Source organism: Arcobacter caeni, assembly GCF_003063245.1.
In the GTDB taxonomy this organism is placed as follows: Bacteria; Campylobacterota; Campylobacteria; order Campylobacterales; family Arcobacteraceae; genus Aliarcobacter; species Aliarcobacter caeni.
On record NZ_MUXE01000003.1, the window covers coordinates 1 to 115,343 of the forward strand.

The 115,343-nt window shown below is 27.9% G+C and carries 108 protein-coding genes, 1 other RNA gene and 1 pseudogene (1 of these 110 running past the window's edge); 61 read left to right on the forward strand and 49 right to left on the reverse strand.

The window, feature by feature from the left end; translation table 11 throughout:
• Positions 1–141 precede the first annotated feature (141 nt).
• A complete protein-coding gene (locus B0174_RS02510; protein ID WP_108558075.1) occupies positions 142–525 on the reverse strand; it encodes a hypothetical protein in 384 nt (127 codons plus the stop codon).
• Positions 526–637: 112 nt separating this feature from the next.
• On the opposite strand from B0174_RS02510, the gene B0174_RS02515 reads away from it, so the two are divergent.
• The 8 genes from B0174_RS02515 (at position 638) to B0174_RS02550 (ending at position 8,959) form a co-directional block, all read left to right on the forward strand.
• Positions 638–1,483, forward strand: a complete 846-nt coding sequence (locus tag B0174_RS02515) for a bacteriohemerythrin (protein WP_108558076.1) — start codon at positions 638–640, stop codon at positions 1,481–1,483.
• Positions 1,484–1,546: 63 nt separating this feature from the next.
• The gene (locus tag B0174_RS02520; protein WP_108558077.1) at positions 1,547–2,689 is read left to right on the forward strand and encodes an efflux RND transporter periplasmic adaptor subunit; all 1,143 of its coding nucleotides are present in this window, start codon (positions 1,547–1,549) and stop codon (positions 2,687–2,689) included.
• 24 nt (positions 2,690–2,713) lie between these two features.
• Positions 2,714–5,869 carry an efflux RND transporter permease subunit gene (locus B0174_RS02525; protein ID WP_108558078.1) on the forward strand — a complete coding sequence of 1,052 codons (3,156 nt, stop codon included), beginning with the start codon at positions 2,714–2,716 and terminating at the stop codon, positions 5,867–5,869.
• A complete protein-coding gene (locus B0174_RS02530; RefSeq protein WP_108558079.1) occupies positions 5,862–7,289 on the forward strand; it encodes an efflux transporter outer membrane subunit in 1,428 nt (475 codons plus the stop codon). The genes B0174_RS02525 and B0174_RS02530 overlap by 8 nt, the downstream gene beginning before the upstream one ends.
• Positions 7,286–7,477 carry a hypothetical protein gene (locus B0174_RS02535; RefSeq protein WP_108558080.1) on the forward strand — a complete coding sequence of 64 codons (192 nt, stop codon included), beginning with the start codon at positions 7,286–7,288 and terminating at the stop codon, positions 7,475–7,477. The genes B0174_RS02530 and B0174_RS02535 overlap by 4 nt, the downstream gene beginning before the upstream one ends.
• Before the next feature lie 23 nt (positions 7,478–7,500).
• A complete protein-coding gene (locus B0174_RS02540; RefSeq protein WP_108558081.1) occupies positions 7,501–8,376 on the forward strand; it encodes an AEC family transporter in 876 nt (291 codons plus the stop codon).
• Positions 8,377–8,439: 63 nt separating this feature from the next.
• Positions 8,440–8,694, forward strand: a complete 255-nt coding sequence (locus tag B0174_RS02545; RefSeq protein ID WP_108558082.1) for a prevent-host-death protein — start codon at positions 8,440–8,442, stop codon at positions 8,692–8,694.
• Positions 8,684–8,959, forward strand: coding sequence for a type II toxin-antitoxin system RelE/ParE family toxin (locus tag B0174_RS02550; protein ID WP_108558083.1), 276 nt, complete (start codon positions 8,684–8,686; stop codon positions 8,957–8,959). Before B0174_RS02545 ends, B0174_RS02550 begins: the two co-directional genes overlap by 11 nt.
• 200 nt (positions 8,960–9,159) lie before the next feature.
• Here B0174_RS02550 and B0174_RS02555 read toward each other — a convergent pair whose 3' ends face one another.
• The 3 genes from B0174_RS02555 to B0174_RS02565 are packed head-to-tail and all read right to left on the reverse strand — an operon-like array spanning position 9,160 to position 11,590.
• Positions 9,160–10,017: a DUF2971 domain-containing protein gene (locus tag B0174_RS02555; RefSeq protein WP_133174784.1), complete on the reverse strand. Its 858-nt coding sequence runs from the start codon at positions 10,015–10,017 to the stop codon at positions 9,160–9,162.
• Between the two features lie 15 nt (positions 10,018–10,032).
• Positions 10,033–11,265: a BaiN/RdsA family NAD(P)/FAD-dependent oxidoreductase gene (locus B0174_RS02560; RefSeq protein WP_108558085.1), complete on the reverse strand. Its 1,233-nt coding sequence runs from the start codon at positions 11,263–11,265 to the stop codon at positions 10,033–10,035.
• Positions 11,266–11,275: 10 nt separating this feature from the next.
• Positions 11,276–11,590 (reverse strand): cupin domain-containing protein, encoded by a 315-nt coding sequence (locus B0174_RS02565; RefSeq protein WP_108558086.1) that lies wholly within the window; start codon positions 11,588–11,590, stop codon positions 11,276–11,278.
• Positions 11,591–11,801: 211 nt separating this feature from the next.
• Here B0174_RS02565 and B0174_RS02570 point away from each other — a divergent pair, with 211 nt between their 5' ends.
• The 8 genes from B0174_RS02570 to B0174_RS02605 are packed head-to-tail and all read left to right on the forward strand — an operon-like array spanning position 11,802 to position 18,857.
• Positions 11,802–13,070, forward strand: a complete 1,269-nt coding sequence (locus B0174_RS02570; protein ID WP_108558087.1) for an O-acetylhomoserine aminocarboxypropyltransferase/cysteine synthase family protein — start codon at positions 11,802–11,804, stop codon at positions 13,068–13,070.
• 12 nt (positions 13,071–13,082) lie between these two features.
• Complete coding sequence (locus B0174_RS02575; protein WP_108558088.1) at positions 13,083–13,496, forward strand: RrF2 family transcriptional regulator; 414 nt, start codon at positions 13,083–13,085, stop codon at positions 13,494–13,496.
• Between the two features lie 21 nt (positions 13,497–13,517).
• On the forward strand, positions 13,518–14,450 hold the full coding sequence (cysK, locus tag B0174_RS02580) for a cysteine synthase A (protein ID WP_108558089.1): 933 nt from the start codon (positions 13,518–13,520) through the stop codon (positions 14,448–14,450).
• A gap of 32 nt (positions 14,451–14,482) precedes the next feature.
• Entirely contained in the window at positions 14,483–14,713 is a 231-nt protein-coding gene (locus B0174_RS02585) for a DUF2061 domain-containing protein (protein ID WP_108558090.1), read from the forward strand.
• An 8-nt stretch (positions 14,714–14,721) separates the two neighbouring features.
• On the forward strand, positions 14,722–15,423 hold the full coding sequence (locus tag B0174_RS02590) for a phosphoadenylyl-sulfate reductase (protein WP_108558091.1): 702 nt from the start codon (positions 14,722–14,724) through the stop codon (positions 15,421–15,423).
• 14 nt (positions 15,424–15,437) lie between these two features.
• A complete protein-coding gene (gene cysD / locus B0174_RS02595) occupies positions 15,438–16,349 on the forward strand; it encodes a sulfate adenylyltransferase subunit CysD (RefSeq protein ID WP_265734933.1) in 912 nt (303 codons plus the stop codon).
• Position 16,350: 1 nt separating this feature from the next.
• Positions 16,351–17,760 carry a sulfate adenylyltransferase subunit CysN gene (cysN, locus tag B0174_RS02600; RefSeq protein ID WP_108558092.1) on the forward strand — a complete coding sequence of 470 codons (1,410 nt, stop codon included), beginning with the start codon at positions 16,351–16,353 and terminating at the stop codon, positions 17,758–17,760.
• Positions 17,761–17,768: 8 nt separating this feature from the next.
• Positions 17,769–18,857: a sulfite reductase gene (locus B0174_RS02605; protein ID WP_108558093.1), complete on the forward strand. Its 1,089-nt coding sequence runs from the start codon at positions 17,769–17,771 to the stop codon at positions 18,855–18,857.
• A gap of 7 nt (positions 18,858–18,864) precedes the next feature.
• On the opposite strand, the gene B0174_RS02610 is transcribed toward B0174_RS02605, so the two are convergent.
• Positions 18,865–20,202, reverse strand: a complete 1,338-nt coding sequence (locus B0174_RS02610; protein ID WP_108558094.1) for a deoxyguanosinetriphosphate triphosphohydrolase — start codon at positions 20,200–20,202, stop codon at positions 18,865–18,867.
• Between the two features lie 149 nt (positions 20,203–20,351).
• On the opposite strand from B0174_RS02610, the gene B0174_RS02615 reads away from it, so the two are divergent.
• The 5 genes from B0174_RS02615 to B0174_RS02635 all read left to right on the forward strand — a co-directional run bounded on the left by B0174_RS02615 (position 20,352) and on the right by B0174_RS02635 (position 29,736).
• Positions 20,352–21,659 (forward strand): aminotransferase class V-fold PLP-dependent enzyme, encoded by a 1,308-nt coding sequence (locus B0174_RS02615; protein ID WP_108558095.1) that lies wholly within the window; start codon positions 20,352–20,354, stop codon positions 21,657–21,659.
• Positions 21,660–21,992: 333 nt separating this feature from the next.
• Positions 21,993–22,886 (forward strand): metallophosphoesterase, encoded by an 894-nt coding sequence (locus B0174_RS02620; protein WP_228156403.1) that lies wholly within the window; start codon positions 21,993–21,995, stop codon positions 22,884–22,886.
• A gap of 95 nt (positions 22,887–22,981) precedes the next feature.
• Positions 22,982–26,347 carry a transglutaminase family protein gene (locus tag B0174_RS02625; protein WP_108558097.1) on the forward strand — a complete coding sequence of 1,122 codons (3,366 nt, stop codon included), beginning with the start codon at positions 22,982–22,984 and terminating at the stop codon, positions 26,345–26,347.
• On the forward strand, positions 26,348–28,840 hold the full coding sequence (locus B0174_RS02630; protein WP_108558098.1) for a circularly permuted type 2 ATP-grasp protein: 2,493 nt from the start codon (positions 26,348–26,350) through the stop codon (positions 28,838–28,840).
• Positions 28,841–28,842: 2 nt separating this feature from the next.
• Positions 28,843–29,736, forward strand: a complete 894-nt coding sequence (locus tag B0174_RS02635; protein ID WP_108558099.1) for a transglutaminase family protein — start codon at positions 28,843–28,845, stop codon at positions 29,734–29,736.
• A 6-nt stretch (positions 29,737–29,742) separates the two neighbouring features.
• Here the strand turns inward: B0174_RS02635 and B0174_RS02640 are convergent, their stop codons facing one another.
• The 6 genes from B0174_RS02640 to typA form a co-directional block, all read right to left on the reverse strand.
• Positions 29,743–31,749, reverse strand: coding sequence for a methyl-accepting chemotaxis protein (locus B0174_RS02640; RefSeq protein WP_108558100.1), 2,007 nt, complete (start codon positions 31,747–31,749; stop codon positions 29,743–29,745).
• A 113-nt stretch (positions 31,750–31,862) separates the two neighbouring features.
• Entirely contained in the window at positions 31,863–32,795 is a 933-nt protein-coding gene (locus B0174_RS02645; protein WP_108558101.1) for a M14 family metallopeptidase, read from the reverse strand.
• Complete coding sequence (locus tag B0174_RS02650; RefSeq protein ID WP_108558102.1) at positions 32,782–33,735, reverse strand: M14 family metallopeptidase; 954 nt, start codon at positions 33,733–33,735, stop codon at positions 32,782–32,784. The genes B0174_RS02645 and B0174_RS02650 overlap by 14 nt, the downstream gene beginning before the upstream one ends.
• Complete coding sequence (locus B0174_RS02655) at positions 33,735–34,391, reverse strand: alpha-E domain-containing protein (RefSeq protein WP_108558103.1); 657 nt, start codon at positions 34,389–34,391, stop codon at positions 33,735–33,737. Before B0174_RS02655 ends, B0174_RS02650 begins: the two co-directional genes overlap by 1 nt.
• Positions 34,392–34,393: 2 nt before the next feature.
• Positions 34,394–35,758 carry a circularly permuted type 2 ATP-grasp protein gene (locus tag B0174_RS02660; protein ID WP_108558104.1) on the reverse strand — a complete coding sequence of 455 codons (1,365 nt, stop codon included), beginning with the start codon at positions 35,756–35,758 and terminating at the stop codon, positions 34,394–34,396.
• 186 nt (positions 35,759–35,944) lie between these two features.
• The gene (gene typA / locus B0174_RS02665) at positions 35,945–37,759 is read right to left on the reverse strand and encodes a translational GTPase TypA (RefSeq protein WP_108558105.1); all 1,815 of its coding nucleotides are present in this window, start codon (positions 37,757–37,759) and stop codon (positions 35,945–35,947) included.
• Between the two features lie 169 nt (positions 37,760–37,928).
• On the opposite strand from typA, the gene B0174_RS02670 reads away from it, so the two are divergent.
• The 11 genes from B0174_RS02670 (at position 37,929) to yedF (ending at position 46,545) form a co-directional block, all read left to right on the forward strand.
• Entirely contained in the window at positions 37,929–39,542 is a 1,614-nt protein-coding gene (locus B0174_RS02670) for a phosphoethanolamine transferase (RefSeq protein WP_108558106.1), read from the forward strand.
• On the forward strand, positions 39,523–40,212 hold the full coding sequence (locus B0174_RS02675; RefSeq protein WP_108558107.1) for a phosphatase PAP2 family protein: 690 nt from the start codon (positions 39,523–39,525) through the stop codon (positions 40,210–40,212). The genes B0174_RS02670 and B0174_RS02675 overlap by 20 nt, the downstream gene beginning before the upstream one ends.
• The gene (locus B0174_RS02680) at positions 40,209–40,568 is read left to right on the forward strand and encodes a diacylglycerol kinase (protein ID WP_108558108.1); all 360 of its coding nucleotides are present in this window, start codon (positions 40,209–40,211) and stop codon (positions 40,566–40,568) included. Before B0174_RS02675 ends, B0174_RS02680 begins: the two co-directional genes overlap by 4 nt.
• An 89-nt stretch (positions 40,569–40,657) precedes the next feature.
• Entirely contained in the window at positions 40,658–41,059 is a 402-nt protein-coding gene (locus B0174_RS02685; RefSeq protein WP_108558109.1) for a DUF1924 domain-containing protein, read from the forward strand.
• A gap of 9 nt (positions 41,060–41,068) precedes the next feature.
• The gene (locus B0174_RS02690) at positions 41,069–41,584 is read left to right on the forward strand and encodes a diheme cytochrome c (protein ID WP_108558110.1); all 516 of its coding nucleotides are present in this window, start codon (positions 41,069–41,071) and stop codon (positions 41,582–41,584) included.
• 11 nt (positions 41,585–41,595) lie between these two features.
• Positions 41,596–42,714, forward strand: coding sequence for a cytochrome b/b6 domain-containing protein (locus B0174_RS02695; protein ID WP_108558111.1), 1,119 nt, complete (start codon positions 41,596–41,598; stop codon positions 42,712–42,714).
• A complete protein-coding gene (locus B0174_RS02700) occupies positions 42,680–43,069 on the forward strand; it encodes a hypothetical protein (RefSeq protein WP_108558112.1) in 390 nt (129 codons plus the stop codon). The genes B0174_RS02695 and B0174_RS02700 overlap by 35 nt, the downstream gene beginning before the upstream one ends.
• Positions 43,062–43,727 (forward strand): response regulator transcription factor, encoded by a 666-nt coding sequence (locus tag B0174_RS02705; protein ID WP_108558113.1) that lies wholly within the window; start codon positions 43,062–43,064, stop codon positions 43,725–43,727. The genes B0174_RS02700 and B0174_RS02705 overlap by 8 nt, the downstream gene beginning before the upstream one ends.
• Position 43,728: 1 nt before the next feature.
• Positions 43,729–44,919, forward strand: coding sequence for an ArsS family sensor histidine kinase (locus B0174_RS02710; RefSeq protein ID WP_108558114.1), 1,191 nt, complete (start codon positions 43,729–43,731; stop codon positions 44,917–44,919).
• A 182-nt stretch (positions 44,920–45,101) separates the two neighbouring features.
• Positions 45,102–46,304: a selenium metabolism membrane protein YedE/FdhT gene (yedE, locus tag B0174_RS02715; RefSeq protein WP_108558115.1), complete on the forward strand. Its 1,203-nt coding sequence runs from the start codon at positions 45,102–45,104 to the stop codon at positions 46,302–46,304.
• A 1-nt stretch (position 46,305) separates the two neighbouring features.
• Positions 46,306–46,545, forward strand: a complete 240-nt coding sequence (gene yedF, locus B0174_RS02720) for a sulfurtransferase-like selenium metabolism protein YedF (RefSeq protein WP_108558116.1) — start codon at positions 46,306–46,308, stop codon at positions 46,543–46,545.
• Between the two features lie 34 nt (positions 46,546–46,579).
• Here the strand turns inward: yedF and B0174_RS12470 are convergent.
• Positions 46,580–47,224 (reverse strand): annotated as a pseudogene (locus B0174_RS12470) (HD-GYP domain-containing protein); the annotation flags it as partial.
• 1,011 nt (positions 47,225–48,235) lie between these two features.
• Between B0174_RS12470 and B0174_RS02730 the strand changes: the two are divergent.
• The 4 genes from B0174_RS02730 to B0174_RS02745 all read left to right on the forward strand — a co-directional run bounded on the left by B0174_RS02730 (position 48,236) and on the right by B0174_RS02745 (position 51,186).
• Positions 48,236–49,075, forward strand: coding sequence for an FAD-dependent thymidylate synthase (locus B0174_RS02730; protein WP_108558118.1), 840 nt, complete (start codon positions 48,236–48,238; stop codon positions 49,073–49,075).
• Complete coding sequence (locus tag B0174_RS02735) at positions 49,076–49,993, forward strand: glutaminase (protein ID WP_108558119.1); 918 nt, start codon at positions 49,076–49,078, stop codon at positions 49,991–49,993.
• A 51-nt stretch (positions 49,994–50,044) separates the two neighbouring features.
• Positions 50,045–50,659 carry a trimeric intracellular cation channel family protein gene (locus B0174_RS02740; RefSeq protein ID WP_108558120.1) on the forward strand — a complete coding sequence of 205 codons (615 nt, stop codon included), beginning with the start codon at positions 50,045–50,047 and terminating at the stop codon, positions 50,657–50,659.
• 71 nt (positions 50,660–50,730) lie between these two features.
• A complete protein-coding gene (locus tag B0174_RS02745; protein WP_108558121.1) occupies positions 50,731–51,186 on the forward strand; it encodes a hypothetical protein in 456 nt (151 codons plus the stop codon).
• Positions 51,187–51,202: 16 nt separating this feature from the next.
• On the opposite strand, the gene purN is transcribed toward B0174_RS02745, so the two are convergent.
• Together purN and ruvC are read right to left on the reverse strand one after the other, a co-directional pair.
• Entirely contained in the window at positions 51,203–51,781 is a 579-nt protein-coding gene (gene purN / locus B0174_RS02750; protein ID WP_108558274.1) for a phosphoribosylglycinamide formyltransferase, read from the reverse strand.
• 51 nt (positions 51,782–51,832) lie between these two features.
• On the reverse strand, positions 51,833–52,297 hold the full coding sequence (ruvC, locus tag B0174_RS02755; RefSeq protein ID WP_108558122.1) for a crossover junction endodeoxyribonuclease RuvC: 465 nt from the start codon (positions 52,295–52,297) through the stop codon (positions 51,833–51,835).
• Between the two features lie 226 nt (positions 52,298–52,523).
• On the opposite strand from ruvC, the gene dnaA reads away from it, so the two are divergent.
• The 6 genes from dnaA (at position 52,524) to B0174_RS02785 (ending at position 58,963) form a co-directional block, all read left to right on the forward strand.
• Complete coding sequence (dnaA, locus tag B0174_RS02760; RefSeq protein ID WP_108558123.1) at positions 52,524–53,840, forward strand: chromosomal replication initiator protein DnaA; 1,317 nt, start codon at positions 52,524–52,526, stop codon at positions 53,838–53,840.
• Between the two features lie 168 nt (positions 53,841–54,008).
• Positions 54,009–55,079, forward strand: a complete 1,071-nt coding sequence (gene dnaN / locus B0174_RS02765; protein ID WP_108558124.1) for a DNA polymerase III subunit beta — start codon at positions 54,009–54,011, stop codon at positions 55,077–55,079.
• 35 nt (positions 55,080–55,114) lie between these two features.
• Entirely contained in the window at positions 55,115–57,436 is a 2,322-nt protein-coding gene (gyrB, locus tag B0174_RS02770) for a DNA topoisomerase (ATP-hydrolyzing) subunit B (RefSeq protein WP_108558125.1), read from the forward strand.
• 124 nt (positions 57,437–57,560) lie between these two features.
• Complete coding sequence (locus B0174_RS02775) at positions 57,561–57,878, forward strand: hypothetical protein (protein ID WP_108558126.1); 318 nt, start codon at positions 57,561–57,563, stop codon at positions 57,876–57,878.
• Positions 57,879–57,954: 76 nt separating this feature from the next.
• Positions 57,955–58,332 carry a preQ(1) synthase gene (gene queF / locus B0174_RS02780; RefSeq protein WP_165790384.1) on the forward strand — a complete coding sequence of 126 codons (378 nt, stop codon included), beginning with the start codon at positions 57,955–57,957 and terminating at the stop codon, positions 58,330–58,332.
• A 10-nt stretch (positions 58,333–58,342) separates the two neighbouring features.
• Positions 58,343–58,963, forward strand: a complete 621-nt coding sequence (locus B0174_RS02785; protein ID WP_108558128.1) for a DNA-binding protein — start codon at positions 58,343–58,345, stop codon at positions 58,961–58,963.
• A 32-nt stretch (positions 58,964–58,995) separates the two neighbouring features.
• On the opposite strand, the gene ffs is transcribed toward B0174_RS02785, so the two are convergent.
• An RNA gene (ffs, locus tag B0174_RS02790) (signal recognition particle sRNA small type) lies at positions 58,996–59,092 on the reverse strand.
• Between the two features lie 95 nt (positions 59,093–59,187).
• Here ffs and B0174_RS02795 point away from each other — a divergent pair.
• Positions 59,188–59,595, forward strand: coding sequence for a YqaA family protein (locus B0174_RS02795; RefSeq protein ID WP_108558129.1), 408 nt, complete (start codon positions 59,188–59,190; stop codon positions 59,593–59,595).
• Positions 59,596–59,812: 217 nt separating this feature from the next.
• Positions 59,813–60,226, forward strand: coding sequence for a TOBE domain-containing protein (locus B0174_RS02800; RefSeq protein WP_108558130.1), 414 nt, complete (start codon positions 59,813–59,815; stop codon positions 60,224–60,226).
• 32 nt (positions 60,227–60,258) lie between these two features.
• Here B0174_RS02800 and modD read toward each other — a convergent pair whose 3' ends face one another.
• From modD to B0174_RS02845, 9 genes are read right to left on the reverse strand one after another with little or no spacing between them, the layout of a single operon-like run.
• On the reverse strand, positions 60,259–61,104 hold the full coding sequence (gene modD, locus B0174_RS02805; protein WP_108558131.1) for a ModD protein: 846 nt from the start codon (positions 61,102–61,104) through the stop codon (positions 60,259–60,261).
• Positions 61,097–61,765 carry a molybdate ABC transporter permease subunit gene (gene modB, locus B0174_RS02810; protein ID WP_165790381.1) on the reverse strand — a complete coding sequence of 223 codons (669 nt, stop codon included), beginning with the start codon at positions 61,763–61,765 and terminating at the stop codon, positions 61,097–61,099. The genes modD and modB (B0174_RS02810) overlap by 8 nt, the downstream gene beginning before the upstream one ends.
• Positions 61,766–61,770: 5 nt before the next feature.
• Positions 61,771–62,478: a molybdate ABC transporter substrate-binding protein gene (gene modA / locus B0174_RS02815; RefSeq protein WP_108558133.1), complete on the reverse strand. Its 708-nt coding sequence runs from the start codon at positions 62,476–62,478 to the stop codon at positions 61,771–61,773.
• Positions 62,472–63,278 (reverse strand): class I SAM-dependent methyltransferase, encoded by an 807-nt coding sequence (locus tag B0174_RS02820; protein WP_108558134.1) that lies wholly within the window; start codon positions 63,276–63,278, stop codon positions 62,472–62,474. The genes modA (B0174_RS02815) and B0174_RS02820 overlap by 7 nt, the downstream gene beginning before the upstream one ends.
• Before the next feature lie 9 nt (positions 63,279–63,287).
• Positions 63,288–64,142, reverse strand: coding sequence for an ABC transporter ATP-binding protein (locus B0174_RS02825; RefSeq protein ID WP_108558135.1), 855 nt, complete (start codon positions 64,140–64,142; stop codon positions 63,288–63,290).
• Positions 64,139–64,840: a molybdate ABC transporter permease subunit gene (gene modB, locus B0174_RS02830; RefSeq protein ID WP_108558136.1), complete on the reverse strand. Its 702-nt coding sequence runs from the start codon at positions 64,838–64,840 to the stop codon at positions 64,139–64,141. Before modB (B0174_RS02830) ends, B0174_RS02825 begins: the two co-directional genes overlap by 4 nt.
• Positions 64,833–65,234 carry a TOBE domain-containing protein gene (locus B0174_RS02835; protein ID WP_108558137.1) on the reverse strand — a complete coding sequence of 134 codons (402 nt, stop codon included), beginning with the start codon at positions 65,232–65,234 and terminating at the stop codon, positions 64,833–64,835. Before B0174_RS02835 ends, modB (B0174_RS02830) begins: the two co-directional genes overlap by 8 nt.
• Positions 65,231–66,007 (reverse strand): molybdate ABC transporter substrate-binding protein, encoded by a 777-nt coding sequence (gene modA, locus B0174_RS02840; RefSeq protein WP_108558138.1) that lies wholly within the window; start codon positions 66,005–66,007, stop codon positions 65,231–65,233. Before modA (B0174_RS02840) ends, B0174_RS02835 begins: the two co-directional genes overlap by 4 nt.
• Before the next feature lie 9 nt (positions 66,008–66,016).
• On the reverse strand, positions 66,017–66,799 hold the full coding sequence (locus tag B0174_RS02845; protein WP_108558139.1) for a TOBE domain-containing protein: 783 nt from the start codon (positions 66,797–66,799) through the stop codon (positions 66,017–66,019).
• Between the two features lie 164 nt (positions 66,800–66,963).
• Here B0174_RS02845 and ppk2 point away from each other — a divergent pair, with 164 nt between their 5' ends.
• Together ppk2 and B0174_RS02855 are read left to right on the forward strand one after the other, a co-directional pair.
• A complete protein-coding gene (ppk2, locus tag B0174_RS02850) occupies positions 66,964–67,722 on the forward strand; it encodes a polyphosphate kinase 2 (protein ID WP_108558140.1) in 759 nt (252 codons plus the stop codon).
• A complete protein-coding gene (locus tag B0174_RS02855) occupies positions 67,719–68,966 on the forward strand; it encodes an MgtC/SapB family protein (RefSeq protein WP_108558141.1) in 1,248 nt (415 codons plus the stop codon). The genes ppk2 and B0174_RS02855 overlap by 4 nt, the downstream gene beginning before the upstream one ends.
• A gap of 25 nt (positions 68,967–68,991) precedes the next feature.
• On the opposite strand, the gene B0174_RS02860 is transcribed toward B0174_RS02855, so the two are convergent.
• Positions 68,992–69,888 carry an RluA family pseudouridine synthase gene (locus B0174_RS02860; RefSeq protein WP_108558142.1) on the reverse strand — a complete coding sequence of 299 codons (897 nt, stop codon included), beginning with the start codon at positions 69,886–69,888 and terminating at the stop codon, positions 68,992–68,994.
• Between the two features lie 134 nt (positions 69,889–70,022).
• On the opposite strand from B0174_RS02860, the gene purB reads away from it, so the two are divergent.
• The 4 genes from purB to B0174_RS02880 all read left to right on the forward strand — a co-directional run bounded on the left by purB (position 70,023) and on the right by B0174_RS02880 (position 75,984).
• Entirely contained in the window at positions 70,023–71,351 is a 1,329-nt protein-coding gene (gene purB, locus B0174_RS02865) for an adenylosuccinate lyase (protein ID WP_108558143.1), read from the forward strand.
• A 12-nt stretch (positions 71,352–71,363) separates the two neighbouring features.
• Positions 71,364–73,748: a ribonucleoside-diphosphate reductase subunit alpha gene (locus tag B0174_RS02870; protein WP_108558144.1), complete on the forward strand. Its 2,385-nt coding sequence runs from the start codon at positions 71,364–71,366 to the stop codon at positions 73,746–73,748.
• A 125-nt stretch (positions 73,749–73,873) separates the two neighbouring features.
• Positions 73,874–74,893 (forward strand): ribonucleotide-diphosphate reductase subunit beta, encoded by a 1,020-nt coding sequence (locus B0174_RS02875; protein ID WP_108558145.1) that lies wholly within the window; start codon positions 73,874–73,876, stop codon positions 74,891–74,893.
• 707 nt (positions 74,894–75,600) lie between these two features.
• A complete protein-coding gene (locus tag B0174_RS02880) occupies positions 75,601–75,984 on the forward strand; it encodes a VOC family protein (protein WP_108558275.1) in 384 nt (127 codons plus the stop codon).
• A gap of 17 nt (positions 75,985–76,001) precedes the next feature.
• Here B0174_RS02880 and B0174_RS02885 read toward each other — a convergent pair whose 3' ends face one another.
• Positions 76,002–77,960 carry a diguanylate cyclase gene (locus tag B0174_RS02885; protein ID WP_108558146.1) on the reverse strand — a complete coding sequence of 653 codons (1,959 nt, stop codon included), beginning with the start codon at positions 77,958–77,960 and terminating at the stop codon, positions 76,002–76,004.
• 104 nt (positions 77,961–78,064) lie between these two features.
• Between B0174_RS02885 and B0174_RS02890 the strand changes: the two genes are divergently transcribed.
• The gene (locus tag B0174_RS02890; protein WP_108558147.1) at positions 78,065–78,325 is read left to right on the forward strand and encodes a hypothetical protein; all 261 of its coding nucleotides are present in this window, start codon (positions 78,065–78,067) and stop codon (positions 78,323–78,325) included.
• Here B0174_RS02890 and B0174_RS02895 read toward each other — a convergent pair.
• On the reverse strand, positions 78,322–79,557 hold the full coding sequence (locus B0174_RS02895; protein ID WP_228156406.1) for an NAD(P)-dependent oxidoreductase: 1,236 nt from the start codon (positions 79,555–79,557) through the stop codon (positions 78,322–78,324). The two genes, B0174_RS02890 and B0174_RS02895, sit on opposite strands and share 4 nt — an antisense overlap.
• Positions 79,558–79,721: 164 nt before the next feature.
• On the opposite strand from B0174_RS02895, the gene B0174_RS02900 reads away from it, so the two are divergent.
• Together B0174_RS02900 and B0174_RS02905 are read left to right on the forward strand one after the other, a co-directional pair.
• The gene (locus tag B0174_RS02900; protein WP_108558149.1) at positions 79,722–80,759 is read left to right on the forward strand and encodes an OmpA family protein; all 1,038 of its coding nucleotides are present in this window, start codon (positions 79,722–79,724) and stop codon (positions 80,757–80,759) included.
• A gap of 4 nt (positions 80,760–80,763) precedes the next feature.
• Positions 80,764–81,246, forward strand: a complete 483-nt coding sequence (locus B0174_RS02905; RefSeq protein WP_108558150.1) for a hypothetical protein — start codon at positions 80,764–80,766, stop codon at positions 81,244–81,246.
• A gap of 8 nt (positions 81,247–81,254) precedes the next feature.
• Here B0174_RS02905 and B0174_RS02910 read toward each other — a convergent pair whose 3' ends face one another.
• From B0174_RS02910 to B0174_RS02970, 13 genes are all read right to left on the reverse strand, one after another.
• Complete coding sequence (locus tag B0174_RS02910) at positions 81,255–82,241, reverse strand: YhdH/YhfP family quinone oxidoreductase (protein ID WP_108558151.1); 987 nt, start codon at positions 82,239–82,241, stop codon at positions 81,255–81,257.
• Between the two features lie 25 nt (positions 82,242–82,266).
• Positions 82,267–83,163: an NAD(P)H-dependent glycerol-3-phosphate dehydrogenase gene (locus B0174_RS02915; protein WP_108558152.1), complete on the reverse strand. Its 897-nt coding sequence runs from the start codon at positions 83,161–83,163 to the stop codon at positions 82,267–82,269.
• Entirely contained in the window at positions 83,163–84,590 is a 1,428-nt protein-coding gene (gene gatB, locus B0174_RS02920; protein WP_108558153.1) for an Asp-tRNA(Asn)/Glu-tRNA(Gln) amidotransferase subunit GatB, read from the reverse strand. The genes B0174_RS02915 and gatB overlap by 1 nt, the downstream gene beginning before the upstream one ends.
• A gap of 9 nt (positions 84,591–84,599) precedes the next feature.
• On the reverse strand, positions 84,600–85,424 hold the full coding sequence (locus tag B0174_RS02925) for a peptidylprolyl isomerase (protein WP_108558154.1): 825 nt from the start codon (positions 85,422–85,424) through the stop codon (positions 84,600–84,602).
• Between the two features lie 72 nt (positions 85,425–85,496).
• Complete coding sequence (locus tag B0174_RS02930) at positions 85,497–88,334, reverse strand: FAD-binding and (Fe-S)-binding domain-containing protein (RefSeq protein ID WP_108558155.1); 2,838 nt, start codon at positions 88,332–88,334, stop codon at positions 85,497–85,499.
• A gap of 161 nt (positions 88,335–88,495) precedes the next feature.
• Positions 88,496–90,136 (reverse strand): lactate permease LctP family transporter, encoded by a 1,641-nt coding sequence (locus B0174_RS02935; protein WP_108558156.1) that lies wholly within the window; start codon positions 90,134–90,136, stop codon positions 88,496–88,498.
• 88 nt (positions 90,137–90,224) lie between these two features.
• A complete protein-coding gene (locus tag B0174_RS02940) occupies positions 90,225–90,869 on the reverse strand; it encodes a response regulator transcription factor (RefSeq protein ID WP_108558157.1) in 645 nt (214 codons plus the stop codon).
• A 1-nt stretch (position 90,870) separates the two neighbouring features.
• Positions 90,871–93,063 carry a sensor histidine kinase gene (locus tag B0174_RS02945; RefSeq protein ID WP_108558158.1) on the reverse strand — a complete coding sequence of 731 codons (2,193 nt, stop codon included), beginning with the start codon at positions 93,061–93,063 and terminating at the stop codon, positions 90,871–90,873.
• Positions 93,064–93,088: 25 nt separating this feature from the next.
• Positions 93,089–93,676 carry a LutC/YkgG family protein gene (locus B0174_RS02950; RefSeq protein WP_108558159.1) on the reverse strand — a complete coding sequence of 196 codons (588 nt, stop codon included), beginning with the start codon at positions 93,674–93,676 and terminating at the stop codon, positions 93,089–93,091.
• The gene (locus tag B0174_RS02955) at positions 93,669–95,039 is read right to left on the reverse strand and encodes a lactate utilization protein B (RefSeq protein WP_108558160.1); all 1,371 of its coding nucleotides are present in this window, start codon (positions 95,037–95,039) and stop codon (positions 93,669–93,671) included. The genes B0174_RS02950 and B0174_RS02955 overlap by 8 nt, the downstream gene beginning before the upstream one ends.
• Complete coding sequence (locus B0174_RS02960; RefSeq protein ID WP_108558161.1) at positions 95,036–95,785, reverse strand: (Fe-S)-binding protein; 750 nt, start codon at positions 95,783–95,785, stop codon at positions 95,036–95,038. The genes B0174_RS02955 and B0174_RS02960 overlap by 4 nt, the downstream gene beginning before the upstream one ends.
• Positions 95,786–95,848: 63 nt before the next feature.
• A complete protein-coding gene (locus B0174_RS02965) occupies positions 95,849–96,418 on the reverse strand; it encodes a class I SAM-dependent methyltransferase (protein WP_108558162.1) in 570 nt (189 codons plus the stop codon).
• A 6-nt stretch (positions 96,419–96,424) separates the two neighbouring features.
• Entirely contained in the window at positions 96,425–96,865 is a 441-nt protein-coding gene (locus B0174_RS02970) for a deoxycytidylate deaminase (RefSeq protein ID WP_108558163.1), read from the reverse strand.
• 169 nt (positions 96,866–97,034) lie between these two features.
• On the opposite strand from B0174_RS02970, the gene accB reads away from it, so the two are divergent.
• The 8 genes from accB to bluB all read left to right on the forward strand — a co-directional run bounded on the left by accB (position 97,035) and on the right by bluB (position 106,312).
• A complete protein-coding gene (accB, locus tag B0174_RS02975) occupies positions 97,035–97,496 on the forward strand; it encodes an acetyl-CoA carboxylase biotin carboxyl carrier protein (protein WP_108558164.1) in 462 nt (153 codons plus the stop codon).
• A gap of 9 nt (positions 97,497–97,505) precedes the next feature.
• On the forward strand, positions 97,506–98,858 hold the full coding sequence (locus tag B0174_RS02980) for an acetyl-CoA carboxylase biotin carboxylase subunit (protein ID WP_108558165.1): 1,353 nt from the start codon (positions 97,506–97,508) through the stop codon (positions 98,856–98,858).
• Between the two features lie 237 nt (positions 98,859–99,095).
• On the forward strand, positions 99,096–100,796 hold the full coding sequence (locus B0174_RS02985; protein ID WP_108558166.1) for a DEAD/DEAH box helicase: 1,701 nt from the start codon (positions 99,096–99,098) through the stop codon (positions 100,794–100,796).
• A gap of 179 nt (positions 100,797–100,975) precedes the next feature.
• The gene (locus tag B0174_RS02990; protein WP_108558167.1) at positions 100,976–102,559 is read left to right on the forward strand and encodes an inorganic phosphate transporter; all 1,584 of its coding nucleotides are present in this window, start codon (positions 100,976–100,978) and stop codon (positions 102,557–102,559) included.
• 66 nt (positions 102,560–102,625) lie between these two features.
• Positions 102,626–103,540 (forward strand): AEC family transporter, encoded by a 915-nt coding sequence (locus B0174_RS02995; RefSeq protein WP_108558168.1) that lies wholly within the window; start codon positions 102,626–102,628, stop codon positions 103,538–103,540.
• Positions 103,541–103,544: 4 nt separating this feature from the next.
• A complete protein-coding gene (gene asnB, locus B0174_RS03000) occupies positions 103,545–105,335 on the forward strand; it encodes an asparagine synthase (glutamine-hydrolyzing) (RefSeq protein WP_108558169.1) in 1,791 nt (596 codons plus the stop codon).
• Between the two features lie 54 nt (positions 105,336–105,389).
• On the forward strand, positions 105,390–105,692 hold the full coding sequence (locus B0174_RS03005) for a hypothetical protein (RefSeq protein ID WP_108558170.1): 303 nt from the start codon (positions 105,390–105,392) through the stop codon (positions 105,690–105,692).
• On the forward strand, positions 105,692–106,312 hold the full coding sequence (bluB, locus tag B0174_RS03010) for a 5,6-dimethylbenzimidazole synthase (protein WP_108558171.1): 621 nt from the start codon (positions 105,692–105,694) through the stop codon (positions 106,310–106,312). The genes B0174_RS03005 and bluB overlap by 1 nt, the downstream gene beginning before the upstream one ends.
• Before the next feature lie 19 nt (positions 106,313–106,331).
• Here bluB and B0174_RS03015 read toward each other — a convergent pair whose 3' ends face one another.
• The 9 genes from B0174_RS03015 to B0174_RS03055 all read right to left on the reverse strand — a co-directional run.
• Complete coding sequence (locus B0174_RS03015) at positions 106,332–107,069, reverse strand: succinate dehydrogenase/fumarate reductase iron-sulfur subunit (RefSeq protein WP_108558172.1); 738 nt, start codon at positions 107,067–107,069, stop codon at positions 106,332–106,334.
• Complete coding sequence (locus tag B0174_RS03020) at positions 107,066–108,667, reverse strand: FAD-dependent oxidoreductase (RefSeq protein ID WP_108558173.1); 1,602 nt, start codon at positions 108,665–108,667, stop codon at positions 107,066–107,068. Before B0174_RS03020 ends, B0174_RS03015 begins: the two co-directional genes overlap by 4 nt.
• A 4-nt stretch (positions 108,668–108,671) precedes the next feature.
• Complete coding sequence (locus tag B0174_RS03025; RefSeq protein ID WP_108558174.1) at positions 108,672–109,061, reverse strand: hypothetical protein; 390 nt, start codon at positions 109,059–109,061, stop codon at positions 108,672–108,674.
• A 294-nt stretch (positions 109,062–109,355) separates the two neighbouring features.
• Positions 109,356–110,759, reverse strand: a complete 1,404-nt coding sequence (locus B0174_RS03030) for a PhoH family protein (protein ID WP_108558175.1) — start codon at positions 110,757–110,759, stop codon at positions 109,356–109,358.
• The gene (gene hemJ / locus B0174_RS03035) at positions 110,759–111,277 is read right to left on the reverse strand and encodes a protoporphyrinogen oxidase HemJ (protein ID WP_108558176.1); all 519 of its coding nucleotides are present in this window, start codon (positions 111,275–111,277) and stop codon (positions 110,759–110,761) included. The genes B0174_RS03030 and hemJ overlap by 1 nt, the downstream gene beginning before the upstream one ends.
• A gap of 1 nt (position 111,278) precedes the next feature.
• Positions 111,279–112,469: a replication-associated recombination protein A gene (locus tag B0174_RS03040; protein WP_108558177.1), complete on the reverse strand. Its 1,191-nt coding sequence runs from the start codon at positions 112,467–112,469 to the stop codon at positions 111,279–111,281.
• Positions 112,453–113,259: a pseudouridine synthase gene (locus B0174_RS03045; RefSeq protein ID WP_108558178.1), complete on the reverse strand. Its 807-nt coding sequence runs from the start codon at positions 113,257–113,259 to the stop codon at positions 112,453–112,455. The genes B0174_RS03040 and B0174_RS03045 overlap by 17 nt, the downstream gene beginning before the upstream one ends.
• Positions 113,256–114,218 carry a KpsF/GutQ family sugar-phosphate isomerase gene (locus B0174_RS03050; protein ID WP_108558179.1) on the reverse strand — a complete coding sequence of 321 codons (963 nt, stop codon included), beginning with the start codon at positions 114,216–114,218 and terminating at the stop codon, positions 113,256–113,258. The genes B0174_RS03045 and B0174_RS03050 overlap by 4 nt, the downstream gene beginning before the upstream one ends.
• A gap of 9 nt (positions 114,219–114,227) precedes the next feature.
• Positions 114,228–115,343 carry the 3' portion of a ribonuclease J gene (locus B0174_RS03055; protein ID WP_108558180.1) on the reverse strand. It continues 807 nt past the right edge of the window, so the window shows 1,116 of its 1,923 coding nt (coding positions 808–1,923); its start codon lies beyond the right edge, outside the window; its stop codon occupies positions 114,228–114,230.

A 115,343-nucleotide genomic window follows, 5' to 3' on the forward strand; every position in this document is an offset into this window, starting at 1 on the left:
AATAAGAAATTGGAGCTTAACAATTTCACAACTAGCCATCCACTTTGATGGACGGCTTGATGATGCTTTAAATTTATGATAGAATTTTAGGAATTATCTAGGCTGACACAGAATGATGAACACTACCAAAAGTTAAAACTTTTATATCTCTAACTCAAAAAAGCTCTCTTCAACTTTTTCGTATTTTGAAACTGAACATGTAATTCTTATTGCGTTTTCATAGTCTTTAAACTCTTCTACAAATAATTTTTGTAATTTCTCAATTTCCACTGCTCTAAAAATAAAATAACCTAAAACTTCTGTTCCTCTTGAACCTGTTTTTTCTATTCCAAAACTATCAAATTTCCAGTCAACTCCCCTTGAAAAGAAAAAAACTTCTGATAATCTTTTTTCTAATTCATCTCTTACGCTATTATTATATGCTTTTAAATGTATGAAAAAAGCTACATTTGTATTAAACTGTGATTGTACTAACTTTTCTTGTTCAACTGTTGTTGGTTTTTCTATAATATTTATATTGCTCATCTTTAAATGCTTCCTGTTTTTGCTTGTATTATAGTAAACTATCTTAAAATAAAGCTTGTATTAATAATTTAAATCTATAATAAAAGTAATAAAAAAAATATTAAAGGCTTTCATGAATAGCTACTCAAATTCCAATTCAATTATTTGGAAATCTGAATACAATATCCATAATTTCAAGATTGATAAGGAACATCAAAAGCTTTTTACGATTGCTAGAGAAGCCATGAGCATTTCAAAACTAAAAGATGATGATAAGGTTAAAATCAGACTAAAAGATGTTATCTCAAAACTTTTTGATTATGTGGGAACACATTTTGCTAATGAACAAAAATATATGGCACAAATAGATTATCCAGAACTTAGCTCACACAAACTTCTTCATAAAAATATGTTAGATATGCTTACAACTTTAATTTCTGAATTAAATAACTTAGAATTACATGATATTGAAAAATCTCTTAACGATTTTATTGAAGAGTACTTTATAAGACATATTGTTTTAGAAGATAAAAAAATTCAACTTTGGAACACTTCATTATCAGATTTAAAAAAGAATTTTGGATGGAAAGATATTTATAGCGTTGGTGATAAGAAAATTGATGCAGAGCATAAAAAACTTTTTGATATTGCAGAAGAAGCATTTACTGAAGTCGAACTTGAGGAAAGAACTGCAAAAATAAAAGAAGTTTTAACAGAATTATACGCATATATGAAATCACATTTTAAACATGAAGAACTATTTATGCAAGAAATGAATTATCCTTCACTTGAAGAGCATAAAGTATTACATCTTAATATTATTGAAAAAATAAATACTTTTGTAAAACAACTTCCAAATATGGATGAGAGTCTTTTTGAAAAGGAATTAGCAAAAATAATTGATATTGCACTTGTTCATCACATAATTCAAGAGGATAGAAAAATAATTTCTTGGTCAAAATCAAACACACAAAATTAATTATTAATATTTTATTAACATAGATGTTATACAATCATTTAATTTATTATCAAGGCTACCCTAGTGTCAAAACAATCTAAATTTTTTATTTTATTAGCAACTACATTGATAGTTTTAAGTGGCTGTGAAGATAAAGCTCCTGCAAATACACAAGCTAAAACTATTGAAGTGGGAGTGATAACTCTTCAAGAACAAGCAATTGCACTACAACAAGAATTAAGTGGAAGAGTAAAAGCAAAATTGGTTTCACAAGTTAGACCTCAAATTGGTGGAATTATCAAAGAACAACTTTTTAAAGAAGGAAGTTTTGTAAAACAAGGTGATGTTTTATATCTTATTGATTCTGCTACTTATCAAGCAACTTTAAATCAAGCAAAAGCATCTTTGCAAAGTGCAAAAGTAGATGTTTTAAATGCCAAAACAAAAAGTCAAAGATATGAAGAGTTATTAAAATTTGATGGAACTTCAAAACAAGAAGCAGATGATGCAAAAGCCGTTTATTTACAAGCAGAGGCTTTAGTTCAAGAAAAAGAAGCAAACCTTGAAAGTGCTAAAATCGACCTTGAAAGAACAAAAATAAAAGCCCCTATTTCTGGATATATTAGTATTTCAAATGTAACTCAAGGTGCTTTAGTAAGTGCAAACCAAAGCGATGCTTTAGCAACAATTAGAGATACATCAAGTGTTTATGTGGATTTGAGTCAATCAAATACACAACTTTTAGCTTTACGAAAACTTTTAAGTCAAGAAAATATCCAAAAAGGAAGTACTGATGTTACTTTGATTTTAAGTGATGAAAGCACTTACGAACACAAAGGGCAACTTCAACTTCAAGAAATTGCAGTTGATGAAAGTACGGGTTCTGTGACACTTCGAGCTCAATTTTCAAATACAGAGGGAATTTTATTACCAGGAATGTTTGTAAGAGCAACTATTCAAGGAGCTATTGATACTAAAGCATTTTTATTACCTCAGCAAGCCGTATCAAGAGATTCAAAAGCAAATCCTATAATCACTCTTGTAAAAGATGATAACACGACTATAAAACAGATGATAACAACACAAAGAGCTATTGGAAATAAGTGGCTTGTAACAAGTGGAATTAATAATAATGATAAAATTATTATAGAAGGTTTAAATAAAATCAATGAAAAAAGCCATGTGAATCCTATTGATGTTAGTAGTAAATACCTTGAAAACAAATAATAAAAGCAGCCAAAAAGGCTTAATATGTTAGCAAGATTTTTTGTTTTTAGACCTATTTTTGCATGGGTTATCTCTTTAGTAATTATGATTGCAGGAATTGTAAGTCTTTATGTACTTCCAATGGAACAATATCCAGATATTGCACCTCCACAAATAAATATTTCTGCTACATACACAGGAGCATCTGCTCAAACTGTTGAAAATAGTGTTACTCAAATTATTGAACAACAACTTACAGGTCTTGATGGAATGATTTATTTTTCATCATCAAGTAGTTCTTCTGGAAATTCAAGGATAAAAGTAACTTTTCAACAAGGAACTGATCCTGATATTGCACAAGTTCAAGTTCAAAATAAAGTTCAACAAATTCTTTCTCGTTTGCCTGATGATGTACAAAGACAAGGATTAAGAGTTGTTAAATCACAATCAGATTTTTTATTATTAGCATCATTATATGATGATACTGAAAAGGCAGAAAAAGCTGATATTGCCGATTATTTAGTAAGTAATCTTCAAGATAGCATCTCAAGACTTGAAGGTGTTGGAGATGTTCAAGTTTTTGGTGGACAATATGCCATGCGTATTTGGCTTGACCCAATAAAACTAGAAGCTTATAATCTAATGCCCCAAGATATAGAATCAGCAATAAGCGCTCAAAATTCTCAAGCATCAGCAGGAAAACTTGGTGGTTTACCTGTAATTAGTGACCAACAATTAGCAGTTACTGTAACCGCTAGATCAAAATTTAAAACCGTACCTGAATTTGAAAACATTCTTATAAAACATAATAGAGATGGTTCTTTTGTTAAATTAAAAGATGTAGCAAGGGTTGAAATAGGAGCTCAAACATATAGTAATATCACAGCATTAAGTGGTAAACCAGCTTCTGGTATTGCTGTTCAACTAGCTTCTGGTGCAAATGCCATAAGGACAGCTAATAGTATAAAAGCTCTTTTAAGTAAATATGAATCAAATCTACCTGTTGGTTATAAAATAGATTATCCAAGAGATTCAACACTTTTTATTCAAGCTTCTATTAATGAAGTGGTTAAAACACTTTTAGAAGCTATTTTATTAGTTGTTTTAGTAATGTTTGTTTTCCTTAAAAGCTGGAGAGCAACTTTAATACCTGCCATTGCTGTTCCTGTTGTATTACTTGGAACCTTTGGTATTTTAAATGTTCTTGGTTATTCTATTAATACTCTTACTATGTTTGGAATGGTTTTATCCATTGGTCTTTTGGTTGATGATGCTATTGTTGTTGTTGAAAATGTTGAACGAAATATGAGAGAAAAAAAACTTCCCGCAAAAGAAGCCACTATTATTTCAATGCAAGAAATCACAAGTGCTTTAGTTGGAGTGGCAACCGTTCTTTCAGTTGTTTTTTTACCAATGGCGTTTTTTAGTGGTTCAACGGGAGTTATTTATAGACAGTTTTCAGTTACGATTATCTCTTCTATGGTTTTATCTGTGATTGTGGCTTTAACTTTAACACCTGCTTTATGTGCAACTATATTAAAACCCCATGATGAAAATGAAAAACAAAAAGGCTTTACTCATTGGTTTGGTAGAAAATTTGAATCTCTTACTTCAAAATATAAAAATGGAGTTTCTAAAGTATTACAAACACCTATTCGTTGGATGCTTACTTATGTTGCAATTATTGGATTATTAGCTTTTGTATTTATAAAACTTCCAACAAGTTTTCTTCCAAAAGAAGATCAAGGTAGTTTGATGGTTCAATATACCCTTCCAGTTGGTGCAATCACATCAAGAACTGTTGAAGTAGCAGAAAAAATAAAAGATTATTTCCTAAAAGAAGAAGCAAATAATATAGATAGTATTTTTACAATTTCTGGTTACAGTAGTAACAGTAGTGGACAAAATATTGGAACTGCTTATATTTCTTTAAAAAGTTGGGATTTAAGACCTAATCTAAGTAGCCGTTCTGATATTATTGGTCAAAGAGCTGCCCAAACATTTGCCGATCCTAAATCACCTTATTTTATTCGTGATGCAAAAGTTATTGCTATGAATCCACCCGTTGTTCAAGGCTTAGGATCAACAGATGGATTTGAATTTCAACTTCAAGCAGATGCAATTACTTCAAGAACAACTCTTGCAGAGGTAAAAGAAAAAGTATTATTAGAAGCTGGTCAAAATAGTAAAATTAATTCAATCAGAGCAGATGGTTCAGATGATACTCCACAGTTAAAAATCGAATATGATACTGCAAAAGCTTTATCTTTAGGTCTTTCTATGAGTAATATTGATTATACCCTTAGTGCTGCTTGGGCTGGTATTTATGTAAATGATTTTATTGATCGATCAAGAGTAAAAAGAGTTTATATTCAAGGTGATGCACCATTTAGATCAAAACCTGAGGATTTATATACATGGAAAGTTAGAAATGCAAATGGAACTATGACTTCTTTTTCAGAATTTGCAACTACAAAATGGGAATATGGTCCAGAAGAATTAAGCCGTTATAATGGTTTTGCTTCATATCAAATTCAAGGTTCAGCAAATAATGGAATTAGTTCTGGAACTGCTATGGATGAGATGGATAAAATTGCTGATAAACTTTCAAATGGAACAATGCATTCATGGAGTGGACTTTCATATCAAGAAAGATTATCAACAGGACAATCTGGTTTACTTTATGCAGTTTCTATTCTAATTATCTTTTTATGTTTGGCTGCTTTATATGAAAGTTGGTCTGTTCCTTTTTCTATTTTAATGGTTGTACCATTAGGTATAGTAGGAGCCGTTTTAGCTGTTTATTTTAGAGGTTTAGACAATGATGTGTATTTTCAAGTGGCACTTCTAACAACCATAGGATTGGCTGCTAAAAATGCTATTTTGATTGTTGAGTTTGTAGATACTGCATATAAAAATGGTAAACCACTTCTTGAAGCTGCAATTGAAGGAGCAACTTTGAGATTAAGACCTATTGTTATGACTTCTTTAGCATTTATTGCAGGAATTACTCCCCTTGCTTTATCTTCAGGAGCTGGTGCAAATAGTAGAATTTCTATTGGAACTGGAATTGTGGGTGGAACTTTAACTGCAACTATTTTGGCTATTTTCTTTGTACCATTATTTTTTGTTTTGATTAAAAAAGTTTTTTCATCAAAAGTAGAGAAAGAATTAGAAAAAAAGGCAGGACAAAATGATTAAAACAAATATCTCAATAACACTTGCCTTAGTTCTTTTCACTGGTTGTTTTTCTTTAAAACCAGAACTTGAACCACTTGATTCAAAAGTTATTCCACTTGAATGGAAAAATCCAATTGATACAAAAAATCAAGATAATTTAACACAAACAAAACCCGTTTGGGAAGATTTTGTTCAAAATAAAACTTTGAAAGAAGTTGTTTCTTTAGCTGTTAAAAACAATAAAGATTTAAAAATTGCACTTTTAAATATTGAATCAGCAAGGGCAACTTATAGAATTTCAAAAGCTGAGGATTTTCCCAAAATTAGTGCAAATGGTGCATTAACTAATTCAAAAAGTATAAACTCTTCAAATGGCACTACGATTTCACATAATTATTCTGCAACAATTGGAGCTTCTTATGAAATTGATTTATTTGGAAAAATAAAAAATCTAAATGAAAGTGCTTTACAAAGTTATCTTTCAACACAATTTGCAGCAAATGCCACAAAAGTTAGTTTAGTTTCTGAAACAATTAACGCGTGGTTTACTTTAGCCACACACACAGAACAATTAAGACTTTCAAATGAAACCGTACAAAATTTGCAAAAAGCCTATGAACTAACACAAAAAAGATTCGCTGCAGGTGTGATTTCTCAAGCTGATGTACTTGATGCAAAAGGTTCATTAAATGAAGCGCAAATAAATGTTATTTCATATTCAACAATGATTGAACAAGATAAAAATGCTTTAGAATTATTAATCGCGCAACCTTTAAGTGCTGAGCTTTTACCAAAAGAGTTTAATAATTATGAGAATTGGCTTTTACTTGTAAAAGCTGGAATTTCATCAAATATTCTTCTTGGTCGTCCTGATATAATAGAAGCGGAACATAATTTAAAAGCAAAAAACGCAAATATAGGCGTTGCAAGAGCTGCGTTTTTCCCATCTATTTCATTAACTGCAAATACGGGAATTGCTAGTAAATCTCTTTCATCTTTATTTGATGGTGGAGCTCAAAATATTTGGTCTTTTTCTCCAAATATTTCTCTTCCTATTTTTAATGCAGGAGAAAATAGTGCAAATCTTGATTATACTTATGCACAAAGAGATATTGCACTTTCACAATATGAAAAAACTATTCAAACAGCATTCAAGGAAGTTTCAGATGCTCTTGCAACTAGAGCTACAATAAATGAGCAAATCATAAAACAAAAAGAGCTTGTAGATACTGTTTCAAAAAGATATGATTTAGCCCTAAAAGCATATAAAGTAGGAACAGGTTCATATCTTAATGTGTTGATTTCACAAAGAACTCTTTATTCAGCGCAACAAATATTAATATCTAAATATCAAGAAGATTTAACAAATCGAGTAAGTTTATATAGTGCTTTAGGTGGAAATGAAAATGTCCAAGAAACACAAAAAGTATCAGAAAAGTGAATATAGAATTTAGATTTTTACAAAAAGCTATTGTCGATAAAAACTATATTTCTTTTACTTATGAAAATAAAAACTATAAAAATATCAAAGCTTTAAAACTAGATGAAAAAAACAAAGTTTTTTGTGATAATGGTATTTTTGAGTTTGAAAAAATCAAGAAGTTAGTGATTTTAAAAGATAGATTTTAATCTCTCAAAATAAAGGATTAGGGTTGATAGAACTATTATTTAACAAACTTATGCCAATTGTAATACTAATAATCATCGGTTATTATTGGAAGAAAAAAGAGTTACCATTTGATAAAGATATGATTAGTTCTTTGATAATGAACCTTGGAACTCCTGCTTTATTAATCGCTTCAATAAACAATAAAGATTTAACTACAAATAATATGATAACTATTTTAATATATGGAACATCAATAATTATCATTTGTACAATATTTACAATACTTTATTTAAAACTTGAAAAAAAACCAATAAGACCATTTCTTCAAAGTTTTATTTTTCCAAATACTGGAGGACTTGGATTACCAATCGTATATGTATTATTAGGAGAAACTGCATTTGTTTATGCTATTACTTTTTCTACTTTGATTAATATTTATCATTTTACTATTGGATTATGGCTCGCAAATAATTCATTAAATATTAAAAAAGCCTTACAAACACCTATTTTATACGCTTTGATTATTGCCTTAACTCTAAAAGGAACAAATACATCTGTCCCTCTTGTAATTGAAGATGTATGTCATATGTTAGGTGGAATAGTAATACCTTTATTACTTATTGCTTTTGGTTCATCATTAGTTGGTATTAAAATCCTGCAAAATATGAAAGCTGTAAGAATGGGTGTTGCAAGAGTCATTATTGGTTTTATTGTGGTTTATGTAACTTTCTCTTTTGGGAATTTTGAAAAAATATTAATAGACACCCTAATCATTCAATACTCAATGCCAATTGCCTCAGCTAGTTATCTTTTTGCCCTAAGATTTAATGGACCAGCAGATGAAATAGCAGTAATGACAGCATCAAGTACTATTGCTGTGTTGTTTTTACTTCCGGTTATTATTTATGTGGTGAATTAAAAATTTTGACAAATTCTAGTATATAGTATATAATACTATTAAAAGTACTATTAGGAGTATTATATGATTATAAATGCCAATGATATAAAAACAAAAGGTGTTTCAATCTTTGCAAACCTTCTTGAAAAATTTGATGAATTAATCATCAATGTAAGAGGTAAAAACCAATATGTTGTACTTGATATAGAAAGATATAAAGAATTAAGAGCAAATGAACTTGATTTAGCATACTTAAAATCTCTTCAAGATATACAAAATGGTAACTTCAAAGTTCAAACAGCAAGTGAACATATTGATGAGTTAAGAAATGAATTATAAGTTAGTCATCACAGATGAATACAAAAAACGATTAAAAAAGTTTCTAAAAAAACACCCTGATATGTTTGAAAGATATGCAAAATGCATCTTTATATTAGAAAATGACCCTTTTCATCCAAGTCTTAGACTTCATAAATTAAAGGGTAAATTAACTGATTTTCACTCTATTTCTATAAATATGGAATATAGAGTGATTATTGATTTTATCATTAAAAATAATGAGATTATTCCCATTGATATTGGGACACATGATGATGTGTATTAATACTTCATTCTTTTCTTTTTAGTAAAGAAAAGTAAGCAAAAGAAAAGCGTTCGCAAAGTTCCAAAATAGCTAAAAAATAAAATGAAATCTTAAAATTTGAAAACTCGCTCAGTCGCTCAAACAGTTCAAATTTCTTAACAGATTTAATTTGATTTTTCTTTACGCTATTTTGAAAATGCTCACATTTTTCTACTGATATCCTATATATAAGGAATTGTTGAATGTTTTATTTTTATATTTACAAAACCTTTTCTTTCTAATACCATTTTTATTGACTCTTCACATCTTCTTGCATTTACATTAGGTCCTATTATTATTTCTTTTATAATCTCTTTTGAGAAATTTAATAAATCTAAATTGATAAATGGTATTAGATATCCTTTCCCTTTTCTAAAATTAATTGTTGTATTTGGACTTTTACAAATTATTCTCCACTCTTTTTCTTCATAAAAACCATTATTTTTAATTAGAGGAGCATATTCTATAAGAGAATTACTAAATTTTGTAAATACATCTGTACTATTACTAAATTTCTTTATTTCTTCATGATAATCCATTTCAAAATCAACACAATCCTTAGAATTAAGTAAATTATATTCACCTTTTGATATAGTATGTTGAGGACAAGACTTATAACATTTTTCTACAATTTCATGAATTTTTCTTAATTGTATTTCTTCTTCATATATGCATTTCTCAAATTTAAACTTATTTTGATTACAAAATTCTTTAATTATATTTTTATCAAAACCGATGCAGATTCCTTCATTTGGAGGGCAATATCCTCGCCATTGACTTAATAAATCAAATTTTTCACTAAATGATGTAATAAATACATTACTATTATCAGGAATTAAAGAAATATTTTTTCTTAATATAAATCCAAATCCTGCATTATAATCATCATTCATAAATATATCTGAACTTATATTTTTTGCATAATTTAATGCATGTTCATATTCACTTGCATCATTCAAATATTGACAATGACTTGCCCATAAACTTTTAGAGGAAATAATTCCTAAAAAACCTTCTATACTTGTGTAATGATATAACAACAAAATATTTCCTTTTTACTTTATTTTCCCAAAACTCTTCCCAACCAAATAGCCACTTGCCCACGCAAATTGGAGATTAAAACCTCCCCTATTTCCTACTATATCTAAAACTTCACCAGCAAAATATAGACCTTTAACCAACTTACTCTCATAAGTTTTATTATCAACCTCAGCAGTTCTTACTCCACCACCACTTGCTTCTGCGTGACCAAATCCTTGTGAATCTATTACTTTTAGTTTCCATTGATTTAGTTGATATGAGATTGCTTTTATTTGTTTTGCATTTATTTCAGAGGCTTTTGTATTTAGGTCAATTTTGCAAATATCTAATAAAACTGGTGCTATTTTATTTGATATTATTCCTGTTAGAATATCTACTGCTTTTTGATTTGGTACTGTTTTAAAAAGTGCTTGGATTTGGTCTGCTAAATCGTTTCTGTTTATTTTTGGAAAGAAGTTTATTCCTATTTTTACATCTTGATATGAAGTTAGATTTAAAACTGCTAATTGTGAAATATCAAGTATTGCAAAACCAGAAACTCCATAACTTGTAAATAATACATCTCCAAAAATCTCTTGCTCCAAATTTCCATTTATAAATAAACTTACATTACACTCTTTTTTAACTCCTTGAAGTTTTCCATTATAAGTGTTTTCAGTTTTTAATCCTACTAAAGATGGGTAAGTTGGATTATATGAGTGTCCGAATTTTGAAGCGAAATCAAGTCCGATTTCTGAAGCATTTAGTTGTGGAGCGGCACCTAAACCATTTGAAATTAGCACTTTATCATAATCTTTAAATTCTTTTTCATCGGTTCTTATTATAAACTTTTCACCCTCTTTTTCGATGTCATTTATAAAAGTCTCTAAAAAGTCTCTAACATCTAACTCTTGTAAAGCTAACTCCAAAAGATTTGTTACAGATTTTGCTTCATTTGAAAGTGGATAAACTTTTCCACTCTCTTTTATATCAAGCAAAAGTCCGATACTTTTACAAAACTTTTCAAAAGCTTTGAAATCAAACTCTTTTAGTGCATAATTTATAAAATCTGGATTTTCACCTATATAATTCTTTGAAGTGATATTTGAATTTGAGATATTACATCTTCCATTTCCACTTGCTAGTATTTTTTTACCTATACTTTTATTTGCATCAAATAAATCAATTTGCAGATTTTTATTTAATCTTTTAGCAGTAATCGCTGCCATAATCCCAGCAGCGCCTGCTCCTATAATTGCTATTCTCAAATTCTTCCTTTTAATAAAAAACTGCAAACCAAATAGTTGGTTCATCTAAACTTGTAAATTTAACTCTATGTTTTTGTTTTGCTTTTATATTTATACAATCACCTTTTTTCAGTTCCACTTCTCTATTCTCAAATTCAAGTATTGCAAAACCTTCTAAAAGTAGTATAAATTCACTTTTTTCTTGTTCATACCAAAAGTTTTCTGATGATTTTTGACCATTAGATACTATTTTTTCTATTTTTATTGTTTCATTTCTGAAAATTTCAAAAAAGTTTTCTTCTTTTTTATCCACTATTATTTTGTCAAAAATGTTATATTTTTCCATATAAGAACTATCCAAGATGTTGATTTGCTGGTATTTTAACTTAAAATTACTTAATCATCTGATATAATCCTGATAGATTTAATCAAGTTACTTATACACCCCTTATTTAAAGGGTATTACATTAATTGTGATTAAATCACTTGACATTAATAAATATTTGTTCTATAATTCCAACATATTAAGAGAATGAACAAAAAAAGAAAGGAAGAATATGCAAAACGAAACAATTGCGATCCACACTGGTTATAACAAAAAACAAGGTAATGGTGAGATGTCTGTTCCTATTTCTCAAACAACAGCTTATGCATTTAGAGATTCTGAGCATGCGGCTAATTTATTTGCATTAAAAGAATTAGGTCCAATCTATACTAGATTAAATAATCCAACAACGGATATTTTAGAGCAAAGATTTGCTGCACTTGAAGGTGGAGCTGCTGCTATTTGTACATCAAGTGGTCAAGCTGCATCATTTTATGCAATTGCAAATGTGGCTGAAGCTGGAGATAATATAATTATTTCTGATAAATTATATGGTGGAAGCGTTACTTTATTTGCTTACACAATGAAAAGATTTGGAATTACTGCAAAAGTATTTAAAAGTGAAGATGCTTCTGATTTAGAAAGTTTAATTGATGATAAAACAAAAGCTATTTATTTTGAATCATTATCAAATCCACAAATTGCCATTGCAGATGTGGAAAAAATATCATCAATTGGAAAAAAACATGGTGTAATAACTATTTGTGACAATACAGTTGCGAGTGCTGCTTTATTTAATCCAATTAAATGGGGAATTGATGTTGTAGTTCACTCAACTTCAAAATACACAAGTGGTCAAGGTACAGCACTTGGTGGTATTGTTGTAGAAAGAGCTGGATTAGCTGAATTTTTCAAAGCAAACGAAAACAGATATTCACACTTTACAACACCTGATGAGTCATATCATGGTTTAGTTTATACAGATGTTCCTCTTCCAAACTTTTGTTTAAGAATTAGATTATCACTTTTAAGAGATATTGGAGCAGTTCCAGCACCTTTTAATTCATGGTTATTAATTCAATCATTAGAAACATTAAGTTTAAGAGTTGATAAACACTCTGATAATGCTTTAGAAGTTGCAAAATTTCTAGAGTCACATCCAAAGGTTAAAGCTGTAAATTATCCAGGATTAAAATCTAACAAGTATTATGACAAAGCTCAAAAGTATTTCAAAGGTGGAAAATCATCAGGACTTATTTCATTTGATGTTGGATCTTTTGAAGAAGCAAAAAAAGTAATTGATAGTGCAAAATTATTCAGCGTAGTTGTAAATATTGGAGATAGTAAATCACTTATTGTTCATCCAGCATCTACAACTCACTCACAAATGAGTCCTGAAGATTTAATTAAAGCTGGTGTAAATCCTGTAACTATTAGACTTTCTATTGGTTTGGAAAATACTATTGATTTAATTGAAGATTTAAATCAAGCATTAAATTAAGAAATTAATAAAATGCCATTAATTTCAACAAAAGGTGTATACGGTTTAACAGCCATGTATGAGCTAAGTAAACACAAAGAAGATAGTCCCATGCAAATCAAGGAAATATCAGCAAATGCAAATATTCCTCAAAATTACTTGGAACAACTTTTAAGTAAATTAAGACGAGCAGAACTTGTGAAAAGTATAAGGGGAGCAAGAGGTGGTTACATACTTGCTAGAAGTGCTAAAGAGATAAAAATAGTTGATATTTTAATTGCTTTAGAAGATGATATAAAGATTATAGATTCAAAAGCGGATAATCCAATTTTGAATATTTTCTTTGATGAATCTAAAAATAGTATGAAAAAGATTTTTGATATTAGCCTTGATAAACTAGATGATTATCAAGAAAAATATAATGAATTTTTACATTACAACATATAAATAAGAATAAAGGAAAACAAAATGAAATACGCAAATAACATAACAGAATTAATTGGTAACACACCTTTAGTAAAATTACAAGGTGCAAGTAATACAAGTGGTGCAACAGTTTTAGGTAAATGTGAATTTATGAATCCATCTCATTCTGTAAAAGATAGAATAGGAACAAATATGATAAATGCAGCGATTAAAGCTGGATTAATCAAAGAAGGTACAACTGTAATTGAACCTACAAGTGGAAATACTGGAATTGCATTAGCTTCTGTTTGTGCAGCTTTAGGAATTAAATTAGTTCTTACAATGCCTTCATCAATGAGTATTGAAAGAAGAAGATTATTAAAAGCTTTAGGTGCTGATTTAGTATTAACAGCTCCTGAAAAAGGTATGAAAGGTGCTATTGATAAAGCTGTTGAATTACAAGCAGAGACTCCAAACTCTTTTATTCCTCAACAATTTGCAAATGAAGCAAACCCTGAAATTCACAGACTTACAACTGCAAAAGAGATCTTAGCAGACACAAATGGGAAAATTGATATTTTTGTAGCTGCAATTGGAACAGGTGGAACAATTACAGGAACTGGTGAAGTTTTAAAAGCTCACAATCCAAATATCCAAATTATTGCAGTTGAGCCAGAAGCATCACCTGTTTTAAGTGGTGGAAAACCAGGACCTCATAAAATTCAAGGAATTGGAGCAGGGTTTGTACCTGATGTTTTAAATACAAAAATTTATGATGAAGTTATTCAAGTATCAAATGATGATGCAATTGCAACTTCAAGAAAAATTGCTCAAAAAGAGGGATTATTAGTTGGTATTTCTGCTGGTGCAAATATTTATGCTGCAGAATTAATTGCATCAAGACCTGAAAACAAAGGTAAAACTGTTGTTACAATTTTATGTGACACAGGTGAAAGATACTTAAGTTCTGGTTTATATGATTATGATGAAGAGTAGAAATACTCTTTATCGATAAAAAAAGGAAATAAATGCACGAGAAACCATATAGATCAATTGTAAAAGCGATTTCGTGGAGAACAGTAGGAACAATTGATACAATCATTGTTTCTTATTTTATTACTGGAAATTTAATTATGGCAGCTTCAATTGGTTCAATTGAAGTAGTTACAAAAATGGCTTTATACTATTTTCATGAAAGAGCTTGGAACAAGTTATCTTTTGGAAGAGTAAAACCTCCAGAAACTGATTATCAAATTTAGGTTATAAAATGAGTAATAAAGAATTAATACAAGATATAAATAAAGATTTAGAAAATAAATCTACGAAAGAAGTAATTGAATATTTTTTAACAAAATTCAAAAATGTGGCGCTTAGTTCAAGCTTAGCAGCAGAAGACCAAGTTTTGACAGATATTATTTTAAAACAAGATAAGAATGCAACAATATTTACATTAGATACAGGAAGATTACATCCTGAAACTTATGATGTTATGGATGCAACAAATTTAAAATATGGTGTAAAAATTGATGTGTTTTTCCCCAACAGCCAAAAAGTTCAAGAGTTATATCAAACTCAAGGCATAAATGGTCACTATGAAAGTATAAACAACAGAAAAAACTGTTGTAATATTAGAAAAATCGAACCTTTAAAAAGAGCTTTAAAAGATGTTGAAGTTTGGATTACAGGTTTAAGAGCAGCTCAAAGTGTAACAAGAGTTGATATGCCTTTAGTTGAGTGGGATGAAAACTTCAAAGTAATAAAAGTAAATCCTTTGATTAATTGGACTGAAGAGAATGTATGGGATTACATAAAAACAAATAGAGTTCCATACAATAAACTTCATGATAAGGGATTTCCAAGTATTGGATGCGCTCCTTGTACCAGAGCCATTAAAGATGGTGAAGATATAAGAGCTGGAAGATGGTGGTGGGAAAACCCTGAACACAAAGAGTGTGGTTTACACAAATAATAGGAGACAAATAGATGATAAGTACAGAAAGATTAACTCATTTAAAACAGCTAGAAGCTGAATCAATTCATATTATTAGAGAGGTTGTTGCAGAATTTAATAACCCTGTAATGATGTATTCAGTTGGTAAAGATTCAGCTGTTATGTTACATCTTGCATTAAAAGCTTTTGCACCTGCAAAGTTACCATTTCCACTTTTACATGTGGATACTTTATGGAAATTTAAAGAGATGATTGCATTTAGAGACCAAAGAGCAAAAGAAGAAGGATTTGAATTATTAATTCATACAAATCCAGATGGAATTGCTCAAGGAATTGGACCATTTACACATGGAAGTGCGGTTCATACAGATGTTATGAAAACTCAAGGTTTAAAACAAGCTTTAAATAAATATAAATTTGATGCTGTTTTTGGCGGTGCGAGAAGAGATGAGGAAAAATCAAGAGCAAAAGAGAGAATTTACTCTTTTAGAGATAAAAACCACAGATGGGATCCAAAAAATCAAAGACCAGAACTTTGGAATGTTTACAATGGTAGAGTTCACAAAGATGAATCTATCAGAGTTTTCCCTATTTCAAACTGGACAGAACTTGATGTTTGGCAATATATTTATCTTGAGGGAATTCCTATTGTTCCTTTATATTTTGCAGCTAAAAGACCAGTTGTTGAAAAAGATGGTGTAAAAATCATGGTTGATGATGAAAGAATGCCAATAGGTCCTGATGATGTAATAAAAGAAGAAATGGTAAGATTTAGAACTCTTGGATGTTATCCATTAACAGGTGCTGTTGATTCAAATGCAACAACACTACCTGAAATTATTCAAGAAATGTTATTAACAAAAACAAGTGAAAGACAAGGAAGAGTTATTGATAATGACTCAGCTGGATCAATGGAAAAGAAAAAAATAGAGGGGTACTTTTAGGATGTCACAATTAGAAACAAAAATAGCTAACGATATAGAGGCGTACTTAAAAGAACATGAGAATAAACAACTATTGAGATTTATTACTTGTGGAAGCGTTGATGATGGAAAATCTACTTTAATTGGAAGATTATTACACGATTCTAAAATGATTTTTGAAGACCAATTAGCAGCAATTAAAAATGATAGTAAAAAAACAAATACTACAGATGGCGAGTTTGACTTAGCACTTTTAGTTGATGGTTTACAATCTGAGAGAGAACAAGGTATTACTATTGATGTGGCTTACAGATATTTTACAACTGATAAAAGAAAATTTATCATTGCAGATACTCCAGGTCATGAACAATACACAAGAAATATGGCAACAGGTGCTTCAACAGCAGACTTAGCAATTATTTTAATAGATGCAAGATATGGTATTCAAACACAAACAAAAAGACACTCATTTATTGCAAAATTACTTGGGATTCACCATATTGTAGTTGCTGTTAATAAAATGGATTTAGTTGATTTTAGTGAAGATAGATATAACGAGATTTGCGCTTCTTATTTAGAATTTGCAAAAGAGTTAGGAATGACAACAGATATTACTTTGATTCCATTATCTGCACTAAATGGAGACAATGTTGTAAATATAAGTCCTAAATCACCTTGGTATAAAGGTGGAACTTTAATGAATGTTTTAGAAACTATTAAAATTGATGAAGATAGAGATTTAGTTCACTTTAGACTTCCTGTTCAATATGTAAATAGACCTAACTTAGACTTTAGAGGATTTTGTGGAACGATTGCAAGTGGAGTTATAAAAGTTGGTGATCCAATCACTGTTTTACCATCAGGAAAAAGTTCAAGCGTAAAAGAAATCGTAACTTACGATGGAAATTTACAATACGCTTACGCTCAACAAGCAATTACTTTAACACTAAATGATGAAATAGACATTTCAAGAGGTGACACGATTGTAAAAAGTGACGAGCAACCAGACCATGCTGCTAACTTAGATGTAGATATTGTTTGGATGAGTGAAGAACCACTTATAAAAGGAAAACAATATTTTATCAAAAGAGCAACAACAGTAACAGTTGGAACTATTGATAAATTTTATTATAAAACAGATGTAAACACTTTAGAAGAAAGTGAAGCAAATGTTTTAAATCTAAATGAAATTGCCCATGCAAAACTAGATTTGGAACAAAATATTGCTTTTGATGCTTACGATAAAAACAAAGTTATGGGAAGTTTTATCATCATTGATAGAATCACAAATAACACAGTTGGTGCAGGAATGATTAGAAATAAATCAATTGACCAAAGTAAAAAAGATACTCAATATTCTGATTTTGAAATTGAGTTTAATTCTCTTGTGAGAAAACATTTCCCTCATTGGGAAGCAAAAGAAATTTTTTAAGAAATTTTATGTCTCAAAACCTAAACTTAGAAAATATAAAAAAAGAAAAAGATGGAATAGATGTCTTAGCAGACATCTATTTACATGCTATTTTTGGAGAAATTGTTACTCCAGCGGACTTAGAAAGATTCAAATGGTACGGAATCTACGCACAAGATGAAAAACAAGAATATTTTAAATTAAAAGTTCCTCTATCTTTGGGAGAACTAAATTTAAATCAACTAAAAATACTCAGTCAAATCTCAAAAGAATTTAGTGATGATACTTTGATTTTTTCAAGTGAACAAAAAATTGAGTTTAAAAATCTAAAAATTTATGATTTACCAAATATCTTTAATCTTCTTCAAGAAGTAAATTTAAAGACTCATTTTGAAGCAGGTCATACAATAAGAAGAGTTCTGACTTGTCCTGTAAATGGAATAGATGATACACAATTATTTGATGTTGAACCACTTGCGAATAAATTAAATGATACTTTTATTGGAAATAAAAACTTCTCAAATCTACCAAATAAACTTCAAATTGCAATAAGCGGTTATGAAGAGGGATGTAATGTTCAGTTTACTCCTGATATTAGTTTTAATGCAACAAAAGATGCGAAAGATAAGATTGTTTTTAGTGTAAAGGTTTTAGATAAAACAATTGGTTATATAACTCCTGCTCAAGTTATAAAAACTGCACTTGCACTTGCAAATATTTACAAAGATTTTGGAGATAGAATAAATCCACAAAATAGCTCTTTTGAATTTTTAGTAAATAACTGGGGAATAAATAAATTCTTCGATATTTTAAACTCAACTGTAAACTATAAAATAGGAAAAAATCTATTTATAAAAGAGCAAATAATCCCAAGAAAACCACGAATGGGTATAAATAAAAGTAAAATTGAAAAACAAAGTTACATAGGTTGTAAAATTAGTTCTTCAACAATACAAAGTTCAAATCTAGATAATTTAACATCTTTACTTGAAAAATATAATGCTTCAAAAATCAAGATTACCCATAAAGGAAATATCATAATTTTAGATGCCTTATCAAATAGTGCAAATGATTTAGCTATTGAACTTGAGAAAATAGACTTTAATCCTTTTGTATAAAAAGATTTTAATCTCCCATTCCATTTAATTGATTTGCCACATATTTTGCGTAATTATCTGTCATTCCTACAATATAATCAATAACTCTTTGGTACATTGTATAAAGAGATTTATCTTCATTTGGTAAATCTTCTCCCATTAATTCTAAAGCTCTTTTATTTCTAAATGAAAGTTTTGATAACTCTTTTTTTTCATATAATTCATAAGTTGCAGGAATTAAATTATTAAGTAAAGTTTCAATTATATTATAAGCTCCAAGTTCTAACTCTATTTTTCTTTTTTCATTAAAGATTTTATCTTTTGCTAATCTTTTAGCCTCTTTAAGACCATCTTTTAATTTCTGATGCGAAAATCTATCTATTAAATCACTAGGTTGATTATCACTTATTATTTCATCATAATTACTTTCAAAAACTTCCATTACATGTCTTGCTAGTTTATCAATTGAAATTGCCACAAGTTTAGAAACTTTTTTTAATTTAGAGATATTTTCTTCATAAACTTTTGAAACTATTTCTTCTTCACAAAGTAATTCAAATATTTTTCTAACATCATTTTCATCTATTATATTCAATTCAAAAGCATCTTGTAAATCAAGAAGCCCATAACAAATATCATCAGAAGCTTCCATTAAAAAAGATAACGGATGTCTTTTATATGTTCCATCTTCTTTTACAAGCTTAAGTTCATCAAAAACGGATTTAAAAAAATCTTTTTCACTTTGAAAATAATTAAATTTCGATTTACCACTAATTTTACAATTAGCAGAAGAATAAGGATATTTTATCAATGTTCCAAGAGTTGCAAAAGTTAAACTGATTCCACCTGAAAACATATTATTTTCAAGTTGACTCACTATTCTAAAACTTTGAGCATTCCCATCCAAATGTAAAAAATCATTCATCTTTTTCTTTGATAGTGTTTTTAAATACTTTTTTTTCTTATGATTTTTAAACCACTCTTTTATAACTTCTTCACCAGCATGACCAAAAGGAGGATTTCCTATATCATGAGATAAACAAGCTGTTTGGACAATGTATGCAATATCATAAGGATTTACCTTGATTTCTGGAAATTTCTTATTTAAAAATTCTCCAGCTCTTAAACCCAAACTTCTTCCAACACTTGCTACTTCTAAACTATGAGTTAGTCTATTATGAACATGGTCATTTTTTGATAAAGGGTGAACTTGCGTTTTTTTTGATAATCTTCTAAAAGAATTAGAAAATATTATTCTGTCATAATCTTTGTGAAAACTATTTCTATAAAAATCATCATATTTATCAACTTTAATTTCTTCAAAACTATAAAATCTTTTTTTGCATAATAAATTATTCCAATCCAAAAGAATTCCTTTAATTAACTATTTTTTATATAATGCCATAATTTCAAAAGATAATAATGCATATTTAGCTTCTTAAATATGATTCTTATCTAAAATAATATAAAATTATAATATTAATAACTAAGTATAATCTAAATGAGCAAATAAACATGAACAAAAATATTTTTAGACCTTTTTTAAATGAAAACACCGATGTGTTAAATTTTATTAGATACAACACTATTGGGAAAAATAAAAAAGAGTATTTTGACTATACAGCATCAGGATTAGCTTTTAGACAAATAGAAAATAGAATCCATGATGTACTTGAAACTTATGCAAATACTCACTCTAAAGAGGCTTCAAATGCCGATAAAACTACAAATTATTATGAATTAGCAAGAAGTAGTTTAGTAAAAAATTTAGAACTTACAGATGATTTTGCAATTCTTCCAAGTGGTTATGGAACAACTGCTGCCATTAAACATTTTCAAGAATTAATGGGACTTTATATTCCTCCTGCAACTAAAAAAAGATTTGCTCTTCAAATAAATAAAAGAACTGCTCCATTAGTAATAGTTGGACCTTACGAACACCACTCAAATGAAGTTTCTTTTAGAGAAGCTTTTTGTGAAGTTAAAAGAATAAATTTAGATAAAGATGGTTTAATAGACTTAAATCATCTTAAAGTTGTACTTGAAGAAAATAAAAATAGAGAAATAATAGCTTCATTTTGCGTAGCGTCAAATGTAACTGGAATTATCACTCCCTATGAAGAAATCTCTAAACTACTAAGAACTTATAATGCAGTAGTTTGTTTTGATGCCGCTGCTTCAAGTCCATATATGAATATTCCTTGTCATCTTTATGATGCTTTATTTATGTCACCACACAAACTTCTTGGAGGTCCAGCATCTTGTGGTTTATTAGTGATTAAAAAATCATTAGTTGATACAACTATAGCACCATCATTTTCAGGTGGTGGAACTGTTGAATATGTAAATAAAACTTCACAAACCTATAAAAAAGGAATAGAAGAAAGAGAAGACGCAGGAACTCCACCGATTTTACAATTTATAAGAGCATCGTTAGCTTATCAATTAAGAAATGAAATAGGTTTTGAATTAATAAAAAAACAAAAAGATGAACTAAAAGAGTATTTCATAAGTGAACTAAAAAAAATTCCAAATTGTGAGATTTATGGAAATCAAGAAGCTTCAAATATTGGAATAATCTCGTTTAATATAAAAGGATTAAACCCTTATGAATTATGTAATCGTTTATCTTTAGAAAATAACTTCCAAACAAGAGCTGGATGTTCATGTGCTGGTCCTTATGGACATGATTTATTAGGAATAGAAGAATTAGATATGAACAATCGTCCAGGATGGGTTAGAGTTTCTATTCATTTTTCACAAACAAAACAAGAGATACAAAATTTAGTTGATGGGATTAAGAAAATATCTTTTCAATATTAAATCCATAAATATCGGCTTTTTTGAACCTTTTGAAGATTAATTTCAAAACTACACAAATACTACATAATTCATTTAAACTTCATTAACCTAAAAAGCTTACAATCCTAAATGAATTTCATATTGTTTTTTTTAATTTTTTTTGTTGCTTTTGCTTTTCAATCTTTGATAATAAAAAAGCGTCTTATAAATAAACTCGATTTTACTTATAAGACGAAAAAATATCTTAGCCTAATTTTATATATCACTTTTTTGGGTGTAATTTTATACCCAATGGCTAGATATTTTCCACTAGTGCCAAATTGGCTCTATTTTGTTCTTTCCTTGCCAATTGGGGTGATTTTTTTAACATTTATTATTACTTTATTACATGAAATCATCTCTTTTGGAATTAACAAAACACCATTCAAAAAAAATCGAAGAGAATTTTTCAAAAAAGGTCTAGATATTGGAGCCATTTCTTTAGTAATTGCCACAAATGCAAAAGCTATGGATAATGCAAAAAATGTACAAATTGAACTTGTTGATGTAAAAATAAACAATTTAGCCCAACCTTATAATATTATTCAAATAAGCGATATTCACATTGGTGGATTGATTGATAAAAACTTTATAAAATCCCTCGTAAATAAAATTAATATATTAAATGCTGATGCAGTTGTAATTACGGGTGATTTAGTTGATACAAAATTAGAATATGCAACCCCTGCTCTTAATGAACTTAAAAACATACAATCAAAATATGGAACTTTTTTTATAGTTGGAAACCATGAATATTTTCATGGCGTTAAACCAATTATTGATTATGTGAACTCATTGGGAATTAGAACTTTAGAAAATGAAAATGTTTATATTGGAGAAAAAGATAAAGGGTTTAATCTTTGTGGAGTTTATGATTGGTTTGGAAATAAATATGGTTCATACAAACCAGATATAAATAAAGCTTTAGAAAATACAACTAATCAACCCACTATTTTATTAGCTCATCAACCAAAATATGTTACTGAACTTGAAACTACAAAAGGAATAGATTTAGTCCTTTGTGGTCATACTCATGGTGGACAAATTTTTCCATTTAATTTTTTAGTAAAACTACAACAACCTTATATAAAAGGTCTTCATCAACACAATGAATTTACACAAGTTTATGTAAATAAAGGCACAGGATTTTGGGGTCCACCCATGAGATTGGGCGCTAGTAGCGAAATAACTATTCTAAAACTTTCTTAATCTTAGGCTGTAACACTTACTATACAGCTATTTAATAAATTTACTCATTTTATTCATGTATAATGATTTCAATTAAAAAATAAAAGGATTTTAAAATGTCTTTAAAAGTAGTTATTTCCCATAAAACTCACTATAAATATGATAAACCTATATCATTATCTCCACATATTATAAGACTAAGACCAGCACCTCATAGTAGAACTCCAATTGAAGCTTATTCGTTAAATATAAAACCTGATAATCACTTCTTAAATTGGCAGCAAGACCCATTTGGAAACTATCAAGCAAGGGTAGTATTTCCTGAAAAAACAAAAGAGTTTTTTATTGATGTTGAAATTATTGCTGATTTAATCACATTAAATCCTTTTGACTTTTTCGTTGAAGAAAGTGCAACAAACTTTCCTTTTGAATATAAAAAAGAGTTAAAAAAAGAGCTAAAACCTTATCTTAAAATCAATGAAGAAGGTAAACTTTTAAAAGAATTTGTAGAGAGTATTGATAAAAGTGAAAAACCTATTATTGATTTTTTAGTAGAAGTTAATCAAAAAATTAACCAATATGTAAACTACACTGTAAGACTAGAAACAGGTGTTCAAACTTGTAAAACTACTTTAGAAAAGAAGTTAGGTTCTTGTAGAGATTCAGCTTGGCTTTTTGTACAAGTTTTAAGACATTTAGGACTTGCAGCTAGATTTGTATCTGGATATTTGGTTCAATTAACAGCTGATGTTAAATCACTGGATGGACCAAGTGGTCCAGAAGCTGACTTTACCGATTTACACGCATGGACAGAAGTTTATATTCCAGGTGCTGGATGGGTTGGACTTGATAGTACAAGTGGACTTTTTGCAGGAGAAGGTCACATTCCATTAGCTTGTACTCCTCATTTTGATAGCGCACATGCAATTGAAGGATTTAGTGATAAATGTGAAACTAAATTTGAATTTGAAAATAAAGTTACAAGAATTTTTGAATCTCCAAGGGTTACAAAACCATATAAACAAGAACAATGGGATGCAATTTATAACTTAGGATTTAAAGTTGATAAAGATTTAGTAAAAAATGATGTTCGTCTAACAATGGGTGGAGAGCCAACTTTTGTATCTATTGATGATATGGAATCACCTCAATGGAATAGTGAAGCAGATGGTGAGCATAAAAGAGAGTTAGCTACAAAACTATCAAGAAGACTTTTAGAAACATCAACAACTGGTGGACTTTTACATCACGCTCAAGGAAAATGGTACCCAGGGGAACCACTTCAAAGATGGCAAACGACTATTTATTGGAGAAAAGATAAAAAACCAGTTTGGGAAAACCCAAAACTTCTGGCAAATAAAAATGATGTTTTTGCTTATACTTCAAAGGATGCTAAAAACTTTTTATCAACTTTAGCTTTAGTTTTAGGAGTTAGTGATGAAAATATTCTTCCAGCTTTTGAAGACCCAATTTATTATATTATGAAAGAAGCTGAACTTCCTCTTGATATTGACCCTTTAAAATATGATTTAAAAGATCCACTTGAAAGAAAAACAATAGCTGATAAATTAGCTCAAGGATTAAACAATGAAGTTGGATATGTTTTACCTTTAAATTTTGGTGTTTCAAAATGGATAAGTTCAAAATGGGAATTTAGAAGAAATCACCTATTTCTAAGTGCTGGAAATTCACCATTGGGATTAAGACTTCCATTAGAATCATTAATAGTAAAACCTCCTGTTGAATTAGAAAAAAGTTTTGAAACAGACCTTTTTGCATTTGCTCCACAACTTGGTGATTATATTAAAGATGTTAAAAAAAGAGCTAAAAAAACTAGCAAAAAAACAACTCCAAAATATAATTCAAATGCTTTTGTAAGAACTGCAATTAGTTCTGAAATAAGAGATGACAAACTTTGTATTTTCTTACCTCCAATTGAAGATACAGAAGTATTTTTAGATTTAATAGCTTCGATTGAACAAACAGCTGAAATGTTAAATCTAGCTGTAATAATTGAAGGTTATGAACCTCCTCATGATTTAAGAACAGATAGAATAAAAGTAACTCCTGATCCTGGTGTTATTGAAGTAAATATTCAACCAACATCTTCATGGAAAGAACTAAGCGATAATCTTCTTGCACTTTATGAAGATGCAAGACTTTGTAGACTTGGAACTGAAAAGTTTATGCTTGATGGAAGACATACAGGAACAGGTGGTGGTAACCATGTAACAATTGGAGCAATGAAACCTAGTGATTCTCCACTATTAAGAAATCCTCAATTACTTAGAAGTTTAATCACATTTTGGCAACACCATCCTGGTTTATCATATCTTTTTTCAGGTGCATTTATAGGTCCAACTTCTCAAGCTCCAAGAGTTGATGAGGGACGAGCTGAAAATCTTTATGAATTAGAAATTGCCTTTTCACAAATTCCAGAAAGCACAGATGTTCCTTTTTGGTTAACTGATAGATTATTTAGACATATGCTCACAGATATTACAGGGAATACTCATAGAAGTGAGTTTTGTATAGATAAATTATATTCACCTGATTCAAGCACTGGAAGATTAGGTATTTTAGAACTTCGAGCTTTTGATATGCCTCCTCACTCTCAAATGGCACTTTTACAAATGTTATTAGTTCGAGCTTTAGTATCTTGTTTTTGGAAAAAACCATATAAACATGATTTAGTTAGATGGGGAACAAGATTACATGATAAATTTTTACTTGAGCATTATGTAAAAGAGGATTTAAGAAGTGTTGTTCAATACTTAAATGATGAGGGTTATGAGTTTAAACTTGATTGGTTTGACCCATTTTTTGAGTTTAGATTCCCATTATATGGAATGACAATGATAGAATCAATGCCAGTTGAAATTAGATCAGCAATTGAACCATGGAATGTTTTGGGTGAAGAATCAAGTTCACAAGGAACATCAAGATATGTTGACTCATCAGTTGAAAGGTTACAAATTAAAATTGCTAATTTTAATGAAGAAAGATACATCGTAACTTGTAATGGTGTGCAAGTTCCACTTTCTAAAACCGATATTGAGGGTGAATATGTAAGTGGAGTTAGATATAAAGCTTGGCAACCTTGGTCAGCTCTACATCCAACCATTAAAGTAGATACACCTTTAACTTTCGATATAATAGATAAATGGAATACTAGATCTATTGGTGGATTCAACTATTTTGTTGCACATCCAGGGGGAAGAAGTTATGATACATTCCCTGTAAATTCTTATGAAGCCGAATCAAGAAGGATAAATAGATATTGGGATTTTAATCACTCACAAGGTGAGCTTGAAGCTTATGAACCTTCTCTTTCAGCAGAAGCAAACTCTATTTTTGCAGTGGAAGCAACTAGAACTTTAACGAATACAAAAGGAAGTAAAAAACTTCTTTTTAAAGAAATGCCAAAAAACAAAGAGTACCCACATACATTAGATTTAAGACAAAGGTGGATAAAAAAATAGATGTCAATTTTTGATAGTTGTAAGTTAGAATCATCATTTGATGAGATGTTTGATAACTCTTGTACAATAAGACCCCATTGGGTTGATATTATAGATGGTTTGGAAAAAGCTGGTATCAAACAACTTGAACTTAAACAGACAGAAATTGATTGGCGGCTTGAAGATAATGGAGTTACCTATAACATTTACAATGATCCAGAGGGAACTAATCGAAGATGGAACTTAGATCCAATTCCTTTGGTATTAACTTCGCAAGAGTGGGAAGAAATTTCAAAAGGTTTAAAACAAAGAGCTAAACTTTTAAATCTAATTTTTAAAGATTTATATACAGAGCAAAGATTAATTAAAGAGGGAATTGTTCCTGCTGAAATCATTTTTGCTCATAAAAGTTTTATACCTGAAGTTTTCAACTTTGAAAACAAAGATTATTACTCAATGAGATTTTATGCAACAGACATAAGTAGAGGTCCTGATGGAAAGTTTTGGGTTATAAATGACAGAACCCAATCACCATCAGGACTTGGTTATGCAATAGAAAATCGACTTACAATGAACTCAATATCAAATGATTTATATCCAAATATTGAGATTTTAAAAATGGCAAAGTTTATTGAGGGATTTAAAGATATGTTAAAATCTCTCTCCTCATCAAATCATGATAATCCACTAATTGCACTTTTAACGCCTGGACCATTAAATGAAACATATTTTGAACATTCATATATTAGTTCTTTTTTAGATTTAACTCTTGTTCAAGGGGAAGATTTACTTGTAAAAAACAACCAATTATGGCTAAAAAATTTAAATGGTTTACGAAAAGTTGATACTTTAATAAGAAGAGTTGACTCACAATATTGCGACCCTCTTGAATTAAAAAACAATTCTCAACTAGGAGTTGCTGGTCTTGTAAATGTAGTTAGAAAAGATAATCTTTCAATGATAAATCCAATTGGAGTTGGTATTTTAGAAAATATTGGACTAAATCCATTTATGAAAAATATTGCAAAATTTTTATTAGATGAAGAGTTGATTTTACCTCAAATAGCAACTTGGTGGTGTGGACAAAAAAAAGAACTTGATTTTGTTCTTAGAAATATCAAAAATTTAATTATCAAAAAAATAGATAGAACAGATAATATTGAAGTTCATTTTGCAAATAAATTAAATGATGAAGAGTTAAAAAATTTAATTGAAAAAATACAAAATAATCCTAACTACTATGTGGGTCAAGAAATAATAGATTTCTCAACAACTCCTTCTTTTACAAAAGGTAGAGTGGAACCAAGAAATACAGTTATTAGAGCTTTTTCTTATTTACATGAAGAAAAATATCATGTAATGCCTGGAGGTTTGATTAGAGTTTCACCATCAAAGGATTCACTTGTAGTATCAAACCAAAAAGGTGGAACAAGTAAAGATTTATGGATTCTTGGAAAAGATGATGATTTTTCTGGAAATAGTATTTTTAAAAATAGGTCTTTTATTGATTCAAGATTAGAAAATATTTCAACAAAAAGAGCAGAAAATCTTTTTTGGTTAGGAAGATATTTAACAAGAGCAATAACAACTGCTCGAATGATTAGATTTAATCTTAAAAGTATGCTCAATCTAAATAGATATGATGATCATACAAATTCAACACAAACAAATAAAATCCTAAATAATGCTTTAACTCATTTAACAATGAGTTATCCAGGCTTTTTAGATGAAAAACCTACTTTGGTACCAATGAAAGAGATAATCTCATTAATTAGAGATAAAAATAGAGCTGGAACTCTTAGTTTTAGTCTTACTCTGCTTTCAGATTTAAATGCAAGTGTTAAAAATCTTCTTACCATGGAAGCATGGAGAATTTATGAGAAGATGCAAAGAGAATGGAATAACTATAATAAAAAAGAGATTTTCTCAAATAAAGATCATATAAACGAACTTGACAAACTTTTGATTTATTTAATGGCTTACAAAGAGTTAATTGATGAAAGTATCTTTAAAGAACAAGGTTTGATTTTATTTGATATTGGTTCAAAAATAGAAGTTTCACAACTATTAATTTCAAAATTAAGATCACTTCTGACCCAAAAACTTGATAAATTAATCGAATATGATGTCTTAGATTCTATGCTAAATTCTTATGAAAGTTATAACTCATATAGAGCTTATTATAAATCATCTTTGGCATTGGAAAATGTCTTGGATTTTTTAATCTTTAACACAAAATATCCTAAATCATTAATTTATATTATAAATCAATTACTTGCTGATTTAAAAGAACTTCCAAAAAATATTGATAATTCACATCTTAGCAGTTTTGAAGAACCTATATTTAAACTGTTTTCTATGATAACTTTAACAAATACACAAAAACTTTTGGAAATTCCAGAAGATGAATATATTTATAAAGAACTAGATAAATTTTTATCTATACTTTCTGAATTATTAACAAAAACATCTGATGAATTAACAAAAACATATTTTTCACACTACAATGAGTAAACATGATTTATGAAATATACCACGAAACCAAATTTGATTATGTTGCGCTTGTAACTTTTAGTCATAATCTAGCAAGATTAAAACCTAAAAATTCTAATACTCAAAAACTATTAGAATATTCTTTAAAAATAGACCCTATTCCTTATGAAACTAATGAATTTATTGATTATTTTGACAATACAAATAATTTTATGCTAATTAGAGAAGCCCATAAAAATCTTAAAGTTATAGCAACTTCAAGGGTTGAAAGAATAAAAGAAGAAATCAACAAAGAATTGGATTTATTAAAAGAAGTAAAAATAACTGTAAAAGAAGTAAAACAAAGACTTAGTTCTTATCATCCAGATGATGTTTTAGCAAAATATTTTTTATTTGAAACTGATTTAATTCCAATGCCATCAATAGAAATAAAAAAATATATTTTAGAATCTTTTAGTGAAAATAGAAATATTGTTGAAGCAAGTAATGAATTTATGGCGAGAATCTTTAATGATTTCAAATTTGTATCAGGCTTTAGTGATATTACAACTCCAATTGAAGTTATTTTTAAAGAAAAAAAGGGAGTTTGTCAAGATTTTGCCCAATTTGCAATATCAGCACTTAGAAGTATTGGAATTCCGGCTCGATATGTAAGTGGTTATATTCAAACCATTCCAGCCCAAGGAAAAGAAAAACTTTTTGGTGCAGATGCTTCACATGCATGGTTTTCTGTATATATTCCAGATTTTGGATGGGCTGATTTTGACCCTACAAATAATAAAATTCCAAATGAAGAGTATATTATTTTAGGATATGGAAGAGATTATTTAGATATCTCACCATTAAAAGGTGTTGTTCAAAGTAGTGGAAATAGTTCTTTAGGCGTAAAAGTTAATGTTAAAATCTTAGCAGATTAGAAGAGTTTAAAAACTCTCCCACTCTGTATCCTCTTTTGTATTAGGCTTAGAAACAACATGATTTGATTCATGTTTTACAGTTTTTGGCGTTATTTTATTTGCATTTGGTGCTACTATTTTATTATGACTTTCAGCATTATGTATAGCTTTTGCAGCTGATTTTACATTTTTTGCTTTTACTTCATTTTTACCTTTGAATTCTTTTTCATCAGCATTTGCTACAACTAATTTTGCTATTTGATCTGTTAAAACTGCAACATCATGAGTTTGAGAAGCAACTGCTGCATTTTGTTGTGTTTGTTGATCTAATTGATTTACTGCATCATTTATTTGCTCAATTCCCAATAACTGCTCTTTTGAAGCATTTTGAATATCTTGAATCAAATTTATTGTATGCGTAATATTCCCATTTAACTGTTTATATCCATCAATCATATTTCCAGCTATTTTTTTACCATCATTTGCTTTTTTTGTTGCATTTTCTACGATACTTTTTATCTCTTTAGCAGCTTCAGCACTTCTTGAAGCAAGATTTCTTACTTCTGCTGCAACTACTGCAAATCCTTTTCCAGCTTCTCCTGCAGTTGCTGCTTCTACGGCTGCATTTAATGAAAGAATATTTGTTTGGAATGCTATTTGGTCAATTACACTTATCGCTTCATTTATTGCATTTACTTGTGTATTAATTTCATCCATAGAAATTGTTGTTTGGTTTGCAAGATTTTCACCTTGAGATGCAGAAGCTGTTACTTCATTTGAAAGTAATGCCATTTTTGAAATATTTTCTGTATTATTTCTAATGTTAGAAGTTATCTCTTCAATTGCTGCTGCTGTTTCTTCTAAAGAAGCTGCTGCTTCATTTGAACTTTGGTTTAATTTATCAACATTTACAAGTAAAATATTTGAACTTTCATCTAAAGTTAACCCATTTGTTTTATTTTCAACTAACATTTGAGTAATTGAGTTTTGTAAAGTATTAATTCCAACTACTAATTTTTCAAATAATCCACCTCTTTCATCATTTGGGTGCATATTTAAAGTCTCTAAATAATTAAGTTTTGCATATTGTTCTAAAATATCATCAACTTCTGCAAATCTATCTCTTGTACTTTTTATCATTTGATTTACATTATTTTTAAACTCTTCCAATGAAGTATTTGAAGTTGATTTTTCAATAAATTGTGAATACCAACCATTATTTACTCTTGTCATTACAACTTTTGCATCTTCAATTAATTCTACATCTTGATTTAGAGTATTTTCTATTTGTTTGATATTTTCATTTACAAAAGTTGCCATTTCACCAAACTCATCTTTTGCACTATCTTCTAATAATGAAATTTTTGTAGTTTTTTTATTTAAATAATCGAAGAAAGAAATTAACCCATTTTTAAAATCATTTAATGATTTTGTAACAATACTTGAAATAAATAAAGAAAATATTATAAAAATCAAAATTGAAACTATTACTAAAATCATAAGAATATTATTTAGTAAATTATGAGCTTCTTCTTTTAATTGTAAAGCATTTTTATTTATTTCTATGATCTTAGCTTCTAAAACAAGTCCTGATTCTGACATTGTTTTAATAGTATTTTTTATTTGATCTGTTTCATCTTTAATACCATTTTTTTGATTTTCAATTAACATTGAATCAACAACTATAAAGTTATTTATATACTCTTTTGATGAAGCTAAAATTTCATTACATAAGTCTATATTTCTTTGAAAAATCAATATCTCTTTTAATTGTGATACTTGAGTATCTAAATCTTTAAAAGTATCTACTACTTTTTGTTTATTTACTTCTGTTGGAGCTCTTAAAAATTGGTATACAGAAATTCTTCCTTTTAATAATTGTTGAATAAATTCTTCTGTTTCAATAGCTACTTGGCTTCTTGCTTTTTCTACATCACTATAGTGAATATACACAAATCCTGATACCGCTACTATTACAATAAACATAAATGGAAACAATAATAGTTTCATTTTTGTATTGATGTTTTTTATCATTTTGATTTCCTAATAAATTAATACCACTATTATATTATTTTTTTAATATAAAACTATTTAATTATTTGTTTTACTAATATTTAATTATAGCAAGTAATCTAATTAGCACACTTTTATCCAATCTTTGCAATTCTAAAAGCAACGGCATGTTCGTAAATCAAAGAATTACTATAAAAACAAGTAATCATTCCATTACATGGTGCCAAAAATTGGTGTATTATTTCACCTTCTAAAGAGTGAACTATTTCACCAATAACTTGATCTTTTGATACATAATTTCCAGGAAGTTCTTTTGATATAAAAATACCACTTCGTGGAGATTTTACGACAGCAATAGAACTTCTATCAATTACAGTTGATTCATATCCATTAAAAATATGATAATCAATGATTTTTGTTTTATCCATAAATCTTATCATCGCTTGATTTATTTGACTTGCAATTTTTTTATCAACTTGATTATCCCCTGGACATATAATTGAAAAAGCCTTTGTTCCCCAAAGCTGCCAATTATATTGCAAAGTAACAGTATCTATTGATTTCATTGTTCGATGATGAATCATTTTGAAACCAAATTTTTTTGCACTGGGTAAATCTTCATATCCACTTTTAAAAAGTTTTATATATGGTAAACAAGTAGCTGGATCGGGTCGTCTTTCTAAAATAATTCCAAAATCATAACCATTAATTGCATCAAATATTTTTTTGGCAATTCTTTGTGTTGTTTCACCTTGTTCATAACCTGGAAACATCATATTAAGGTCTGTATTATCCAAAGGCCAAAATCTTTTTCCAATGTTTAAAGCATAATGATTAATTGATGGAATTATTAAAACATCACCTTTTATTTTCTCTTTCTCAATCTTATTTTTGAAAAAATCAACCATTGCAGAAGAGCAATATAATGGTAAAATTGATTCTCCTTCCATTGCCCCAACGATGGCAACTTTAGGAGCTTTTGGATTGGTTCCTTTAAATAAATATCCCTCAACAACTAAAGGCGCGCGACTTAGTGATTCAATTCTTAATATTTCAATTTTTTCCACTATTATCTCCAAAAATTCTAGCTATCAATGAACCCTCGTAAACAACAGGATATTCTCTTAAAGTAAATAATATTCCATCATTTGGAGCAATTAGCGTAGCAAAAATTGTTCCAGTTAAGGGGTCCACAATATCTCCAATTTTGTCATTCTTTTTAATAATTGCACAATGATCAAGAGCAGGAATAAATAAACCACTTTTAGGAGCATTTAAATAATAAACTTCTCCAACTTCTGAATTAAAAGCTTCTCTTGTTACAAAATCTTCTTTACATTCAAGTATTCCTTCTTTTTTCATAAGATTTAAAATACCTAATAATAATTGATGTCCATATGCTTTTGTAAGTCTCATTCCAACACCCATTTCAACAACCAAAGTTTTTGTACCCATTGAGTTCATTGTATGTGAAAAAGTTGATTCTAAAACGGTAACCGCATCATGTATCCAAATAAAATCACAATTTAACTCTTTTGCAAGTGGTAAAGTAGATTTTGAGAACTCTTTATTTATTCTAATTTGGGGGATTTCTCGTAAAAAAATATTACTTGAATGAATATCAATAGCAATATCACTTCCTTTTACATCATTTGCTAAAGCAAAAACAACTTGTCCTGGTAAAAATTCATTTGAACTTCCAGGAAAAGCTCTATTTAAATCAATATCATATAAAGGAAATCCTCTAGTAATAGAATCAACTCCCAAAGAGTTAACAGATGGATAAATATCAACTATTCCTTTTAATTTATCACTATTATTTTTAAGCCAAGTAGCCAGAAGATATATTACTAATTGACCTTCTAGCTCATCTCCATGGATTCCACTTACAATTGAAATTCTTTTTATTTTATTATTAGTTTTTTCAAGTGGTTCAAATCTTGTTCTTTTTATAGATAATTTCTCACCTACTGGTAACTCGGATGTGAAAATCTCTGTTGTGTTCATTAATCCCCAACTATTATTTTATTAATTTTGGCATTTATAGAATTCATTATTACCTCATGAGAATCATTTTTATCATGGGGACTAAATCTTGAATTTGGTGCTAAGATTGTTACAATTTTATCTATTTCTTCCATTACAACTAATGAAAACTCTTTATCTCTTCCTAGTCTTAAGTGAAAATCTACTTTTTCAACAAGTTTCCCAAGTCTAATAAAATAATCACTTGCTTGTCTATGTTGTTTTCTAGTTAATTCACCCCAAATTTCACTAATTAAAGATAAAACCTTATCAATAAATCTACAATCAATTTCTAAACCTGACTGTTTTAATAAATTAGTCAATTCAACAACAGAACCAAAAGCTTCAGTATCCATATTTGTTCTACTAATAATTGCATTTTCTTTAGCAAAATTAATCAAATTATGTAAATTAGCATGATGGTTTCCAAAAACTGCTTCATTTAAAAAATTCTTTGCATCTAAATACTCTAAATCAATTCCCAATTTTTTGTAAATTTCTTTACCACTATCTTTATTTGTATCAATAATCTTATCAAAAGCATCAACTACTTCAAGTAATATTGCTTCAATTCTTTCTAAATATCTTCCAAACCAATATAAATTAGATGCTACATTTGCAGTTAATAATTGCTCCATTTTTATGCCTCCATAACCCAAGTATCTTTAAATCCACCACCTTGAGATGAATTCACTAAATAATTTCCAGCTTCCATAGCATATCTTGTCAGTCCACATTTCCAAACTTTTGGTTCATCACTCATTACAACATAAGCTCTAAAATCAGCTTTTCTAGGAACTATTTCATCATTTAAATAACACTCTTCATCATAAAATTCTATTAATTCTTGAGCAATAAATCTTCTAGGATTTGCTTCAATAATTGTTTTTAAATCTGCTAACTGAATTTTTGTCATGGCATGTCCAAACATTACTCCATAACCTCCAGCTTCAGCAACATCTTTAATTACCAATTTTTCCATATTGTCAAAAATGTATTTTTTATCCTCTTTGAAATAAGGCAAATATGTAGGTGCATTATCTAATAAAGGTTCTTCTCCTAAATAATACTTAATCATTTTTGGAACAAAATAATAAATACCTTTATCATCAGCAACTCCATTTCCAGGGGCATTCATAATCGCTACATTTCCAGCTAAATATACTTCCATAATTCCTGGAACTCCAATTAAACTCTCAGAATTAAAAAATTTCGGATCTAAAAATTCATCATCTAATCTTCTATAAACAGCTCCCACACGAACTAATCTTCCATCATAATTTTTGAAAAATAAAATTTTATTTTGAACGATTAGTTCATCATTTCTTACAAGTTGAGCGCCTATTTTTTTTGCTAAATATGCATGTTCATAATATGCTGAGTTAAATCTTCCAGGAGTTAAAACAACATTTATTCCACCACAATTTACATAATCCATAGATTCTAACAACATTGATGGATACTCTTTTATGGGCTTAATTTTTAGTTTTTCAAAAAAAGTTGGATAAATTTTTCTATAAATATCTCGAATAGATAAAGGATAACTAGCTCCACTTGGAACTCTCAAATTATCTTCTAAAATAACCCATTTATCAGAAACAGTATCTTTTACTAAATCAATTCCATTTATATGTGTACGAATTTTTTTAGAAGGAGAAAATCCATGAAGTTCTTTTAAATAACCTTTTGCTTGATAAATAAACTCTTCAGGAATTATATTGTCTTTAACAATATTTTTTGTAGTATATAAATCTTCTAAGAATAGATTTAAAGCCCTTATTCTTTGACTTAATCCTTTATCGATTATATCAAACTCTTTGGTTTCTATAATTCGAGGAATTACATCAAAAGGTAAAGATCTCTCGATAAAATTTCCATCTTTGTAAAGATTGAAATTAACAGCAAACTTATCCATATACTTCTGGAACTCTTTTATTTTTTGTCTATCTTGGTTTGAAAATGTTTCCCAAAAAACTTCAGATACACTATTTTTTTCATTACTCAAATTACACCTCCTGAACTATATAAATTCTAGTCTCATTTGTCTAAAAATAAACTAAATTATTTTATTACCCAACAATTTGATTGTATAATTACTATACATAAGTAAATGATTATTTTTTGTTATCAAAAAAAAAGAGGAAGGATAAAATATCCTTCCTCTTTTATAAAACAATTAAAAAAATATAAATTAGTTATATTTCTCTTTTTTTGCAGTTCTTTTTCTAATAGTTGGATCTAATTCTCTTTTTCTAACTCTTACAGAAATAGGTGTAATCTCAACTGATTCATCTTCTTCAATCCACTCTAAAGCATTTTCTAAAGACATATTTCTTGGTGGAACTAATTTAATAGCTTCATCAGCACCTGAAGATCTAACATTTGATTGAGCTTTCCCTTTAGTTGGGTTAACATCTAAATCATTGTCTTTTGCATGTTGACCAATTACCATTCCAACATATACTTTATCTTGAGGTTTAACGAACATAATTCCTCTATCTTGTAAGTTGAAAATTGAATAACCAACAGCTTCTCCAGCTTCCATAGAAACTAATGCTCCATATTTTCTAGATTCAACCATTCCTGAGTATGGTCTAAAATCTAAGAATGAGTGATTCATAACACCCTCACCTTTAGTTTCAGTTAAGAACTCAGTTCTAATACCAATTAAACCTCTAGCTGGGATTTCAAATTCAAGTCTTGTATAACCAGCACCCATTGGTACCATATTAGTCATATTAGCTTTTCTTTTTCCAAGTTTTTCAATAATTGCACCTGTATGTTCATCAGGTAAATCGATTACTAAATGCTCAAATGGTTCAGTTTTAACACCATCTTCAATTTTTGTAATAACCTCAGGTCTTCCAATACAGAATTCAAAACCTTCTCTTCTCATATTTTCAGCAAGAATACAAATTTGTAATTCCCCTCTTCCGTTAACTTTAAATTTACCCTCACCAACTTGCTCATAATTCATAGCAATATTAGTATTCATTTCAGCAGCTAATCTTTCGTTAATTTTATTTGAAGTAATAAATTTACCTTCAGTTCCAGCTAATGGAGAATCATTAACAGCAAATGTAACTGATAAAGTTGGCTCTTCAATATGCATAGGGTCAAGAGGCATTGGATTTAATGGATCACATAAAGAATCCCCAACATCAATAGTTTCAAAACCAGCAACGGCAATAATATCACCTGTTCCAGCTGTTTTAATATCAAATCTTTCCATACCTTTAAATCCGATAAGTTTAGAAACTCTTCCTTTTACTTTTTCGCCATCTGCTTTACATAAAACAACAGTTTCACCCATTGAAATAGTACCATTAAAGATTCTAGCGATTCCAATTTTTCCAATGAAGTTATCGTAATCAAGTGTAAATACTTGAAGTTGTAAACCATTTTCATCAGAACCTTCAGGTTTTGGAACTTCTGTTAAAATAGTTTGAAATAATGGTGTTAAATCTTTGCTTTCATCTTCTAAAGCTAATTTTGCATATCCATCTCTTGCTGCTGCATAAACAACTGGGAATTCTAATTGTTCATCTGTTGCACCCATTTGAGCAAAAAGGTCAAATACTTCATCTACAACTCTATCTGGATCTCCACCTGGTTTATCAATTTTATTGATAACAACGATTGGTCTGTGTCCTAAAGATAGAGCTTTTTTTACAACGAATTTTGTTTGAGGCATAACACCCTCTTGAGCATCAACAAGTAATAAAACAGAATCAACCATTTTTAAAACCCTCTCAACTTCTCCACCAAAATCGGCGTGTCCTGGAGTATCAATAATATTAATTCTCACCCCTTCGTAATCAATAGCAGTATTTTTAGAAAGAATTGTAATCCCTCTTTCTTTTTCAATAGCATTACTATCCATTACTCTTACATCTACATTTTGGTGCGAAGAAAACGTACCTGATTGTTTTAATAACTCATCTACTAATGTAGTTTTACCGTGGTCAACGTGCGCAATTACAGCGATATTTCTAATGTCTCTCATTGATTCTCTTTGATATAAATTTTCGCGATTATACTAAAAAATAGCTTAAAAAAATAGCTATTTTAGTACTTTTTGCTTATAAATTTTAAAATTTATCTATTTTAAATTAACTCTTTATTAATCATATTTGTTTATAATGCACTTTTAATACTATGCATAAAGGTTTTCTTTGAAACAAATTTCTCAATATAAATTAATATTATTTACAGCTATTCTTTTTACAACTTTTTACAATTTCTCATTTTTTAAAAATGTATTAACTACTTACCCAAATGAGGGCTTAAATATTATTTACATTGCATCTATTTTTATTCTATTATTGAGTTTTATTGTATTTTTATTTACTCTTCTTTCATCTAAATATACAACCAAACCTTTGTTGATAATTACCTTGATTGTTTCAGCATTTACGGCTTATTTTATGGATACTTATCATATTGTTATTGATGAAAGTATGATTAGAAATACTTTACAAACAAACCTGAATGAATCATCTGATTTATTTACTCCTAAACTTATTGTTTATATTTTAATTTTAGCAATAGCTCCTTCGTATTTTATATTTAAAACTAAAATTGAATACAAATCTTTTAAAGAAGAATCTTTAAAAAAATTAAAAACTCTATTTTTATCTTTGGTAATTATTTTAATAATATTATTTAGTTTTAGTAAATTTTACACTTCATTTTTTAGAGAACATAAACCTTTAAGATTTCATATAAATCCTATTTATTGGATTTATAGTATAGGAAATTATGTAAACAAAACTCTAACAAGTGGAGCAATAGTAGTTAAAGAAATTGGAAAAGATGCAACGGTAATATTAGATAAAGATGAAAAACTTGAAAAAAAAGAATTAGTTATTATGGTTGTAGGAGAAGCAGCACGAGCTGATAGATTTTCTTTAAATGGTTATAAAAAAGAGACAAATCCTCTTCTTAAACAAGAAGAAATTGTGAATTTCCCAAATATGTATTCATGTGGAACATCAACTGCTGAGTCTGTTCCTTGTATGTTTTCTATTTTTGATAAAGCTGATTATGATTATAAAAAAGGAATATCAACTGAAAATATTCTTGATGTTTTAAAACATACAAATTATGTAAATATTTTATGGAGAGATAATAATTCTGATTCAAAAGGTGTTGCTTTAAGAGTTGATTTTGAAGATTATAGAACTTCTAAAACTAATACTATTTGTGATGATGAATGTAGAGATGAGGGAATGTTAGTTGGACTTGATGAATATATTAAAAATAATCAAGGTAAAGATATTTTAATAGTGCTTCATCAAATGGGAAATCATGGACCTGCATATTACAAAAGATACCCAAAAGAGTTTGAAAAATTTACGCCTGTTTGTAAAACAAACCAATTAGAACAATGTACACAAGAAGAAGTAAGTAATGCTTATGATAATGCAATTTTATATACTGATTACTTTTTATCAAAAGTTATTAATTTTCTAAAACCTTATTCTAATAATTATGAAACTGCAATGCTTTATATGAGTGATCATGGAGAAAGTTTAGGAGAAAATGGGATTTATTTACATGGTCTTCCTTATTTTATGGCTCCAGATGAGCAAAAACATATCGGTTCTCTTATGTGGTTTGGTGGCGAAATAAAAGAAGAAATAGATGTAGAAAAACTTAATACTTATAAAAATCAACCTTTTTCTCAAGATAACTTATTTCATACACTTTTAGGTTTATTTGAAGTAGAAACAAATGTTTATAAAAAAGATATGGATATTTTACATAATGCTAAAAAACCTCAATAAACATATAATAATTACAGCTATTTTATTAGTAGCTGTAATCGCTCTTTTTCAATTTAGTAATTTAGATATTTTTGTTCAAAGCTTTTTTTATAATTTTGATACAAAAAATTGGCTAATTAATAAAGATGAACCTATATTAAAATTCTTTTTTTATGATGGAATCAAAAATTTACTTATTTTATTTGCTGTTATTATTTTCTTTTCTTTGATTTTTCTAAGAAAAAAAGAACTTATTCAAGAGTATAAAAAAGGTTTAATTATCGTTTTATTAGCTGCTATTTTTGTACCTGTAATTATTGGTTCTTTAAAAGCCATTACAAATACGCCTTGTCCATGTAATATTATATATTTTAATGGTACTTATCCAGATATTAAAGTATTTGATACTTATCCAAAAGATTTTATTCAAACATCAAAAGCTAAATGTTGGCCTGCTGGACATGCCAGTGGTGGATTTGCTTTAATGGCTCTATTTTTCTTATTTAAAACTCCTATTAATCAAAAAAGAGCTTTAATCAGTGCTTTAGTAATAGCTTGGAGTATGGGAACATATAAAATGCTTTTAGGGGACCATTTTTTAAGTCATTCAATTATTACTATGATTATGGCTTGGCTTATTATTTTAATAATAGTAAAATTCACACAATTAAAACAAAGGCAAGAAATTTGAGAAATCAACCAAAATATAACTTTTTTAAAAATACTTCTTACGCATTAAAAGGCTTAATTGATTTAATAAAAACTGAAACTTCTTTTAAAATAGAGTTAATAATCACTCTTATTTTGCTTCCTGTAATTATTTTTATAGATGCTACTTTGACAAATAAAGCTTTATTATTTATCTCTTTAATGGGAATGCTTTTAGCAGAAGCCATAAATAGCGCCATTGAAAGAGTTGTTGATTTAGTAACGCTAGAACATCATCATATGGCTGGTCGGGCTAAAGATGTTGGAAGTACTATTGTATTTATAAGTATTTTTATCTTTATTATTACTTGGGCTATTATTTTAATAGATACTTTCTAAACTTTGTCAAGAAAGTGTCAACAGAACTAACAAAAGAAATTTAAACTATTCCTTTATACTTTGCTTATATAAAAACCAAGGTATAAAAAATGAAAATTCTACTACTAACAGCCCTACTTCTAAATCTATGTTTTGGAAGTGTTGTTGATGACTATTTAAACTCTTTAAAACAAGAAGTTTTAAAAGAAAATCCAAATTTTACAAGTTTTGATGCCTCAAGAGGTGAAAAAATTTTTACTTCTAATCACATTGGAAAAAAAGGCAAAGAGATTTCATGTACATCTTGTCATGGAACAGATTTAAATAAATCAAGTGAAAACTTTTTCACAGGAAAAGTAATCGAGCCACTTTCACCAAAAGCAAATCCAAAAAGATTTACAGACCTAGCTGAAATAGAAAAATGGATAAAAAGAAACTTCAACGATGTTTATAATCGTGAGGGAACTGCACTTGAAAAAGGCGATGTAATAACTTACATCATAAATAAATAAGGAAAATCTATGAAAAATTTAATTTTAATTATCACAATATTTGTAAGTTCGTTATTTGCTGAATCTTTTTCAAATAATAAAGCAGATGTTGCCCCTGTTAATAATCAACTTTATATAAAAGAGTGTGGATCTTGCCACTTTCCTTATCAACCTGGATTGCTTCCAGCAAAGGCATGGAATAAAATGATGGTAAACTTAGATAATCATTTTAATAGTGATGCTTCATTAAATGAAGCCAATTTACAAACTTTAACTAAATATCTAAATGATAATAGCGCAGAAAAAAATATGCAATATAAAAGAAGTAATAGAATTGTTTCAAGTTTAGGAAAAAATGAAATTCCAGATTCAATTTCTACAACTCCTTATATGATTAAAAAACATAAAGATATAAAAAAAGATTTGATTACTCAAAATGAAGTTAAAGGTCTATTTAACTGTATGGCTTGTCATAAAACTGCTGATAAAGGGATTTATGGTGAAAGAGATATAAATATTCCAAATTTTGGAAGATGGAAAAATTAAAAGGATAAATTATGCAAAAGTCATATATTTGGTCACTACCAACTAGAGTTTTTCACTTCTTTTTTGTGTTATTTATTTTGTTAGCATTTCTAAGTGATGATGAAGATAGACTTTTAAATTATCATGCCCTTGCTGGATATGCTGTTTTAATTTTACTTATTTTTAGATTCTTTTGGGGATTTTGGGGTCCTAAATACTCTTTATTTAAAGATTTCCCAATTGGAATACAAAATGTAAAAGATTTTATAATAAATATTTTTGATTCAAATCAGAAATATATAGGTCACAATCCACTTGCATCTTACGCTATGTTTGGGATGTTAATAGTTACTTTTCTAACTGTAATCACTGGAATTTTAGCTTTTGGTGTACAAGAGGGAAAAGGAATTTTATCTTTTTTAAATTCTCCTTATTTTAAAGATATGAAACTATTTAAAGATATTCATGAGTTTTTATCATCTGTTTTAATAGCTCTTATAATTGCTCATATTTTAGGTGTTTTATCTGATAGATTACTTCATTCAAAACATGAAACTTTAAAATCAATAGTTACTGGATTTAAGGTTACACAAGAAAATGAAAGTATAAAATTAAATATCTTTCAAAAATTATTTGCATTTTTGGCTTTTGTGGCTTTCATAGCTTTTTTAATATTTAGTTTATCTCAACCAAAAAATATTTTAACAGCATCTATTCATAAACCAATAGATTATAAAATGCAAAACCCACTTTTTGTAAAAGAGTGTGCATCTTGTCATATTTTGTATCCTCCAAATCTCTTACCTAAAAAATCTTGGGAAATAATGATGAGCAATTTAGAAAATCACTTTGGAGATGATGCTTCGTTAGATGACGAATCAAATAAAAATATCTTAGCTTATTTAGTAAAAAACAGTGCAGAAACTTCAACAACAAAAGCTTCATTTAAATTCTTAAATTCTATAGGAGATAAAGATATAATAGCTTTAACTAAAACAACTTTTTGGGAGAAAAAACATAGAGATATTCCAAAAGAGTTGTTTTTAAATAAAGATATAAAAAGTAAAGCAAACTGTAAAGCTTGTCATAGTGATGTTGAAAAAGGATTAATTGAAAATGAAAATATTAAAAATCTTTCTGATTTTAAGTAGTTTATATCTATTTTTAAATGCCGATGATGGGCATAAAAAATATAAACATTCATATAAAAATCTTGATTTTTTACATCTAAACTCTAATCAATTAGAAAAGATAAAAACTATTCTAATTGATTTTAAAAAAGAGTATAAAGAGTTTTATGAATATAAAGAAAAGCAAGAAGATTTACTTGAAGATTTAATAGTAAATAAAGAGTTTGATGAAAAACAATATCTTAAAATTTTGACAGATATAAAAATAAAATCGGCGAATTTAGAAGTTAGTAGATTAAAAAAAATTCATGCAATACTAGATGAAAAGCAAAGAGAAGAATTTGCACAATATTTGGAGGAGTGGGAAATTGAGTAAAAAAGTTTTATTAATTGAAGATGATTTACAAATGCAAAAATTTATCTCTGAATATCTCGAAGATTATGGATTTACTTGTACAGCGTTTGCCCACCCAAAAGATGCAATTGAAAATTTTAAACATGAAGAAAACTACGAAATAATCATACTTGATTTGATGCTTCCGGACATGGATGGTTTTGATTTATTTAAAAAGTTAAAATCTATAAGAAATATTCCTATTATTATCTCAACAGCCAGAGGTGATATAGGAAATAAAATTCACGGTTTTGAACTTGGAGCCGATGATTATTTAGCAAAACCTTATGAACCACGAGAATTAGTTTTAAGAATTGAACATATTTTAAAAAAGAGTTTTAGCAAAACTATAAAAATAAATGATTTCTTAGTAGATAAAGAAAATAGAACCGTTTTATTGGATGATTTTCCAATAGATTTTACAAAAATAGAATTTGAGATTTTTGTTTTTTTAAGTGAAAATCTAAATAAAATCTCATCAAGAGAACAAATTTTAAATGCAACTTCTCTTGATATTAATACAAAAAATAGAACCATAGATATGCATATTTCAAATATTAGATATAAAATTGGGGATGATTCAAAAAATCCTAAATATATAAAATCTGTTTGGGGTATTGGTTATAAGTTCGTAGGTTAAGATGTCAATATTTAAAAAAATTACAATTTTATTTTTTCTAAGCCTTATCTTAATGAGTGTCATAGGCTTTTGGACAAATAGCATTAACTCAAAAAGAATGAATAAATTAGTACAAGAAAAATATCAAACTATTATAGATGATATTTTAAAAAATATTGAAAATAAAAACTACATAAATACTATTCTTTTAAAAAATAATCTAACAATCCAAAAAGAGTTGCCAAAGTCTAATAAGCAAATAATTTATAGCCAAAATTACACCTTTGGAAAAATCGAAATTTTGAAAGAGTTATTTGATAATGAGTTTTTAATAAAAATAAATTATTTAGATGAAGAATATATTTTGAAAACTCCAGATGAAGAAAATCTAAATGAAAAAAATATTCTAAATTTCCTAGTTTTTCTTGATATATTTGTACTTTTTTTAATTTTTTTATATATATTAACTCTTCTTTCTCCTCTAAAAAAAATTACAAAAGAGATTAAAAACTTCGCAAATGGCGAACTTTCAAGTCGTATAAAAATAAACTCAAAAGATGAAATAGGAATTCTTGCAAACACTTTTAATAATATGGCAACTTCTTTAGAAAATTCGATTAAAACAAGAGAAGAACTTTTACGAGATATTGGACATGAACTACGAACTCCAATTGCAAAAGGCAAATTTGCAATAGAAAAAATAGATAATTTTTCTCAAAAAGAGTTACTAAAAAAGATATTTGTTGATTTAGAAATTTTGACAAATGAGTTAATAGAACTTGAAAAATTAAATCTTACAAAACTAAATCTTACAAATTTTAGTGCTGAAACTTTAATAGTAGAATCATTAGGAAAACTATATTTAGAAGATGAATCCAAAATAGAAATAAATATTAATAAAAATTTTAAATTAACAGCCGATTTATATTATTTATCAACCGCACTTAAAAATCTAATTGATAATGCTTTAAAATATGCAATTTCATATCCCATAATTATAGAAACAAATAAAAATGAAATCTCTATTTCAAATAAAGGGCAAAAACTCTCAAAAGAAATAGAATATTACTTAAAACCATTTACACAAGAATTATCTCAAAGGGATGGTTTTGGCTTGGGGCTTAGTATTGTAAAAAAGATTATTGATAAACATAATTTTAAATTAGATTACTTTTATGAAAATGGAAATAACATTTTTAGAATATATTGGTAAAAAATATTTTACTATTTTAATTACTATTAAGTTAGTTTCTATTAATATTCCATCAGATTTGTGGTACAAATAGAGATACAAAAACAGATTTTAATCTCATCAATTAGGATATTTATACTTTTAGACTCGTAAAAGTTTTATCCAAAATTTCAAAAATAAAACATATTGTTAGGAGAACTTGCATGGATTATTTCAAGCAATTTAAACAAAACTATTTAGTTAGTTTTTGGCGTCCAACACCAGCTGTTATAGCTCTTGGTGTATTAGCTGCATACTATTTTGGAATCACAGGAACTTATTGGGCAGTTACGGGTGAATTCACACGATGGGGTGGACATATTTTACAATTTGCTGGTGTTGATATTAGCAATTGGGGATATTATAAAATCATGAAAATGGATGGAAATAGTCTAACACGAATTGATGGTGTTATGATTATTGGTATGTTTGCAGGTTGTATTGCTGCTGCTTTTTGGGGAAATAATGTAAAACTTAGAATGCCCGCTAGTAAAATAAGAATCGCTCAAGCATTAATTGGTGGAATCATTGCAGGATTTGGAGCGCGTCTTGGAATGGGTTGTAATTTAGCTAGTTTATTTACAGGAATTCCTCAGTTTTCACTTCATGCTTGGTTTTTTACTCTTGCTATGATTATTGGTGTTTATTTAGGAACAAAAGTAACTATGCTTTCTATTTTCCAATCAAAAATAAAACTACAAAAAGTATCTTGTAGTAAAGAATTAAATAAAAATACTCAACATGTTAAATCACTATTTACAATTGGTTCTTTTGTATTTGTAGCTATGATTATTTGGGCTTTATATTTAATATTTATTGCAAATAGTGCAAAACTTGGAATTGCAATGCTTTTTGGAGCAGCTTTTGGTTTATTAATCGCAAAAGCTCAGATTTGTTTTACATCAGCATTTAGAGATATTTTTACAACAGGACGAAGTGAACTTGCAATCGCAATTGTAATTGGAATGGCTGTTTCAACTATTGGAGTATTTTCTTATATAATGATGGGAGCTCCTCCTAAAATCATGTGGGCTGGACCAAATGCAATTATTGGTGGATTATTATTTGGATTTGGTATTGTTCTTGCAGGTGGTTGTGAATGTGGTTGGATGTATAGAGCCGTTGAAGGTCAAGTTCACTTTTGGATAGTTGGTATTGGAAATGTAATAGGTGCCACTTTATTAGCATTTGCATGGGATGGTTTTTCTGTTTCTCTTGCAACTTCATGGCCAAAAATAAATATGCTTGAATCATTGGGTAATTATGGTGGATTATTTATGAACTATATTTTCTTATTTTTACTATTTTTATTAATTTTAAAACTAGAGAAAAATTATAGATTAAAACTACAAAATAAAGGAAATTGATATGGAAAAAGAAAATATAATTCCAGATTATAGACTTGATATGCAAGGTGAACCTTGTCCATATCCTGCTGTTAAAACCCTTGAAGCCATGGAAAGTTTAGAAAAAGGTGAGATTTTAGAAATCATTAGTGATTGTCCACAAAGTATAAATAATATTCCAATTGATGCAAAAAATCATGGTTATAAAGTTCTAAGTATTGATAGTAGCGGTCCTACTATTCAATATTTAATTCAAAAATAAAAAGAGAATTTAATTTCTCTTTTTTACAAATATTCTAAAACTTATCTTTAAAAGTCTCTCTGATTTTTAAAAACTCATCTAAATGTTCAAAAAAAATGTCTACAAGTTTTGGGTCAAAATGTTTTGCTTTTTCTTCTTTAAAAAGATTAAATATTTTTTCATCATTCCAAGCTTGTTTATAAACTCTATCACTTCCTAAAGCATCAAAAACATCGGCAAGTGCAGTAATTCTTCCATAAATATGGATATTTTCACCACTTAAACCATTTGGATAACCACTTCCATCCCATTTTTCATGATGTTCATTTGCCACAATTGCAGCCATTTTTAATAAAGGTCTATTTGAATGTTTAAGCATCTCATAACCTAAAAAGGCATGAGTATTCATTATTTCTCTCTCAGCTTTATCAAAACGACCAGGTTTATTTAAAATAGCATCAGGAATTGCAACTTTTCCAATATCGTGCATTGGACTTGCTTGTTTTAGCATTTCAGCTTCTTTTTCATCTAAACCATAATAAAGTGCCAAAAGTTTTGAATATTCAGCAACTCTTTTTACATGATTTCCTGTCTCTTTGCTTCTACTTTCACCAATGGCACCCATTGTAAATACAACTTCTTTTTGTGTATTTTCTATTTCATGATTTAAATTTGTAATTTCTGTTAAACCATCTTCAATTTTTGTTTCAATTTCATCTATTGATAAACCAACATTTTTATAAATTTTATAGGCTAAAAAACTTAAAAAACTAATCACAATAAGCAAAAGTAATAAAATACTAAAGTATGTAATATTTATAAAATCACTTGAAAGTTTTTCTATTTTTTCTTCAATTTCAATGCTATATTTTTTATTTATATTGATGATATTTAAACTTATATCTTTTATTTCTATTTCTTTGTCTTCAATTCTTTTTATATTAACAACATAATCGCCAACTTTATTTACTATTTCTAAATAATTTTTTGTGTCAATATTGTCATAACTATTTTTTAATAATTGGATTTTATTTAGCCATTTATGAAAAGTTTCAGTATCTCTTTTTTGATAAAGAACCTCTTTACTATAATATTTTACATCACCAAATAACTGTGAAAGTTCAAAATTTCTTAGTTTCGATATATCATTATCAAGTTTTTTTCTTAACTCATTTTCCAATGGATAATCACTATTAAATTGTCTAATTAAATCTATTTTATTCTCTTGTAATAAATAAATTGAATCAAAAGCTTTTTCTATTTCTTGTTCACTTTCAAATAAAAGATTGAGTTTTTTAGCAATAATTTTATCATTATGAATATCATTTATTAAAAAATCTATTAAATCATTTTTATCTAATTCTTTAAAATTATCTTTTATTTTTTCAAACTCTTCTTCATATTTTGCAAAATCTTCTTTTGCTTTATCTAACTTTTCAATAGAATCCAAATTTATGGTATCTTTTAATAATTCATTCATCTCTTCTTGCATAAAAACTAAACTATTAATAGCTTGTTTAGTTAAATTATTTTCTTTAATTTGATAAATAACTATTGTATTTATAATCCCAATTACTGTAATTATGATTAGAATTGAAATAAAACTAATTTTAATAATCTTCTTTATGTCCATATTTATCCTTGGAATTAATTATCTATGTATGTACTTTTTTGTATAATCTAAATTAATTATACAATAAGGTGCTAAAAAATGATAAAAATGATTAACAAAAAAGAGAATATATTTGATGATAATATCGCCTTTGTAGAGAATTGGGACTTTTCAAAAGCAAATTTAAATGAAGAAAATAGAATCTTAGCTATTACTCAAGTTGCCTCTATTTGTTATCAATCACCAAAAGCATTAGGAAGTGAAAGTTTATACAATAGACTTATGGCAGAATCACAAGGACTGCCATCTTCATCTTTTGAATTTGTACCTGTTTTACTTGATTTTACAAATGAAAAACATAAAGAAATTCTAGCACCTGAATTTTCAAATACAAAAAAATTTGGAGAACTTATCTGTGATGGGAAATTTCTTCTTACAAATTATAGGGCTTTAGTTTATGATTTTGAAAATAATCCAAAAGCATATAGTTTTGACATAAGAACCACTTATAACACACTTGAAGAGTGTAAAATTATTCAAGCGCATTTCAAAGTATTCTTATTTAAAGTTGATTTCCCAACAAGATCTCAAATGGTAAGACATAGAGTAAACTGGCAAGAACTTTCAAGAAGATATGTAAGCGGAAAAAGAGTTCCTTTTGATTTTTATGTAAGTGAAAAAATGAAAGATGTTACAAGTGAAGCTGGAGATACTCAAAAAATATTAGATATTTGTTTAGAGCATTATTACAAAGCTTTAGAAGATGGTGTAAAACCGCAAGAAGCTAGAAGAATAATTCCACAAGCTGGATATTCTCAGATTTGGGGAGGTTTTCAACCAACTCAATTAGAAAACTATTTTAAACTAAGACTAGATTCTCATGCACAATGGGAAATAAGAAAAACAGCTGAGGCTATGAAAGAATTATTAGGAGATTAATTGGATTATCAAGCAATTTTAGAAGAGATTAAAAATGAAATTCAACCTTTTCTAAATGAAGGAAAATTAGCAAACTATATTCCTGCTTTAGCAAATGTAGATGATAAAGAATTTGCGATGTCAATTCAACTTTTTGATGGAACTTCTTATCATATTGGTAACCATAATTTAAAATTTTCTATTCAAAGTATCTCAAAAGTTTTCACTTTTACTTTGGCTTTAAATCACTACGGAAAAGATTTATATAAAAGAGTTGGTCATGAACCATCTGGAAATCCATTTAACTCTTTAGTACAACTAGAATATGAAAATGGAATACCTAGAAATCCTTTTATAAACGCAGGTGCAATCGTAACAGCCGATAGTTTAGTATCAATATATAAAAAAAATACTTTTAATACTATATTGAATTTTATAAAAAAAACCTCAAATGACAAAACACTTACTTTTGATGAAGAAATCTTCAACTCTGAATTAGCTCATGGTTTCAGAAACTTTGCTTTAATAAATATGATAAAAAGTTTTAATAATATAAATAATAACATTGATGATGTAATTGATACATATTTTAAACAGTGTTCAATTATGATGAATACTTCACAACTCTCAAAATCAATGCTTTTTTTAGCAAATCATGGAATAAATCCTTTAACAAATGAAGAAATTTTAACTGTTTCAAAAGCAAAAAGAATAAATTCCCTAATGTTAACTTGTGGGCATTATGATGCATCAGGTGATTTTGCATATAAAGTTGGACTTCCTGGAAAAAGTGGAGTTGGAGGTGGAATCGTAGCAGTCGTTCCTCAAAAGATGGCAATTTGTGTTTATTCTCCAAAACTAAATCTACAAGGAAATTCACTTGTAGGCACAAAAGCTTTAGAATTATTTACTACAAAAACTGGTTTGTCAATTTTTTAACTATAATTTTGTATAATCCCAATCTTTTAAAACAATAATTAAGGATAAAATATGAGCGCGTTAGAAATTGCAGATATTATAGGAATTATTTGTTTTGCACTAAGTGGATTTTTAATCTCTGTTCACTATAAACTCGATATTTTAGGCGTATTTATCTCTTCTTTTTTAACAGCACTTGGTGGTGGAATGATTAGAGATGTTTTAGCAAATAGAATTCCTTATGTTTTTACCACTGATTTGCCTGTTATTTTGGTTGTCGCAACTGTTTTAATTGCTTTATTATTTAAACTTCATAAAATTGATGATTTAGAGGGGAAAACTGCTTTTATAATCTCAGATGCCGTTGGTTTAGTTTCTTTTTCAATTACAGGTTCAATCGTTGCTATTCAAAATGATTTTAACTTTTTGGGTATTCTAATCTTAGCTTTCTTAACAGCAGTTGGTGGTGGAACAATTAGAGATATTTTAATAAACCGTGTTCCCTCTATTTTAGTATCAGAATTTTATGCAACTGTGGCATTAATAGTAGCTTCAATTATATTTATATTAGAGCTTTTACACCTAAGAAGTTTACCTACACTTACAATAGTTTTTATTTTTGGAGTAGGATTAAGAATTCTTGCATATTATAAAAAATGGCAACTACCAACTTTGTCAAAAGAGTAATTATTTCCTTTTAACTTTTCATTTACTTTTTGTTGGTATGATTGCATAATTTTGAAAATTTAGGAGAAAAAATGATAAAAAAATTACTATTTACAATTTTATTAGGTTTAGGTGCATTTGCAAATACACTTACAGTAGGAAGCAATATTCCAACACTTACAATAAAAGATCAGTTTGAAAAAGATAATATTGTTAATGAAAATATTAAAACAATAATCTTTGCAGCAACAAAAACTGAAAATACAACTATTAAAGAGTTTTTACAATCAAAAGATAAAGAACTTTTAACAACTAATAAAGCAGTTTATATTGCTGATATTACAGGAATGCCTAGCTTAATTACTAAGTTTGTTGCAATGCCTAAAATGAAAAGTTATCCATTTTCTATTCTTTTAATAGATGAAGCTAATAAAACATTATTTCCAATTAAAGAAGATATGATTTCTATTATTTCTTTAGAAAATGGAAAAGTTACTGATATAAAATATATTAAAACAGCTGCTGAATTAGCTGAAATTTTAAAATAAAACTTTGGCTACTAGTTCAAACTAGTAGCTTTTGAAATGCTTCTATAATCGCAATACTTTCTAACTCTTTTATTTTATTTTCTAAACTATCAACTGTTTCATTTTGAACAATTTCAAGCTCTTTTGTAAGAATTATTTCACCCTCATCATAAACTTCATCTATATAATGAATTGTAACTCCAGATTTTTTTTCGCCATTTTTTATAATAGCTTCATGAACAAATCTTCCATACATTCCAACTCCTCCATAAATTGATGGCAAAAGAGCTGGATGAGTATTTATTATTTTATTAGGAAATGCAGTTAAAAGTTTTGATTCGATTTTTTTCATATAACCTGATAAAAATATATAGTCACAGCCAAATTCACTTAATAATCTTGCTATTTTATCATCAATATCTTGTCCAGGGTATCTTTTATCATTTATTATAAAATAAGGAATATTGTAAAATTCTGCTTTTTCTAAAACCTTAGCATTTGTGTTATTTGTAATTACCACAACTACTTTTGCGTTTAATTTTTTTTCAATTATAGCTTTTTGAATTGTTTCAAATCCACTTCCATTATATGAAGCTAATATTCCGATTTTTTTTATCATTATTTGTCCTAATTTTGGGGCTTGAATTATATCTATTTTAAAATAAGTTTACAATCTTTGAGCGTGTGTTAAAGCAATTGCTATAGCATCTGTAATATCAAGAGGTTTAATCTCTTTTTTGACTCCTAAAAGCCTTTTAACCATGAAAGCCACCTGTTCTTTTGTAGCTTTTCCATTTCCTGTTACTGCTTTTTTTACTTGAAGAGGAGTGTATTCTGCAAAATTACCAAATTTTTGTAAAATCTTTAAAGAAATTGCTCCTCTAAATTGTGCGAGTTTTATAACTGTTTTTGGATTAAAAGCAAAAAACATATCTTCAATAGAAACTTCATCTATTTCATGTTTTCCAAAAATCAGATCAAAACCCTCTGTCATCTCCACAATTTGCTCTTGTAAAATTTTCGTTTTTATTTTTATTAACCCAGCTTCTATCAGTTTTATACTATTTCCATTCTTTTCAACAATGGCATATCCACAGTTTCGTGTACCTGGGTCAATTCCTAATATTTTCAACTATTCACTCTTTCTATTTAATTTCTATTCACATTCATCTATAGCCGGTATAATGGTATCTTTTTAATAAAAATGAACTTAAAGGAAAAATTTTATTCACCACTTATTCACTATGTGTATAACTTGATTTTTTTAATAAATTTAAACCCCTTCTTTTTAAATGAAGCTGTTTTATAAAAAATTTTGATATAATATTTACTAATTACGATTAAAGAGTTTACAATATATGACAACCAAAGATTTCCAAACAATAATTCAAAAAGAAGCTTCAAAAACAGATTTTGAAAGATACTTAAAACAATTAGTTTATAAAAAAATATCTTCTGACGAAAAAATCGCTATTTTTGAAGTAAATAATAAGTATATAGCCTCTTGGATAAAGAGTAAATTTACTGGACTAATACAACATTGTTTTGAAATTTTTGATGGTTCAAAACCATCTATTGAAATAAAACTTACAGGTGAAAAAAAATCAAAAAAAGAGATTCTAAAAGAACAAGTTCAAAATGAAACTGCTGAAAGTACGATATTAAACCCATCTTATACTTTTGATTCTTTTGTTGTAGGACCTTCTAATCAAATGGCTTATAATGCTTCACTTGCAGTTTCAAATAAACCCGGAATTCAATACAACCCACTTTTTATTTATGGTGGAACAGGACTTGGTAAAACTCACCTTTTACAAGCAGTTGGTAATTATGCAATTGAAAAAGGTAATACTGTTATTTATGTAACAATTGAGCAGTTTATGAATGACTTTACTTTCTCTTTAAAAAATAAAAGTATGGATCATTTTAGAAATAAATATAGAAAATGTGATGTTCTTTTAATTGATGATATCCAATTTTTAAGTGGAAAAGAACAAACTCAAGAGGAGTTTTTCCACACTTTTAATGAACTCCACAATGCAAAAAAACAAATAGTAATGACATCAGATAGACTTCCATCACAAATTGCTGGTTTAGTCGATAGATTAAAATCAAGATTTGAGTGGGGTTTAACAGCAGATGTTCAACTTCCAGGACTTGAAACAAAAATTGCAATTATTGAGAAAAAATCAGATTTAAATGGAATACATTTAAGTAGAGAAATTATTAATTTTATAGCAACAACACTTGATAACTCTATTAGAGAAATTGAGGGTGTATTAATTAGAATAAATGCAAGTGCTTCTTTATTAAATCAAGAAATTACACTTCCAATGGTTCAAAATTTATTAAAAGACCAAATTAAAGAAACAAAAGAGAATATAAAACTCCCTGATGTTATCAATATTGTGGCAAATCAGTTAAATATTAAACCAAGTGACATAAAATCTAAAAAAAGAACAGCAACAGTTGCAAATGCTAGAAGAATTGTAATTTATCTAACAAGAGAATTAACACATAACTCTATGCCAGATATTGCAAAGTTCTTAGGAATGAAAGATCATAGTTCTATTTCACACAATATTAAAAAAGCAAATGAGTTAATTGAAAAAGATGAAAACTTTAAATTAATTATTGAAAATTTAAAAAATAAAATCATCAATAAGGAGTGGTAAAATCTTTAAGACAAAATAAGTTTTAAAGACTTATGTGAAAAGATGTGAATACAAAGACAATTTTAATCACTGGGGTAAAGTTCGACTCCAGAGTGTTTTAAAAGGTATTTTCATCTTTTCACATGAACTACTACTTCCACTAAATTAAATAAAAATATAGGAGACAAAATGAGATTCGTAATTACAAAGAATATCTTTGAAAATGTTGTAGCTTCAATGCAACCTTTTTTAGAAAAAAAAGATTCTAGTGCAATCACATCACATATATATTTAGAAATCAATAATGCAAAACTAATCATAAAAGCAACTGATTATGAAATTGGATTAGAATCATACATTGATAATATAACTGATATGGTTGATGGAAAAGCAACAGTTAATGGTTCTAATTTATTAGGTATTATAAAAAGATTAAAAAATGAAGATATTATAATAGAAGCTTCAAATAATAATCTAGTTATAAAACAAAATAAATCAACTTTTAAATTACCAACTTATGATGCAGATGAATTTCCATCTTTAAATAAATCAGAAAATTTAAAAGAATTATCAATTTCAACTATTAATTTTATTAATTCTATTAGAAAAATTACTCCCGCAATTGATAATAATAATCCAAAATTTGAGTTAAATGGTGCATTATTAGATATTAAAAGTCAAAAAATAAATTTTGTTTCAACAGATACAAGAAGATTAGCAGTTTCTTTTTTACAAAATATTACAAATGAAGAAGCTCAATTTATTATTCCTAAAAAAGCAATAATAGAAATTCAAAAACTATTTTTAGATGATGCAAAAATATCTTATGATGATACAAATCTTGTTATATCAAATGAAAATACAAAATTTTTTACAAAACTAATAAATGGAAAATTCCCAGATTATGAAAGAATTATTCCATCAACTTTAAAATATAACTTTCCATTACCAAAAAGTATGTTAGTTGAATCTATAAAATTAGTAACTTCTTTATTTTCAAATATTAAAATCACATTTAACTCAACATCAATTCTTTTTGAATCTCTTGATGAAGATAGTGAATCTAAAACTCAAATTGATATTGATTTAAATATTGAAAAAGAGTTTTATTTAGCAGTAAATGCTAAATACTTGTTAGACTTTTTAAGTATGTCAAATAATGAAAAAATAAAAATTGGTTTTAATGAATCTAATTTACCATTTTTACTAGAAGATGATAAATTTTTTACTATTGTAATGCCAATAGTTTTAGAAAAATAATAAACAAAAATTAAACAAAAATAAGGAAATCTATAATGAGTGAACAAGAATACGGCGCTAGTAATATTAAAGTATTAAAAGGTCTTGAAGCTGTAAGAAAAAGACCTGGAATGTATATTGGTGATACAAATACAAATGGATTACATCACTTAGTATATGAAGTTGTAGATAACTCTATTGATGAAGCAATGGCTGGTTATTGTAAAAATATTAAAATTACTATGACAAAAGATCATTGGATAAAAGTTGAAGATGATGGAAGAGGAATTCCAACTGCAATTCACGAAGGTGAAGGAATAAGTGCAGCAACTGTTGTTTTAACAGTACTTCATGCGGGTGGAAAATTTGATAAAGATACTTATAAAGTTTCTGGTGGATTACATGGAGTTGGGGTTTCTGTTGTAAATGCATTATCAAAACATTTAAAAATGACGATTTATAGAGAAGGAAAAATTCACTATCAAGAATTTAAATGTGGTATTGCACAAGGAGTTCTTGAAGTAATTGGTGATAGTCCTAGAAAAACAGGAACAACAATTGAATTTTTAGCAGATGATTCTATTTTTGAAGTTAACAGATATGAATTTGCAATACTTGCAAAAAGATTTAAAGAAGTTGCATATTTAAATTCATTTATTTCAATTACTTTAGATAATGAAATCACAAAAACAAAAGAAGTTTACCATTTTGAAGGTGGATTAAAACAATTTGTTGAGGATATGAATAAAGATACTCCTGTTTGTGATGCAGTTGCTTTTAATGATACTATTGATGGTGTTGAAGCTGATATTGCTGTTATGTATAACGATACTTATGTAGAAAAAACTTTATCTTTTGTAAATAATATTAGAACTATTGATGGTGGAACTCATGAAGCTGGTTTTAAAGCTGGACTTACAAGATCTATTGTTAAATATTTAAATGAAAATGCAGCAGCTAGAGAAAAAGATACAAAAATTACAGGTGATGATGTAAGAGAGGGATTAATTGCAGTTATTTCTGTAAAAGTTCCAGAACCACAATTTGAGGGACAAACAAAAGGTAAATTAGGTTCATCTTATGTAAAAGCAATTACTCAAAAATTAACAGGTGATGCTTTAGATAAATATTTTGAAGAAAATCCACAACAAGCAAAAGCAATTATGGAAAAATCTTTAATGGCTGCACGAGGTCGTGAAGCTGCTAAAAAAGCAAGAGATTTAACTAGAAAAAAAGATGCTATGACTGTTGGAACACTTCCTGGAAAATTAGCAGAATGTCAAAGTAAAGACCCAGCAATTAGAGAATTATATCTAGTTGAGGGAGATTCAGCGGGAGGTTCAGCAAAACAAGGAAGAGATAGAGTTTTCCAAGCGATTTTACCACTAAAAGGTAAGATTTTAAATGTTGAAAAATCAAGACTTGATAAAATTTTAAAATCAGATGAAATTAGAAATATGATTACTGCAATTGGTTGTGGAATTGGTGAAGATTTTAATGCTGAAAAAGTTAGATACCATAAAATCATTATTATGACCGATGCGGATGTTGATGGATCACATATTCAAACTTTACTATTAACATTTTTCTTTAGATTCTTAAGACCTATCGTTGATAGTGGATATTTATATATTGCTCAACCACCACTTTATAGATATAAAAAAGGTAAAAATGAAATTTATCTAAAAGATGATAATGCATTATCTGCATTTTTAATTGAAAATGGTTTAGAATCTTTTTCATTTGAGGGATTAGGTTATAACGATTTATTAGATTTATTTAAAATTGTTTCAAGATATAGAAGTATGTTAGGACAATTAGGAAAAAGATACTCTTTACTTGAAGTATTAAAATATTTAATTGAAAATTCTGATTTAGTTAATCTTGATTTTGCATCTTTATATGAAAAAGTTAAAGATTTTTTACTTGCAAAAGGTTACAATATTTTATCAAAAACAGTTCTTGAAGATAAAATCCAACTTTTTGTACAAACAAAAGAGGGTTTAGAAGAGCTTATAATTGATGAGGATCTATTTGCATCACCATATTTTAGTGAAGCTACATATATTTACAATAAGCTTGTAGAAAGAGATTTAACAGTATTTGAAGGTCGTGATTTATTAGATATTTTAGATGATATTGAAGCTTTAGCTAAAAAAGGCGCTTATATTCAAAGATATAAAGGTCTAGGAGAAATGAATCCTGAGCAATTATGGGAAACAACTATGATTCCTGATAATAGAAGGCTTTTAAGAGTAAAAGTAGAAGATGCAGAAATTGCAAGTGATACATTTACTCTGTTTATGGGTGATGAAGTAGAACCTAGAAGAAACTATATTGAAGAACATGCAAAAGATGTTGAACATCTTGATGTTTAAAAATTAATTATTTAGAATATAACAATAAAATATTTATTATTGTTATATTTTATACAGTTTTTCCTCTATTTAAATAATAAATTAAGATATAATAATTCTATATATTATAGCTTTGGAGGAAAAAATGAATTTATTAATTAAAAACATTGCTGAACTTTTAGATATTGCTTTAAAAACTACTTCTTTTGATGAAATGTTACTCCTAAAAAATCATTCATCAATGTCAATTAGAAGAAACCTAGCTCGAAACTCAAACTTAAATCAAGAAATCATTGATTTTTTATTATACGATCCTGTTCAAAATGTCTCTTATATTGCTTCAATAAATCCAAATAACAAAAATTTTGAACGAACTTTTACTAATTTAAGACCTTGTGTTTTATGTAATAAAAATCAAAGTGATTGTGATTTGTGCCAAGAAACAATGAGTCATAGTTTCTAAATAGTAACTCTTATAAGTCTTTTTTGGGTAAAATAGGCAAAAATTATATTTATAAAAGGTTATAAAAGTTATGGAAATGAAATATGGTGAAAAAGAAATTAGAGAGTTTGATATTAATAAAGATGAAAATTTTTGGCCAAATGAACATGATAAAAATTATATAATTGATATTGAATTACCTGAATTTATGGCAAAATGCCCAAGAAGTGGCTATCCAGATTTTGCAACAATAAAATTACAATATACTCCAAATAAAAGAGTAATAGAGTTAAAAGCTTTAAAAATTTATATAAATACATTTATGTTTAGAGAAGTTTCACATGAAAATTCTATTAATGAAATTTTTGATACTTTATTTTCAAAATTAGAGCCAAAATGGATGAAAGTAATTGGAGATTTTAAACCAAGAGGAAATGTACATACAGTTATTGAAATAGATAGTTCGAAATTTTAGGACTTAAACCTTGGAAAGATTAGTTACAACTTCACAAGCAGCTGAAATATTGGGCTTATCTTTACAAGGAATACATTATAGAATTAAGAAAGAACAATTAAAATCTATTAAAAAAGATGGAAAAACTTTTGTTTATATTAATGATGATGAAAAAGTGGAAAATACTCAAACTCAATCAAAAGTTAAATTATCTACATCACAATCTACTTTTGATGCCGTGCAAGCTGTTTTAGATGTTAAAAATGAACAAATTGACTTATTAAAAAAATCTATGAAATGGATGAAAAAACAGTACATTTCAGAAATTTTTAGATTAGAAAAAAATCAAAAAAGAATAATTGAAGTTTTTAATTCAGAAATAAAACTTTTACAAAGCGCATTTAATGAAATGCGTTCTATTTATAAACCACAAATTGAATCTAATTTAAAAAATCAAAAAAAAGAAGATATTGTTAATGATTTTATTACAGTAAAAGATTTTTTTGTTTTGATGAAAAGATATAATAAAACTGAACAAGAGATAAAATCAATGATTTTTAATGGAATAAAAGTTAATGATAAAAGATTTATTTATAATAAAGTTGAAAAAAAGTTGTTGATTTTGAATTCTGATTTTTTAGATTTAATTTAAAAATTGAGCAAAAAAAAAGAGTACCTAAGTACTCTTCTCCAGATACCCAAACACACCATTAAATGAAGTGCCTTGCTATGTTCCCATCCTGGGGCATTGCCTCAAATAACAATTGTAAAGGTCTAAAGAAGAGCATTCAAAATATTTGAAATATTCTCAATGCTTCTCTTTTAAGTTTGGAATTATATCTTAAAAATCTTTATATTATGCTTTGAAAGAATAAAATGATTTATTTAGTACTATTTACTACGGCTTTTATATCAGCAACTTTATTTCCACTTGGAAGTGAAGCTTTATTGATTTATGATATTTTTGCTGGTTATAATATATATTTATTACTATTTTTTGCAACTTTAGGAAATAGTTTAGGTTCAGTTGTAAACTATTATTTGGGTTTAAAAGGTGAAGAATATTTAATAAATAAAAAACTTTTGAGTGAAAAACTTATTTTAAAATCTAAAAATTATTTTGATAAATATGGTGGATTTTGTCTTCTTTTTTCTTGGCTTCCAATAATTGGTGATCCAATTACTTTTATTGCAGGAACTTTAAAATATGATTTTAAAAAGTTTTTGATTTTAGTAATAATTGCAAAATTCTCAAGATATTTATTTTTAGTTTGGGTAATTTAGTTTACAAATATTAAATTAAATAATTTTTTTAAGATATATTATTTTATTTTTTATTAATGTCAAATAAATTTTATTTTATTAAAAAAAGTTTTTTAAATATCGCTATATATGTACTTATATATACAACGATATAAAAATATATTTTTTAATTAAGCCATAATTTATAATAATAAGCCTAAAATCTGTGAATAAAATAACTAAATTAAAAGGAAATATTATGAAAACAAGTGCTAGAAATGAATTAACTGGGAAAATTACAAATATACTTGATGGTGCTGTAATGAGTGAAGTGAAAATCACTGTTTCTGCTGATGTAACAGTTAGTGCAACAGTAACTAAAGAAGGAATTCACTCTTTAGGAGCTAAGGTAAATGATAACATAACTGCAATCATTAAAGCATCTTCAATTATCATTACAAAAAATTTAGTAAAAACAACTGCTAGAAATGTATTAAAAGGAAAAGTAGTTGAACTTACAAAAGGTGCTGTAAACAGTGAAGTAAAACTTTCTATTGGAACAGGTGTTATTTCTGCAATTATCACAAATGATGCTGTTGAAGATTTAAATATCAAAGTAGCAGAAGAAGCTTATGCTATTTTTAAAGCTTCAAGTGTAATCTTAATCGCTTAATAAATGTAGGAAATATAGGGTTTTCCCTATATTTAAATAAGCTTTAATTTACTACTAATATCCGCCATTCCACAGTTATACACAGAACTTGTAACAATTCCATCTACACCTTTTTTAACATATTCTTCAACATTTGAAAGATTTATTCCACCAGCTGCTGTTATTTTTATATTTGGGAAGTTTTGATTTTTGTAATTTACAACTTTTTCTAACTCTTCTAAATTTATTTTATCAAGTTGAATTACATCAACTGCATATTTCATTAGATTTTTACTATCTTCAAAAGTATAACTTTCTACATTTAGTTTTTTTTCTGGAATTTTTGTTTTTATTCTTTTTAAATCTTCGTAAAATTCTTCATTGTTTTTATATAAAATTCTATGTCCATCAAAAAATAAAATTGTTTCTGATAAATTTAATCTATGAATTGTTGCACCACCACAAATTGTGGCTTTTATACAAAATCTTTTTGAAAAAGGAAAAGTTTTTCTTGTAGTTAGGAGTTCGCAAGATGGATTTATTTTCTCTATTTTTTCCTTCATTTGATCAGCATAAGTGCTTATTTTACAGCTATATTCCAAAAGAACTTGAGTTAATCTCCATGCTTTGTGAACATCTTCATAAAGCCCTGAAAACTTTAAAATAGTGTTTCCTTTTTCAACTTTATTTTTACTTTTTATAAAAAACTCAACTTTACAATCTAAAAGTTCAGCAATTTTTGCAGCTTCTTCACTACATGAAACAATAATATCTTCTCTTGTAAAAACTTCAATTTGAGCTTTTGCATTATTACAATTTTGTAAACTGGTGGTTAAATCAAAATATGGTAAATCATCTTGTATATATTTTTCTAATTCGCTTATTGATAAATTAAACATTTTTTCTCTTTTCAAAAAAATTTAGTGCTATAAAAAACAGCACAGAAATAAAGACTAGAATTCCACTTAAAATCATAGCTAGATTGTAATCTCCATCAAATACAGCATTATAAATCGCCAATGAAATGGTATCCGTTTTACCTATAATATTTCCTCCAAGCATCAAAGTGATTCCAACTTCTCCTAAAGCTCTAGCAGTTGAAATCAAAAGTGCAACTATCAAAGTATTTTTTATATTAGGAAGAACAACAAAAATAAAAGTTTTTATTTCACTTTTCCCACTAATATATGAAGCCTCTTTTATCGCACTTGGAAAAAGTTCGATACTAGCTTGTAAGGGTTTTACCATTAAAGGAAGTCCTGCTATAAATGCAGCAATTACAATTCCACTAAAACTAAAAATTAAAGATATATCAAATTCATAAAAGAATTTCCCAATAAAACCATTTCTTCCTAAAATTAAAAGTAGAAAAAATCCCACAGCAATGGGAGGAAAAATTAAAGGTAAAGTTACAATGGTATTAAGTAACCATTTGAATTTTAGATTTTTTTTAGCAAGTAAATAAGCTATTGGAATACCAATAAATATAAATAAAATAGCACTTACACTAATCGTTTTTAAACTCAATAAAAAAGGAGTTGAAATAAGTGCTAAATCCATATTAATTATAAACCGTATTTCTCAAAAATCTCTTTTGCAGTTTTTGATGTTAGGAATGTTGCAAATTTTTCACACTCTTTTGTATTACAACTTTCTAGTTTTCCAACAACTATTTCAATAGGTGTATAATATTTTTTATCAACTTTTATAAAACCACCAATATTATCTTTGTTTGCAATAGCTTCACTTAAATTTACAAAACCTGCATCCACTTCATTTGTTAAAATATAAGTCATAGCTTGAGGAACAGTTGATACAACTATTAATTTTTCTTTTACTTTTTCTTCCAAATTTGCATTTTTTAGAAATTGCGTTCCTGCTATTCCATAGATTGCTTTTTCAGAATCTGGTATTGTTATTTTTTTGATATTTTCTTTTGTTAAATCATTTATTGAAGTTAAACTTTTGTCTTTTGGATAAACAATTACCAATTCACCATGACCTAAAGTTATGAAATCTTTAAATGTTAAACCACTTTTCTCTACTAAAAAGTTTTTATCCCCAATAATTAAAGCAATATCTGTTTGTGTAGCTTGTGTGCTTACTTGTTTTAGATGTCCAAATATTGCTTCAACTTTTTCCCCATTTTTTTCATACTCTTTGATTACTTCCATTAAAGGTTTTTTATAACCAGCACCTGCTGCAATTTTTAAATCACTTGCACTTAAAACTAAACTTGTAGCTATTAAAGCTAATAATAATTTTCTTAACATTTTTTCTCCCATGAAATTAATGCCCATTTTATGTAATTGGGCGTTTTTATATATTTATATGTTGTTTCAAAATAGTTTTCCAATACAAGTTTCTCTTCATTTGAAAGTTCACCTAAACTCCAACTAACTCTTTGTATAAACTCTTCTTTATTTGAATTTTCAAATTTTGTATTTTCACTTAAAATAAAATCAACTTTTGCAAATATTCCCATACTATGCAAAACATTTACTAAATAAATATAATCAGGTCTTGGATAAATTTCTCTTTCTAGTTGATTTAGAATCTGTGTATCTATAAAACTTCCTCCAACCTTTGTAGTTAGGTAAACTCTTTTATTTGCTTTTGAGTTTAGTTTTATAAGTGCATCTTTTATATCTTTTACTTCCATTGACCTTGAAGCTACGACAATATCTGCTTTTGGTACATCATCCCAATTATCATCCCAAGATTTATGAATAGTGCTTATATTATTGATATTATTTAATTTACAATTATCTTCAACACAAGTTAACATTCCTTTTGAATAATCTAATGCATAAATTTTTGATAATTTTGAAGAAATAGCTAAAGATATGTTTCCAGGTCCACAACCAACATCTAAAATAGATGAGGCATTTGTTGTATCAATTTTATCAATAAAAGTTTTTGTATAAATACTTTTATGAACATTTATATTCATACTATTTGCTCTTTTATCCCAATCTTGACTACTTTTACTTTTAAAAGTTGAACTTTTCATTTGTTTTTTATAAAGTTCTGCAAAATCTAAAGCGTCTAAATTTGTTTGAATTAATCCCATAATTTTCCTTTATAAACCTTGGATTATAGGTGAAAATGCTTTTGTAGAAAGAGTTACTTTTTGCCCTATTTCTAGATTTAATACTTCATCTTTACTAATAACAACTTCAACTAATTGTTGACCAATTGAAACTATTGCTACATAAATTACATCAACTTTTACTATATCTAAAAGCTCACCTTCAAATGAAAATTTTTGGCTACCTTTTGTTTTTAAAAGTATATGTTTAGGAATTCCATCATTTATTATTTGTCCATAATTTAAAACTACTATACGATTTGCTAAACGATAAATTTCACTTGAATCATGACTTACCATGATTGTGGTTGTTCCAAATTCTTTATGTAAAGTTAGGATTTCATTTTGAAGTTTTGTTCTCATATCTGGATCAAGTGCAGATAGCGGTTCATCTAATAATAATATTTTTGGTCTATTCATTAAAGCTCGACATAAACTAATTCTTTGTTTTTGTCCACCACTTAATGTTTGTGGGAATCTATTTTTTAATTCTTCTAATTCTGTCATTTTTAGTAAATAATTAGCTAATTCTTTATCTTTATTTACATATAAAAGATTGTCAAGCACTGAAAAATTTGGAAATAAAGCATAATCTTGAAATACAAAACCAATATCTCTTTTTTGTGGAGCTAAAGAGAATTTATTATTTAACCAAATATCATTATCAATATTTATAGTTCCACTTGCTTCTTCCAGACCTGCTAAAATTCGTAAAAGTGTTGTTTTTCCGCTTCCACTAAATCCTGTAAGTGCTAAAAATTCCCCTTGTTTTATTTCAAGATTTATATTTAAATCCATCTCTCCATTTGCACCATAAAGTTTTTTATTTATATCAATTTTTATCATTTACTAAGTCCTGCAAATACTCTTTTTTGTTTTCCATTAAAAATATAAACACCTAAAAGTGTAAGAAAACTAAGAGTTATCATAATTGCACTATAAATATGAGCATTTGTATAATCCATAGTTTCTGTGAATTCATAAATAGCAATTGATGCTACTTTTGTTTCACCTGGAATACTTCCACCAATCATTAAAACAACACCGAATTCTCCAACAGTATGAGAAAATGTAATAATGATTGCTGTTAATAAAGCAGGTTTAATATTTGGTAGTGCAACTCTAAAAAGAGTTTCTAGTTTACTTTTACCACTTATATAACTAGCTTCAAGCATGTTTTTATTTATACTTTCTAATCCACCTTGTAAAGGCTGAACCATAAAAGGCAAACTATAAAAACAACTAGCAATTATTAAACCTGTGAAATTAAAAACCAATTTTATACCAAAATATTCTTGGAAAAACTGACCTATTGGTGAATTATGAGACAAAGAAACAAGTATATAAAATCCCAAAACAGAAGGTGGTAAAACAATAGGTAAAGCAGTTATTGCTTCTAATATAGGTTTAAATCTTGATTTAGTTTGGGATAAATACCAAGCAATTGGCAAACTAATTATAAACAAAATTAAAGTAGTAATTCCTGCTAATTTAAAAGATAGTATAAACGGTTCAAATTCAATATTTCTTAATATTTCAATCATTTAATATTTCCCAAATAGATAAATTACTCGCTTTTATCAAAATAGTCACTTCATCTCCAATTTGCAGATTCATCCTTTTAGATGAATCTACAGTTATAATACTTTCAAAAGTAGTGTCATTTTTTCTTAAAACCACACTACTTAATAATTGTCCATTTTCTAAACTTTCAATTGTTGCAACAATTTTATTTGATAAACTCAACTCACCTGATAAATTTTTACCAATAGAAATATTTGAAGGTTTAACCACAAGTCTTGCCTTTTTACCTATTTGTACATCATCATTTAAGTCTAAACTCATCATTTTTAAAGTTAATCCAAAAAAATCAAACTCAACAATATTTAAATTGTCAACATTATTTATTTTTGTTATTGTTGCAACAAATTGACTCATTTTACGATATATCCATAATCTTCAAATATTTTTTTAGCTTTTGCACCTAAAATAAAATCATAAAAAGCTTTTACTTCTTCTTTTTTATTGTTATCTTTAATTAATCCAACAAGGCTATTTGAATGGTCAATTATTACGATTCCTTGGTCAATTGAAGTATAAAGTTTTGGATCAACAGTTATCCAATTTTTATTCTCTTTATATTTAGTCATATTACCCTCATATAAAGATGATTTTGCGATAAAACCAACATCAGCAGCAGTAATAGCATAAGTTACAGCTTGTGAAATTGATTCTGCGAATACAAATTTACTTTCAACACCATTTCCTATTTTTGCATTTTTAATTGCTTCAACAGCAGCTGCTCCATAAGGTGCAGTTTTTGGATTTGCAACAGCAATTTTTGATATTGAACTGTCATTTAATACATTTATACCTTTTGAATAATCAAGCTCTTTTGAACTTAACATTGCTAATGCACCTTGAGCATAAATTACTGGAGCTGTTTTAGTTAATTTTTTATCAAATAATGCTTGAGGGAATTTCATATCAGCTGACATAAAAATATCAAATGGTGCACCATTTTCGATTTGTGAAACTAGTTTTCCACTACTACTTAATGTAACAATTACTTTTGTATCAGGGTTTGCAACATTAAATTCTTTTACTAATTTATCCATAGCGTAAGTAACATTTGCAGCTGCTGCAACAGTTATTTCACCAGCAAATATACTTGAACATAAAACCATAAATCCTAAGATTATTTTTTTCATTTTTTTTCCTTATTTTCCAATTATTACATCTGAGGCTTTTATAATAGCACTCACCTGTGACCCTTTTTCTATTTTTAACCTTTCAAGTGAACTTGAAGTTATTATAGAGGCAATTTTTTCGCTATTTCCAATATCAATTACTAATTCTGTATTAATTTCATCTTGATTAATAGAATCAACTATTCCATCAAATTTATTTCTTGCACTAATATTTAATGCAATATCTGTTGTAATTAAAACTGTGCTTGATTTAAAAATGGCTACCACATCATCACCAATTTCTAAATTTAGATTATTTGCTGCTGTATTTGTAATAACTGAAACAAGAGTATTTCCACTTTTTAATTTAATAAATACTTGTGCATTTATTTTCCCTCGTTCAATTAATTCAACAGTACCACTTATCTGATTTCTAGCACTAATTTGCATTGATAATTTCCTTATAGTTTTTAATGTCCCTGTATTAATATCTGTCATTTGACTTAAATTCTTAAGAAACTTTTTTTGCTCATTTCTTAAAATTTCAAAGGTTTTTATCAGATTCTCACCATAAGGTGTAAGTTTTGTTCCACCACCTCCAACTCCACCTGTTTCTCTTTGTACAATGGGTATTGTTGATAGATTATTCATAGCTTCAATGGCTTCCCATGCAGCTTTATAACTCATAGGAACTTCTTTTGCAGCTTTGCTAATTGAACCTGTTCTTTTAACTGCTATTAATAACTCAATTCTTTTTTCTAATAAAAAAGGTTGATTAAAAATCTCTAAAGTTAAATTTGATGAAATTTCCACATAAATCCTTTCAGTTATTTTATTTGTATATAACGACAAATAAAAAAATCTTAGCATTATATAACTTAATATATAACGATCATTTATGAAAAATGTAAATAATGAAAAAAATTAAGATAATATTAGAACTATAAAATTAATAAAAAATTATATGTAGGTTTGCAATGAAAAGAAAAAAATATAAAAAAGAGTTGTATGATTTACAAATCGAGCTTGTAAAGTTTCAAAAAGAAGTAATTGAAAAAGATTTAAAAGTTTGTATTATCTTTGAAGGAAGAGATACTGCTGGAAAAGATGGAATAATAAAAAGATTTTTACAACATTTAAGTCCTAGAGAAGTGAGAAGTGTAGCTTTAGGAATTCCCTCAAGTAGAGATAAAAAATCTTGGTATTTTCAAAGATATGTTCCTCATTTACCATCATCTCAAGAGATAATTTTGTTTAATAGAAGTTGGTATAACAGAGCTGGTGTTGAAAGAGTTATGAATTTTTGTACGGATAAAGAGTTAAAATGTTTTTTTAATGAAGTAAGTAATTTTGAACAAATGTTAAATCATTCAGGTGTTATATTTTTCAAATATTATCTTGATATTTCGAAAGATGAACAAAGATTAAGATTAAAAGATAGAAAAACAGATCCATTAAAACAGTGGAAAATAAGTCCAATTGATGAAAAAGCTGAAGAATCATGGGAAAAATATTCAAAAGCTAGAGACGATATGTTTATACGAACCTCTTTTGCTTATGCGCCTTGGTATGTTGTAAATGCTGATGATAAAAGAGAAGCTAGAATAAATGTAATAAAACATTTCTTATCAAATGTGGAATATGCTAAGAAAAATGAAAAACTTTTGGCCTTTGATAGAGATATTGTTTGTAAATTTGATCAAATTTGTTATGAAAAAGGTTTAATTAAAAAATGATTATAGATTCGATATTAACACATTTTGTTTTAACTATTTTATATAGTTTTTTAATCGGTTTAGAAATAAGAGCTTATAAACTAAAATTTCATTCAGATGATGATAATGAATTTTTTGGAACAGCTAGAACCTACACTTTTGTTGGTGTATTAGGATTTGTTTTATATAAAATTGAACCAATTAATTTTTCTATTTATATTATTGGGTTTATTGGAATTACTGCTTTATTTACTATTTTTTATTACAAATTATTGAATGAAAAAAAACATAGTGTTGTTTTATATTTAGTTTTATTAATTGTTTATAGTTTTGGTCCTCTGTCAAATCTTTTTCCTTTTTGGTTTCCATCTTTGATTTTTGTTGTAACAATTTTTTTATTAAATGCAAAAAATAAAATATTTAGTTTTAATATGAATATAAATATTTATGAGTTTGAAACCTTAGGTAAAATGGTTTTACTTTCAATTGTAATTCTTCCTTTACTTCCTCAAGATAAACTAATACCATATTTAGGTATTTCTCTTTATAAAATCTGGTTAACAGTTGTTGTTATTTCTGCGATTTCTTATGCTGGATATATTGTACAAAAATATCTTTTTCCATCAAAAGGTATTTTTTTAACAGGTTTAATTGGTGGAACATATTCCTCAACTGCAACAACGGTTGTGTTATCAAAAAAAGCTCAAACTTCAGAAAAAAACCACATTATCACAGCTTCAATAATAGCTGCAACTTCTGTTATGTACATAAGAATATTGGCAATTTCAGCTATTTTCAATATGGAAGTAGCAAAAACGATTTTCTTACCATTTTTATTTTTTGTATGTTTAACAGGAATAGTTACTTATGTTTATTATAAAAAAGCATCAAAAAGTATAAATAATTTTGAAGTTACAGATGCAAATCCTCTTGAATTAGGTACGGCATTTATTTTTGCAATTTTATTTGTGATTACTATGATGGTTACAAATTTTGTTATTGAGAATTACGGAACAAGTGGATTACATTTTTTATCTACAATTGTAGGTTTTGCAGATATTGACCCATTTATTTTGTCTCTTTTAACTGGTAAATATGCAATTGAACCCTCACAAATCGCATCAGCTATTATAATATCTGCTGGGAGTAACAATATATTAAAATCAATTTATGCTTTGTGGTTTGGTAAAGATAAAACAATTTCTTCTTTTATTTGGTTGGTTATTTTGGGAGTTTTAACAATGTTGGTAGGGTTTTTGATATAAATCCTCTACCTTTTTGCAGAGTTAATTAATTTATAAATTGTTCATAAAGGTCTTTATTTTTAGAGAATATTTTATAAGTAACATCTTTGAAAGTAAATTCCAAATAATTCGCATGTAGCCATAATCTATTTGATTTTGTAACTTCAAATCTATCCTCTTCACTTAAAGTTTTATTTAGATAATTTTCAGCATTTTCATCATCAACACCATAAATTGGATCACCTAAAATTCTGTGCCCCATTGAATATAAATGAACTCTAATTTGATGCTGTCTTCCTGTTAATGGGATTGCTTCAATAAGTGTTAAATCTTTTTCTTTGTTGTATTTTATGGGTTTTATAATAGTTACAGATTCTTTTCCATCATCACAAACTTTCATTCTAACCCCAATTACTAACCCTTCTCTATCAAGTCCTTTGTTGATAGTAATCTCTTCTTTTATATGTCCTTGAGCAATTGCTAAATATGATTTATGATATTTCTTTTCTTGAAACATCTCTTTTAGTGCTATTTCACTTTTTTTGTTTTTCCCAACTATTATTAAACCCGATGTTTCGGCGTCTATTCTATGAATTAAATTTGCATCTTCTCCAAAATGAAACCTGATTTCATCAAGTAAAGAATAAGGTGTATTTTTAGAAATAGGATGAACCATTAAGTTTGTTGGTTTATCAAAAATTGCAAAATCATTAAACTCAATTAAAGGTTTTAAACCCCTAGAAATACCTTCAAAAACAGCAATATAAATATAATCAGTAGGAATTGTTTCACCTGTATTTATGGTATTCATATTTTCATCAAAAATTCTTCCTTTGGATGTTAATCTTTGTCCTACTTTTGGGTCTAATCCTAATTCATGAATTAAAAATATTTGTATTTTTTTACCTATAATTGCTTTATGTTTTTTGAGTGTAAATGGCAAGTTTTCGTCCTGTTCTTTTTTGGAAATATGTTATTTTTTAATTTTAGATTTTGTCTTTTTAGATACAATATCATACTTAAATAAATAACAATTTTTAATAAAAATTCATAAAAGATGATTATAAGGGACATTATATGGTTGAAAGATACTCAAGAGCTGAAATGACAAAACATTGGACTCAACAAGCAAGATATGCAGCATGGCTTGAAGTTGAAAAAGCTGCTGTTAAAGCATGGAATAAACTAGGACTTATCCCTGATGCGGATTGTGAAAAGATTATTAAAAATGCAACTTTTTCAGTTGAGAGAATTGAAGAAATCGAAGCGGTTACCAAACATGATTTAATAGCTTTTAATACAAGTGTAAGTGAGAGTTTAGGTGAAGAATCAAGATGGTTTCACTATGGAATGACTTCGTCAGATGCTGTTGATACAGGTGTTGCTATTCAAATGAGAGACTCGTTAAAAATCATCATCGAAGATGTAAAAATGCTAATGGAATCAATCAAAAAAAGAGCATTAGAGCATAAAATGACTTTAATGGTTGGAAGAAGTCATGGAATTCACGGTGAACCTATAACTTTTGGATTAACTTTAGCAGTTTGGTATGATGAGATGGCAAGACATTTACTTAACTTAGAGCAAACAATGGAAGTAATCGCAGTTGGTCAAATCTCAGGAGCAATGGGTAACTTTGCTCACGCACCACTTGAACTTGAAGAGTATGCAATGGCTGAATTAGGTTTAAAATGTGAGCCTTGCTCAAACCAAGTAATTCATAGAGATAGATATGCAAGACTTGCAACTACTTTAGCATTAATTGCATCTTCAATCGAAAAATTCGCAGTTCAAGTAAGACATTTACAAAGAACAGAAGTTTATGAATGTGAAGAATATTTCGCAGTTGGTCAAAAAGGTTCGTCTGCAATGCCACATAAAAGAAATCCAATTTTAACTGAAAATATAACTGGACTTGCAAGAATGATAAGAGCATATGTAGCACCAGCAATGGAAAATGTTGCACTTTGGCATGAAAGAGATATTTCTCATTCATCAACGGAGAGATTCTGGTTACCAGATGCATTTATTACATCTGATTTTATGTTACATAGAATGAATAGTGTTATTGCAAATTTATCAGTAATGCCTGAAAATATGATGAAAAATCTTAACTTAACGGGTGGATTGGTTTTCTCTCAAAGAGTATTATTAGAACTTCCATTACAAGGTGTAAGTAGAGAAGATGCATATAGAATCGTTCAAAGAAATGCAATGAAAGTTTGGGAAGAAATCCAACAAGGAAAATCAACTACAAACGAAAAAGGTGAGTCTTTATATCTTCAATATTTATTGGCAGATGATGAATTAAGAACAAGTTTAAGTGAAGAAAAAATTAGAGAGTGTTTTAATTTTGATTATTACACAAAAAATGTTGATGGAATATTCAACAGAGTTTTTAAATAAAAGGCTATATCAATGGGAATAATGATTAAAAAAAGAAATGGTCGAAAAGAAGTTTTAGATATTACTAAAATTCAAAAAATGACTATTGAATCAACAGCTGATTTAGATGGTGTATCTCAAAGTGAACTTGAACTTGATGCTCAAATAAAATTTATTGATGGAATGAGTTCTTCTGATATTCAAGATGCACTTATAAAAACAGCAGTAGAAAAGATTGATATTGATGTTCCAAATTGGACATTTGTTGCAGCTCGTCTTTTTATTTTTGATTTATACCATAGAGTTGGAAAAGCAACTCATGGGATAAAAGGTGAACCATATTGCCATTTAAAAGATTATTTAAAATATGGAAAAGATGCAGGAAGATTAATCCCAAATCTTGGCGAGGGTTATGATTTAGATGAGTTAGATAATTATATTGATTCATCAAGAGACTTTTTATTTAATTATTTAGGAATTAAAACTTTATACGATAGATATTTAATTAAAAACAATAAAGCAGAACCAATAGAGTTACCACAACATATGTTTATGGCAATTGCGATGTTTTTAGCTCAAGATGAAGTTAATAAACAACAATGTGCAAAAGAGTTTTATGATGTAATTTCTAAATTTGAAGTTATGTTAGCAACTCCAACTTTATCAAATGCTAGAACAAACAGACACCAATTATCTTCTTGTTATATTGGAAGTTCTCCTGATAATATCGAGGGAATTTTTGATGGTTACAAAGAAATGGCACTTTTATCAAAATTTGGTGGAGGAATCGGTTGGGATTGGAATCAAATCAGAGCTTTAGGTGGTGTTATTGATGACCATAAAAGTGCAGCTGGAGGAACGGTTCCATTTTTAAAAATCACAAATGATATTGCAATTGCTGTTGATCAACTAGGTACTAGAAAAGGCGCAATTGCTGTTTATATGGAACCTTGGCATATGGACATTGTTGATTTTATAGATTTAAAGAAAAACTCAGGTGAAGAAAGAAGAAGAGCGCACGATTTATTTCCTGCTTTATGGATTACTGATTTATTTATGGAAAGAGTTTTAGAAGACTCTTATTGGACTTTATTTGATCCTTATGAAGTAAAAGATTTAAGCGAATGTTATGGTGATGAATTCAAAGCTAAATATATTGCTTATGAAGAAGATTCAACTATTACAAAAAATACAATGAAAGCAAAAGATTTATGGAAAAAGATTTTAACTTCATATTTTGAATCTGGAAGTCCATTTTTATGTTTTAAAGATACAGCAAACAGAGCTAATCCAAATGCACATGTTGGGCATATAAGAAGTTCAAATTTATGTACAGAGATTTTTCAAAATACAAATCCAAACCACTATAAAATCAAATTAGAGTTTATGGATGGAACAATTTCTACTTATGAAGAAGAAGATTTAATTGTTGTTGATGGTGGAATCACTAAAAAAGCAAATAAAGTTTCTGCCCTTGATAGCGTAAATGGAAAAAGAGTATTTATCGTAGAAAAAGAAAAAATAGATGGTGATACAGCTGTTTGTAATCTTGCATCTGTAAACCTATCAAGAATCAATACAAAAGAAGACATAGAACGAGTTGTTCCAATAGCAGTTAGAATGCTTGACAATGTTATTGACTTAAATTTTTATCCACTTAGAAAAGTAAAAGCTACAAACTTAAAATCAAGAAGTATTGGTTTAGGTGTTATGGGTGAAGCTGAAATGTTAGCTGAATACAAACTTGTTTGGGGATCAAATGATCACTTCAAAAAGATTGACCAAATTATGGAATCAATTTCATATAATGTTATCAAATCAAGTTCAGATTTAGCGAGTGAAAAAGGTATTTATCCAACTTTTAAAGGTTCAAATTGGTCAAAAGGTATTATGCCTCATGATCACGCTCCTCAAGCTGTAAATGCTCTTGTAGATAAAGATTTATTTGATGCTTCTTATGATTGGGATAATTTAAGAGAAAAAGTAAAAAAAGATGGAATGAGAAATGGTTACCTAATGGCAGTTGCTCCAACTTCATCTATTTCAATTCTTGTGGGAACTACACAAGCAATAGAGCCAGTTTATAAAAGAAAATGGTTTGAAGAGAACTTATCAGGATTAATCCCTGTTGTTGTTCCAAAACTATCTCCTGAAACTTGGAATTATTATACACCTGCTTTTGAAATTGACCAATTACAAGTAATTAAAGCAGCAGCAATCAGACAAAAATGGATAGACCAAGGTCAATCTACAAATATTTTCATGAGCCTAGATAAAGCAAGTGGAAAACATTTACATGAAATCTATACATTAGCTTGGAAATTAGGACTTAAATCAACATATTATTTAAGAAGCCAATCACCAGAAGCAAAAAATGATGTAGAAGATAGAAGTATGGAATGTAGCGGTTGTCAATAAGTAGATGATAAATTATTTTAGGATAATTATCATGGCACAAAAAAAAGATTTAAAAACAAATATGTTTAGAATTGAATTCTGTATTTTCGGATACTATGTAAAATTTATGGCAAAAAAGGCTTGAAATGGAAAGAAAAACCATATATAACCCAGACTCAAAAGAGAGTCTAAACGATAGAAGAATTTTTGGTGGAAATAGTGATGGTATGATTAACTTCACAAAAATGAAATATCAATGGGCATTAAATCTTTGGGATACAATGGAAGCAAATACATGGTTTCCAAGAGAAGTTCAAATGACAGGTGATGCAAAAGATTATAAATATCTTACTGAACCTGAAAAAAGAATGTATGATTTAGTTTTATCACAACTTATTTTTATGGATTCTTTACAAACAAATAATCTAATGGACAACATAAATCCATATATCACAGCTCCTGAAATAAATGCTTGTTTATCAAGACAATCTTATGAAGAAGCAAATCATAGTAAATCTTACGCAGTTATGGTTGAGTCTATTTCGGATAATTCAGACCAAATTTATGATATGTGGAAAACAGATTTAAAACTAAAAGAAAAAAACAATTATATTGCAACTGTTTATAAAAACCTTTCAGGTCATGTTACAGATGAAAAAATAGTATTAGCACTTTTTGCAAATCAGATTTTAGAGGGATTGTATTTTTATGCAGGTTTTGCCGCTATGTATGCTCTTGGAAAATCAGGAAAAATGCTAGGAAGTTCACAAATGATTAGATTCATCCAAAGAGATGAAGTAACACATTTATTACTTTTTCAAAATATGATAAATTCAGTTAGAAAAGAAAGACCAGATTTATTTACAGCTGAATTAGAAGAAAAAGTAAGAGTAATGTTTCGAAAAGCCGTAGAATTAGAATCATCTTGGGGTTCATATATCACTCAAGGACAAATCCTAGGTTTCACAGATGCAATAATAAAACAATATATTCAATACCTAGCAGATAAAAGATTAGATGCAGTTGGATATAAACCAGAATACAATGTAAAACACCCTATTCCATGGGTTGATGGATACGCATCTTTTAATGACCAAAGAACCAACTTCTTTGAAGGAAATGTTGTTAATTACAGTAAAGGTTCAATCGATTTCGACGATTTTTAAAAAGATTATGTGACGAAGTTTTAAAACTCCACATGATTTAAAAGTAATTTTTAAGAAAATTAAATAAAGGTCATTGATATTATAAGACCAATGACCGATAATTGTTTGTTTAGTCGCTGACAGTCTATCGGAATATTTCTTAAAATTTTTTGACATTTTGTTTAATTATTGGAATTGCTCAAATTGAGAAGAACTATTTGAGCCCAAATAATTCAATTATTAAATGGAAGAATTATGGCAAAACAAATTGAAAAAAGACAAAAATATATTTTAGATATAATTAAATATGTAATTAGTAGAGTATTAGTATATATAATTATTAGTAATTTAGAAAATGTATCTATATTTTCTTAAAGAAAGAAAAAATTAAAAGAAGCAGTAACAGGGGAGTGATTAATTCCCCCTTTCGTTAATATAATTTAATCGCGAAGATTAAAAATATTAACAGTAATACTGCTAACTTAAAAAACATGTTTACCCTTTTACTGGCACTCCCACCCAACACTACCCACAAGATAAAAAAAAAGGCAAGAGAAAAAATCTCTTGCCTTTCAGTGCCATTCTTTGGGTAATCACTCCCATTAAATAAACATGTCTTTAAGTTGAATGAATCTTAACATAATTTAATAAATGTGTCAATAAATATTATTTCAATAACAAACTTTTTAGTTAAAATACTATTAGAAAATAGTTGGAGAAAAATTAAAATGATAAAAATAAGCCATTTAGACCACTTAGTTTTAACAGTAAAAGATATAGATAAAACAGTAGATTTTTATATAAAAGTTTTGGGTATGGAAAAAGAGATTTTCAAAGGCTCAAGGGTTGCTTTAAAATTTGGTAATCAAAAGATTAATTTACACAAGCTAGGAGCTGAATTTGAACCAAAAGCATTTAATGTGAAAGATGGTAGTGCTGATTTCTGTTTTATCATAAATACGCCTTTAAATAAAGCCAAAAACTATATAGAATCTTTTAGGATAGAGATTGAAGAGGGAATTGTAAATAGAACAGGTGCTTTAGGAGAAATTGAATCGATTTATCTTAGAGACCCTGATAAAAATCTAATTGAACTATCAAACTATAAATAAAGAGTTTTATAAATATTCTAACTTTCATAAATAACAACTCTATTTCTACCACTATTTTTTGCTTGATAAAGTGCGGTATCTGCTTGATTTAGTAATTCATTTATATTTATATCTTCAGTATTTGTAAGAGTAACTCCAAATGAAGCTGCAAATCTTACTTCTTCATTTAAAGAAGAAAGAACTTTTGCTTGAGTTATTGCAATTCTTAATCTATCAGCAATTTTTTGAGCTTCTAAAATACTTGTTTCAGGAAGTAAAATAGCAAATTCTTCGCCTCCCATTCGACCTACAATATCAATTTCTCTTAAAATAATATTACAAACATTTGCAATTTCTTTCAAAACCAAATCACCAGTATGATGTCCATATTTATCATTTATGTGTTTAAAATAATCTATATCAAACATAATAAGAGAAAATTCTCTACCGTATCTTTCTTTTCTAAGTAACTCCATTTGAGTTTGTTCTATAAATGAACGACGATTATTTAAACCTGTTAAATAATCAGTGTAGGCTTGTTTTTCTAAATCAACACGATTTTCTTTATTTTCTATGGCAATTGCTGCTATATTTGCTGCAAAATTGATTCGTTCAATATCGGCTTCATTTGGTTTACTTGGATTTTTATGATAAATTGCAAATGTTCCTAAAACTTTTCCATTTGATGCTATTATTGGTTCAGACCAGCATGATCCAAGATTTGCTTGTTTTGCAATTTCTTTGTATGGTTGCCAAAATTTATGAGTCATAATATCATCAACAATTACTCTTTCTTTTATCATAGCAGCCGTTCCGCAAGAACCAATTCCAACACCTATTTTAAGACCATCTATTGCATGATTATAAAATTTAGGAAGTCTATTTCTAATACTATTTATTAGATGGTTACCTTCTTTGTCTAATAACAAAATACTACAAAGTGACTCAGAATCTTCAAATTCAATAGTTCGTAATATCTCTTCTAAAACATCGTTTAATTCAATACCTTTAGCAACTAAACCAAGAATTCTATCATGAGCTCTATTTCTTTGTTCACTTTTCCAATGAATTGTAATATCACTAAAATTGAATAGTTTTTTATCAGCAATTGAAGAAACTCTAATAAGTACATGTCGATAAGTTCCATCTTTACATTTTATATTTACTTCAAGCTCAGAAGATGAAATGGCATTTTCATAGCTATTTTCTAGGTTCTTGTACCAAGGATTAACCTTTTCTTGCCTATATTTTGTATTTGGAAATGCCTTTTTAAGCCATATATCTAAAGTAGGAATATCTTCTTTTTCATAACCAAATAATCTTGTAAATTGGTGATTAAGATATTCTATTTCTCCTTTTTCGTTTGACCATCCAATTCCATTTGGAGAAAAATCTAAAATATCAGATAAATGTATTACTTTTTTATTACTATTAAGCAAATTTTTTTCAAGTTCATTATGCTCTAATTTAGATAAACCATTTTGTGCTAACATTTGAGCCATGCTAACTATACATTTCATTAAAGATTCAATTTTTTCTTTAGAAACAATTGGAACTTCTTTTATTGCTTCAATATAAGATTTTTTATCAAAATTAAATTTTTCACTTTGTTTCCCAAAAGATACTAAATTAGGTGATTTTATTAAAACTTGCCCTAAAAATAGAGTTGCTAATCTATGCCCTTTAATTATGATAGGTGTTGCATAATCGATTAATCCATTTTTACATAAAGAAGTTGCAATTTCATTTTCTTTTATATTTTTTATTAATTCGAAATTACTTTTTAAACAATATTGCTTACTCAAAGGATTTACTCTATGAAAATTTTCGCATACATTTATCCATCCAGATTGTGAAATGACTTCACCATCTATTGCTAATAAGCCATTTGGAATTCCTGTTGCAGAATAAAAACTATCTAAAACTTTTGAAAATGCAACAACATCTACTAAATCGCAGAATTTGTAATTTGTTATAGTTAAATCATTTAAAAGCATGTTTTCTCTTTCATTTGTCTATTTAAAGTATACTCTCATTATTCTTTTTTTGTATAATAGAAACTTCAAAAATATTATTAAAAAATAAATAAGAGGATTAATTAATGTCAAAAGAAAGAATAAAAGATTTTATTGATAAACAACTTGAAAATTTAGAGGATACTATTTATAAAATCGAAGAAGATAAGAACCATATTTATGCTATTTTTACTGAAATTTTAAGTGAAAATGCAAATATTGAGATTACTTTTAAATTATTAGATGAAGTTTTATATATGCACTCTATTACTTATGGTTGGAAACCAGTGGAAAAAGGTGTAGCGAATAAATATTTTTGGATTGAATTATTAAAAACAGAAGCTTAAATAGCAACTGTTTTTGGAGGAAGATTTGAAATGAATTCTTCAATTGATATTGCAACTCTTTTTGAAAATGCCACAGCTTCAACAACTGTTCTAGCACCAGTTACAACATCACCAGAAGCAAAAACACCTTTTCTTGCAGTTATTCCATTTTCATCACTTTGAAGTAAACCATTTTCACCTAAAGATAATCCAGTATTATTTTTAACAATTAAATCTCGTGCCGTTTGACTAATTGCTACCAAGATTGAATCTGCTTCTTCAAAACATTCTTCGTTAACCTCTTGATTTGTTGTTATGTAACGAATACCTTTTTCTGTTAGTTCTAAAGGTAAGCTGTGAAGTTTGAATTTAACTCCATCTATTTTAGCATGGTCTTTTTCAATTTTTTCAGCAGGCATATCTTCTTCACCTTTTCTGTACATAATTGAAACATCATTAGCCCCATTTCTAATAACCGTTCTAGCAACATCCATGGCTACATTTCCAGCACCAATAACAACAACCTTTTTACCTAATTCATAAGCTTTTGGTGTTTTTAAATAATCAATAGCAAAATGTACATTTCCTAAACTCTCACCTTTGATTCCAAGTTTCTTTGGAGCCCAAACACCTGTTCCTATAAAAATTGCATCAAAGCCATCTCTTTGCATATCATCAAGAGTGATATGTTTACCAATCATGATATTTTTTCTAATTTTAACGCCCAATTTTTTTAGATTTACTTCAATTTTATCAAGTATTGTTTTATCAAGTCTAAAATCAGGAATACCATATCTTAGAACGCCACCTATTTGTTCATTTCCCTCGTATATTGTTACATGGTAACCTTTCATTGCCATCATCATTGCAAGACTAATTCCAGCTGGTCCCGAACCTATAATTGCTAAATTTCGTCCGTTTGGAGTTGGTTTTTCAAATTCTCTGTAATTCATATAATAAGTTGAAATATAGTTTTCAATTCCACCAACATTAACAGGGACAGATTTCTTATTTAAAATACAGTGTCCCTCACAATGTTTTTCGTGTGGACAAACGAGTGAACAAATAATTGATAAAGGGTTATTTTCAAAAACTTTTTCTCCAGCTTCTTTTATATCTCCACTTAAAAAAAGTCTAATCATTTCTGCTATTGGAGTACCAACAGGACAACCAGTTTGACATCTTGGTTTTTTACAATCTAGGCAAGTTTGTGCTGAATTTATTATATGTTGCATTTTATTCTCTTTAGTAATTTCTTTCTAATTATAACAAATAAATTAAATTTTTAAATTAATTTTTTAAAATAAGCTAATATTCTAGTTATTTTCTTACTAATAATGTATAATGTCAAACTTAATTAAATTAGATTTAGCTATCAAAAGATATAATATCGATAATTTCAAGGAAAAGGGTAACAATGTCACTTGTTAAAAAAGTAGTATTTTTAATAATTTTATTTATTGGATTTATAATCTATTCTGTATATAGTTTTGATTTTGATTCTTCATCAAATACTCAAACTTTAGTTTATACACCAATTAAAACAGAAATTAGTTCTAATGATACAGGCTTGATTGACAAAATTATTAACTTTTTTGCTTCAGACGATGATAAAGAAAAAAAACCATTTAATTTGGTTCTAACAAAAAAAGATGGAATAGTTACAATGGATGGCATATTTGCAAATCAAGCAGATGCAAAAAGAGTCTCAGATATTTTAAATATTAACAGAGATGGTGAATATACTTATGAAGATGATATAGCTATTGATGAAGTTTTATTGTCAAAAGTTGCTGTATTAATTACGCCTTTTAAAGATTTTTTTGCTGATGGTGCTAAAATACTTATTATTAATGATGAAGTATCATTATCAGGAGAATTAAAAGATCCTAATTATTATGCTTTATTAGAATCAATTACTTCACGAATGGATATAAATTTAATAAAAGATATAAATATTGCTAATCCTACTCTTGTAACAACATCTGATGAAGATAATATCAATAATGAAGAAACAGTTCCTGTAAATAACAATAGTGTTACTCCCGTTGTTCAAAAAGAAAATATTGTAAAAACTGCGTCATCATCAAAAGATATACAACTTCTTATTAATCAAATAGTAGCAGAAAAAAAGATTCAATTTGAACGAAAAAGTTCAACTATTACAATTGAATCTAATACAACTTTGGCACGAATTGCAAAAGTATTAGAAGATAATAAAAATATAAAAATTGAGATTGCTGGACATACGGACTCAAGAGGTGATAAAAACCTAAATAAAAAGATTTCTACAGATAGAGCAACTAGTGTTAAAATTGCTTTAATTGATTTAGGTATTGATGAAAATAGATTAAAGGCTGTTGGTTATGGTGAAGATTTTCCAATAGCAAAAGATGATGAAAATGGTTTATCTGAAATAAATAGAAGAGTTGATTTTAATATTATAGGAGAATAGATTTATGCTTGAAACTGCTTCACTAATTGTAATAAATTTGGTTATTGCTGGAATTATAGGATTTATTTTAGGTTATCTTGTCGGGAAAAATAATTTTCCTAAAATTCAATCAATACATAATGATCGAGTTGATGATTCAAGAGATGATAGAATTAAAAGTACACTAAACCCTATCTTTAGAAAGAATTCAAATTTAGATTATAAACCTTTGATTCTAACTACACCTAAACCAACAGGGAAAGATCCTTTGACAAAAATAAAAGGAATAAATTCTAAAATAGAAATAGATTTGAATAATTTGGGAATTTATCATTTTGAGCAAATCTCAAGATGGTCAAATAAAAACTCAGAATGGATAGAAGAATTTTTATTACTTCCAGGAATTGCAAGAAACAATCAATGGGCTGAACAAGCAAAAATCCTTACTTTAGGTAAAGATACACCTTATAGTTTACAAGTTGAAAACGGTGAGGTTGAAGTAGATTAAATTTTAATCTACTCTTTTATTTTTACGACATATCTTCCAACTGCTTTACCTGAAAGAAGATGCTCGTAAGCTACTTTTATACCATCTAATGGAATTTCATTTATAATTGAGTTTAAACTATTTATTTTCCATCTACTTGCTAATTTTTCCCAAGCAGCTTGTTTTTTCTCTAATTTACACTCAACAGAATCAATTCCTATCAATCTTACACCTCTTAATATAAAAGGAAATACATTTGTATTTAACTCATGAGAAGAAGTAAGACCACAGCAAGTGGCAACTCCATCATATTTAATTTGTTTAAGTGCATTTGCTAACATTTTTCCACCAACAGTATCGATAACACCTGCATACTTTTCACTTAATAATGGTTTTCTTGATTCTTCTTCAAAATTTTCTCTTAAAATTATTTCATTTGCACCAATTTTTTTTAAAAAATCAATTCTTTCTTTTTTACCAGAAATTGCTGTTATGTTGTACCCTAATTTACTTAGTATTGCAATTGCGATTGAACCAACACCACCTGTTGCACCTGTTACTAAAATATCGCCGCTTTCTGGCTTTATTCCATTTTCAATTAACTCATTTACACTTAGTGCTGCTGTAAGACCTGCTGTTCCAAAAGTCATGATTTCTCTATCTGAAATAGCATCAGGAATTCTAGCAACCCAAGAAGCTGGAATTTTTACAAATTGTGCATGTCCACCATTTGAATTCATTCCCATATCATAACCAGTTACTAAAACTCTTTCTCCAACTTTAAAAATAGGCGAAGTTGATTCAAAAACAGTTCCTGCCACATCAATTCCTGTAATGTGGGGGAAATGTTTACTAACCCCTGGATTTCCAATAGAACTTAAAGCATCTTTATAATTTAATGAAGAATAAGTTACTTTTATAACAACTTCATTTTTTTCACATTTTGGAGTTTCTATATCTTGAATACTTGATTTAAATTCATTATCTCCAACTTTTTCAACTACAAAAGCTTTCATTCTCTTTTCCTTTTCTCATTATTGTTTAATGTTTTAATAAATCTTTTAAACTATCTTTTGGACTTTTACCATCTAGTATAAGATTTACTTCATTTGCAATAGGTGTATAAATATTGTATTTAATAGAAAGATTATGTATTGCTTCAGCTGTTTTAATTCCCTCTGCAACCTCACCTAATTCTATTAATATATCTTCTAAATTTTTATTTAAAGCAAGACCTAATCCAACTCTATAATTTCTACTCATTGTAGAATTTGCAGTTAAAAAAAGGTCACCAGCACCACTTAAACCCAAAAAAGTTGATTTTTTTGAACCAAAGAATTTTCCAAATCTTTCCATCTCAACTAAACCTCTAGCTATTAGTGAAGCTTGTGCATTTTTACCTAAGTTTAATCCCTCACAAATACCACTTGCAATTGCCAGTACATTTTTATATGCACCTGCAACTTCAGCTCCTATTACATCAGAACTATAATAAGTTTTAATAAAATTTGGGAAAAAAGGAGAAAATTGCTTAAAAAGTTTTTTTGAATTTGAATTTATAACTAAAGCACATGGTAACCCTTGCTTAACTTCTGTTGCAAATGAAGGACCTGAAATAAATCCTATATTTTTTTTAGGAACAAAACTTGAGTAAATTTCATTTAAAAATTCACCGCTTGAAGCTTCTATTCCCTTTGAGGCAACAAGTACTTTTTGTCCATTAAAAACAAAATTATCTTTTAACCAAGATCTAATTTCTTGAGCTGGAATAGCTATTATCAAATATTTACACTCTAATGCAGTTTTTAAATCAACAAAGTTTTCAATATCTTTTTTTGTTCTTGAAGTTATTAAAACTTTTTGTTTTTGACTTAGTGCAAAATGAAGAGCTTGTCCCCATTTCCCAGCACCAATTACAGCAATAGAGTTATTTATCATTAAGATAATCTTTGTTTTAATAAATCATTAACTTTATTTGGGTTTGCACTACCTTTTGATTCTTTCATAGTTTGCCCTACAAAGAAACCAAATAGTTTATCTTTACCTGATTTATATTCTGCAACTTTATCAGTATTTGCAGCTAATATAGCATCAATAATAGCTAATAATGCTCCATCATCAGAAACTTGTTTAAGTCCTAGCTTTTCAATAGCAATATCAACTTGTGTTGATTCATTTTCCATTAAATAATCAAGAACTTCTTTTGCTGCTTTTCCAGAAATTGTATTATCTTCAATTCTTTTTACAATAGTAGCTAGTGTAATTGCATCTATAATTGAGTCTTCGATTAAAGCACCCTCTTTTAATCTTCCTTGTAATTCAACAGTTAACCATGAAACTGCATTTTTAGCACTGATTCCTTCTGTCATCATTTCATCAAAGAATTTGGCCATTTCTAAACTTGAAGTAATAACAGAAGCGTCATACTCTTTTAGCCCAAACTCTTTTACGAATCTTGCTTTTTTTTCATCTGGAAGTTCAGGAATTTTTGAATACTCAGCAATCATTTCATCTGTAATAATCAAAGGTAAAAGATCTGGATCTGGGAAATATCTATAATCAGCAGCATCTTCTTTTCCTCTCATAGATCTTGTTTCTCCAGTATTTACATCAAATAATCTTGTTTCTTGAACGATTACTTTATCGTGAACACCATCTTCCCAAGCTTCAATATGTCTATTTACTTCATAAGCAATTGCTTTTTCAATAAATCTAAATGAGTTCATATTTTTGATTTCACATCTAGTATATAGTTTAGTGTCACCTTTTGGTCGAATAGAAACATTAACATCACATCTAAAACTTCCTTCTTGCATATTAGCATCAGAAATTCCTAAATATCTCACAATTGAATGAAGTTTTTTAAGATATAAAATAGCTTCTTCAGCACTTCTCATATCAGGCTCTGAAACTATTTCAAGAAGAGGAGTTCCTGCTCTATTTAAATCAACTTGTGAAGCATTTCCTGCGTGGATATTTTTACCAGCATCATTTTCTAAGTGAGCTCTTGTAACTCCAATAGTTTTTTGTCTTCCATCTGGAAAATCAATAACTAACTCACCTAGTCCAACAACAGGAACTTCAAATTGAGAAATTTGGTATCCACTTGGTAAATCCGGATAAAAATAGTTTTTTCTATTAAATACTGATTTTTGATTTATTTTTGATTTTATTGCAGTTCCTAGCATAATTGCTTTATGAACAGCTTCTTTATTTAAAACAGGTAAAGCTCCTGGTAATCCTAAACAAGTTGGGCATACATTTGTATTTGGTTCTTCTCCAAAACTTGTAGCACAAGAGCAAAAAAGTTTACTATTTGTATTTAATTGGGCATGCACCTCTAATCCTATAATAACTTCAAACATCTATTTCCTTTATCTAACTATTTTTATATCAGCTGTTAATTTTTGTTTTTCAAAATAATCTTTTAGATATTTTTTTTCTCTTAAACTCATCATATCATTAAATATTTTTGCTTTTACAGTTTCAAAATCAAGTGAAGTAGTTCCTTCTTTTCTTATAACAAATAAAGAAACATATTGTTTATTTGCTGTAAAAATAGGAGTAAAAGTATTTAATTTTGTATCATTTAATAAAAATTGCATTTGTGGTTGTAAACTTTGAACACCAAGTTTTAATGGAGTTTTTTCAACATCAGCTGCAATTACCATTGGATTATTTATTGCATTAGTTAAAGAGGCTTTGTTTTTTGAAGCATATTGTGTTACTTCATAAACTTTTGAAGTTGAAAATTGATTTTTATTTTTTTCATAATACAATTCCATGTCTTCTTGCGTTGCAACTGCTAATTGACCTTTTACTATTTTTTGAATTAGTTTTTGTCTAATAACAGCATCTTTTGCTTCTTCTTCAAAATCAGCATAATTTGGATATCTTTGTTTTACCATGGCTTTAAAAGAGTATAAATCCATTCCATTTGCTTTTGCTAATCTTTCAATATATTCATTTATATCAAAAATATCAGCACTTATATTATTTTGGGTTACAGCTTGTTCATATAAAGCTTTGTCTATTAATAATCCAACAGCTTCATTTTTGCTAATTTTGTTTATTGATACGGTTTTATCAATATCATAAGTTGTGATTGGTTCATCATTAACAGTTAAAGCAACACCATTAACTATACCAGCAAATGATATTCCAGAACTTACAAGTAGTGTTAAAAAAAGTTTGTACATTTATTTTCCTTCTTTCATAAAACAGACATTTTACCAAAAAAATAGTAAATATCTGTTTTTGTTGAGAGAAGATTATAAAGTTTTAGCCTTAGTCACTTTATTAATCAAATAAAAGATTGAGTTATAATCAAGCCCCGATTCTTCACTTAATCCAATTTCACAAGTTTTTGAAGTTGAAAATGCCATTTTAGCACCAACAGTTTGTTCTTTTAGGTGTCTTAATGCTGATTTATTTAATTCAGGGAAATTAAATCCTCTATCTCCTGCAAACCCACAGCATTTTACATCTGCTGGAACTATTACATTTGTTGAACAAAGTTGCGCTAGAGATCTGAATTTATCTTCCAATCCCATTTTTCTTGAACTACAAGTTGTATGAATTGTAATAGGTTCATCAATAGCTGTAAATTCTAAATCTTCTGTTAGAAATTTTAAAGCAAATTCTATTGGTTCATAAACATCTAATTTATGAGAAAAACTCTCCATCATTTTTTTAGTACAAGGACTTGTATCACATAAAATTGGGTATTCTCCAAATTCACTCACATTTAAAAGAGCAAGTTCTAATTGTGAAGATTTAGTATTTGAAGCTTCATTGAATCCTTTTGATGAAAATGGCATACCACAACATAAGTTTGGTAAATCTTCAGGGAATAAAATTTGGTAACCAGCTTTTAGTAATACTTCAACAGTTGTATCAAATAGTTCTTTTTCTTCTTTTGAAATAGCATTTAATCCCATACTTCTATTTATACATGAAGGAAAATATACCACTTTTTTATCACTTACTTTTTGTTCAAAGTTTAAGTTTATATTTGTAGCTTTTGGCATTACTGAGCTCCATTTAGGAATAGAACTACTTAAATCTCTAAATGTTTTAGTTACAGTTTCCATACTTGGTGTTCCTAAAACTTTATGAATAAAGTTTGCACTATGAAGACCAAATCGTACACCTTTTAAAGTTGTTGAGAAATTATTTGCTACAAAATTTGCAATAGATTTTGAACTATTTGAAGCTTGTTCTGCTCGTAAGTGTTTTGTTAAACTTCCAGTATCAATTTTAACTGGACAAGCACTTGAACATAAGCTACATGTTGCACAGGTTTCTATTCCATCGTATTGGTATAAATCTTTGTACTCTTTTGCCTCTTTATGCTCTCCAATACTTTCAAGTCTTGAAATCTCTCTATTTATTACGATTCTTTGTCGTGGAGTAAGAGTTAATTCATTTGATGGACAGGTTGGTTCACAAAATCCACATTCAATACATTTATCAACTATTTCATTTGTAGCTGGAAGTGTTTTTAGGTTTTTTAAGTGAGCTTCTTTATCATCATTTATTATTACACCTGGATTTAATAATCCTTTTGGATCAAACAATGATTTTATTTTTTTCATCATAATATAAGCATCATGTCCCCATTCTACTTCTATGAATGCAGCCATATTTCGACCCGTTCCATGTTCTGCTTTTAAACTTCCCTCATATTTAACAGCAACTGAATGTACAACTTCATTCATAAGTTGGTCATATCTTTTAATCTCTTTTAAATCAGAAAAATCTTGAGTAAATACAAAGTGAAAATTCCCCTCAAGGGCATGACCAAAAATAAGTGCTTCTGTGTAGCCATATTTTTTAAATAGTTCTTGAAGTTCAAGTGTCGCTTGGGCTAAACATTCAATTGGATAAGCAACATCTTCAATAATTACAGTTGTTCCTGTAACTCTTACAGCTCCTACAGCTGGAAATAATCCTTTTCTTATTTTCCAATAAAGATTATATTCATGTTCATCTTTTGTAAAATAGATTTCTCTAACAACATCAAATTCTTTTAATAGCTCTTCTATTTGATTTATTTGAATATCTAATTGTTTGTCATTTATAGCTCTTGTTTCTATTAAAAGTGCAGTTATTTCTGAATCTAAATCTTTTATATATTCAGGCATTGCAGAATCATTTTCAATACTTTTTAAAGCAGCTCTATCCATTAATTCAACTGCATCTACGATTATTTGATTTGAATCTCGTGCTAGTTTTAATTTTGTCACAGCGCTACAGGCTTCATTCATATCTTTAAAGTAAATTAAAGCACTTGCTTTGTCTTTTAAATCTTCAACAGTGTAATAAGTAACTTCTTCAATAAAAGCTAAAGTTCCCTCACTTCCAATTATTAAATGTTCAAGTATTTCAAACTCATCTTCAAAATCAATTAAAGCATTAATTGAGTAACCACATGTATTTTTTATTTTAAATTTTCGCTCAATTCTTGCTCTTAATTCTTCATTGTTTTTTGTATCATCTGAAAAACTTTTTAAATCTCTTAGAAAATCTGCATGAGTTTTTCTAAAAGCATCTTTACTTTCTTTGCATCCTGTATCTAATTTTGTTCCATCAGAAAAAATTAGTTTAATTGATTTTAGAGTTTTGTATGAGTTTTGTGAGATTCCACAGCACATACCAGAAGCATTATTTGCAGCAATTCCACCAATCATAGCCGCATTTATGCTAGCTGGATCAGGACCTATTTTTTTTGAATATCTAGCTAATAATCCATTAGCTTGTGCCCCTGTAAGTGCTGGTTGAAGTGATATAAAACTTGCATCTGGTGAGATTTTAAAATTTGAAAAATTTCTTGATGTAACAATTAGAATTGAATCACTAATTGCTTGACCTGATAATGAAGTTCCACCTGCTCTAAAAGTTATGCTTAAATTCATTGAATTTGATAATTCAATAATATCTTGAACCTCTTTTGCATTGTCTGTTTTGATTACTATTTTTGGAATTAATCTATAAAATGAAGCATCTGTTCCATAAGCCAGTGTGTGAAGTTTATCTGTAAAGATTTTTTCTTTTTTAATCTTTTTTATTATTTCATCATAAAATTTCTGATATTTACTATCTAACATATTTAGTTCTCCCAAGATTAATTAATGCTAAATTTTAACTTCACTAAATGATAATAATATGATATTTTAATAAATCTTAAGAATATATTTTTGTAAATAGTAGTTGAGAGAAATATCTGTTTATTTAGACACATTAAGTGTCTAAATAAATTTATAGATATTTATGGAATCATCCATGTTAGTACATATGCTTGAGTCATTGTAATAAGACCCATAATAACAACAAGGATTAAACTATGTTTTACAGTAAATCTAAATAAATCAGATTCTTTTCCAACAATTCCTGCTGATGCACAAGCAATTGCTATAGATTGTGGAGAAATCATTTTACCACATACACCACCTGTTGTATTTGCAGTTACCATCAATGTTTCATTAAGTCCTAATTGATGAGCAGTTTGTTGCTGTAATCCGCAGAAAAGTGCATTTGACGAGGTGTCTGAACCTGTTAAGAATACTCCAAGCCATCCAAGTAGTGGAGAAAAGAATGGGAATAATATTCCAGTATTTGCAAGAACAAGTGCCATCGTTGTTGACATTCCTGAATAGTTCATTACAAATGCAAAACCAAGTACCATACCAATTGATAAAATCGCCCATTTAAGTTCAAAAAGCGTTTCACCCATTGTTTTTGTAGCTGTAGATAAATTTAATCTAAAAATGAACATAGTGATAATTGCTGTAAAGAAAATAGCAGTACCAGTTGCTGAAAGTGGATTAAATGTATATACAACCTCAAATGATTTAGGTGCACTCACAATTGGAGGCATTTTAAAAATCATATTGTGAATAGCTGAAAACTCAAATTTGTAAATTGTATCTGCGAACATTTGACCTTTATCAAAGAAAGCTTTAAACCATTTTGTTGTCCAAATTGTAACCATTATAGAAAGAATTATAAATGGTGACCAAGCTTTAAATACTTGAGCAGTTGAATGAGCTGTATGTACAACATCACCAATTTCAACTACTTTCATAATATTTTTTGGTTTCCATGATTTTAAGAAAACAGTTGTTGCAACAATTGAAACAATTGCTGAAGTAACATCTGGTAATTCAGGTCCTATGAAATTTGATGTAATATATTGAGAAATAGCAAAACTTCCACCAGCTACAATAGCTGCTGGCCATACTTCTTTTACACCTTTCCATCCATCCATCATAACTACAAGCCATAAAGGAATAATCAGTGAAAGTAATGGTAATTGTCTTCCTGCCATTGCTCCAATTAAAAATGGATCAATACCAGAAACTTTTCCAGCAACAATAATTGGAATACCTAAAGCACCAAATGCAACAGGAGCAGTGTTTGCGATAAGACACAATCCAGCAGCATATAATGGTTTAAATCCAAGACCAACTAAAATTGCAGCAGTAATAGCAACAGGAGCACCAAAACCAGCAGCACCTTCTAAAAATGCACCAAATGAAAAACCAATTAAAATTACTTGGATTCTTTGATCTTCAGTAATTGAAATAATAGAGTTTCTAATAATCTCAAATTGTCCACTTTTAACAGTCAATTTGTATAAGAATACAGATGCTATAATAATCCAAGCTATTGGCCATAAACCAAATAGAAACCCATATTCAGCAGATGCAAATACCATATTAACTGGCATTTTAAATCCAACAACAGCTACAATCATAGAAAGAACTAATGTAATGATTGCTGCATAATGTCCTTTCATTCTAAATACGGCAAGTGCCAAAAAGAAAAAAACAATTGGGATTAATGCTACAAGTGCTGATAGTCCTAAACTATCGCCGATTGGAGCATATACTTGTTGCCAAGTTTGCATAATAAACCTCCTAAAAAAAATATTTAAAAGATATTAATAAAAGAATATGAGATTGGTATGATTTTAATACTTGCAATTAAAAAAGGAATTAAATAGTTTTAAAAATATATCCAGTATCAATAACTGTTTGTATAAACTCTTTAATCAATATTTTTCTTACTCTTCTTATTAGACTTCGTATTGATTCTAAAGAGACGAAATTTCCCTCCCAGACATAATTTTCAATAGTTTCATAGGTAATAACTTGATTCTTTTTACTAAGAAATAGATTTATCAAAAGTTTTTCTTTTTTTGTTAATCTGGTTTCTTGATTATTAATTACTAGAGTTGCGGATTTAAAATCAAAAAAAGAGTTTTCATCAAAAAATATTTTGTTATCTTGAATATTGCAAAGTTTTTCTATTTTTATCTCTAATTCATCTATAAAAAATGGTTTTTTCAGATAATCATTACAGCCAAAATCATAAGATTGTTTTATCATATCAAGTTCTACACTAGCACTTATAATTATTACAGGAATTACTTCATAATATTCTCTTATCTTTTTTAAGATATTGATTCCATCGATATTTGGAACATTTATATCTAAGATAAAACATGAATAACCTTCCGTTATTTTTTCATAAGCAAGTGCACCATCTGTAAAAGATTCTACATTATAGTTTTTTAGTTTTAATCTTTTTGTGATTATTTCATTTAACTTTTGATTATCTTCTAAAAGTAAAATTTTCATTTTAAACCTTTTTATGTGGAAGTTTTATTGTAAAAATAACATTTTGATTGTCATTTCTTACATTAATCATTCCTCTCATTTTTTCTTCTATTATTATTTTAGCCATATAAAGACCAAGACCCATTCCATCTTGTTTTGTTGTGAAATATGGATCAAAGATTGAGTTTATAACTTTTTCATCAATTGCACCTGCATCATCAATGATTTCTATAGTATTGAAGTTTTGGCATCTTTGAATATTTATAGTGATATTACCTTTTTTATTTAGAGGTAAACAATTTTCAACAATCTTATTTTTTGCATTATTTATTATATTTAATAAAACTTGCTTAAACTCATTTTCATAACCATAAATTAACAATTCTTCATTTTTATTTTTGTAGTTAAAGTTCATTTTTATATTTGAATAAAAAACCTGTTTTCCAATAATTTCATTGATTTCATTAAAAGCTTTAGAAATAGAAAAAAGCTTCTTTTTTGTTGATGGTTTTAAGAAATTTCTAAAATCTGTTAATGTTTTTGACATATATTTTATTTGAACCATTGAATCATTTACAAATTCTTTTACATCTTTATCTTTTAACTCTTTTAATAAATATGAAGTTTGAATATCTTGAACGAGTGCCGATAGTTCAACCAAAGGTTCATTCCATTGATGAGCAATTGCCGCAATCATATCGCCCATTTCTGCTAATTTACTTTGTTGGATTAAAAACTGTTTTTGTTGAATTCTTTCAGTTATATCATCCATAATACAAACAATTCCACCAACACTTCCATCTATATTTTTATAAACTGCTTTATTTAAAATAATATGTTTCATCTCATTTGAAGCTGTATAAAAAGTGAATTCAGAAGTGCTTGTACTAAAGGTATTAAGTAACTCTTGATCAATTAAAGTATTTTTACTAGCAATTGGAAGAGGGAAAAAATCAAATGCAGTTTTTCCTATTACCTCATCTCTTGAACAATTAACTAAAGAGGCAAAGCTTGTGTTACAACCTAAGAATTTTCCCTCAACATTTTTGTAATAAATTGGGTTTGGAATGGTATCAAGAAGTACTTTATCAAACTCAACTCTATTTGAAAGTTCAAGTTCAAGTTTTTCTCTTCTTTGAATATTTGCTTTTAAAATTACAACTATGATACTTAATAACGCAATTATAATTATTGTTATGATAAAAAACTTTGTATGTTCTTTATAAACCGAGGCAGGTTCATTTATAATTATAGGATTTTCAACATACTTGTAAACATCTAAATTAAATCTTTTTAGTTCATCATAATTAAACATATAAAGATTTGGAGACTTTTCTAAAATAGGAATATCTTTTATATTTTTGCCATGTAAAATTTCAATTGCCATTTTAGATACAGTTTCACCTTGAGCAACAGCTGAAGTTAATAAACCTCCTACCATTCCACTATTTAAATAAAAATCCCAAAGTCCATAAATTGGGACTTTGCTTACTTTTCTTATTTCTTCAAAACTTTGTTTATAGGTGAAATATTGTCCAGTTGTATCTTTAAATAAGAGTACAAATAAAATCGCACTATTAGTACTTTCAAGATTTGAAACTTTTGTTTTTAAATCACTTATATCAAGATTATCTGTATATTCAATAGTAAATTTATTTTTATATTTTTCAATAATTTTTGCTAAATCTTTTTTTACTGCATGTCCCGTGGTTGAAGTATCATTTATAATTAAAAGATTTTTTAAATTTGGATGTAATCTTGAGATTAATTCAAAGTTTTTTTCTATATCAACTTCTTCTGCCACACCTGAGATATTTTTAAAAGTTAATTTATCTAACATATTTTTGTCATAATTATTTATTCCACAAAATAATACAGGTACATCTTTAAATAAATAATCATAATATAGTTCCATGAAATCAAAAGCATTATTATCACTAATAATAATTAAATCAAATGTTCTATTTTCAAATTGTTGTTTATAAAGTTTTGCAAGATTTTCGATATATGAAGGCTCATCAATTCTTTTTGTGTCCATATAAACAGTAGTTAATTCAATGTTTTTATCAGAAGAAAAGTTTTTTTCAATGGTTTTTGAAATATCATCAGTCCAAATATATCCTTTATGATATGAATGAATTAATAATACTTCTTTTAGTTCATTTGCTTGTAGTAAATTAAAAAAAAGAATGCTAAATAGTAAAAAATATTTCATTATTATCCCCTATTTAGCAATTATATCAAGATTTTACGAAAATCACATATCCTGATTTTGGACCATGTGCGCCAATAACCAAAGATTGTTCAATGTCTGCTGTTTTTGATGGACCTGAAATAAATACTCCATAACCAGCATCTTCAAAATCAATTCTTTCATATGCTTCATGCATATTATTTAGAAGTTCATTTTCTTCAATTACAATTATGATATTTTGTGCAATAAAATATAAAGCTCTATGTCTATTGTTTTCATTTTTCATCCAAATTGCACCATTTTCAGCAACTGCAAAATTCCCTTTTACAACAGCTAAATCAATATTTTTTAAATCATGAGCATCTTCAAAATCATTTGAATAGAAGTTTCCAACTGAACAAAAATCAACATCACTTGCGATTTGTTTTTCATCTGGATAAAGAGCTTTTATTGTAGCATCTAGTTCATTTTTTTGGATTACTAACGCTTTTCCACCCACACTTTCAAGCATTGAAGAAAAAATCTCAAATTTATTTTCATATTTGATACCAAAATTCTCATAGCTTGGAAGTTTTACACTTTTTACAATATTATTATCTTTAATATTTTTTAATATTTTTTCTTTGCTAGTCATCTAATTCTCCATTTTTGAACATTTCTTTAAAACTTTTCGGAGGCATTTTGGGTAAATCTCTTTGTTTTCCCCAAGCATTTGCTTTATTGTATAAAATTGAATTTGGTAATTTTGGAACAATTTTTCTAGCCATTTTTCCTACAAAATCAAATAATGCTGGTTTACTCATAAGCCAAGCGGTTACCTTCATTGCCATTTTCTTTTTAGGGTCAATTAAATTTGCATTTGCTAAATCTTGTCTTAAACTATAAAGTTGTGAATCTAAGTCAATTTTTACAGGACAAACATTTGTACATGAACCACATAAAGTACAAGCAAATGGAAGTGAATTATGTTTTTCAGGCTCTTTTTTTGAACCTAAAATTGAACCAATTGGTCCTGGAATTACATATTCATAAGAGTGACCACCACTTCTTCTGTAAACTGGACAAGTATTCATACAAGCACCACATCTAATGCAGTTTAAAGCTTTTTTATTTTTTTCAGATGCTAAAAATTGACTTCTGTTGTTATCAACAATAATAATATGCATTTCACCACCTTCCACTGGTGCATGAAAGTGTGAAGTATAAGAAGTTATTGGTTGTCCAGTTGCACTTCTTGCTAATAGTCTTGTAAATACAGATAAATCTTCAAGTCTAGGAATTACTTTTTCTATTCCCATAGAAGCAATATGAAGTTTTGGAACACTAGCTCCCATATCTGCATTTCCTTCATTTGTACAAACAACAACTCCACCTGTATTTGCAATTGCAAAATTTACTCCTGTAAGTCCTGCTTGTGCATCTAAAAAATCTTCTCTTAAAGCAGCTCTTGCAGCTCGTGTTAGATAAGTTGGATCATAGTTTCCTTTTTCCGTTCCTAGGTGTTCCACAAAAGTATCAGAAACATCAGATTTTTTTAGATGGATTGCTGGAAGAACGATATGTGATGGCGGTTCGTTTCTTAATTGAACAATTCTCTCTCCTAAATCTGTATCAATAACTTCTATTCCAAGATTTTCTAAATATGGATTTAGATGACACTCTTCTGTTAACATTGATTTTGATTTTACAAGTTTTGTGACATTATGTTCTTTTAATATTTTTGCAACAATTTGATTGTGTTCAAGTGCATCAAATGCAAAATGAACTTTTATACCTTTTTTTGTGGCATTTTCTTCAAACTGTAAAAGATAAGTATCAAGATTTGCCATTGTATGAGTTTTTATTTGATTTGCAAACTCTCTTAATTGTTCCCATTCAGGAATTGATTTACTTGCACGATCTCTTTTTTCTCTTACAAACCAAAGTGCTTGATCATGCCAATGCATTCTTTCATCATTAGCTACAAATTTACTAGCATTTACGCTGTGACTACTCATGGTTTAACTCCTGCTAGGATTTCAACAATATGCATAACTTTTATAGGATTTTTATCACGATTGATAATTCCATCCATATGCATTAAACATGACATATCAGCACCTGTCATTATTTCAGCATTTGAATCTAAATGATCTTTTATCCTATCTTTTCCCATAGCAACTGAAATTGCCTCTTCTTGAACACTAAAAGTTCCACCAAATCCACAACATTCGTCTTCTCTTCTTAAAGTTACAAGCTCAATATCAGAGATTTTATTTAGAAGATTTTTTAATTTTGAATCATAAGGAATATTAAGTTCACTAGCAGTTGCAAGTTTTAAAACTCTATGTCCATGACATGAATTATGAAGCCCTACTTTATGCGGAAATGAAACATTAAAATTTATATTTTCAACTTTTATAATATCATGGAAAAATTCACAAACTTCATAAATAGAAGCTTTTACTTTATTGTAATCTTTGTCATTGTCAAAAAATTCTGCATAATGCTCTTTTACCATAGCAACACATGAACCACTTGGTGCAACGATATAATCGAAGTCTTTAAATGTTTTTACAAATTCAATAGCTAGTTTTTTAACATCTTTTGAACAGCCAGAGTTTGCCATTGGTTGTCCGCAACAAGTTTGATTTAAAGGGTATTCTATTTGTAACCCTTGATTTTTTAGTAGTTTATAAGTTGCTTTACAAATATTTGGATACAACTCATTCATAAAACAGGGAATAAAAAGACCTATTCTCATCTACGCTCCTTATTTTTTTATTAACTTATTTTATATTTTGTATATGAGATATATATGATAATTTTATTTTTCCATGAAGATAGTAATATCATTATCCAAATAATTTTCCCTTATCTGTGTTTGTTTTGATAAACTTTTACAATAAGTATAAATATCATTAATATTTAATTTTGAAAGTTGGTCGTTTTTTAATAAATTAAAAACAAAAGCTTTTTTTGAAGCCTTAAAACACTTATTAATAAAAATAAAAGCTTCTTCTTTTTCCAATATATTCATAGCTCCACTACAAATATAATAATCTGCAATTGGAATTTCATCTTCTAAGATATTTTTAGTATAAAAACTTGTGTCTAAAAATCTTTTTGATGCAAGAGTTATCATTTTTTCTTCACAATCAATTCCAATATATGATTTTGGTTTTAAATCATTATCAAAAAGATAGTTATAATATTCTGCAAAACCACAACCTGCATCTACAATAGTTGATTCTTTTATATTATTTTTTATAAAACTAGTTAAAACTTCAAATCTTTTATATTGACTGTATTCAGAGTTCCAATGAACTCCTTGTGCACTTATTCCATGTTTTGAAATTGCTGATTTATAAAATATATGATTATCTTTAAATGCCATTAAAAACTAGTATTCAGAGATTTGTTCAATTTGAACATTATTATCTTTTATAAATTTTGAGATAACTTGTGAATTTGTATGTTCATAAGCTTTTTCATAAACTATTCTTGTAATCCCACTTGCAATTAGATTTTTAGAACATTCGCTACAAGGTTCCAGTGTTACATAAATAGTTCCACCTTCAATAGAAATTCCTTTTCTAGCTGCCCAAATAATCGCATTCATTTCGGCGTGAATTTCATAAGTTTTTGACCATTCGTGGTGATCTTTTGTATATTGTCCATTCCAATGCTCACTACAATTTTTGTAACCAGCCGGAGTTCCGTTGTATCCTGTTGATAATATTCTTCCATCTTTTACAATTACAGCTCCAACTTGTTTTGAAACGCATTTTGAAGCTTTTGCAATTTCTTTTGCAATATTTATAAAACTTCTATCATTTAACATTTTATTCCTAAGTAATTTTTTTTGATTATATCAAAAAGATATTTTAAATAATTAACTTAAATTTATTTGCCCAAACTTAAATACAACTTATTTAAATAAACAAAAATATATTTATCAGAAAAAATGTGCTATTATGAGAAAAAATTTTATTAAATTAAAAAGGCTGAGTATGGATTTTAAAGATATCAAAGAATTAATAAGAGTATTTGATAAGAGTGAACTTAACAAATTAAAGGTTAAAGAAGGTGAATTCGAGATTTCTATGCAAAGAGGTTTTGAAGCTGGAGTTACAACTGTTACAACATCAGCACCAGTTGCACAAGCAACATTTGCTACTCCTGTAGTAACGGCAGCGCCTGCAATTGCAGAAACTGCAAGTGCTCCAAAATTAGGAGATGTTATTAATTCTCCAATGGTAGGTACATATTATTCTTCACCATCTCCTGAATCTCCTTCTTTTGTAGAAGTTGGTGCTACTATTAAAAAAGGGCAAACGCTTTGTATTTTAGAAGCAATGAAAATTATGAATGAGGTTGAAGCAGAATTTGATTGTAAAATTTTAGAAATTTTAGTTAAAGATGGTTCTCCTGTTGAATATGATATGCCAATTTTTGTTGTTGAAAAAATATAAGAGTTAAATATGGCAGAAATTAAAAAAATTTTAATAGCTAATAGAGGAGAAATCGTTCAAAGAGCTGTTAGAACGATTAGAGAAATGGGTAAAAAATCTGTTGCTGTTTATAGTGCAGGTGATAAAAATGCATCATATTTAAAACATGCTGATGAAGCTGTTTGTATTGGTGGAGCAAAATCAAAAGACTCATATCTAAATATTCCAGCAATTATCACAGCTGCTGAAATGACAGGTTGTGATGCAATTTTTCCAGGTTATGGTTTTTTATCTGAAAATCAAGATTTTGTAGAAATTTGTAGATTACACAATATCAAATTTATTGGTCCATCTGTTGAAGTAATGGAAAAAATGGCTGATAAATCAAAAGCAAAAGAAGAAATGATAAGAGCTGGAGTTCCTGTGGTTCCTGGATCTAAAGGTTCAGTTCACTCTGTTACTGAAGGAAAAAAAGTAGCTCTTGAAATTGGTTATCCAATTATGGCAAAAGCTGCAGCTGGTGGTGGCGGAAGAGGAATGAGACTAATTCATGATGAATCTGAATTTGATCAACTATTTATGGCAGCATCAAGTGAAGCATTAGCTGCATTTGGTGATGGAACTATGTATCTTGAAAGATTTATAAATAATCCTAGACACATTGAAGTTCAAGTTGTTGGAGATTCTCATGGAAATGCTATTCATATTGGCGAGCGAGATTGTTCATTACAAAGAAGACACCAAAAAGTTATTGAAGAATCACCTGCAATTTTATTAAATGATGAAACAAGAGCAAAACTTCATGATGTTGCTGTAAAAGCTACAAAATACCTAAAATACGAAGGTGCTGGAACTTTTGAATTTTTAGCAGATGATAAACAAAATATCTTTTTTATGGAAATGAATACAAGACTTCAAGTTGAGCATCCAGTTTCTGAAATGGTATCAGGTATTGATATTGTTGAATTAATGATAAAAGTAGCTGAGGGTGAAAAAGTTCCCCCTCAAGAATCTATAAAATTCAAAGGTCACGCAATAGAGTGTAGAATTACAGCAGAAGATCCGAATTCATTTTTACCAAGTCCTGGGAAAGTTACACAATGGATGGTTCCTGGTGGAAGAAATGTAAGAGTTGATTCTCATGTTTATACAAATTATGTTGTTCCTCCATATTATGATTCAATGATTGGAAAACTTATTGTTTGGGGAAGAGATAGAAATAAAGCTATAAATATTATGAAAAGAGCTTTGGCTGAATTTGAAGTTGAGGGAATTAAAACAACAATTCCATTTCATCAAAAAATGATGGAAAATGAAGATTTTATCTCAAATAACTACGACACAAAATACTTAGAAAACTACAAAAAACTAGAAGATTTATAAGAATAAGAGCATAGCTCTTTTTCTTAAAGCTTAATTTTATATAAAACTAGCTATACTGCGAAAAATTATACACATTTATATACCCATTCTACTTTGATACTTATCAAAGATTCATTTTCATTAAACTGACTTACTCTCAAGACTCAAATTGCGTTTTAATTGTACATTTATGGGTAAGATTTAATCTAAACTATATAACCGTGTGTATTTTTTAATAAATATATACTAAGGTAAAAAATGACTTTTAACGAATTTAATTTCAAAGAACAGTTACAAGATGCTATTGAATCAGCAGGATTCAAAGAACCAAGTCCAATTCAAGAAGAAGCAATTCCTATTGTTTTATCAGGGAAAGATATGGTTGGTCAAGCACATACAGGTACAGGTAAAACTGCTGCATTTGGTCTTCCAGTGCTTAATATGATGAAGGGACAAAATGGTGTTGAAGCTGTTGTTATTGTTCCAACAAGAGAACTTGCAATGCAAGTATCAGATGAATTATTTAGATTTGGAAAGAATTTAAATTTAAATACTGCAACTGTATATGGTGGACAATCTTATAGTACACAATTAAGAAATATTGAAAGAGCTTCTATTATTGTAGCAACTCCAGGAAGATTTCTTGACTTATTAAGAGGTGGTAAAATTGATATTAAACCATCATTTGTAATTTTAGATGAAGCAGATGAAATGCTTGATATGGGATTCTTAGATGATATTAAAGAAATTTTCACATTCCTTCCAGCAGAAAGACAAACTTTACTATTCTCAGCAACAATGCCTCAAGCTATTAAAAATCTTGCACAAACAATTTTAAAAGATCCTGCTTTTGTTACTTTAACAAAAAAAGATATGACTAACTCTAAAATTACTCAAACATTTTATGTTGTAGATGAAAGAGAAAGAGATGATGCATTAATTAGATTATATGATTACAAAAATCCTACTAAATCTATTATATTCTGTCGCACTAAAAAAGAAGTTGATAGATTATCAACTTTCATGGTATCTCAAGGATTCATGGCAAAAGGTCTTCATGGTGATATGGAACAAAGACAAAGAGAAGAGTGTATTAGAGCATTTAAATCATCTAAATTAGAGATTTTAATTGCAACAGATGTTGCAGCTCGTGGACTTGATGTTAATGATGTTTCTCATGTATTTAACTACCATTTACCATTTGATTCTGAATCTTATGTACATAGAATTGGAAGAACAGGAAGAGCTGGAAAAGAAGGTGTTGCTGTTTCTATTGTAACTCCACATGAGTTTAGAATGTTACAAAAAATTGAAAAAAATATTGGTGCAAAATTAGAATCAAGAATTGTTCCTGATATTGATTCAGTTAAATTAAAAAAAGTTGCAGAATTAAAAAATCAAATTGTTGAGCAAGAAATTCAAGATTACGCATTAGCATTAATTGAAGAATTAAAAGATGAGTTTGATATTTCTACAATTGCATTTAAATTAGCATCTATGATTTCAGCATCAACTTTTGTTCAAGGGAATAATACTATTGGAAAATCTGAGTCTGATATTAAAAGACTTATTGAAAATTCAAGTAGATATGATAATGATGGATCAAGCTCTGGAAGAAATTCAAGAGGTGGAAGAGGTGGAAGATTTGGTGGTTCTAGAGGCGGAGACTCAAGAGGTGGTGATAGAGATAGAAGACCATCAGGAGATAGAAACTCAAGAGGTGGCGATAGAGATAGAGCACCAAGAGGCGATAGACCTGCATCTGATAGAGGTCCAAGACCATCGGGTGATAGAGACAGAGCTCCAAGAGGTGATAGACCAGCTGGAGACAGAGCACCAAGACCATCAGGTGATAGAGGTTCAAGACCATCAGGTGACAGACCAAGACCAAGTGGTGATAGAGCACCAAGACCATCAGGTGATAGACCATCTGGTGACAGAAGTAGAAAAAGAGATTAATTCTCTTTTTTGAAATTAATAAATATTCTTATAAAATCTTACAAATAGCCAAATTCACAATTTTTCCTAAATTCTTTTAATAAAATATCTATAATTAGCTTAAGCTTTCTTAAAGCTATGGTAAGCAAAATATTACTATAATATTGTACTTAAATATAAAAAGTTACAAAAGGTTTACTTTGGATATAAAAACTATCAATAGATTTGAAAAAGCAAGAGATAAAACGCTTTCAAGCTTTGCAAAACTTTCATTAGCACTACTTTTTATTGTAGTTGTATTTTTATGGTCATATACTTCTCATGGAAATGTTCCAAATAATACATTTCTAGTAATTGGTGCAATATTTGGAGCTTATATGGCTATGAATATTGGTGCTAATGATGTTGCAAATAATGTAGGACCAGCAGTTGGTTCTAAAGCAATTACCATGACTTGGGCAATTATCCTTGCAGCTGTTTTTGAAGCTTTAGGTTCTTTTGTTGCAGGTGGAGATGTTGTTAAAACTATAAAAGATGGAATTATTAATCCAGATTTAATTGCAAATCCTGAAATCTTTATTTGGGCTATGACAGCTGCACTTTTATCAGGGGCATTATGGCTAAATTTTGCAACTTCTATTGGTGCACCTGTTTCAACTACACACTCAATTGTTGGTGGAGTAATGGGAGCTGGAATTGCAGCAGCAGGTTTTTCTATTGTTGATTGGAATACTGTTGGGAAAATTGTTACTTCTTGGATTATTTCACCTTTATTAGGTGGAATTGTAGCTGCTGGATTTTTATTTTTTATTAAAAAACAAATTATCTATAAAGATAATGTTATAGAAGCTGCAAATAAATTTGTTCCTATTTTAATTGCAATTATGGCTTGGTCATTTAGTACATATATTATTTTAAAAGGTTTAAATAGACTTATTGAGGTACATTTTTTTGTTGCAATAATTATAGGTTTAGCAATTGCTGTTGGAGTTCATTTATTGGTTAAACCTCTTGTAAAAAATGCTTCTTCTAAATTAATAAATAATCGTGCTTCAATAAATACATTATTTAACATCCCTTTAATATTCGCAGCCGCACTATTATCTTTTGCTCATGGGGCAAATGATGTTGCAAATGCAATTGGTCCATTAGCTGCAATTAGTGATGCTATTATGAACTCTGATGTTTCAAGTAATGTTAGTATTCCTTTTTGGGTTATGGCTGTTGGCGCTGTGGGAATCGTTATTGGTCTTGCTTTATATGGTCCTAAACTTATTAAAACAGTTGGTTCTGAAATCACTGAACTTGACCAAATAAGAGCTTATTCTATTGCAATGGCTGCTGCGCTTACAGTTATATTAGCAAGTCAATTAGGTCTTCCTGTCTCTTCTACTCATATTGCAATTGGTGGAGTTTTTGGTGTTGGATTTTTAAGAGAATATCTTGATATGAATGAAAAAAGATTTTTACAAGAAACAAGAAAAAAGTTCAAAAAACATAAAAAAGAACTTGATAATATGCAAGAAGAATTAAATAAAATTGAACTTATTAAAGATAAATCAAAAGTTAATTATATGAAAATTGTTGAACTTTATAAAAAAATTGATGATAGAGAAGAATTAGTAAAACAAGATAGAAAAGATGTTAAAGATGCAAAAAGTATAAAATATGTAAAAAGAGATGCAGTTAAGAAAATAATTGCAGCTTGGATTATTACAGTTCCAGCAGCTTCAATTTTAGCAGCTGCAATATTCTTTATGATAAAAGGAATTATGGCTTCGTAGGTAGTTTTTACCTATGAGTATCTTCTTTGCATTATAAAACAACCAATATTTTATTAGGAATTCAATATCGAAGCTGTATTTTCTGTTTTACCCGTTTATTTTTTTATCTTATTAGGTTTTACTGCAAAAAAGATTTTTACAAATCAACTTGATGAAAGAACGCTAGTTTTACTGTCACTTTATTTTTTCCAACCAATTCTAATTTTTTGGGGTTTAACAAAAAAACCGATTGATTATGAATTTATTTTATCTCCAATTTTATATTTTATAATTATGTTAGTTTCTTTATCAATTTTAATATTAATTAACAAAAAGATTTTTTCTCAAAGACAAGAACAATCAATTTATTTAGCAACTGCATTAATTGGAAATACTGGAAATCTAGGAATCCCACTTGGAATTGCTCTTTTTGGAATAGAATCAGTACCTTACACAAGTATTATTAATATCGCAAATACTTTATTTATCTACATTTTTTCAGTTTATTTTTTTGCAAGAGACCAATTTTCTTTAAAACAAGCAATTATTTCTATTATGAAAATACCTGGGATTTGGTTTGCTTTATTGGCTTTATTTATAAATTCAAAGGGAATTAGCATAAATCAGTATGTTTATACAGCACTTGAAATGGGAGCTTACACTTCAATGGTTATTCAACTTTTTATATTTGGTATGTATTTATCAAGTGTAAAAGTAAAAGTTTTACCGTGGTACTCATCTTTGCATATAAGTTTTGCTAAACATATTTTATTACCAGCGATTGGAATATTTGTTATTGTTTATTTTACAAATTTGAACTCTTATGTTGCTTCTATTTTAATTATGGAATTAATGGTTCCATTAGCTGTTAATAATGTAAATTTAGCTGCTTTGTATCATTGTAAACCTTATGATGTTGCTGCATCTATTTTAATTTCTAGTGTAGTTTTTGTTTCATTTTTATATTTTTATATTCAAATTATTGAATATTTTGTGAAGTAATTTTATGTGTGGAATTATTGGAACAAACTTTTTATCAAATAAATTTGATAAATCTTTAGAACTTTTAAATCATCGAGGTCCAGATTTTCAGAAATCTGTAAAAATTGAAAATAAACAGTTTGGACATACAAGATTAGCAATTATTGATTTAGATGAAGAAGCAAATCAACCTATGATTTTTGATGATATTTTACTTGTTTTTAATGGAGAAATTTTTAACTATAAAGAATTGATTCACGTGCAACAATTAGAGTGTAAAACTAAAAGTGATAGCGAAGTTTTAATTCGACTTTATCAAAAGTATGAATTTGATTTTTTAAATAAATTAAATGGAATGTTTTCATTCTGTATTTATGATATGAAAAAACAACTATATTTTTGCGGCAGAGATAGATATGGTAAAAAACCATTTTTCTACTATTTTAAAGATAATAAATTTATATTTTCTTCATCAATAAAATCTATTTTAAATCTACTTGATTCTAAACCAAATCTAAATAAAGTTGCACTATCTAAATATGTGCAATATTTTGTCTCTTTTGGTGAAGATACTTTTTATCAAGATATTTTTAAACTTGAAGCATCTACATACATGATTTATGAGCCAAATAAAGCTCCTGAGCTTCAAAAGAAGAAATATTACAAGATGAACACATATAAAGCTATAAAGGACGAAAAACAAGCTTTAAATGACATTGAAGAACTTTTAACTAAAAGTGTTGAATATAGATTAAATAGTGATGTTGAAGTTGCCTCACTTTTAAGTGGTGGAATTGATAGTTCGTTTATTTCAGCTCTTTATACAAAAATATCAGGAAAAAAAATAAATACTTTTTCTGTTGGATATGATGAGCATAAAAACTATTGTGAATTAAATTTTGCAAAAATTACAGCAAACCATATAAATTCAAATCACACACCAATAGAAATAAATCATAAAGAGTATATCAAGCACTTTGAAGAAACTCTTGATATGTTAGAAGAACCCCATGGCGATAGTGCTGCAATTCCTTTGAATATTTTAAGTAAACATATAAATAAAGCAGGATTCAAAACTGTTTTATCAGGTGAAGGAAGTGATGAGATATTTTTAGGTTATGAAAGTTATGCTAAGTTTTTAAAATATTATGAGTTTGAAAAAACTTTATCAAAAGAGCAAACTTTTTTCTTAAATGATATTATAGGAGCTTTACAAAATAATACTAAAGAGAGTGAATATTTAAGAAGAATTGTAAAAAAACAAAATCTATATAACTCTTTCGGAGAGATTTATACGGATATTCAAAAGAAAAAATTATTTAAAAAAGTTCCTAGTTTTAAAACTGAAAATGCAAAACAAGATCCAGTTGATTGGATGAGTTATATTGATTTAAAGATTTGGTTAGGTGAAGCACTTTTATCAAAAGTTGATAGAATTTCTATGGGAAATTCATTGGAAGTTCGAACCCCATTTTTGGATTTTAATTTAGTAAATTATATGTTTAGTGTTGAATCAGATATAAAAGTTGGAGATACTAATAAATATTTATTAAAGAAAATCGCATCAAAATATATTCCATCAGAGATTATAAATAGATCAAAAAAAGGTTTTAATTCACCTTTTAATGAGTGGTTATTTAAAGAGTATAAAGACAAAATTCTTGATGTAATACTTGAAGTGAATAATGAAACAAATTTATTTAACAATGACTATATTATCCATATTTATGAACTTGCAAAAGCAAATAAATTTAAACAACATCTTTATTCACTTTATGTTTTTTCTTTATGGTATAAGAAAGAGTATTTATCTTAAGATAAAAAGTTGTAAAATCAAATTTAATCTAAAATTATAAACAAAAGAGAAGATATGACTATATTAATACCCGTAGATTCAAAAAATAGACATGAATGTATTATTTCATCAATTGAAGAAAACAAAGCTTGGGCTTTTATTACTTTAGATGAAGGAAAAATTTCAAATGTTGAATTTTATGATAGAAGAGAAGATATTAGTGTTTGGATTGATGCTGTTGTTGTTATAAATCCTTTAGAATATGTTTGGCCTTTTATGGATGAAGGAATTATTGCATTAATTGCACCTACTCAAAAAAGTATTGATGAAATTGTTGAGGCATTTTTATTCAAAGATTTACATGATTTCTCAATATAATGAGATTCAATAAAAAAGATTTATTTACTCTTCAAAATATTATTGCATCAAGACGAGATATTCGTGGCAATAATTTTATAAATAAAAAAATATCAAATAAAAAACTAAAAATTATTCTAGAATCAGCACTTAATGCACCATCTGTTGGTTATTCTCAGCCTTGGGAATTTATTATTGTTGATGAAGAAAAAAAAGACTTAGTTTACAATCATTTTAACAAATCTTTTGAAAAAAGCAAAACAAAATTTCTTGATAAGCCTTTATATAATTCTTTAAAACTTGAAGGTATAAAAGAATCAGCAATTAATATAGCTGTTTACTATAAAAAAAGTTCATCAAATATTCTTGGTCAAACATATATGAAACGAACGGGAGAATATTCTGTTGTTTGTGCGATATTAAATATGTGGTTAACGGCAAGAGTTTTAAACATTGGTATGGGTTGGGTATCTATTTTAAAACCTAAAAAGGTAAATAAAATTTTCGATATTGATAAGAATGAGTATAAATTTATAGCTTATTTGTGTTTTGGATATACAAAAGAATTTTATTCTGAACCTGAATTAAAAAAACTTAAATGGAATAAAAAAAGAAAATTAAAAGATTGTTTATTTAAATAGAAAGATATAACTTTCTATTTTAAAATCCATTAGGATTAAATCCTCCAAAATCATCTGAAAAATTATCATTAAAATCAAAATTCTGAGTATAGGAATTTGAATAACCCTTTTGTACAGAAATATTTTGTAGCTTAACAATATCTGCTTTTGGGTCAATATTCTGTGGACAAACTAAAGTACAAGCACTACATAAAGTACAATCCCAAATTCCATTTGTTTGTATAGAATCGATTATAGTTAAGTTATTAGAGTTCTTTGCATCATTTATATATCTTAATGCTCTTGTTAATGCAAAAGGACCTAGGAACTCTTTATTTACATCATAAACAGGGCATGAACTATAACATGAATTACAAAGTATGCAATTACTTTGAAGATCAATGTTTTTAATATTTTCTTGAGATATTTGTACTGATTCCATATTGCCATCGATTGACAAATCCATTTTAGAAATCAATAATGTTTCATGTGAAACATCTACTACTAGATCTTTTATAACATCTGAGTTTTTAATTGCTTCAATTAAATCATTTTCATTTAGATTAGTTTTACATGCAAGTTTTTCTATTCCATTTACTCTTACCGCACATGAACCACAAACACCACTTTTACAGCCACATCTAAATGTTAGAGTTGAATCTTTTTCTTTTTTAATTTCTATTAGAGCTTGTAGTAAATTTGTATTATAAATATTAAATTCATCTAATTTATTGCTTGGTGATAGTTCTTGATTAAATCTTTTTATATTAATTTTCATACTATTTCCTCGAATTCAATAACAATTTTATTATTGACTTTATTTAGTATTGTATTTCTTTCGTACTCTGGTTTTTCAGTAGGATAATCCAACCTAAAATGGCTTCCCCTACTTTCTTTACGATTTAATGCAGAAATTGAAACTAATAAAGCAACATCAAGTATATTTATAAACTCTAAAAATTCAACAAGATTTTTATTATATGCTTTTGATTTATCTCCAATCCCCATATTCTCAATATCTAAATATATATTTTTTAGTTTTTCTATTAGATCAAAAATTTTCTCTTCGTTTCTAAATAAACCTAAATTATTAAAAAGTAGATTCCCAATATTGTCTTTTTGTGTATAAAAATTTATTTTATTTGAATAATTAAAAATTTTATTAATCTTCTCTTCTTCAAGTTTTACATAATTATGTGATGTTTTAATTTCTAAAATATTTTTTCCATCATTTGATGCATTTGTTCCAGCAATTTTTCCAAATGTAATAATTTCAAGTAAAGAATTTCCTCCTAATCTATTCGCACCATGAATAGATGCTTCTGCACATTCTCCACAAGCAAAAAGGTTTTTTATATTTGTTCTAGCATCTATATCAGTTTTTATTCCACCCATACTATAATGAGATGCAGGAGTTATAGGAAGTAATTGCTCTTCAACTTTAATATTTGAATAATCGTATGCTAATCTTCTTTCTTGAGGCATAAATTCTTTTATTTTATCTATTCCTAAATGTCTTAAATCTAAATAAACTTTTTGATTCTTCTGTATTTTTTCATATATTGCTCTTGCAACTTCATCTCTTGGTTTTAATTCATCAATAAATCTATTTTGTGTTTCATCAAGTAAATAACCGCCCTCGCCTCTGGCACTTTCACTGATTAATATATTTGAATTTTCAAGGCTTGTTGGATGAAATTGAACAAACTCCATATTTGATAATTTTACTCCAGCATTAAAAGCAATAGCAATTCCATCAGCAGTATTTGCATATGAATTTGTAGTATGATTAGTATAAATCCCAGCATAACCACCTGTTGCTAAAATAGTAGTTTTTGCTAAAAATTCATTTACAATTCCCTTTTTTATATCAAGAGCAGTTACACCTATACAAGAATTGTTTTCAATTATTAGATTTAATAGTAAATGTTCATTTTTAAACTCAATATTTTGTTTAATACATTTATCATAAAGTGTATGTAAAATCTTTAATCCAGTGTAATCACTTGAGTAACAAGTCCGAATTTTTTTTGTTCCACCAAACTTTCTTTGTGAAATTTTATTATCAAATGTTCTATTAAATGGGACTCCAATTGAATCAAGCCAATAAATAGTGTCCTTAGCATTTTCACACATCATCTTTATATTGTCTTTATTAGATAACATACGAGAGGCTTTATATGTATCTTGTGTATGAATATCTATGCTATCATCATCTTCATAAAGAACTGCATTTATTCCCCCTTGTGCTTGTACACTTTGTGAATGTGTTGGATATGTTTTTGAAAGAACCAAAACTTTTGAATTATTTTTTGTTGCATTAATTGCAGCTGTTAAGCCTGCAATTCCAGAACCAATTATTAGTACATCAATCATAACATTAATCCCAAAATTCTTTTAATGGTTCAGGTTTATCTTTTGTTAAATCAGAATCAAATGAAAATTCATTTTGCTCATCTTCAATAGATATATCATTGAGCTCTTCTTTTTTAGATGCAGTATCTTTGTTTATTACTTCTATCTTTTCAATAAGAATCTCTTTTTTTATTTCTTTTTTATTAGATGGCATTTCATTTTTTAGTGATAAATATTCATTCATAATTTGTTCATAAAAATTAAAATCCAAAAGGATAATTCCAGGTTTTCCATCTCTTAAAACTATTGCTTTTTCTATTTCATTTTTATTCAACTTGTCAAAAATACTTTTACTTTTTCTAATTAATTCAGTTGATGAAAACATTTCATTCGAGGTATATTGTAATAATCCCATGGTTTACCTTTATGTATTATAATATGTATTATAACACAAATTAGAATTAATTAATTTTTTCTTATTAAATATCATTTATAAAAATTTATGTAGTTATTTCACCACTAAATAGACTTTTGTTGCTTAAATATTAAATAATATGATATTTAAAATTTGAATTTAAATGATATATCAATCTATTTAATTATAGATTTTCTTTAAAATAATTTAAAAGTTAATGTCTAATGGAGATTGATTTTAAAGATGAATTATATACATACTTATAATGATGTATATAATTCATTATTTTAGATATTATTTTGAGAAAATTTCTTCAGCCCACTCTGTAATTGGACCTCTAAGAACTTTTTGTAATTTAATTGCGTAAGTATTTACAAGGTTATTTTCATTTTTTGTAGATTTTAAAAGTGTTGTTAACGCATTTGTATATTTATTAACATAGAAGTTATCAATTTGTTTATTTGAACCAAGAACAACAACTTTGCAAGAACTATCAATTCTTGATAAAACCATTTGCATCGTTTTATTAGACATATTTTGTGCTTCATCAATTATTATAAATGCATTTGATAAAGTTCTTCCTCTCATTTCTCCAACCCACATAGTTTCAATTCCATAATTACTTATCATTTGCTCTATTCTTGCACTTACTTCACTATCATCAAGTTCTGCAACAACTAGCTCAGGATTTTTTTTATTTCTTTTTCTTTTATGTTCAGTTCTTATTATATAATCCAAACTATCCATTAAAGGATGATTATATATCTTGAATTTTTCTTCAAGTCCTGGTAAATAACCAACATCTTCACCTTTATCAAGTGATTCAATTGAGTTTCTAATATATATTATTTTTTGAAAAGACTTTTGTCTAACGAGTTTTAAAGCACCACTAAGGGCTAAAAGAGTTTTTCCTGAACCAGCCTTTGCTTCAACAATTAAAACATTGTACAGAGGATTTAAAATAGCATCACTAAAGAAAAGTTGTTCTTTATTTAATGGTGTAATTATTTGATCTCTTATTTCTTCTTCATTTAGTAAATTTATTCTTTTATTTTGAATATTTGCTAATAAAACTTGATCTGATGATTTAACTTTGAAACAATAAGAAAAATTGTAAGGTTTATATTCTTTATCAAATTTCTTAATTTCTTGATTGTTTAAAAATTCTAAATCCTCAAAATTTATCGATATATCCTTAGTAAATTCAAATTCAAATACATCTTTATCTTTACCAACTAAAGCATCAGTTTTTATATCAAGTGAGATGGCTCTTGTTCTAGCCATTATATCAAGAGATAAAAATTCAACTTGATTTTTGTAATAAGAATTTGCAAAACTTGCAATTTCAAGAATCTTTCTATCATTAATTATATTTGGTGATACATTTCTAATATTTACTTCATACTCTTCTTTTGAAATAATATCTATAAATGTATTTTTCTCATTTATTTTTAATCTAATGATTTTATATAAATCTTTTTTAATTGACTCAAGAATAATTGCATTTTCAAGAATCCTAGCAAATTCTCTTGCTTGAAAGTTTATTTCTTCATAACCACTTTTTTTTGTATCAATCTCATCCAAAACAGTTTCTGCAAGAATAATAATATTATGTCCATCTTGAGAAAGTTTAAAAATATTCGTAGCATCTTCAAGTAAAATATTTGTATCTAAAATATAGTATTTCTCAAAGTTCATTATTTAACCTTTTTTGGTTTCATTATTACATAAGAAATATATGCAAAGAGTATAATAATAATTGATGTAAAAATTAATGAGAATGACTTTGTAATAACATATCCAACAATAAGTATTGCTAACATTGTTGGCATTTCATTATACATTCTAAAAAATTTCCCACTCTTTTTACAAATATCATGGTTTAATTCTTTTCTATATTTTTCAAGAGAAAAAGAATAAATAATAAGTAAAAGTAAAGCTGATAATTTTGCATACATCCAAGGATTTACACTAAAATTTAATAAAACTGGATTTAATGTAAGCATTGTAATACCACTTAATATTGTGGCCCACATTGCAGGTGCTCCAATATATTTATATATTTTAAATTCTTGAATCTTTACTATTTCAACATATTCTTTTTTATCAATATTTTCTACATGATAAACGAATAATCTAGGTAGATAAAAAAGCATTGCCATCCAAGACATAAAAGCTACCACATGAAAAGTTAAAATCCAAGTGTAATATTCCATTTTAAACCTCTTTTTTATTTTTTATTTTGTTTAGCCATTCATTTAAAGTTTTTTCAAAACCAATGTTAGAATTTTGATAAAGTTCTAAATCTTCCTTTAGATATTCTTGTTCTACATATCCACCAAAATCATGGGGGTATAAATAGCCTATATGCTCTGAATCAAGATGTTTTGGAATATCTAGTATATTACCAGCTTTTATCTCTTGTAGAGCTTTATTAATGCCTTTATATGCACTGTTAGATTTTGGACTCGATGCTAGATAGATTGCACACTGAGAAAGTATAATTCTTGATTCTGGATAACCAATTTTATTACAAGCAGTCATTGTATTTACAGCTAGATTTAAAGCATTTGGATTTGCATTTCCAATATCTTCACTTGCAAAAATTACCAATCTTCTTGTAATAAAATCTACACTTTCTCCACCATTTATTAATCTACTCATATAATAAAGCGCTGCATCAACATTTGAACCTCTTAAAGATTTAATCATAGCACTTGCTAAATCATAATGAGTATCAGAAGATGAAACTCCATCTCCTATTACATTTTCTCTTAACTCTCTTAATAAACTCACATCAATATTTTTTGATACTTTATATGCAAAGTTTAGAAGTGTAAGCATTGCTCTGGCATCTCCTGAACTTGAAGTAATCAAGTATTCTAAAGCAAGAGCTTCAATATTTATTTCTATATCTCTCAAAGCAATATAAAGTATTTTATGCATCTCTTCTTTTGTAAAAGCTTTAAATTCATATAAAAAAGATCTTGAACGAATCGCAGATGTTAATGTAAAAAATGGATTTTCTGTACTGGCTCCAATTATTATTGCATCATAATTTTCCATAATTGGAAGAAGAACTTCTTGTTGATTTTTAGAAAGTCTATGAACTTCATCAATAAAAATTAAAGGCTTAATCAAACTGCCTTTATATTTATCAAATACTTTTCGCAAGTCTTCAACTTTTATACTTGTAGCATTAAAATAAAAATAATCTGTATTGATTTCTTTTGCAATGATTTTTGCTAATGTAGTTTTCCCAGTTCCAGGTTTTCCATAGAAAAATAAATGTGGAATATCTTTTTGTTTGATTAGTTTATAAAGTGCTTTATCTTTTGCGATAATATGAGATTGACCAACAAAATTATCTAAATTTGTTGGTCTTAGTTTGTTAGAGAGGTCTATCATCTTCGTTCATAAAGATTCTAAGGTTTTTGTATTCTTCTTTTGTTAAAAATCTTGTTTTCCCTGTTGGAAGATTATTTAAAGATATTCCACCATATTCTAATCTTTTTAAATCAAGTACATCAAGTCCAAAGTGTGCAAAAAATCTTCTTAATTCCCTATTTTTACCCTCTGAAATAACAACTTTTATTTTAGAGAATTTTTCTGAATTTGTTAATATATCATAAGCTAAAAAAGGTGCAAAACTCATAGATTTGATTTTACTATTTTTAAATGCACCAGAAGTTGCATCTTCCATTTCTATACCATTTTGCATAGCTTGTTCAACAGGTTTTGTAATAATACCATTTACTTTTATTTTATAAACTCTTTCTAAATCAGAATGCATTAAAGAATCAACAATTTTAACACTATCAGATAAAAGTAATAAACCCTCACTTGCATAGTCAAGTCTTCCAACACTTAAAAAGTGTTTGTATTTATGATCAAGTGAATCATAAATAGTTTTTCTACCTTGAGGATCTTTTTTAGAAACGATTTCACCTTTTGGTTTATTATAAACAATTACTGTACTTATTCTAGTTTTATCTTCTCTAATTGTTTTTTTACCAATATGAACTTCATCACTATTTGATACTTTTGTTGCAAGATTTGTTACAACTTTACCATTAACTTTTACTCTACCCTCTTCTATTAGCTTATCAGCTTCTCTTCTTGAGTAATTACTATTGTGAGATAAAAATTTATTTAATCTTACTAATTCTTCTTGTGTTTCTTCTATTTTCTTTTTCATTTTATACCAGCTTCAATTAAATCATGAATATGCAATACACCAACTAATTTATCATTTTCATCAGTTACAATTAATAGTTGGATTTTATAATCTTCTATTATTTGTAGTGCATCACTTGCTAAAAGCTCTTTATTATTTAATCTTTTTGGATTTTTTGTAGCTATTTCTTCTACTTTACAATCCATCGAAAAATTATCGTTCATTAAAGCTCGTCTTAAATCTCCATCACTCAAAAGTGCAATTACTTTTTTATTTTCATCTTCAATAATTACACTTCCAAGTCTTCCTTCACTCATTACTAAAATTGCATCTTTTAGTTTTGTTTCACGTGAAACAACAGGAAGATTATCTTTTCGTAATAAATCATCAACTTTAACAAAAAGTTTCTTACCCAAACTTCCACCTGGATGAAAAGATGCAAAATCTTCTTTTTTAAAGTTTCTTTTTTTCATTAAACAAACAGCTAATGCATCACCCATTGCCATTGTTAAAGTGGTAGAAGACATTGGCGCTGCATCAAGAGGGCAACCCTCTTTTTCTACATTGATATTTATAAAAACATCTGCATATTTTGCAAGTGTTGATTCAGGATTTCTAGCCATTGCAATTAAAGGAATATTAAATCTTTTTAAATGAGGAAGAATTTGAACTAATTCATCACTTTCTCCACTATATGAAATTCCCAAAACAATATCTTCTTTCCCTACCATTCCTAAATCACCATGCATGGCTTCTGTTGGATGAAGAAAAAATGAACTTGTACCAGTACTTGCAAGTGTTGCTGCAATTTTTGTTCCAACAAGACCAGATTTACCAACACCTGTAACAATAAGTTTACCTTTTGAATTTATAATTAAATCAATAGCTTTTTCAATATCAAAAGAGACAAGAGTAGCTGCTTTTTCTAGCTCTTTTGCCTCAGTTAATAAAACATCTTTTACTATTTGCTTAAAATCCATTTTTATTCCTTATTGAACGAAGATTGTTGGAACTATCATTGGGTATTTTTTATATTTTCTTGTACAATGTTTTCTTACTACTTTTCTTAACTCATCTTCTAAAATTCTACTATTTTTTAAAATTCCAGGTTTAATATTTTCCAAGAATACAGTTAATAAGTCTTCAATTTCTTTTGCAAAGAATTTATCTTGTTTATCAGGAACTAATCCAAATGATGTAACTTTTGGTCTTTGAGCCATTGTTCTATCATCTTCGTTTATTTGTGCAACAATCATAACAACACCTTCATTTGCCATTGTTTGTCTATCTAAAATAACATCATCTGAAATTTTATGATTTAATTGATTATCAATATAAACTTTCCCTGTTTTAACAGTTTTTACTTTTTTAAGATATTTTGGAGTAACTTCAATTTGTTCACCATCACTCATAATATAAACATTTCGCTCTAGTACACCACAATCAATTCCAGTTTGTCCATGTTTTAAAGCATGATTATATTCACCATGAACTGGTAAAAAGAATTTTGGTTTAACAAGTCTAAGCATTAATTTTTGCTCTTCTTGAGCAGCGTGTCCAGAAACATGAATATCTGGATAATCTTGATATGCAACTTTAGCACCAGCTTTTAAAAGATGATTTATAATTCCAGAAACACTTCCTTCATTTCCAGGAATTGCTTTTGCAGAAAGAATAATTTGGTCATCTGGCTTGATTTTAATGTGTCTATGTTCGTGAATTGCCATTCTATATAAAGCTGACATTGATTCACCTTGACTTCCAGTTGTTACAATTAAAACTTCATTGTCATTATATTTATTTACTTCATGTGCATCAATAAATTGATCTTTAGGAAATTTAATATATCCAAGGCTCATTGCTAATTCAAGATTTTTTTCCATTGATCTTCCAATTACACAGATTTTTCTATTGTAATTTAAAGCTCTTTCAATTGCTTGCGAAACTCTATGAATATTTGAAGAAAAAGTTGACATAAGAACTCTTCCTTTTGCATTTTGAAATATTCTATCAAAAGTAGGTCCAACTGTTTTTTCAGTTCTTGTAAATCCTGGTGAATGCGAATTTGTTGAATCTGATGTTAAAACTAAAACACCCTCTTCTCC

What these genes read in the sequence shown, in the direction of transcription:
- B0174_RS02510 (WP_108558075.1), bottom strand. Translation starts at nt 525, where the DNA reads ATGAGCAATATAAATATTATAGAAAAACCAACAACAGTTGAACAAGAA.
- B0174_RS02515 (WP_108558076.1), top strand. Translation starts at nt 638, where the DNA reads ATGAATAGCTACTCAAATTCCAATTCAATTATTTGGAAATCTGAATAC.
- B0174_RS02525 (WP_108558078.1), top strand. Translation starts at nt 2,714, where the DNA reads ATGTTAGCAAGATTTTTTGTTTTTAGACCTATTTTTGCATGGGTTATC.
- B0174_RS02530 (WP_108558079.1), top strand. Translation starts at nt 5,862, where the DNA reads ATGATTAAAACAAATATCTCAATAACACTTGCCTTAGTTCTTTTCACT.
- B0174_RS02545 (WP_108558082.1), top strand. Translation starts at nt 8,440, where the DNA reads ATGATTATAAATGCCAATGATATAAAAACAAAAGGTGTTTCAATCTTT.
- B0174_RS02550 (WP_108558083.1), top strand. Translation starts at nt 8,684, where the DNA reads ATGAATTATAAGTTAGTCATCACAGATGAATACAAAAAACGATTAAAA.
- B0174_RS02565 (WP_108558086.1), bottom strand. Translation starts at nt 11,590, where the DNA reads ATGGAAAAATATAACATTTTTGACAAAATAATAGTGGATAAAAAAGAA.
- B0174_RS02570 (WP_108558087.1), top strand. Translation starts at nt 11,802, where the DNA reads ATGCAAAACGAAACAATTGCGATCCACACTGGTTATAACAAAAAACAA.
- B0174_RS02575 (WP_108558088.1), top strand. Translation starts at nt 13,083, where the DNA reads ATGCCATTAATTTCAACAAAAGGTGTATACGGTTTAACAGCCATGTAT.
- cysK (WP_108558089.1), top strand. Translation starts at nt 13,518, where the DNA reads ATGAAATACGCAAATAACATAACAGAATTAATTGGTAACACACCTTTA.
- B0174_RS02585 (WP_108558090.1), top strand. Translation starts at nt 14,483, where the DNA reads ATGCACGAGAAACCATATAGATCAATTGTAAAAGCGATTTCGTGGAGA.
- B0174_RS02590 (WP_108558091.1), top strand. Translation starts at nt 14,722, where the DNA reads ATGAGTAATAAAGAATTAATACAAGATATAAATAAAGATTTAGAAAAT.
- cysD (WP_265734933.1), top strand. Translation starts at nt 15,438, where the DNA reads ATGATAAGTACAGAAAGATTAACTCATTTAAAACAGCTAGAAGCTGAA.
- cysN (WP_108558092.1), top strand. Translation starts at nt 16,351, where the DNA reads ATGTCACAATTAGAAACAAAAATAGCTAACGATATAGAGGCGTACTTA.
- B0174_RS02605 (WP_108558093.1), top strand. Translation starts at nt 17,769, where the DNA reads ATGTCTCAAAACCTAAACTTAGAAAATATAAAAAAAGAAAAAGATGGA.
- B0174_RS02615 (WP_108558095.1), top strand. Translation starts at nt 20,352, where the DNA reads ATGAACAAAAATATTTTTAGACCTTTTTTAAATGAAAACACCGATGTG.
- B0174_RS02625 (WP_108558097.1), top strand. Translation starts at nt 22,982, where the DNA reads ATGTCTTTAAAAGTAGTTATTTCCCATAAAACTCACTATAAATATGAT.
- B0174_RS02630 (WP_108558098.1), top strand. Translation starts at nt 26,348, where the DNA reads ATGTCAATTTTTGATAGTTGTAAGTTAGAATCATCATTTGATGAGATG.
- B0174_RS02635 (WP_108558099.1), top strand. Translation starts at nt 28,843, where the DNA reads ATGATTTATGAAATATACCACGAAACCAAATTTGATTATGTTGCGCTT.
- B0174_RS02640 (WP_108558100.1), bottom strand. Translation starts at nt 31,749, where the DNA reads ATGATAAAAAACATCAATACAAAAATGAAACTATTATTGTTTCCATTT.
- B0174_RS02650 (WP_108558102.1), bottom strand. Translation starts at nt 33,735, where the DNA reads ATGAACACAACAGAGATTTTCACATCCGAGTTACCAGTAGGTGAGAAA.
- B0174_RS02655 (WP_108558103.1), bottom strand. Translation starts at nt 34,391, where the DNA reads ATGGAGCAATTATTAACTGCAAATGTAGCATCTAATTTATATTGGTTT.
- typA (WP_108558105.1), bottom strand. Translation starts at nt 37,759, where the DNA reads ATGAGAGACATTAGAAATATCGCTGTAATTGCGCACGTTGACCACGGT.
- B0174_RS02675 (WP_108558107.1), top strand. Translation starts at nt 39,523, where the DNA reads ATGCTAAAAAACCTCAATAAACATATAATAATTACAGCTATTTTATTA.
- B0174_RS02685 (WP_108558109.1), top strand. Translation starts at nt 40,658, where the DNA reads ATGAAAATTCTACTACTAACAGCCCTACTTCTAAATCTATGTTTTGGA.
- B0174_RS02690 (WP_108558110.1), top strand. Translation starts at nt 41,069, where the DNA reads ATGAAAAATTTAATTTTAATTATCACAATATTTGTAAGTTCGTTATTT.
- B0174_RS02695 (WP_108558111.1), top strand. Translation starts at nt 41,596, where the DNA reads ATGCAAAAGTCATATATTTGGTCACTACCAACTAGAGTTTTTCACTTC.
- B0174_RS02700 (WP_108558112.1), top strand. Translation starts at nt 42,680, where the DNA reads ATGAAAATATTAAAAATCTTTCTGATTTTAAGTAGTTTATATCTATTT.
- B0174_RS02710 (WP_108558114.1), top strand. Translation starts at nt 43,729, where the DNA reads ATGTCAATATTTAAAAAAATTACAATTTTATTTTTTCTAAGCCTTATC.
- yedE (WP_108558115.1), top strand. Translation starts at nt 45,102, where the DNA reads ATGGATTATTTCAAGCAATTTAAACAAAACTATTTAGTTAGTTTTTGG.
- yedF (WP_108558116.1), top strand. Translation starts at nt 46,306, where the DNA reads ATGGAAAAAGAAAATATAATTCCAGATTATAGACTTGATATGCAAGGT.
- B0174_RS02730 (WP_108558118.1), top strand. Translation starts at nt 48,236, where the DNA reads ATGATAAAAATGATTAACAAAAAAGAGAATATATTTGATGATAATATC.
- B0174_RS02740 (WP_108558120.1), top strand. Translation starts at nt 50,045, where the DNA reads ATGAGCGCGTTAGAAATTGCAGATATTATAGGAATTATTTGTTTTGCA.
- B0174_RS02745 (WP_108558121.1), top strand. Translation starts at nt 50,731, where the DNA reads ATGATAAAAAAATTACTATTTACAATTTTATTAGGTTTAGGTGCATTT.
- dnaA (WP_108558123.1), top strand. Translation starts at nt 52,524, where the DNA reads ATGACAACCAAAGATTTCCAAACAATAATTCAAAAAGAAGCTTCAAAA.
- dnaN (WP_108558124.1), top strand. Translation starts at nt 54,009, where the DNA reads ATGAGATTCGTAATTACAAAGAATATCTTTGAAAATGTTGTAGCTTCA.
- gyrB (WP_108558125.1), top strand. Translation starts at nt 55,115, where the DNA reads ATGAGTGAACAAGAATACGGCGCTAGTAATATTAAAGTATTAAAAGGT.
- B0174_RS02775 (WP_108558126.1), top strand. Translation starts at nt 57,561, where the DNA reads ATGAATTTATTAATTAAAAACATTGCTGAACTTTTAGATATTGCTTTA.
- queF (WP_165790384.1), top strand. Translation starts at nt 57,955, where the DNA reads ATGAAATATGGTGAAAAAGAAATTAGAGAGTTTGATATTAATAAAGAT.
- B0174_RS02795 (WP_108558129.1), top strand. Translation starts at nt 59,188, where the DNA reads ATGATTTATTTAGTACTATTTACTACGGCTTTTATATCAGCAACTTTA.
- B0174_RS02800 (WP_108558130.1), top strand. Translation starts at nt 59,813, where the DNA reads ATGAAAACAAGTGCTAGAAATGAATTAACTGGGAAAATTACAAATATA.
- modD (WP_108558131.1), bottom strand. Translation starts at nt 61,104, where the DNA reads ATGTTTAATTTATCAATAAGCGAATTAGAAAAATATATACAAGATGAT.
- modB (WP_165790381.1), bottom strand. Translation starts at nt 61,765, where the DNA reads ATGGATTTAGCACTTATTTCAACTCCTTTTTTATTGAGTTTAAAAACG.
- modA (WP_108558133.1), bottom strand. Translation starts at nt 62,478, where the DNA reads ATGTTAAGAAAATTATTATTAGCTTTAATAGCTACAAGTTTAGTTTTA.
- B0174_RS02820 (WP_108558134.1), bottom strand. Translation starts at nt 63,278, where the DNA reads ATGGGATTAATTCAAACAAATTTAGACGCTTTAGATTTTGCAGAACTT.
- B0174_RS02825 (WP_108558135.1), bottom strand. Translation starts at nt 64,142, where the DNA reads ATGATAAAAATTGATATAAATAAAAAACTTTATGGTGCAAATGGAGAG.
- modB (WP_108558136.1), bottom strand. Translation starts at nt 64,840, where the DNA reads ATGATTGAAATATTAAGAAATATTGAATTTGAACCGTTTATACTATCT.
- B0174_RS02835 (WP_108558137.1), bottom strand. Translation starts at nt 65,234, where the DNA reads ATGAGTCAATTTGTTGCAACAATAACAAAAATAAATAATGTTGACAAT.
- modA (WP_108558138.1), bottom strand. Translation starts at nt 66,007, where the DNA reads ATGAAAAAAATAATCTTAGGATTTATGGTTTTATGTTCAAGTATATTT.
- ppk2 (WP_108558140.1), top strand. Translation starts at nt 66,964, where the DNA reads ATGAAAAGAAAAAAATATAAAAAAGAGTTGTATGATTTACAAATCGAG.
- B0174_RS02855 (WP_108558141.1), top strand. Translation starts at nt 67,719, where the DNA reads ATGATTATAGATTCGATATTAACACATTTTGTTTTAACTATTTTATAT.
- purB (WP_108558143.1), top strand. Translation starts at nt 70,023, where the DNA reads ATGGTTGAAAGATACTCAAGAGCTGAAATGACAAAACATTGGACTCAA.
- B0174_RS02870 (WP_108558144.1), top strand. Translation starts at nt 71,364, where the DNA reads ATGGGAATAATGATTAAAAAAAGAAATGGTCGAAAAGAAGTTTTAGAT.
- B0174_RS02875 (WP_108558145.1), top strand. Translation starts at nt 73,874, where the DNA reads ATGGAAAGAAAAACCATATATAACCCAGACTCAAAAGAGAGTCTAAAC.
- B0174_RS02880 (WP_108558275.1), top strand. Translation starts at nt 75,601, where the DNA reads ATGATAAAAATAAGCCATTTAGACCACTTAGTTTTAACAGTAAAAGAT.
- B0174_RS02885 (WP_108558146.1), bottom strand. Translation starts at nt 77,960, where the DNA reads ATGCTTTTAAATGATTTAACTATAACAAATTACAAATTCTGCGATTTA.
- B0174_RS02890 (WP_108558147.1), top strand. Translation starts at nt 78,065, where the DNA reads ATGTCAAAAGAAAGAATAAAAGATTTTATTGATAAACAACTTGAAAAT.
- B0174_RS02900 (WP_108558149.1), top strand. Translation starts at nt 79,722, where the DNA reads ATGTCACTTGTTAAAAAAGTAGTATTTTTAATAATTTTATTTATTGGA.
- B0174_RS02905 (WP_108558150.1), top strand. Translation starts at nt 80,764, where the DNA reads ATGCTTGAAACTGCTTCACTAATTGTAATAAATTTGGTTATTGCTGGA.
- B0174_RS02910 (WP_108558151.1), bottom strand. Translation starts at nt 82,241, where the DNA reads ATGAAAGCTTTTGTAGTTGAAAAAGTTGGAGATAATGAATTTAAATCA.
- B0174_RS02915 (WP_108558152.1), bottom strand. Translation starts at nt 83,163, where the DNA reads ATGATAAATAACTCTATTGCTGTAATTGGTGCTGGGAAATGGGGACAA.
- gatB (WP_108558153.1), bottom strand. Translation starts at nt 84,590, where the DNA reads ATGTTTGAAGTTATTATAGGATTAGAGGTGCATGCCCAATTAAATACA.
- B0174_RS02925 (WP_108558154.1), bottom strand. Translation starts at nt 85,424, where the DNA reads ATGTACAAACTTTTTTTAACACTACTTGTAAGTTCTGGAATATCATTT.
- B0174_RS02930 (WP_108558155.1), bottom strand. Translation starts at nt 88,334, where the DNA reads ATGTTAGATAGTAAATATCAGAAATTTTATGATGAAATAATAAAAAAG.
- B0174_RS02935 (WP_108558156.1), bottom strand. Translation starts at nt 90,136, where the DNA reads ATGCAAACTTGGCAACAAGTATATGCTCCAATCGGCGATAGTTTAGGA.
- B0174_RS02940 (WP_108558157.1), bottom strand. Translation starts at nt 90,869, where the DNA reads ATGAAAATTTTACTTTTAGAAGATAATCAAAAGTTAAATGAAATAATC.
- B0174_RS02945 (WP_108558158.1), bottom strand. Translation starts at nt 93,063, where the DNA reads ATGAAATATTTTTTACTATTTAGCATTCTTTTTTTTAATTTACTACAA.
- B0174_RS02950 (WP_108558159.1), bottom strand. Translation starts at nt 93,676, where the DNA reads ATGACTAGCAAAGAAAAAATATTAAAAAATATTAAAGATAATAATATT.
- B0174_RS02955 (WP_108558160.1), bottom strand. Translation starts at nt 95,039, where the DNA reads ATGAGTAGTCACAGCGTAAATGCTAGTAAATTTGTAGCTAATGATGAA.
- B0174_RS02960 (WP_108558161.1), bottom strand. Translation starts at nt 95,785, where the DNA reads ATGAGAATAGGTCTTTTTATTCCCTGTTTTATGAATGAGTTGTATCCA.
- B0174_RS02965 (WP_108558162.1), bottom strand. Translation starts at nt 96,418, where the DNA reads ATGGCATTTAAAGATAATCATATATTTTATAAATCAGCAATTTCAAAA.
- B0174_RS02970 (WP_108558163.1), bottom strand. Translation starts at nt 96,865, where the DNA reads ATGTTAAATGATAGAAGTTTTATAAATATTGCAAAAGAAATTGCAAAA.
- accB (WP_108558164.1), top strand. Translation starts at nt 97,035, where the DNA reads ATGGATTTTAAAGATATCAAAGAATTAATAAGAGTATTTGATAAGAGT.
- B0174_RS02980 (WP_108558165.1), top strand. Translation starts at nt 97,506, where the DNA reads ATGGCAGAAATTAAAAAAATTTTAATAGCTAATAGAGGAGAAATCGTT.
- B0174_RS02985 (WP_108558166.1), top strand. Translation starts at nt 99,096, where the DNA reads ATGACTTTTAACGAATTTAATTTCAAAGAACAGTTACAAGATGCTATT.
- asnB (WP_108558169.1), top strand. Translation starts at nt 103,545, where the DNA reads ATGTGTGGAATTATTGGAACAAACTTTTTATCAAATAAATTTGATAAA.
- B0174_RS03005 (WP_108558170.1), top strand. Translation starts at nt 105,390, where the DNA reads ATGACTATATTAATACCCGTAGATTCAAAAAATAGACATGAATGTATT.
- bluB (WP_108558171.1), top strand. Translation starts at nt 105,692, where the DNA reads ATGAGATTCAATAAAAAAGATTTATTTACTCTTCAAAATATTATTGCA.
- B0174_RS03015 (WP_108558172.1), bottom strand. Translation starts at nt 107,069, where the DNA reads ATGAAAATTAATATAAAAAGATTTAATCAAGAACTATCACCAAGCAAT.
- B0174_RS03020 (WP_108558173.1), bottom strand. Translation starts at nt 108,667, where the DNA reads ATGATTGATGTACTAATAATTGGTTCTGGAATTGCAGGCTTAACAGCT.
- B0174_RS03025 (WP_108558174.1), bottom strand. Translation starts at nt 109,061, where the DNA reads ATGGGATTATTACAATATACCTCGAATGAAATGTTTTCATCAACTGAA.
- B0174_RS03030 (WP_108558175.1), bottom strand. Translation starts at nt 110,759, where the DNA reads ATGAACTTTGAGAAATACTATATTTTAGATACAAATATTTTACTTGAA.
- hemJ (WP_108558176.1), bottom strand. Translation starts at nt 111,277, where the DNA reads ATGGAATATTACACTTGGATTTTAACTTTTCATGTGGTAGCTTTTATG.
- B0174_RS03040 (WP_108558177.1), bottom strand. Translation starts at nt 112,469, where the DNA reads ATGATAGACCTCTCTAACAAACTAAGACCAACAAATTTAGATAATTTT.
- B0174_RS03045 (WP_108558178.1), bottom strand. Translation starts at nt 113,259, where the DNA reads ATGAAAAAGAAAATAGAAGAAACACAAGAAGAATTAGTAAGATTAAAT.
- B0174_RS03050 (WP_108558179.1), bottom strand. Translation starts at nt 114,218, where the DNA reads ATGGATTTTAAGCAAATAGTAAAAGATGTTTTATTAACTGAGGCAAAA.